At 72.2% G+C, this 110770-nt stretch carries 112 protein-coding genes and 4 tRNA genes (2 of these 116 running past the window's edge); 53 read left to right on the top strand and 63 right to left on the bottom strand.

The genetic code is table 11. The features are described from left to right. Positions 1-330, bottom strand: partial view of a steroid 3-ketoacyl-CoA thiolase gene (locus tag ACIGXW_RS21600; RefSeq protein ID WP_071966684.1) — the 5' end (the start) only. 840 nt of this gene lie to the left of the window's left edge; only the first 330 of its 1170 coding nucleotides appear in the window; it begins with the start codon at positions 328-330; its stop codon lies beyond the left edge, outside the window. Positions 331-559: 229 nt separating this feature from the next. Here ACIGXW_RS21600 and ACIGXW_RS21595 point away from each other — a divergent pair, with 229 nt between their 5' ends. From ACIGXW_RS21595 to ACIGXW_RS21580, 4 genes are all read left to right on the top strand, one after another. Next, on the top strand, positions 560-1795 hold the full coding sequence (locus ACIGXW_RS21595) for a cytochrome P450 (protein WP_399574489.1): 1236 nt from the start codon (positions 560-562) through the stop codon (positions 1793-1795). Between the two features lie 228 nt (positions 1796-2023). Continuing rightward, positions 2024-2641: a DUF6230 family protein gene (locus ACIGXW_RS21590; RefSeq protein WP_071966682.1), complete on the top strand. Its 618-nt coding sequence runs from the start codon at positions 2024-2026 to the stop codon at positions 2639-2641. Between the two features lies 1 nt (position 2642). Further along, positions 2643-3161, top strand: a complete 519-nt coding sequence (locus ACIGXW_RS21585; RefSeq protein ID WP_399574488.1) for a DUF6114 domain-containing protein — start codon at positions 2643-2645, stop codon at positions 3159-3161. 478 nt (positions 3162-3639) lie between these two features. Then, a complete protein-coding gene (locus ACIGXW_RS21580) occupies positions 3640-4365 on the top strand; it encodes a hypothetical protein (protein ID WP_399574487.1) in 726 nt (241 codons plus the stop codon). Between the two features lie 51 nt (positions 4366-4416). Here ACIGXW_RS21580 and ACIGXW_RS21575 read toward each other — a convergent pair whose 3' ends face one another. Further along, complete coding sequence (locus ACIGXW_RS21575; RefSeq protein WP_399574485.1) at positions 4417-6465, bottom strand: bifunctional glycosyltransferase 87/phosphatase PAP2 family protein; 2049 nt, start codon at positions 6463-6465, stop codon at positions 4417-4419. 159 nt (positions 6466-6624) lie between these two features. Between ACIGXW_RS21575 and ACIGXW_RS21570 the strand changes: the two genes are divergently transcribed. After that, complete coding sequence (locus tag ACIGXW_RS21570) at positions 6625-7305, top strand: TetR/AcrR family transcriptional regulator (RefSeq protein ID WP_071966678.1); 681 nt, start codon at positions 6625-6627, stop codon at positions 7303-7305. A gap of 32 nt (positions 7306-7337) precedes the next feature. Further along, positions 7338-7664 (top strand): antibiotic biosynthesis monooxygenase, encoded by a 327-nt coding sequence (locus ACIGXW_RS21565; RefSeq protein WP_071966677.1) that lies wholly within the window; start codon positions 7338-7340, stop codon positions 7662-7664. A 107-nt stretch (positions 7665-7771) separates the two neighbouring features. Here the strand turns inward: ACIGXW_RS21565 and ACIGXW_RS21560 are convergent, their stop codons facing one another. Next, complete coding sequence (locus ACIGXW_RS21560; protein ID WP_399574484.1) at positions 7772-9862, bottom strand: MFS transporter; 2091 nt, start codon at positions 9860-9862, stop codon at positions 7772-7774. Between the two features lie 237 nt (positions 9863-10099). Here ACIGXW_RS21560 and ACIGXW_RS21555 point away from each other — a divergent pair, with 237 nt between their 5' ends. Beyond that, entirely contained in the window at positions 10100-10759 is a 660-nt protein-coding gene (locus ACIGXW_RS21555; RefSeq protein WP_399574483.1) for an HAD-IA family hydrolase, read from the top strand. Positions 10760-10783: 24 nt separating this feature from the next. Here ACIGXW_RS21555 and ACIGXW_RS21550 read toward each other — a convergent pair whose 3' ends face one another. From ACIGXW_RS21550 to ACIGXW_RS21530, 5 genes are all read right to left on the bottom strand, one after another. Next, positions 10784-11149 (bottom strand): hypothetical protein, encoded by a 366-nt coding sequence (locus ACIGXW_RS21550; RefSeq protein ID WP_399574482.1) that lies wholly within the window; start codon positions 11147-11149, stop codon positions 10784-10786. A gap of 142 nt (positions 11150-11291) precedes the next feature. Continuing rightward, positions 11292-11663 carry a peptidase inhibitor family I36 protein gene (locus tag ACIGXW_RS21545; protein WP_399574481.1) on the bottom strand — a complete coding sequence of 124 codons (372 nt, stop codon included), beginning with the start codon at positions 11661-11663 and terminating at the stop codon, positions 11292-11294. Further along, positions 11660-12193 (bottom strand): hypothetical protein, encoded by a 534-nt coding sequence (locus tag ACIGXW_RS21540; RefSeq protein ID WP_399574480.1) that lies wholly within the window; start codon positions 12191-12193, stop codon positions 11660-11662. The genes ACIGXW_RS21545 and ACIGXW_RS21540 overlap by 4 nt, the downstream gene beginning before the upstream one ends. Positions 12194-12515: 322 nt before the next feature. Continuing rightward, entirely contained in the window at positions 12516-12986 is a 471-nt protein-coding gene (locus ACIGXW_RS21535) for an antibiotic biosynthesis monooxygenase (protein WP_399574479.1), read from the bottom strand. 187 nt (positions 12987-13173) lie between these two features. After that, positions 13174-13932 carry a GntR family transcriptional regulator gene (locus tag ACIGXW_RS21530; protein ID WP_399574478.1) on the bottom strand — a complete coding sequence of 253 codons (759 nt, stop codon included), beginning with the start codon at positions 13930-13932 and terminating at the stop codon, positions 13174-13176. Positions 13933-14301: 369 nt separating this feature from the next. Between ACIGXW_RS21530 and ACIGXW_RS21525 the strand changes: the two genes are divergently transcribed. Both ACIGXW_RS21525 and ACIGXW_RS21520 read left to right on the top strand, forming a co-directional pair. Continuing rightward, positions 14302-14574, top strand: coding sequence for a DUF6255 family natural product biosynthesis protein (locus ACIGXW_RS21525; RefSeq protein WP_399574477.1), 273 nt, complete (start codon positions 14302-14304; stop codon positions 14572-14574). A 157-nt stretch (positions 14575-14731) separates the two neighbouring features. Continuing rightward, a complete protein-coding gene (locus tag ACIGXW_RS21520) occupies positions 14732-15409 on the top strand; it encodes a hypothetical protein (RefSeq protein WP_399574476.1) in 678 nt (225 codons plus the stop codon). Here ACIGXW_RS21520 and ACIGXW_RS21515 read toward each other — a convergent pair. Next, positions 15381-15962 (bottom strand): TMEM165/GDT1 family protein, encoded by a 582-nt coding sequence (locus ACIGXW_RS21515; RefSeq protein ID WP_399574475.1) that lies wholly within the window; start codon positions 15960-15962, stop codon positions 15381-15383. The two genes, ACIGXW_RS21520 and ACIGXW_RS21515, sit on opposite strands and share 29 nt — an antisense overlap. A 211-nt stretch (positions 15963-16173) precedes the next feature. Then, positions 16174-16908 carry an ABC transporter permease gene (locus ACIGXW_RS21510; RefSeq protein ID WP_399574655.1) on the bottom strand — a complete coding sequence of 245 codons (735 nt, stop codon included), beginning with the start codon at positions 16906-16908 and terminating at the stop codon, positions 16174-16176. Positions 16909-17245: 337 nt separating this feature from the next. Here ACIGXW_RS21510 and ACIGXW_RS21505 point away from each other — a divergent pair, with 337 nt between their 5' ends. The 3 genes from ACIGXW_RS21505 (at position 17246) to ACIGXW_RS21495 (ending at position 19489) form a co-directional block, all read left to right on the top strand. Beyond that, a complete protein-coding gene (locus tag ACIGXW_RS21505; RefSeq protein WP_071966733.1) occupies positions 17246-17887 on the top strand; it encodes an HNH endonuclease family protein in 642 nt (213 codons plus the stop codon). Positions 17888-18084: 197 nt separating this feature from the next. Next, positions 18085-18567: a DoxX family protein gene (locus ACIGXW_RS21500; protein WP_399574474.1), complete on the top strand. Its 483-nt coding sequence runs from the start codon at positions 18085-18087 to the stop codon at positions 18565-18567. A 283-nt stretch (positions 18568-18850) separates the two neighbouring features. Beyond that, positions 18851-19489: a VTT domain-containing protein gene (locus ACIGXW_RS21495; RefSeq protein ID WP_071966665.1), complete on the top strand. Its 639-nt coding sequence runs from the start codon at positions 18851-18853 to the stop codon at positions 19487-19489. A gap of 74 nt (positions 19490-19563) precedes the next feature. Here the strand turns inward: ACIGXW_RS21495 and snpA are convergent, their stop codons facing one another. Continuing rightward, positions 19564-20235, bottom strand: a complete 672-nt coding sequence (gene snpA / locus ACIGXW_RS21490; protein ID WP_399574473.1) for a snapalysin — start codon at positions 20233-20235, stop codon at positions 19564-19566. A gap of 232 nt (positions 20236-20467) precedes the next feature. Between snpA and ACIGXW_RS21485 the strand changes: the two genes are divergently transcribed. Next, the gene (locus ACIGXW_RS21485) at positions 20468-21439 is read left to right on the top strand and encodes a LysR family transcriptional regulator (protein ID WP_071966663.1); all 972 of its coding nucleotides are present in this window, start codon (positions 20468-20470) and stop codon (positions 21437-21439) included. 76 nt (positions 21440-21515) lie between these two features. Here the strand turns inward: ACIGXW_RS21485 and ACIGXW_RS21480 are convergent. After that, positions 21516-21587, bottom strand: a tRNA-Val gene (locus ACIGXW_RS21480). Positions 21588-21774: 187 nt separating this feature from the next. On the opposite strand from ACIGXW_RS21480, the gene ACIGXW_RS21475 reads away from it, so the two are divergent. The 3 genes from ACIGXW_RS21475 (at position 21775) to ACIGXW_RS21465 (ending at position 24260) form a co-directional block, all read left to right on the top strand. After that, entirely contained in the window at positions 21775-22548 is a 774-nt protein-coding gene (locus ACIGXW_RS21475; RefSeq protein WP_399574472.1) for a DUF4097 family beta strand repeat-containing protein, read from the top strand. A 74-nt stretch (positions 22549-22622) separates the two neighbouring features. After that, positions 22623-23990 carry a hypothetical protein gene (locus ACIGXW_RS21470; RefSeq protein ID WP_399574471.1) on the top strand — a complete coding sequence of 456 codons (1368 nt, stop codon included), beginning with the start codon at positions 22623-22625 and terminating at the stop codon, positions 23988-23990. A 57-nt stretch (positions 23991-24047) separates the two neighbouring features. Next, on the top strand, positions 24048-24260 hold the full coding sequence (locus ACIGXW_RS21465) for a zinc ribbon domain-containing protein (protein ID WP_399574470.1): 213 nt from the start codon (positions 24048-24050) through the stop codon (positions 24258-24260). A gap of 16 nt (positions 24261-24276) precedes the next feature. Here the strand turns inward: ACIGXW_RS21465 and ACIGXW_RS21460 are convergent, their stop codons facing one another. From ACIGXW_RS21460 to ACIGXW_RS21445, 4 genes are read right to left on the bottom strand one after another with little or no spacing between them, the layout of a single operon-like run. Then, a complete protein-coding gene (locus ACIGXW_RS21460; RefSeq protein WP_399574468.1) occupies positions 24277-24942 on the bottom strand; it encodes an O-methyltransferase in 666 nt (221 codons plus the stop codon). Between the two features lie 53 nt (positions 24943-24995). Next, complete coding sequence (locus ACIGXW_RS21455; RefSeq protein ID WP_399574467.1) at positions 24996-25793, bottom strand: HAD family hydrolase; 798 nt, start codon at positions 25791-25793, stop codon at positions 24996-24998. Then, positions 25790-28294: a phosphoribosyltransferase gene (locus tag ACIGXW_RS21450; protein WP_399574466.1), complete on the bottom strand. Its 2505-nt coding sequence runs from the start codon at positions 28292-28294 to the stop codon at positions 25790-25792. The genes ACIGXW_RS21455 and ACIGXW_RS21450 overlap by 4 nt, the downstream gene beginning before the upstream one ends. Then, positions 28291-29466 carry an HpcH/HpaI aldolase/citrate lyase family protein gene (locus tag ACIGXW_RS21445; protein WP_399574465.1) on the bottom strand — a complete coding sequence of 392 codons (1176 nt, stop codon included), beginning with the start codon at positions 29464-29466 and terminating at the stop codon, positions 28291-28293. Before ACIGXW_RS21445 ends, ACIGXW_RS21450 begins: the two co-directional genes overlap by 4 nt. Positions 29467-29697: 231 nt before the next feature. Between ACIGXW_RS21445 and ACIGXW_RS21440 the strand changes: the two genes are divergently transcribed. After that, positions 29698-30705 (top strand): TerD family protein, encoded by a 1008-nt coding sequence (locus ACIGXW_RS21440; protein WP_399574464.1) that lies wholly within the window; start codon positions 29698-29700, stop codon positions 30703-30705. A gap of 35 nt (positions 30706-30740) precedes the next feature. On the opposite strand, the gene ACIGXW_RS21435 is transcribed toward ACIGXW_RS21440, so the two are convergent. From ACIGXW_RS21435 to ACIGXW_RS21410, 6 genes are all read right to left on the bottom strand, one after another. Continuing rightward, positions 30741-31484, bottom strand: coding sequence for a Tellurium resistance (locus tag ACIGXW_RS21435; protein ID WP_071966655.1), 744 nt, complete (start codon positions 31482-31484; stop codon positions 30741-30743). A 100-nt stretch (positions 31485-31584) separates the two neighbouring features. Continuing rightward, complete coding sequence (locus ACIGXW_RS21430; protein ID WP_399574463.1) at positions 31585-32715, bottom strand: DUF475 domain-containing protein; 1131 nt, start codon at positions 32713-32715, stop codon at positions 31585-31587. Between the two features lie 47 nt (positions 32716-32762). Then, on the bottom strand, positions 32763-33338 hold the full coding sequence (locus tag ACIGXW_RS21425; protein ID WP_071966653.1) for a TerD family protein: 576 nt from the start codon (positions 33336-33338) through the stop codon (positions 32763-32765). Positions 33339-33443: 105 nt separating this feature from the next. Beyond that, positions 33444-34019 carry a TerD family protein gene (locus tag ACIGXW_RS21420; RefSeq protein WP_071966652.1) on the bottom strand — a complete coding sequence of 192 codons (576 nt, stop codon included), beginning with the start codon at positions 34017-34019 and terminating at the stop codon, positions 33444-33446. Between the two features lie 168 nt (positions 34020-34187). Beyond that, the gene (locus tag ACIGXW_RS21415) at positions 34188-34646 is read right to left on the bottom strand and encodes a peroxiredoxin (RefSeq protein WP_071966651.1); all 459 of its coding nucleotides are present in this window, start codon (positions 34644-34646) and stop codon (positions 34188-34190) included. A 187-nt stretch (positions 34647-34833) separates the two neighbouring features. Continuing rightward, positions 34834-35256 (bottom strand): DUF3052 domain-containing protein, encoded by a 423-nt coding sequence (locus tag ACIGXW_RS21410; RefSeq protein WP_071966650.1) that lies wholly within the window; start codon positions 35254-35256, stop codon positions 34834-34836. Between the two features lie 460 nt (positions 35257-35716). Between ACIGXW_RS21410 and aceE the strand changes: the two genes are divergently transcribed. Beyond that, positions 35717-38449: a pyruvate dehydrogenase (acetyl-transferring), homodimeric type gene (gene aceE, locus ACIGXW_RS21405; protein ID WP_399574461.1), complete on the top strand. Its 2733-nt coding sequence runs from the start codon at positions 35717-35719 to the stop codon at positions 38447-38449. A gap of 144 nt (positions 38450-38593) precedes the next feature. Here aceE and ACIGXW_RS21400 read toward each other — a convergent pair whose 3' ends face one another. Both ACIGXW_RS21400 and ACIGXW_RS21395 read right to left on the bottom strand, forming a co-directional pair. Then, a complete protein-coding gene (locus ACIGXW_RS21400) occupies positions 38594-38989 on the bottom strand; it encodes a peptidase inhibitor family I36 protein (RefSeq protein WP_399574459.1) in 396 nt (131 codons plus the stop codon). A gap of 155 nt (positions 38990-39144) precedes the next feature. Next, positions 39145-40734: an MFS transporter gene (locus tag ACIGXW_RS21395; protein WP_399574457.1), complete on the bottom strand. Its 1590-nt coding sequence runs from the start codon at positions 40732-40734 to the stop codon at positions 39145-39147. A 114-nt stretch (positions 40735-40848) separates the two neighbouring features. Between ACIGXW_RS21395 and ACIGXW_RS21390 the strand changes: the two genes are divergently transcribed. The 5 genes from ACIGXW_RS21390 to ACIGXW_RS21370 all read left to right on the top strand — a co-directional run bounded on the left by ACIGXW_RS21390 (position 40849) and on the right by ACIGXW_RS21370 (position 45844). Further along, the gene (locus ACIGXW_RS21390) at positions 40849-41490 is read left to right on the top strand and encodes a TetR family transcriptional regulator (RefSeq protein WP_071966645.1); all 642 of its coding nucleotides are present in this window, start codon (positions 40849-40851) and stop codon (positions 41488-41490) included. Between the two features lie 99 nt (positions 41491-41589). Then, positions 41590-42837 (top strand): alpha/beta hydrolase, encoded by a 1248-nt coding sequence (locus ACIGXW_RS21385; protein WP_399574455.1) that lies wholly within the window; start codon positions 41590-41592, stop codon positions 42835-42837. A gap of 56 nt (positions 42838-42893) precedes the next feature. After that, the gene (locus ACIGXW_RS21380) at positions 42894-43769 is read left to right on the top strand and encodes a DUF4429 domain-containing protein (RefSeq protein WP_399574453.1); all 876 of its coding nucleotides are present in this window, start codon (positions 42894-42896) and stop codon (positions 43767-43769) included. Positions 43770-43853: 84 nt separating this feature from the next. Next, positions 43854-45173: a sensor histidine kinase gene (locus tag ACIGXW_RS21375; RefSeq protein WP_399574451.1), complete on the top strand. Its 1320-nt coding sequence runs from the start codon at positions 43854-43856 to the stop codon at positions 45171-45173. Then, a complete protein-coding gene (locus ACIGXW_RS21370) occupies positions 45170-45844 on the top strand; it encodes a response regulator transcription factor (RefSeq protein WP_071966643.1) in 675 nt (224 codons plus the stop codon). The genes ACIGXW_RS21375 and ACIGXW_RS21370 overlap by 4 nt, the downstream gene beginning before the upstream one ends. 134 nt (positions 45845-45978) lie before the next feature. Here the strand turns inward: ACIGXW_RS21370 and ACIGXW_RS21365 are convergent, their stop codons facing one another. Together ACIGXW_RS21365 and ACIGXW_RS21360 are read right to left on the bottom strand one after the other, a co-directional pair. Then, the gene (locus ACIGXW_RS21365) at positions 45979-47001 is read right to left on the bottom strand and encodes an aldo/keto reductase (protein WP_399574449.1); all 1023 of its coding nucleotides are present in this window, start codon (positions 46999-47001) and stop codon (positions 45979-45981) included. A 9-nt stretch (positions 47002-47010) separates the two neighbouring features. Next, complete coding sequence (locus tag ACIGXW_RS21360) at positions 47011-47472, bottom strand: MerR family transcriptional regulator (protein WP_071966641.1); 462 nt, start codon at positions 47470-47472, stop codon at positions 47011-47013. Positions 47473-47580: 108 nt separating this feature from the next. Between ACIGXW_RS21360 and ACIGXW_RS21355 the strand changes: the two genes are divergently transcribed. Continuing rightward, a complete protein-coding gene (locus tag ACIGXW_RS21355) occupies positions 47581-48417 on the top strand; it encodes a serine hydrolase domain-containing protein (protein WP_399574447.1) in 837 nt (278 codons plus the stop codon). A 140-nt stretch (positions 48418-48557) separates the two neighbouring features. On the opposite strand, the gene ACIGXW_RS21350 is transcribed toward ACIGXW_RS21355, so the two are convergent. Continuing rightward, on the bottom strand, positions 48558-49232 hold the full coding sequence (locus ACIGXW_RS21350; protein WP_399574445.1) for a pirin family protein: 675 nt from the start codon (positions 49230-49232) through the stop codon (positions 48558-48560). A gap of 80 nt (positions 49233-49312) precedes the next feature. Between ACIGXW_RS21350 and ACIGXW_RS21345 the strand changes: the two genes are divergently transcribed. From ACIGXW_RS21345 to fabF, 5 genes are all read left to right on the top strand, one after another. After that, complete coding sequence (locus ACIGXW_RS21345) at positions 49313-50488, top strand: helix-turn-helix domain-containing protein (protein ID WP_360914922.1); 1176 nt, start codon at positions 49313-49315, stop codon at positions 50486-50488. 98 nt (positions 50489-50586) lie between these two features. Then, positions 50587-51540, top strand: coding sequence for an ACP S-malonyltransferase (locus tag ACIGXW_RS21340; RefSeq protein WP_071966638.1), 954 nt, complete (start codon positions 50587-50589; stop codon positions 51538-51540). Between the two features lie 13 nt (positions 51541-51553). Then, a complete protein-coding gene (locus ACIGXW_RS21335) occupies positions 51554-52558 on the top strand; it encodes a ketoacyl-ACP synthase III (protein WP_071966637.1) in 1005 nt (334 codons plus the stop codon). A 106-nt stretch (positions 52559-52664) separates the two neighbouring features. Then, positions 52665-52913, top strand: coding sequence for an acyl carrier protein (locus tag ACIGXW_RS21330; protein WP_399574444.1), 249 nt, complete (start codon positions 52665-52667; stop codon positions 52911-52913). Positions 52914-52979: 66 nt separating this feature from the next. Further along, on the top strand, positions 52980-54242 hold the full coding sequence (gene fabF, locus ACIGXW_RS21325) for a beta-ketoacyl-ACP synthase II (protein ID WP_071966635.1): 1263 nt from the start codon (positions 52980-52982) through the stop codon (positions 54240-54242). Between the two features lie 78 nt (positions 54243-54320). Here the strand turns inward: fabF and ACIGXW_RS21320 are convergent, their stop codons facing one another. Further along, positions 54321-55223 carry an NAD(P)-dependent oxidoreductase gene (locus ACIGXW_RS21320; protein ID WP_399574443.1) on the bottom strand — a complete coding sequence of 301 codons (903 nt, stop codon included), beginning with the start codon at positions 55221-55223 and terminating at the stop codon, positions 54321-54323. A gap of 72 nt (positions 55224-55295) precedes the next feature. Further along, complete coding sequence (locus ACIGXW_RS21315) at positions 55296-55790, bottom strand: DUF3145 domain-containing protein (RefSeq protein WP_071966633.1); 495 nt, start codon at positions 55788-55790, stop codon at positions 55296-55298. Positions 55791-56106: 316 nt separating this feature from the next. Between ACIGXW_RS21315 and ACIGXW_RS21310 the strand changes: the two genes are divergently transcribed. After that, positions 56107-56985, top strand: a complete 879-nt coding sequence (locus tag ACIGXW_RS21310; RefSeq protein ID WP_071966632.1) for an SGNH/GDSL hydrolase family protein — start codon at positions 56107-56109, stop codon at positions 56983-56985. Positions 56986-57328: 343 nt separating this feature from the next. On the opposite strand, the gene ACIGXW_RS21305 is transcribed toward ACIGXW_RS21310, so the two are convergent. Beyond that, on the bottom strand, positions 57329-58117 hold the full coding sequence (locus ACIGXW_RS21305; protein WP_399574442.1) for an MgtC/SapB family protein: 789 nt from the start codon (positions 58115-58117) through the stop codon (positions 57329-57331). Positions 58118-58206: 89 nt separating this feature from the next. Here ACIGXW_RS21305 and ACIGXW_RS21300 point away from each other — a divergent pair, with 89 nt between their 5' ends. Beyond that, complete coding sequence (locus tag ACIGXW_RS21300; RefSeq protein WP_399574441.1) at positions 58207-59517, top strand: pyroglutamyl peptidase; 1311 nt, start codon at positions 58207-58209, stop codon at positions 59515-59517. A gap of 7 nt (positions 59518-59524) precedes the next feature. Further along, positions 59525-60244, top strand: a complete 720-nt coding sequence (locus ACIGXW_RS21295) for a carbon-nitrogen hydrolase family protein (protein ID WP_399574440.1) — start codon at positions 59525-59527, stop codon at positions 60242-60244. Positions 60245-60291: 47 nt separating this feature from the next. On the opposite strand, the gene ACIGXW_RS21290 is transcribed toward ACIGXW_RS21295, so the two are convergent. The 3 genes from ACIGXW_RS21290 to ACIGXW_RS21280 form a co-directional block, all read right to left on the bottom strand. Next, complete coding sequence (locus ACIGXW_RS21290; RefSeq protein ID WP_399574438.1) at positions 60292-61083, bottom strand: EI24 domain-containing protein; 792 nt, start codon at positions 61081-61083, stop codon at positions 60292-60294. A gap of 64 nt (positions 61084-61147) precedes the next feature. Beyond that, positions 61148-61576, bottom strand: coding sequence for an organic hydroperoxide resistance protein (locus ACIGXW_RS21285; protein ID WP_071966628.1), 429 nt, complete (start codon positions 61574-61576; stop codon positions 61148-61150). A gap of 48 nt (positions 61577-61624) precedes the next feature. Beyond that, a complete protein-coding gene (locus ACIGXW_RS21280) occupies positions 61625-62644 on the bottom strand; it encodes an NADP-dependent oxidoreductase (protein WP_071966627.1) in 1020 nt (339 codons plus the stop codon). Between the two features lie 90 nt (positions 62645-62734). Between ACIGXW_RS21280 and ACIGXW_RS21275 the strand changes: the two genes are divergently transcribed. After that, positions 62735-63226 carry a MarR family winged helix-turn-helix transcriptional regulator gene (locus ACIGXW_RS21275; RefSeq protein WP_399574437.1) on the top strand — a complete coding sequence of 164 codons (492 nt, stop codon included), beginning with the start codon at positions 62735-62737 and terminating at the stop codon, positions 63224-63226. Here ACIGXW_RS21275 and ACIGXW_RS21270 read toward each other — a convergent pair. Further along, positions 63223-63738 (bottom strand): isochorismatase family protein, encoded by a 516-nt coding sequence (locus ACIGXW_RS21270; RefSeq protein ID WP_071966625.1) that lies wholly within the window; start codon positions 63736-63738, stop codon positions 63223-63225. The two genes, ACIGXW_RS21275 and ACIGXW_RS21270, sit on opposite strands and share 4 nt — an antisense overlap. A gap of 182 nt (positions 63739-63920) precedes the next feature. Here ACIGXW_RS21270 and ACIGXW_RS21265 point away from each other — a divergent pair, with 182 nt between their 5' ends. Continuing rightward, positions 63921-64517, top strand: a complete 597-nt coding sequence (locus tag ACIGXW_RS21265) for a hypothetical protein (protein WP_071966621.1) — start codon at positions 63921-63923, stop codon at positions 64515-64517. A gap of 125 nt (positions 64518-64642) precedes the next feature. Further along, positions 64643-65206, top strand: coding sequence for a sortase domain-bontaining protein (locus ACIGXW_RS21260; RefSeq protein ID WP_399574436.1), 564 nt, complete (start codon positions 64643-64645; stop codon positions 65204-65206). 82 nt (positions 65207-65288) lie between these two features. On the opposite strand, the gene ACIGXW_RS21255 is transcribed toward ACIGXW_RS21260, so the two are convergent. The 4 genes from ACIGXW_RS21255 to ACIGXW_RS21240 all read right to left on the bottom strand — a co-directional run bounded on the left by ACIGXW_RS21255 (position 65289) and on the right by ACIGXW_RS21240 (position 67331). Further along, positions 65289-65714, bottom strand: a complete 426-nt coding sequence (locus ACIGXW_RS21255; protein ID WP_071966619.1) for an OsmC family protein — start codon at positions 65712-65714, stop codon at positions 65289-65291. Between the two features lie 57 nt (positions 65715-65771). Continuing rightward, a complete protein-coding gene (locus ACIGXW_RS21250; protein ID WP_071966624.1) occupies positions 65772-66395 on the bottom strand; it encodes a histidine phosphatase family protein in 624 nt (207 codons plus the stop codon). Beyond that, positions 66388-66777, bottom strand: coding sequence for a thioredoxin (gene trxA, locus ACIGXW_RS21245; RefSeq protein ID WP_399574435.1), 390 nt, complete (start codon positions 66775-66777; stop codon positions 66388-66390). Before trxA ends, ACIGXW_RS21250 begins: the two co-directional genes overlap by 8 nt. 134 nt (positions 66778-66911) lie before the next feature. Further along, positions 66912-67331, bottom strand: coding sequence for a hypothetical protein (locus ACIGXW_RS21240; protein ID WP_399574434.1), 420 nt, complete (start codon positions 67329-67331; stop codon positions 66912-66914). Between the two features lie 389 nt (positions 67332-67720). Between ACIGXW_RS21240 and ACIGXW_RS21235 the strand changes: the two genes are divergently transcribed. Further along, the gene (locus tag ACIGXW_RS21235) at positions 67721-68236 is read left to right on the top strand and encodes a DUF4396 domain-containing protein (RefSeq protein ID WP_399574433.1); all 516 of its coding nucleotides are present in this window, start codon (positions 67721-67723) and stop codon (positions 68234-68236) included. Positions 68237-68353: 117 nt separating this feature from the next. Here ACIGXW_RS21235 and ACIGXW_RS21230 read toward each other — a convergent pair. The 3 genes from ACIGXW_RS21230 to ACIGXW_RS21220 form a co-directional block, all read right to left on the bottom strand. Beyond that, positions 68354-68427 (bottom strand) — tRNA-Ile (locus ACIGXW_RS21230). Between the two features lie 176 nt (positions 68428-68603). Next, positions 68604-68676 (bottom strand) — tRNA-Asn (locus ACIGXW_RS21225). Positions 68677-68681: 5 nt separating this feature from the next. Next, positions 68682-68754, bottom strand: a tRNA-Asn gene (locus ACIGXW_RS21220). 185 nt (positions 68755-68939) lie between these two features. On the opposite strand from ACIGXW_RS21220, the gene ACIGXW_RS21215 reads away from it, so the two are divergent. Both ACIGXW_RS21215 and ACIGXW_RS21210 read left to right on the top strand, forming a co-directional pair. After that, entirely contained in the window at positions 68940-69227 is a 288-nt protein-coding gene (locus ACIGXW_RS21215) for a YtxH domain-containing protein (RefSeq protein ID WP_360914869.1), read from the top strand. A gap of 63 nt (positions 69228-69290) precedes the next feature. Then, positions 69291-70727, top strand: coding sequence for an FGGY family carbohydrate kinase (locus ACIGXW_RS21210; protein WP_399574431.1), 1437 nt, complete (start codon positions 69291-69293; stop codon positions 70725-70727). Positions 70728-70733: 6 nt separating this feature from the next. Here the strand turns inward: ACIGXW_RS21210 and ACIGXW_RS21205 are convergent, their stop codons facing one another. From ACIGXW_RS21205 to ACIGXW_RS21185, 5 genes are all read right to left on the bottom strand, one after another. After that, complete coding sequence (locus tag ACIGXW_RS21205; RefSeq protein ID WP_360914863.1) at positions 70734-71873, bottom strand: RNA polymerase sigma factor; 1140 nt, start codon at positions 71871-71873, stop codon at positions 70734-70736. 188 nt (positions 71874-72061) lie between these two features. After that, positions 72062-73984, bottom strand: coding sequence for a DNA primase (gene dnaG / locus ACIGXW_RS21200; protein WP_399574429.1), 1923 nt, complete (start codon positions 73982-73984; stop codon positions 72062-72064). 9 nt (positions 73985-73993) lie between these two features. Then, complete coding sequence (locus ACIGXW_RS21195) at positions 73994-74494, bottom strand: GNAT family N-acetyltransferase (RefSeq protein WP_399574427.1); 501 nt, start codon at positions 74492-74494, stop codon at positions 73994-73996. Between the two features lie 3 nt (positions 74495-74497). Then, a complete protein-coding gene (locus ACIGXW_RS21190) occupies positions 74498-75766 on the bottom strand; it encodes an NAD(P)/FAD-dependent oxidoreductase (RefSeq protein ID WP_399574426.1) in 1269 nt (422 codons plus the stop codon). Between the two features lie 156 nt (positions 75767-75922). Beyond that, the gene (locus ACIGXW_RS21185) at positions 75923-77275 is read right to left on the bottom strand and encodes a deoxyguanosinetriphosphate triphosphohydrolase (RefSeq protein ID WP_399574425.1); all 1353 of its coding nucleotides are present in this window, start codon (positions 77273-77275) and stop codon (positions 75923-75925) included. 100 nt (positions 77276-77375) lie between these two features. On the opposite strand from ACIGXW_RS21185, the gene ACIGXW_RS21180 reads away from it, so the two are divergent. Next, a complete protein-coding gene (locus ACIGXW_RS21180) occupies positions 77376-78086 on the top strand; it encodes a vancomycin high temperature exclusion protein (RefSeq protein ID WP_399574424.1) in 711 nt (236 codons plus the stop codon). 21 nt (positions 78087-78107) lie between these two features. Here the strand turns inward: ACIGXW_RS21180 and ACIGXW_RS21175 are convergent, their stop codons facing one another. The 4 genes from ACIGXW_RS21175 to ACIGXW_RS21160 form a co-directional block, all read right to left on the bottom strand. Further along, positions 78108-79187, bottom strand: coding sequence for a hypothetical protein (locus ACIGXW_RS21175; RefSeq protein WP_399574423.1), 1080 nt, complete (start codon positions 79185-79187; stop codon positions 78108-78110). 101 nt (positions 79188-79288) lie between these two features. After that, positions 79289-80167, bottom strand: a complete 879-nt coding sequence (locus ACIGXW_RS21170; RefSeq protein WP_399574422.1) for a trypsin-like serine peptidase — start codon at positions 80165-80167, stop codon at positions 79289-79291. A 205-nt stretch (positions 80168-80372) separates the two neighbouring features. Beyond that, the gene (locus ACIGXW_RS21165; protein ID WP_399574421.1) at positions 80373-81158 is read right to left on the bottom strand and encodes a sulfite exporter TauE/SafE family protein; all 786 of its coding nucleotides are present in this window, start codon (positions 81156-81158) and stop codon (positions 80373-80375) included. Positions 81159-81226: 68 nt separating this feature from the next. Next, positions 81227-81874: a hypothetical protein gene (locus ACIGXW_RS21160; RefSeq protein WP_399574420.1), complete on the bottom strand. Its 648-nt coding sequence runs from the start codon at positions 81872-81874 to the stop codon at positions 81227-81229. A 159-nt stretch (positions 81875-82033) separates the two neighbouring features. Between ACIGXW_RS21160 and ACIGXW_RS21155 the strand changes: the two genes are divergently transcribed. Beyond that, positions 82034-82966 carry an oxidoreductase gene (locus ACIGXW_RS21155; RefSeq protein WP_399574419.1) on the top strand — a complete coding sequence of 311 codons (933 nt, stop codon included), beginning with the start codon at positions 82034-82036 and terminating at the stop codon, positions 82964-82966. A gap of 35 nt (positions 82967-83001) precedes the next feature. On the opposite strand, the gene ACIGXW_RS21150 is transcribed toward ACIGXW_RS21155, so the two are convergent. Next, positions 83002-83592, bottom strand: coding sequence for a hypothetical protein (locus tag ACIGXW_RS21150; protein WP_399574418.1), 591 nt, complete (start codon positions 83590-83592; stop codon positions 83002-83004). A gap of 228 nt (positions 83593-83820) precedes the next feature. Between ACIGXW_RS21150 and ACIGXW_RS21145 the strand changes: the two genes are divergently transcribed. The 4 genes from ACIGXW_RS21145 to ACIGXW_RS21130 all read left to right on the top strand — a co-directional run bounded on the left by ACIGXW_RS21145 (position 83821) and on the right by ACIGXW_RS21130 (position 88843). Continuing rightward, complete coding sequence (locus tag ACIGXW_RS21145; protein ID WP_399574417.1) at positions 83821-85692, top strand: APC family permease; 1872 nt, start codon at positions 83821-83823, stop codon at positions 85690-85692. A 123-nt stretch (positions 85693-85815) separates the two neighbouring features. Next, positions 85816-87081, top strand: a complete 1266-nt coding sequence (locus ACIGXW_RS21140) for a sugar ABC transporter substrate-binding protein (protein WP_071966609.1) — start codon at positions 85816-85818, stop codon at positions 87079-87081. After that, on the top strand, positions 87078-88004 hold the full coding sequence (locus ACIGXW_RS21135; protein WP_399574416.1) for a carbohydrate ABC transporter permease: 927 nt from the start codon (positions 87078-87080) through the stop codon (positions 88002-88004). Before ACIGXW_RS21140 ends, ACIGXW_RS21135 begins: the two co-directional genes overlap by 4 nt. A gap of 2 nt (positions 88005-88006) precedes the next feature. Beyond that, a complete protein-coding gene (locus tag ACIGXW_RS21130; protein WP_399574415.1) occupies positions 88007-88843 on the top strand; it encodes a carbohydrate ABC transporter permease in 837 nt (278 codons plus the stop codon). On the opposite strand, the gene ACIGXW_RS21125 is transcribed toward ACIGXW_RS21130, so the two are convergent. The 4 genes from ACIGXW_RS21125 to ACIGXW_RS21110 form a co-directional block, all read right to left on the bottom strand. Beyond that, positions 88801-89847 carry an ArsR/SmtB family transcription factor gene (locus ACIGXW_RS21125; protein ID WP_399574414.1) on the bottom strand — a complete coding sequence of 349 codons (1047 nt, stop codon included), beginning with the start codon at positions 89845-89847 and terminating at the stop codon, positions 88801-88803. The two genes, ACIGXW_RS21130 and ACIGXW_RS21125, sit on opposite strands and share 43 nt — an antisense overlap. A gap of 495 nt (positions 89848-90342) precedes the next feature. Continuing rightward, the gene (gene ppdK / locus ACIGXW_RS21120; RefSeq protein WP_071966606.1) at positions 90343-93066 is read right to left on the bottom strand and encodes a pyruvate, phosphate dikinase; all 2724 of its coding nucleotides are present in this window, start codon (positions 93064-93066) and stop codon (positions 90343-90345) included. A 383-nt stretch (positions 93067-93449) separates the two neighbouring features. Further along, positions 93450-94580 carry a tRNA dihydrouridine synthase DusB gene (gene dusB, locus ACIGXW_RS21115; RefSeq protein ID WP_399574413.1) on the bottom strand — a complete coding sequence of 377 codons (1131 nt, stop codon included), beginning with the start codon at positions 94578-94580 and terminating at the stop codon, positions 93450-93452. A 99-nt stretch (positions 94581-94679) separates the two neighbouring features. After that, positions 94680-95603: a helix-turn-helix transcriptional regulator gene (locus tag ACIGXW_RS21110; RefSeq protein ID WP_399574412.1), complete on the bottom strand. Its 924-nt coding sequence runs from the start codon at positions 95601-95603 to the stop codon at positions 94680-94682. Positions 95604-95704: 101 nt separating this feature from the next. On the opposite strand from ACIGXW_RS21110, the gene ACIGXW_RS21105 reads away from it, so the two are divergent. The 3 genes from ACIGXW_RS21105 (at position 95705) to ACIGXW_RS21095 (ending at position 99009) form a co-directional block, all read left to right on the top strand. Then, positions 95705-97186, top strand: coding sequence for an MFS transporter (locus tag ACIGXW_RS21105; protein WP_399574411.1), 1482 nt, complete (start codon positions 95705-95707; stop codon positions 97184-97186). Positions 97187-97293: 107 nt separating this feature from the next. After that, positions 97294-98298 (top strand): aldo/keto reductase, encoded by a 1005-nt coding sequence (locus tag ACIGXW_RS21100; protein WP_399574410.1) that lies wholly within the window; start codon positions 97294-97296, stop codon positions 98296-98298. 129 nt (positions 98299-98427) lie between these two features. Continuing rightward, positions 98428-99009 (top strand): TetR family transcriptional regulator, encoded by a 582-nt coding sequence (locus tag ACIGXW_RS21095; protein ID WP_399574409.1) that lies wholly within the window; start codon positions 98428-98430, stop codon positions 99007-99009. A gap of 19 nt (positions 99010-99028) precedes the next feature. Here the strand turns inward: ACIGXW_RS21095 and ACIGXW_RS21090 are convergent, their stop codons facing one another. Then, a complete protein-coding gene (locus ACIGXW_RS21090; RefSeq protein WP_071966720.1) occupies positions 99029-99673 on the bottom strand; it encodes a response regulator transcription factor in 645 nt (214 codons plus the stop codon). Beyond that, entirely contained in the window at positions 99661-100863 is a 1203-nt protein-coding gene (locus ACIGXW_RS21085; RefSeq protein ID WP_399574408.1) for a histidine kinase, read from the bottom strand. Before ACIGXW_RS21085 ends, ACIGXW_RS21090 begins: the two co-directional genes overlap by 13 nt. A 135-nt stretch (positions 100864-100998) precedes the next feature. On the opposite strand from ACIGXW_RS21085, the gene ACIGXW_RS21080 reads away from it, so the two are divergent. Further along, a complete protein-coding gene (locus ACIGXW_RS21080) occupies positions 100999-101556 on the top strand; it encodes a Uma2 family endonuclease (RefSeq protein ID WP_399574407.1) in 558 nt (185 codons plus the stop codon). A gap of 70 nt (positions 101557-101626) precedes the next feature. On the opposite strand, the gene ACIGXW_RS21075 is transcribed toward ACIGXW_RS21080, so the two are convergent. Beyond that, the gene (locus ACIGXW_RS21075) at positions 101627-103009 is read right to left on the bottom strand and encodes a glycine--tRNA ligase (protein ID WP_225659874.1); all 1383 of its coding nucleotides are present in this window, start codon (positions 103007-103009) and stop codon (positions 101627-101629) included. 164 nt (positions 103010-103173) lie between these two features. Here ACIGXW_RS21075 and ACIGXW_RS21070 point away from each other — a divergent pair, with 164 nt between their 5' ends. The 4 genes from ACIGXW_RS21070 (at position 103174) to ACIGXW_RS21055 (ending at position 106362) form a co-directional block, all read left to right on the top strand. Continuing rightward, entirely contained in the window at positions 103174-104181 is a 1008-nt protein-coding gene (locus ACIGXW_RS21070; RefSeq protein ID WP_399574406.1) for a metal ABC transporter substrate-binding protein, read from the top strand. A 20-nt stretch (positions 104182-104201) separates the two neighbouring features. After that, positions 104202-104969 carry a metal ABC transporter ATP-binding protein gene (locus ACIGXW_RS21065; RefSeq protein ID WP_399574405.1) on the top strand — a complete coding sequence of 256 codons (768 nt, stop codon included), beginning with the start codon at positions 104202-104204 and terminating at the stop codon, positions 104967-104969. After that, on the top strand, positions 104969-105859 hold the full coding sequence (locus ACIGXW_RS21060; RefSeq protein WP_071966600.1) for a metal ABC transporter permease: 891 nt from the start codon (positions 104969-104971) through the stop codon (positions 105857-105859). The genes ACIGXW_RS21065 and ACIGXW_RS21060 overlap by 1 nt, the downstream gene beginning before the upstream one ends. 92 nt (positions 105860-105951) lie before the next feature. Then, positions 105952-106362, top strand: a complete 411-nt coding sequence (locus tag ACIGXW_RS21055) for a Fur family transcriptional regulator (RefSeq protein ID WP_071966599.1) — start codon at positions 105952-105954, stop codon at positions 106360-106362. A gap of 74 nt (positions 106363-106436) precedes the next feature. Here ACIGXW_RS21055 and ACIGXW_RS21050 read toward each other — a convergent pair whose 3' ends face one another. The 3 genes from ACIGXW_RS21050 to recO are packed head-to-tail and all read right to left on the bottom strand — an operon-like array spanning position 106437 to position 108576. Next, positions 106437-106979, bottom strand: a complete 543-nt coding sequence (locus tag ACIGXW_RS21050) for a YcxB family protein (RefSeq protein ID WP_399574404.1) — start codon at positions 106977-106979, stop codon at positions 106437-106439. Further along, positions 106976-107797: an isoprenyl transferase gene (locus tag ACIGXW_RS21045; protein ID WP_399574403.1), complete on the bottom strand. Its 822-nt coding sequence runs from the start codon at positions 107795-107797 to the stop codon at positions 106976-106978. The genes ACIGXW_RS21050 and ACIGXW_RS21045 overlap by 4 nt, the downstream gene beginning before the upstream one ends. A gap of 32 nt (positions 107798-107829) precedes the next feature. After that, positions 107830-108576 carry a DNA repair protein RecO gene (gene recO, locus ACIGXW_RS21040; RefSeq protein WP_071966596.1) on the bottom strand — a complete coding sequence of 249 codons (747 nt, stop codon included), beginning with the start codon at positions 108574-108576 and terminating at the stop codon, positions 107830-107832. 183 nt (positions 108577-108759) lie between these two features. On the opposite strand from recO, the gene ACIGXW_RS21035 reads away from it, so the two are divergent. Further along, positions 108760-109530 carry a hypothetical protein gene (locus tag ACIGXW_RS21035; RefSeq protein WP_399574402.1) on the top strand — a complete coding sequence of 257 codons (771 nt, stop codon included), beginning with the start codon at positions 108760-108762 and terminating at the stop codon, positions 109528-109530. 15 nt (positions 109531-109545) lie between these two features. Here ACIGXW_RS21035 and ACIGXW_RS21030 read toward each other — a convergent pair whose 3' ends face one another. Then, positions 109546-110271, bottom strand: coding sequence for a TerB family tellurite resistance protein (locus tag ACIGXW_RS21030; protein WP_071966594.1), 726 nt, complete (start codon positions 110269-110271; stop codon positions 109546-109548). A gap of 200 nt (positions 110272-110471) precedes the next feature. Next, positions 110472-110770: the end of a 2-isopropylmalate synthase gene (gene leuA / locus ACIGXW_RS21025; protein ID WP_399574401.1), read on the bottom strand. 1471 nt of this gene lie beyond the right edge of the window; 299 of the gene's 1770 nt are visible here — the last part of the coding sequence; its start codon lies off the right edge, out of view; its stop codon occupies positions 110472-110474.

Below are 110770 nucleotides of genomic sequence, written 5' to 3'. Positions count from 1 at the left end.
GTCGATGACACCGGTCGCGATCATGTTGGCGAGCAGGTGATTGGCCTGCTGGGACGAGCCGCACTGGCAGTCCACGGTCGTGGCCGCGGTCTCGTAGGGCAGCCCCATGGTGAGCCAGGCGGTGCGGGCGGGGTTCATCGACTGCTCGCCGGCGTGGGTGACCGTGCCGCCGACGATCTGCTCCACGCAGTCGGGCTGGATGCCGGTGCGGGCCAGGACCTCCCGGTAGGTCTCACCGAGCAGATAGGCGGGGTGGAGATTGGCGAGCGCGCCTGCGCGCCTGCCGATGGGAGTGCGTACGGCTTCGACGATGACGGGTTCCGCGGCCATGACTGACTCGTCCTCTCCTCGCGTCCGCAGGGCGTCCCGGCGCCCCCGGGCGGAACTAGTACGCGTTCTAGTTCCGCCCGCAGTCTTACGACCGCTACCCCCGGTACACAAGGGTCGCGCACACCCCGCCTCCGCAACAGATGGCGTCGCTTCCCTTGTCGGTGCACAGGCCCCTCACTACCGTCTGACGACAGGTTTCTGATGCCTCGTCAGAACTGGAGTGGTGGCCATGTCGCCCTGTCCGGCACTGCCCGACGGCTTCGACTTCACCGATCCCGACCTCTACCAGGAGCGGGTGCCGCTGCCGGAGTTCGCGGCCCTGAGACGGACGGCCCCGGTGTCCTGGAACCCCCAGCCGCACGGCCTCGCCGGCTTCGACGACGACGGCTACTGGGTGGTGACCCGGCACGCGGACGTCAGGGAGGTCTCCACCCGGCCGGAGGTCTTCTCCTCCTCCGTCAACACCTCCGTCATCCGCTTCCACCCGAGCATCCGGCGCGAACAGATCGACGCCCAGCGGCTGATGATGCTCAACATGGACCCGCCGGAGCACACCCGCGTCCGCCAGATCGTCCAGCGCGGCTTCACCCCGCGCGCGATACGGGCCCTGGAGTCCGCCCTGCGCGAGCGCGCCACCGCCATCGTGGCGGCGGCCCGCGAGCGCGGCAGCGGCGACTTCGTCACCGACATCGCCTGCGAGCTGCCCCTGCAGGCCATCGCCGAGCTCATCGGCATCCCCCAGGACGACCGGGCGAAGATCTTCGACTGGTCCAACAAGATGATCTCCTACGACGACCCCGAGCTGGCCGTCACCGAGGAGATCGGCACCCTCTCCGCCATGGAGCTCATCTCCTACGCGATGAACCTGGCCGCCGCCCGCACCGCGTGCCCGGCCGAGGACATCGTCAGCCGGCTGGTGGCCGCCGGCGACGAGGGCCACCTCGCCTCCGACGAGTTCGGCTTCTTCGTCCTGATGCTGGCCGTGGCCGGCAACGAGACCACCCGCAACGCCATCAGCCACGGCATGCACGCCTTCCTCACCCACCCCGAGCAGTGGGAGCTCTACAAGCGCGAGCGCCCGGCCACCACGGCGGAGGAGATCGTGCGCTGGGCGACGCCCGTCGTCTCCTTCCAGCGCACGGCCACGCGGGACACCGAGCTGGGCGGCGTAGCGATCGCGGCGGGCCAGCGCGTCGGCCTGTTCTACGCGTCCGCCAACCACGACCCCGAGGTCTTCGACGCCCCCGGCGCCTTCGACATCACCCGCGACCCCAACCCCCACCTCGGCTTCGGGGGCGGGGGCCCGCACTTCTGCCTGGGCCGGTCCCTCGCGGCCCTGGAGATCGACCTTATCTTCGGCGCCATCGCGGACACCCTCCCCGGCATCCGCCTCGCGGGGCGGCCGCGCCGGCTGCGGTCGGCCTGGCTGAACGGGATCAAGGAGCTGCGGGTCGACTACGCGTGAGCGGTGGGCGGCCCGACGCATGGTCCAACTCCCTTTGAAATCAAGGGAGTCGATGGAATCGGTCCGTACCTGAACCCTTGTCAGCTCCCGTGGACGGACTTACTCTCGGGTACACCTTCTGGGACGGCGCTTGTGCGCCATGCCGCGCACCGCAGAGCCGCGCGCGCCTCCCCCACGCACCGCGACAGCGCGGGCAGCGCTGTCCACAGCTCTTCGAGGGGACACCGCATGGACGCTCAGCAAAGACAGGTCACCGGACGAGTCAGGTGGCGGAAGTTCGCCGTGCTGGCCGTGCCCGGTTTCGCGGCCACCGCCGCACTGGCCGTCGCGCTCGCCCAGGGCGCGCTGGCCGCGTCGTTCGCGGTGTCCGGGCAGGAGTTCAAGGTCTCCGCGAAGAGCCTGGAGGGCGAGGGCTTCGCCCAGTACGGCAGCGTGGACCAGAACGTCCGCGGCAAGCTGCTGCCCGTGGCCGTCACCGCCATCAGGAAAGCCAAGATCAACGACCTCTGCCAGTCGGTGGTGACCTCGCTGCCGGGGCTCGGCGACATCTCGCTGAAGCTCTCGGCCGGTACGGGCGACAAGCCGGTCGAGGCGGAGAACCTCTTCCTCGACGCCACCCAGCTCGGCGGTGACGCCACCTTCAAGAACATCGAGATCGGGCGCGACGCCTCGACCCTCGACAAGGGCCCGGCCTCCGCGCAGGGGCTGCAGGACGCCTTCGGGCAGCAGGCCGACAGGGTCCAGATGACCAATATGCGGCAGGTCGCCTGGGCGACCAACGCCGGCTCGTTCAAGCTCTCCGGCCTCAGCATGAAGATCGGCTTCGGCAAGCAGGAGTGCTTCTGACGTGGCGGGCGGTATCGAGCCCGTACGGGTGCGGCCGCGCGCCCGGCCGAGGGCCGCGTGGCGGCGGTGGCGCAAGGGACGCCCGTTCTGGGGCGGCCTGGCCACCGTCGTCGCGGGCGCGGAGATCTGCGCCCTTCCGCTGGCGCCGCTGAAGATCATGCTGGAGCAGGGGATCGCGGGCATCCCGTCGGTCCTGATGGGCCTGGTCATGATCGTGATGGGTCTGACCGCGTGGTTCGCGCCGCAGTACCGGGGGCTCGCCGGGGTGCTCACCGTCATGATCGCCACGGCGGCGCTGGTGATGTCCAACCTGGGCGGCTTCCTCTTCGGCACGATCGTCGGCATCATCGGCGGCGGCATGATCTTCGCCTGGCAGCCGGTCGCCGCCGAGGCGGCACCGGAGCCGGGCGCCGCCCCCGGCGCCGGAGCGGACGCGGACACCGTCGCGGCGAACGCACCGGCGGACCGGCGCACCGACCTGCGGAAGGCCCCGCCGAGGGCCACGGACGGCCCGTCGTGAGCGACGACGACCGGACCCCGGCGACCCGGCACGACGTCTGACGACGGCACGCGAGAGCACGGACCGGCACCCGACAGGCCCCGCACGGCGAAAGCGGCACCACACGCACCACGGCCGACCGGCACGACAGGCACGCAGGCACGCAGGCACGCAGGCACGCAGGCACCACGCCGAACGGCGGGCTCAGCACCGCAGCCACGGCCCACAGGCCCCCCGGGCCACATCAGCAGGCGCCGCCCGGCACTACCGGAGACGGCACCGCCAAAACCGGCGCGACCCGATCGGCACCACCCGGCACCACCCGGCACCACCGGGAACGGCCCGCGGCCGGACAGCCGCATCCGCACTCCGCGCCACCCGCGCGCTCAGCACGGCCACGCGCCCCGGACCACGCGCGTACCCCACCCCTCCCGCGCCACAAGCGCACCGCACCAGGGCACAGAGCACCCCCCATCCGACTCCCACCCAAGGAGCGATCGTGACCTCCCACGCCACACGCAGCCCCTCCGGCAACCCCACCCGCACCCGTCGCCGCGCCCTGCTCGTCGCGGGCGCGGGGCTCGCCGTCACCGCCTCGCTGGCGCTGACCGGGGGCACCGCGGCGACCGCCTCCCCCGCGGCCGAGGCGGGACCGACCACCGTGGAGCCGGCCGGTCATGCCTTCGCGGCCACCCTCAACGGCACCGCCACCTTCAAGGCGGGCTCCATCACCATCACGTGCACGGCCTCGAGCTCCAAGCCCGTCGACGGCAGCACCAACAACCGCATACCGGAGGCACCCGGCAACTCCAACCCCGCCGGCCCCGTCGCCAGCGGCATCAGCGCGCCCGTCTACTCCAACTGCCGCGGCAGCCTGCCCGGGGTGACCATCACCATCACCACGTCCGGCGCCTGGGGCGTCTCGATGCAGCACGGTGAGCCGAGCACGGCCGCCCTCTCCGCGCCCGCCGCGGGCATGGTGCTCAAGAGCAGCGGGCTCGCCAACTGCACCGTGACCGCCTCGCCCGACGGGCCGGCGACCATCCCCGCGACGTTCACCAACGGCACGCCCTCGCAGATCGCCGTCACCGACTACGCGCTGCCGGTGAAGATCGAGGGCGGCTTCGGGTGTCCGACCACCGCGACGACGGCGTTGCTCAACGCCACGTACGACGTCACGGACGTCACCGACCCGTCGGCGCAGATCACCGTGAGCGGCGGCTGAGGCCGCGCGCACGGGCGCACGGCCCTTGGCACCCCGCCGGTGCGGGCCGGGTCAGCCCCCGGCCCGCACCGGCTCCGGCTTGCGGGCGCCGTCGCTGTCGCTGTCACTGCCGCCCCGGGCACCGGGGATCACGGCCAGGGCCACCCGGCCGGGGCCGGTCAGGGCGTACTGGATGGCGAAGCCGGAGGCGACCACGAGCGCGCCGCCGGCCGCGTCCAGGACGTAGTGGTTGGCCGTGCCGACGATGACCGAGAAGGTCAGCAGCGGGTACAGCATGCCCAGCCACTTCATCCACAGCCTGGGCGCCACCACCGCGATCACGACCCCGCACCACAGCGACCAGCCGATGTGCAGCGAGGGCATCGCCGCGTACTGGTTGGACAGCTCCGTCAGCGCCCCGAAGTCGGGGTGGGACAGGTCCTGCGGGCCGTTGGCGGTGTCGATGAAGCCGCGGCCCGGCATCAGCCGCGGCGGGGCCAGCGGGTAGAGCCAGAAGCCGACGAGCGCCATCAGCGTCGCGAAGCCCAGCGCGGTGCGCGCCCAGCGGTAGGTGGCCGGGCGGCGCAGGTACAGATAGCCCAGCACGGACAGCGGCACCAGGAAGTGGAAGGTGCCGTAGTAGTAGTTCATGCCGTCCTTGAGCCAGCCCACGCCCGCCACGAAGTGGTTGAAGCCGTACTCGACGTCCATGTGCAGGAACTCCTCGATGCCGATGATCTGACGGCCGTGGGATTCCGCGAGACTGCGCGAGTCCGGCGCGCTGGCACGGACGTACGAGTAGACCCAGTAGCCCACTCGTATCAGCATCAACTCCAGCAACAGGTTCGGGCGGTTCAGGGCGCGCTTGAAAAAGCCCAGCAGCGGCACCCACGCGAAGCGGCCGCGCTGCGGCTCGGCGACCGGGGTGGGCAGGGGCCGGTCCCACAGCGCGGAGGAGCGGGAGAGGAAGGGCACCGCGCACGCCGCGGCGAGGGCCGCCAGCAGCGGGGCGTTCTCACCCAGGGGCCCCAGGACGGGGTTGGGCGGTACGAGGACGGTGCTGGTGAGCGTCATCACGAGCACGACGAGCACGGGCCACACCGCCCGGTCGGCGCGGCGTCTGCCGACGCGGCCGACGACGGCCAGGAGGATCCACAGCTGCTGGTGCTGCCAGGTGGTGGGCGCGACGGCGACCGCGACGCAGCCGGTGACGGCCGTGGCGAGCAGCGGCTGCCCGTCCTTGGCGTAGTGCACCGCCCGGCGCAGGCCGAGCACGACGACGGCGGCGGCCAGCGGCGCGTACAGCGCGAGTTCGGCCGGGCCGTGCAGGCCGGTGCGCAGCAGCAGGCCGTGCAGGGACTGGTTGGCGAGGCCGTCGGGCCGCTCGCCGAGGCCGGCGCCGGCGAGGTGGTGCACCCAGTACGTCCACGAGTCGTCCGGCATCGTCACCCATGCCAGTGCCGTGCACGCCGCGAAGGTGACGCCCGTGGTGACGGCCGCGCGGCGGCGTCCGGTCAGCCACAGCAGCGGTGCGAAGAGCAACACCGTGGGCTGCAGGGCGGCCGCGAGGCCGATGAGGATGCCGCCGGTGCGGCCGTCACCGCGGGCGGGCCGGGGTGGACAGCAGCCGAGGAGCACGAGCAGCACCGGAATGATGCTGGTCTGCCCGAGGGTGAAGGTGTTGCGCACGGGCAGCGAAAGCACCGTCAGGATCACCGCGACGGGCGCGGCCAGCAGGGCGGTGCGGCGGCTGTGGGGACCGGGCACGGCACGGGCGGCGACGAGCGCGAGGGCGACGACGAGCAGCAGCGTGCCGAGGGTCCAGACGATGCCCAGGCTCTGTTCGGCCGCTTTGGTGAGCGGCTTCAGGACGAGCCCGGAGAAGGGAGTTCCGGCGAACTTGTCCGTCTCGTAGAGGGAACCCCCCACGTGCAGGACGCCGTTCTCGCCCACCCAGGTCTCGAGGTCGGTGAACCGGCGCTCCGGGGGGAGCCGCAGCACCGCCGCCGCCTGACGCAGGGCCAGCAGCCCGGCGAGGAGCCACAGCGCTCCCAGGACCATGCCGGTCCGCGAGCCGGCTCTCGGCGGACACCCCAGCCCGCCGCGCTCTGCATCCGCCACGCTCCGCCGCACCTCCAGTCGACCGATTCGGTCACACCCGTCGTGCTGTTTGAGACCTTACTGAGTCCTGCGGAACAGACGCAGGTCACCCCCAGGTCACCTGACAACCTCCCACAGGTGGCCTGATTCCAACGCTCTTGAGGCCATTAGGGTGCGGTCATGAGCACCAGTAGCAGGGGAGAGGAGCCCGCGGCCCTGCGGGCGGACGCGCGGCGCAACCGGGAGCTGCTGATCGCGGCGGCCCGGGAGCTCTTCGCCGAGCAGGGCCTGGAGTGCCCTCTGGACGACATCGCCCGCCGGGCGGGGGTGGGCAACGCCACCCTCTACCGCCGCTTCCCCACGCGCGAGGCGCTGATCGAGGCGGTCTTCGGCGAACACCTGGGCCTGAGCATGGAATCGGGCGAGGCGGCCCGCAGGGGCGAGGACGCCTTCGCGTCCCTGCTCGCCTACATGGAACGGATCTTCGAGGGGCTGGCCGCCGACCGGGGGGCCATCGAGCTGATGACGACGACGGTCCCCGCGGGCCCGACGCTGGCCGCGCTGCGCGAGCACAACCACGAGACGGTCGCCCTGCTGGTGCGCCGCGCCCAGGAGCAGGGCACGATGCGCCCCGACGTGGTGGCGGAGGACCTGCTCTTCACACTCGCCGCCCTGGGCCGCTTCGTCCCCTCCGCCGCCGCGGCGGCCCCCGGCTCCTGGCGCCGCTACCTCGCCCTGCTCTTCGACGGCCTGCGCACCGAGGTCACCGGCGCCCTGCCGGCCCCGCCCCTGACCCTGGATCAGCTCGACGCCACCCTGGCCGACGCGGGCCGTGGCCGCCGGCCGGGCGAGCGGGGCTGAACGGGGCCCGGTGACTGCGGCAGGATGGGCGCATGAGCATCGTGAAGATCAACGTCCTGACCGTCCCCGCCGAGCAGCGCGAGGTCCTCGAGAAGCGCTTCGCCTCCCGCGCCGGCACCGTGGAGAGCTCCGACGGCTTCGAGTGGTTCGAGCTGCTGCGCCCCGTCGAGGGCACCGACGACTACCTCGTCTACACCCGCTGGCGCAGCGAGGAGGACTTCCGGGCGTGGATGGAGGGCCCGATGAAGGCCGCGCACCAGGGCGGCGGCGAGGGCGCCCCCAAGCAGCGGCCCGCCGCCTCGGGGTCCACGGTGTGGTCCTTCGAGGTCGTCCAGCAGGCGGCGCCGAAGAGCAGCTGATCACCGCGGGGCCCGCCGCTGAGCGGGCCCCGTAAGGGGCGCGGGGAACTGCGCGACCGGCCGCGGACGGCCCGCAGCCGACTGGCCGTACATCCAGGCGGAGCCGCTCAGTGGCCGCGGTCGAGGCGGTGGTCGTCGTGGGGGTGGCCGGTGCGCGCGCCGTTGTCGCGGGGCTGTTCGGCGTCGGAGCCGCACAGCTCGCGGTTGAGTTCATGGACGAGGGCCCGCAGGTCGTGGGGGCGGTCCTTGGCGGTCCACCAGTCCCCCAGCATCTCCGCGAGCATCTCCTCGCGCACCCGGAACAGCAGGTCCGCCTCCCGCCTCCCCTCCTCCGTCAGGACGAGCGGCAGCCCTTCCCGTACGGCCAGGCCCCGCGTCTCCAGCTGCCGGGCCCCCTCCGTGACCACCCGCAGCGGTACGTCCACGCGCTCGGCGAGCAGGGAGGGCTCCACGTGCCCGTCGCGCTTGATGCGCAGCAGCATCCAGCTCGCGGCGGGTCTGAGGTCGAGCCCGGCCCGTTCGGTGATCTTCTCGTAGACCCGCCGGCGCCCCTCCCGGTTGCCCAGCACGGACAGGGCGCGGGCGCACTCGTCGCGCGAGGAGCGCTGGACGGGGTTGCTGGAGATGACCTCGCTGGTGTCGGGGGCGGTGACGCTGGCCCGCAGGGGCTCCTCCCTGAGCAGCCAGGCCAGGGCGAACGCCAGGAGCGCGGGCGGCACGGCGTAGAGGAAGACGTCGGTGATGGACTGCGAGTAGGCGGCGAGGACGCCGGTCCGCTGGGCCGGCGGGAGCCGGTCGACGGCCCGCGGGTCCGCCTGCAGGGCGGCGGGCGTGACGCCGGGCGGCAGGGGGACCCCGGCGAGGGCGTCGGCGATGCGCGGCCCGAGGTTGTTGGCGAAGATCGTGCCGAAGATGGAGACGCCGAACGAGGCGCCGATGGAGCGGAAGAAGGTCGCGCCGGAGGTGGCGACGCCGAGGTTCTCGTAGCCGACGGAGTTCTGCACGATCAGCACGAGCACCTGCATGACCAGGCCGAGCCCGAAGCCGAAGACGAAGAAGTACAGGCTCATCTCGGTCGTGCCGACGGCCGGGCTGAGCTGGTGGAGCAGGAGCAGGCCGATGGCCATCACGCCGGTGCCGGCGATGGGGAAGGCCTTGTAGTGGCCGGTGCGGCTGACGATCTGGCCGGAGCCGGTCGAGGCGATGAGGATGCCGGCCACCATCGGCAGCATGTGCACGCCGGACATCGTCGGCGAGACGCCCCGGACGACCTGCAGGAAGGTCGGCAGGTAGGTCATGGACCCGAACATCGCGAAGCCGACGACGAAGCCGATCACCGAGCAGAGCGCGAAGGTGTGGACGCGGAAGAGCCCCAGGGGCAGGACGGGCTCGGCCGCGTGCCGCTCGACGAGCACGAAGGGCGCCAGCAGTGCCACGCCCAGCACGCCGAGGCCGATGATCTGCCAGGAGGACCAGGGGTAGGTGGTGCCGCCGAGCGAGGTCATCAGCACCAGGCAGGTGGCGACGGCGGCGATGAGGAAGGTGCCGAGGTAGTCGATGCGGTGCGGGGTCCGGTCGGCGGGGATGTGCAGCACGGCGGCGATGACGAGCAGCGCGACGACGCCGATGGGCAGGTTGACGTAGAACACCCAGCGCCAGCTGAGGTGGTCCACGAACAGTCCGCCGAGCAGCGGCCCCAGCACGCTCGTACCGCCGAAGACGGCGCCGAAGAGCCCCTGGTAGCGGCCGCGGTCCCGGGGCGGCACGATGTCGCCGACGATCGCCATCGACAGCACCATCAGACCGCCGCCGCCCAGGCCCTGCAGGGCGCGGAAGCCGATCAGCTCGGGCATGTCGCGGGCGAGGCCGCACAGCGCGGAGCCGACGAGGAAGATGACGATGGCCGTCTGGAAGAGCTTCTTGCGCCCGTACTGGTCGCCGAGCTTGCCCCACAGGGGGGTGGCGGCGGTGGAGGCGAGCATGTAGGCCGTGACGACCCAGGACAGGTGCTCGAGGCCGCCGAGGTCGCTGACGATCGTCGGCAGGGCGGTGGAGACGATGGTCTGGTCGAGGGCGGCCAGCAGCATGCCGAGCAGCAGCGCGCCGATGGCGACGCGCACGCCGCTTCGGGACTGCCCCTCGCCGGGCACGTGCGCGGGCTCCGCGGCCACCGCGGGGCCCGGGGTGTCCTGGGCCATGGGGAGCTCTCCTCGGGTGTCGGTTCCGCTGGTCCCATCGTGATCCGGACCGTCGTTCCCGGCCCGCTGGGGTAGGCCATTGGCTGCCCTCGCGGGGTGCCGGCACCGCTACGACCAGGGCCGTTGGCGTTTGTCCCGATCCGTTTTGTATCTTTGATAAACAAAGTGGCTCCGCCCGCACTCCCTGACCGGCGGGTGGAGCCGCTTGTCTTCTTCCGCGCGCACTGGAGTCCTTCGATGACCACGCTCACGGCACGTGCCCTGCTCCTCGACATGGACGGGACGATCGTCAACTCCGACGCGGTCGTCGAGCGCTGCTGGCGCCGCTGGGCCGAGGAGCACGGTCTGGACGCCGACGAGGCCATGAAGATCGTCCACGGACGCCAGGGCTACGCCACGATGGCCGTCCTGCTCCCGGACCGTCCCATGGAGCTCAATCACGAGGACAACCGCCGCATGTTGGAGGCCGAGACGGCCGACGTCGACGGCGTCGTCCCGGTCCCCGGCGCCCCCGCCTTCATGGCCGCCCTGGCCGGCCTGCCGCACGCCCTGGTGACCTCCGCCGACCTCGGCCTGGCCCGGGCCCGCATGGGCGCGGCCGGCCTGCCGATGCCCGCCGTGCGCGTGACGGCGGAGTCGGTCGGCGCCAGCAAGCCGGACCCGGAGGGCTTCCTCAAGGGCGCGGCGGAGCTGGGCTTCGCGCCGGAGGACTGCGTCGTCTTCGAGGACTCGGAAGCCGGCATCGCCGCGGGCCGCGCCGCGGGCATGCGCGTGGTGGGCGTGGGGCCGCGGGCCGCCGCGCACGCACCGGACGTGGCGGTGGCGGACCTGACGCAGGTCCGTATCGAGGCGGGCGAGGACGGCGCGATCACGCTGCGGATCGCGACGGCGGGCTGAGGTCCGGCCGGGGGCGCCGGGGACTCACCCCAGCTGCGCCTTGGCGTGCGCGAGCACCTCGCCGAGCTCGTTCGTCGGCGAGAACTCCATGAACTCGCTGTCCTCGAGGGCCTCGGGAGCGTGCCCGGGCGCCCAGTAGAACGCCTGCCCCGCCTCGTACGTCTCCTCGCCCTGCTTCGTGCGCAGCTTGACCCGGCCCTTGGCCAGGAACCCCCAGTGCGGGCACTGGCACAGGTCGTCGGGCATGCCCTTGAGGACCGGCCCGAGGTCCGTCCCCTTGCCCAGGCGCATGTACATCACGCTCATGCCCCCGCCGATCTCCTGCGTGCGCACGTCGATGCCCTCGTCCGAGAGCGCGACCGGTACTTCCTCACGCGTCGTCGACGTCATGGCTGCTCCTCCCGGGCAGGCCGGGCGGTGGCGCGTCGCAGTTCCGCCCCGGACGCGCCGCCCGCCCCCTGTGTACGAACGAGTAGCTGTCCCACCTCTCACGATAGGCCGCGCGCTCCCCGTGCGCCCCTGCGAACGGGCTTCAGCAGCCCGTGGTCCAGGTGTGGGAGCCACCCTTGTCGTTCGCGCCGCCGTTGTAGCCGACCTCCTGGCCGGGCGCCAGGCAAAGGGTCACGCGCCCCAGCAGCTTGCGGCCCTCGTACACCTTCACGTGGTCCTTGACGCCCGGCCCGGAGACGCCGTGGTTCGCCCACGAGGAGTCGTGCTTGAACATGTCGCCCTCCCACCAGCGGTCGTCGCCGCTGTGCTCGATCTTCATGCCGTCGAAGTTGGCGTTCGTCCAGACGCAGAAGTAGCCGCTGCGGCAGGGTGCCGCCTGGGCGGCGGCCGAGGTGGCGAGGACGGCGCCGGTGGAGATCAGGGTCGCTGCGAGGAGGGCGGTGAGGCGCTTCATGGTCGTGGGTCTCCCGTCGGTGGTGGGTTGTCGAGCAGGGCGGTGGCTTCGGTGAGGGCATGCGCGCGCAGCCGCCGCCAGTCCGCGATCTCGGCCCGGTGCCGGGCGCGGACCTCGGCAAGGCTGCGGTGGGTGTGGGCGGCTTCGGGCCCGAGGTTGTTGACGATCACCGACGCCCGGAACCATCGCCGCTGGTCGCCGTAGAGCCGGCGCTGCGCGGCGGCCAGACAGCCGTCGGTGTGGGCGCGTACGACGTAGCCGGTGGGCAGGTCGACGGACAGCTCCGCCGGACCCGTGCCGAAGAGCGCGGCGTTGACGCGCCGTTGCCCGGAGTCCGGCGCCGGACTCCGCCCCGGCCGGGGCGCGGTCAGGCCCTGGCGGGCGAGACAGGCGTCGGTGAGGCCCTGCGTGGCGGCCTTGACCACCTCGTCGGGCGCGGGACGGGGCACCGGGTCCTGGGCCGGGGCCGAACACCCGGCCAGCAGCCAGCCGGCCACAAGCAGCAGCCCGGCGCGCGTACGGAGGCGCATCTACGGATCAGCCCGGCTCGCACGCCGTACAGACGAACGCGATGGTGAGGGTGGGGAGTTGGCGCATGCGGAGGGCCCCCGGAGAGCGGCGGTCGGTCTGGGCACGATCACCCTCCCCAGCGGGTGGATGCGCCATACCACCCGTACAGGTGATGCGGGTGGGTCCGCTTCGTTCCGGCGCGCGAAGGCGCAGGCGCCGCCTTATGGGTGCGGGCGAGCAGGTCGTACGCCTGTGCGCGATGCGGCCAGCTGCTTCCGGGGCAGCCCGCGCCGGGAACGCCCTTCCGCTGCGTGTGCACGAACGCACGCCGCCCCTCAGGGGTCAGCGGCCCGGTCTCACCTTCCCGTCGATGTGCTCCAAAAAGGCCACATCGGTCTCCGCCACGAACTTCTCACGCTCGGCGAGGAAGTGCCGGGTATGCGGCTGCAGCTCATGAGCATCGAAGGCGGCACGGCTCTCGTACAACTCGTAGAAGACCCGCAGGTTGGGTTCTCCTGGCACACGATGATTCGCATACACCACAGTCCCCGGCTCGTTCTGCCGGATCCCCTCCAGCGTTCGGGCCACCAACTCGTCGAACGCCTCTGCGGCTTCCGCATCACGAAGCGTGAAGCGTACGACCAGGCCAAAGCCTGCGGTCATCTTCGCTCTCCCCTCAGCTCGCATGGCGCGGCGGGCCGTGCCGATGACCACGCCGTACTCCTCGGCCAGGTCACGTTCCTCCGGCAGGCGCGCGCCCAGTCGCAGTTCACCCGCCGTTATGCGGGTGGCGAGGTGATCTGCCACCTGCATGTAGACGTAGGCCGCCGCGTCGGATCAACGGGCGAAGTGCCCTGCACCTCTGCCATGCCAGTCAACATAGGGCAACTCAGGGTGCCCTCTCTCGCGTCAAGCCGGCACCTGCGACGCAACTTTCGCTTCGCCGCCCGGCGATTCCCCCGCCGACAGCAGGAGCACCCGGAGAGGGCCGTGCACTGCGCTAGGCGCCGAACTCGTACTCCAGCACGTACGACGCCGAATCCAGAATCATCTCGTTGACCTCGACCGCCCTGCCGCCCTCGGCGAATGCCGCACGGCAGATGTGCATGACTGGCGTGCCCAGTGAGAGGGCCAGTCGCTCGGCTTCCTCAGCGGAGGGCATACGGCAGCGGATCTCCTCATTGAAGCGGACAGGCTTGTACCCGAGTTCCGCGAGGCGCGCGTACGTACCGCCTGGACCAGTGTTCTCCTGCACGATCGCGGAACCGGCCACGAGGTCGGCGGGCAGGTATGACGTGGACAGCTGGACCGGTTTGCCGTCGAGGACGAAGCGTCGGCTTCTCACGCACACGGTCGCCGACGGCGCCATCCCCAGAACGTGCGCCACTCGCTCGGGCGCTGCCCGCTCGGCAACCTCTACCTGGTCGACGGTCAGAGCGCGGTCCTCGATGTCGGCCGACCAGACCGATCGGCCGGATCCCCAGGTTTCCTCGCTCAAGCGCGGAATGCTCCGCCGGCGCAGCGGGCGAAAAGACCGGACGAACACGCCTGAGCCCTTCCTGGCTTCTGTAAGGCCCTCACTCTGCAGCACGCCCAACGCCTGCCGTGCGGTCATGCGCGCCACGTCGAATGCGGCCATCAGCTCGTTCTCACCAGGCAGCCGGTCACCCGGGCCGTACTCGCCTGCCTGAATAGCGGTCCGCAGCTCGGCCGCGATGCGCTGGTACTTGGGCCGGCGGCCAGTGCCCTCGTTGGCCATCGGGTGATCACCTCTCTTCTCTGGACAGCGTACGGGCGGCGCAACGCTGTCGTATGCACATGCAGAACGCGGCCGTGCTCGTCATACATGGCCGGCGCCCGCTCCGCGCCAGAAACAGCCGTCGGGCCTGTGCCGGTTTCCTGCGCTCAGTGCAGAGAGATCAAGACCAAGCGCTACGACGCCGTCCGGCAAGGCGACAAGCGCCTCGCCGAGGCGATGGCCACGGCCATGGGACGTCATCAGCGGGCGGCACACTCATGACGGCGGCGGTGCACGCGGCCGCGCTGACGGCGCTTGCGTTGCTCGTCCTGCACCTGGTCGGGTGCGCGTTGAGCGAGCGGCCCTTCCGGCCGCCCGTACCGGCACGGGGTGGGCCGCTCCCCCACCACGTCACGTCCCGGGCCCCACCCCGAGACCGCATGGACAACCGCCAACGGAATCGAGTCCTGCGCCCGCTGCGGCACGCAGCGCATCACCGACTACCGGGCGCTGGGCCTGGCCATGGAGCTGCCGGAGCGCGGTGCGCTCTACGGGCCGACGGTCAGCGGCGTCGGCCTCATAGGGGGCGGCGAGGCCCGGCGGCGCGACGAGCTGCGCGCCAAAGTCCGCGAAGCGAACCGCAGCAGCAGGGGCAAGCCGTAAGCGGATCCACCGCATATGCGCGCCCCTCAATGCGCCCGCGCGTGCGCCCCGGTGCCTCCATGGCAGAGGCCCCAGTGGTTGGCAATCGCCCCGCCGCGCAGTGGAATGCGCTGACGGAAGCGCTCCGCACCGCACCGCGAGAAGAGTGGGTGACCGCGTGATCCATATGACCGAGACCCTCGCCGTTCACACCGTCGAGGGCTTTCTGACGCCCGACGAGACCGCCGAGGTCGTCAAGCTGCTCGACGATCACCTCGAGGCGACCCGCTGGGTTCCCGTACGGCCCAGTGACGGCATCGTGGCGCCCGACGCCGTGCAGGAGATCCTGGCGGGTGCCGTCGCGCGGGCGCTGCCCACGATCCGGCGGGTGTTCCCGTCCGCGGTCGCGGCGACGGCGTGGGACTACCACGACCTCGGGCCCGGCGACCGGATCCCGCCGCACGTGCACGGCGTGAGCGACCCGGACGGCCGGCCGCAGCGGGTGGCGCGGGTGGCGTTCCATCTGCAGGAAGCGGAGCGGGGCGGGGAGTTCTACGTCGACACGTGTGCGTCCGACGCGCTGTGGACGGGGCGGACCGCCGGGCCCGGGAGCGGGTTCGCTCCCGGGACGCGGTTCGTCCGGGAGATATCGCATCACGCCGGGCCGCAGGCGGTCGCCGCGCTGAGCGGCATCCCCCGCACCCGCTGGACCAGCGCGCCGCCCGCCGGGACCGCCGTCGTCTACGGGGCGCAGCTCGTGCACGGCGTCGAGACGGTGCGCGAGGGGCGGCTGCGGAAGCTGATCACCAACCTGATGGACGGGCCGGTCAGCCCACCGCCGCCTCGTACAGGCTGAAGCCCGCCAGCGCCAGCATCACCAGCGCCGCCACCTTCGTGATCAGCTTCAGCGGCACGTAGCGCATCAGGGTCTTGCCGCCCAGGATGCCGAGGCCGGCCACCGCCCACAGGGCGAGGACCGCGCCGATGCCGACGGAGACGGGGTCGTCGTAGCGGGCGGCGAGGTTGGCGGTCATGATCTGGGTGAGGTCGCCGAACTCCGCGACCAGGATCAGCATGAAGCCCGCCCCGGAGACCTTCCAGAAGGACTGGTCGGCGGGCTTCGCGATCTCCTCGTCCCCGTCGTCCTTCTTCAGCAGCAGCATCGCCGCGCCGGCCAGGAACAGGACGCCGACCACCGCCTGGACCAGGCGGTGCGGGAGCAGGGTCAGGACGCTGCCGGCGGCGATGGCCAGGGCGACGTGGACGAGGAAGGCCGCGGCGACGCCCGCGAAGACGTACGAGGCGCGGTAGCGGGCGCCGAGCATCAGGCCGGCGAGGGCGGTCTTGTCCGGCAGCTCGGCCAGGAAGATCACGCCGAAGACGAGGCCGGCGACGGTGAAGCTGAACACAGGGGTGGTTTCCTCTGTCGGTGGGTGGTGACGCCAGCCCCGCCGAAACAGTGACCTGCACATCGAGATCAATCGAGATCAGGGGTCGCTTCGGCACGGCAGCGTCATGGACACTGCGGCCGAAGGTCTCGCTGGCCCCTCCGTGACGGACGGGCCTCCGGGCGCCGGCCGGGCGCGAGGCCCAGCAGTATGTCGACGGTCCGGCGAAGAGCTACTCCCCTTCTGCTCCCCCCAGGGTAAGGGATCGGTGCAGCAGCCCGCGCGCGACGAGTTCCAGCGCGACCGCCACCGCCACCGCCTGCACCGTCATCAGCGCGACCAGCACGAACAGCTGCACCACGCCCGCCTGGACCGGGGACGCGCCGCCCAGCAGCATGCCCACGAACGCTCCCGGCAGGGTGACCAGGCCCACCGTCCGCGTCTGGTCCAGGCCCGGCAGCAGGGCGTCGGAGGCGGCGGGGCGGGCGATCTCCAGCCGGGCCTCGCGGGGCAGCAGGCCCAGTGCCATGCCCGCCTCGACCTCGCCGTGGCGCACGCACAGCTCGTCCAGGGCGCGGCGGCCGGCGAGCACCGTCGCGGTAAGGGCGCCGCCGATGAGGATGCCGGTGACGGGGACGAGGGCGATGCCGCTGACCGGGACGAGTCCGGTGAGCAGCAGCGTGAGGACGGCCGGCACGACGCCGGCGGCGATCGGCAGGGCCGCCCACCACCAGGTGCGGTTGTCCGTGACGCGGCGGCCGGCGGTGCGTACGGCGACGGCGAACATCAGCACGAGGAAGGCCAGGAGCAGCGGGGTCGCCCGTACCACCCAGCCGATGAGCGCCGAGACGGCGGCCAGCTGGACGGCGGCGCGCAGCCCGGCGAGGGCGATCGCGCCGGCGTAGCCGCGCTCCTTGCCGTCGGCGAGGCGGGCGAGGGCCGCGACGGTCACGGCGACGGCCAGCATGACGGCGAGGACCACTGCGAGGGTGCCGTTGGCGGGCAGCAGGACGTCGGCGGCGAGCACGCGGTCACCCTACGGGCGGTGAACGGCGTCGGCCGGGCGCGCGGCCGGCGGCGTGTCAGCCGCCGGTAAGCGGATTCCGATAGTCCGCCAACTCGCCCCGCAGGCTGGGCACATCTCACGCCCGCAACCCCTTGTTTTGGCATGAGCGCGTCGCCATCCTGTCACCTGGCGACCACCCCCCTGATACCCGGCGCCGCAATCCTGGCCGCGCTTCAGCGGCCCGCAACCCCTCACCCTCAAGGGAGTTCTCATGCCCGGACTGCGTGTCCCCTCGGCCCTGCGCGGCGTCTACGCGCGTCGTACGGCCGTCACCCTGGGACTCACCGCCCTCGTCGGCACGCTCGTACTGAACGGACCCGCGGCCCAGGCCGCGCCGCCCACCCCGCCGGACGCCGCCACGGCCCGCGCCTACCTGGGCAAGCTGACGGTCAAGTCCGAGGGTTCGATGGACGGCTACAGCCGGTCGAAGTTCCCGCACTGGGCCACCCAGTCCGGCCAGTGCAACACCCGCGAGGTCGTGCTGAAGCGGGACGGGCAGGACGTGGAGCAGGACAGCAAGTGCGCGGCCGTCTCGGGCACCTGGGTCTCCCCCTACGACGGGGCCACCTGGCACGACGCCCAGGACATCGACATCGACCACATCGTGCCGCTGGCGCAGGCGTGGCGCTCGGGCGCCAACACCTGGACGACCGAGCAGCGCAAGGCGTTCGCCAACGACCTCACCCGCCCGCAGCTGATCGCGGTCACCGACCGCGTCAACCAGGAGAAGGGCGACAAGGACCCGGCGCAGTGGATGCCGCCCCTGAAGTCGTACGCGTGTACGTACGCACAGATGTGGGTCGCGGTGAAGTACGACTACAAGCTGACCGTGGACTCCGCCGAGAAGACCGCCCTGGCCGGCATCCTCAACGGCTGCTGATCGGCGCGCAGCGGCACCCATGGGCCTCCCCACCTCGCGGGGAGGCCCCGCACGGCCGCCCATGGGACGCCAGGGGCCTCGTTACAAGCGTGTTGCGGAACAAGAAATCAAGAACTTGAACTTGCAAGTACTCCTTAGGCGTGCCTAACCTTGAGCTCTCGTCGTTTCCTGTCCCCGACACGAGGAGCTCGACACCCATGTCCCCGACGCCCACGGCGGCCACGTCCCAGGCCACCGGGCAGTCCGCCTCGGCCACGTCCTCCCCGACGCTCCCCGAGCGCCTCGACGCGGCCCGCCCGTACGTGCTGTCCCTGTTCCGCATCGTCATCGGCCTGCTCTTCGCCTGCCACGGCGCCGCTTCCCTCTTCGGCGTGCTCGGCGGAGCCGTCGGCGGCGGCACCGTCCCCGCGGGCACCTGGCCCGGCTGGTACGCGGCCGTCATCCAGCTCGTGGGCGGCGTCCTCGTGATGATCGGCCTCGGCTCGCGCTCCGCGGCCTTCATCTCCTCCGGCTCGATGGCGTACGCGTACTTCGACGTGCACCAGAGTGAGGCGCTGATGCCGATCCAGAACCACGGCGAGGCGTCCGCGCTGTTCTGCTGGGCGTTCCTGCTGCTGGTCTTCACCGGCCCGGGCGCGCTGTCGCTCGACCGCCTCTTCGGCCGCGCCAAGCGGGACTGACGGCCGCGGCGGCCGGGGCCTGACCGCCCTTCACGCCGCGCACGACGGCTACGCACGCGACAGGGGCCCGGACACCACCGGGCCCCTGTGCGCGTGTCCCGCACGTGAGCTGACCCACCCTCCGGCGCGTGACCCGCCTCACGCCCGGCGCGTGATTCGAACAACATCGCGGGCCCCACGCCCATCCCCCGGTCGCCCCAGGCGTACGCTGTACGGTTGTGAAGGCCGCCCCTGCCGCTCCCCTGCGACGTCGCGGCGGGGGACCGTACCGGGAGATCAGGACGTGCTGGAGCAGTTGGGGTCGTTGGCCGAGACCCCATGGATATACGTGATCGTCGGACTCTCGGTACTCCTGGACGTCTTCCTGCCGGTGCTGCCGAGCGGCGTCCTGGTGATCGCCGCCGCCACCGCCGCCGCGGGCTCCGCCGCCGACGCCGTGGGCGATGCCGCGCACGGCCACGCGGGCTTCTCCGACATGTTCGCACTCGTGATGTGCGCCGCCACCGCCTCGGTGCTCGGCGACATGGTCGCCTACCGCCTGGCCTGGCGCGGCGGCGACCGCTTCGACCGCGCCATCGCCCGCTCCCGCCGCCTGACCGCCGCACAGGCCAAGCTCGGCACGGCGCTGCTGCGCGGCGGCGGACCGCTCGTCGTCCTGGCCCGCTTCGCGCCCGCCGGACGCTCGGTGGTCAGCCTCGGCGCCGGCGTGATGCACCGCCGGGTGGCCGAGTTCCTCCCCTGGTCCGCGCTGGCCGGCCTGACGTGGGCGGCGTACAGCGTCAGCCTCGGCTACTTCGGCGGCCAGTGGCTGGGCGCGAGTTGGCTCAGCACGGCCGTCTCGGTGCTGGCGCTGTTCGCGGCGGGATCGGGCGCGGTCTTCCTGATGCGCCGCCCGGAGGAGCCGGAGGCCCAGCCGCACTAGGCGCACCGGCACACGACGCACGTACGGCCCGGCCCCTGGAGGGGACCGGGCCGTACGCGTTCAGCGGGCGGGGATCAGTGGACCTTGGTGAAGGGGGCCTTGTCGAAGGCCTTCACGCCGTTGGCCCACAGCTGGTTGACCCGGTTGCGCTCGGCGGCGTTCGGGTTCGGGTTGGTGCAGGACGGGCCGGGGCCGCCACCGGACATCAGCTCGCTGCACGGGCCGGAGTAGTGGTCCGGCAGACCGAGGACGTGGCCGGTCTCGTGCGCGGTGACGCGGGTGGAGTCGTACTGCTCGTTCTGCCGGTAGTCAAGGAAGATGTAGCCCCGGCCGTGGCCGTCGGTGCTGGCGTACGAGCCGCGGGAGTCGTTGCCCTCGTAGTACTTGAAGTCGGCGTTGGAGCCGGCGCGCAGCTGGATGTTGCGCACCGAGCTGTTCCATATCTGCGCGCTTCTCGCTATCTCCGTCGCGAAGCTCGGCGCCCGGCTGGCGTCGTAGGTGACGGTGACGGTCGCGGCGGCGAGGCCCGGCTTGGCGGCCTGCTTGGCCTTCGCGGACTTCATGACGGCCTCGAAGAACGCCTTGTTGTTCGCTTCCTCCGTCGCGGAGCCGACGTACGAGGAGGTGGCCGTCGCCTGCGCGGGGCCACTGCGGTCGAGAGCAACCGCCGATGCGGGGACCGCGGTCAGGGCGGCCGTCAGCCCGAGGCCGAGGGCGGCCGAGAGCACCATCGTGGAGCGTGTCATGTGGGGGACTCCAATTCGTGCCGGGAGCCTCTTCGGCAGTGCGCGGTGGGACGCACGGCCGGGGCTCACGGGTGAACTTCTGTTCCCCTTGAGTCTCTGACGAGTTATCAATGGTGCGGATGATGCCAGTTGGTCATAGCGCCATCCAATCGCCTATCCTGCGCCATTCAACTGCCCACATGCGTCCGGCATGTGTCTGGTGTGACGTACGAGGCGCGGATATGCTCCCCCCGTGGAGCTTGAGGTCAGGCACCTCCGTGCACTTTGCGCCATCGCGGACACCGGCAGCGTGCGGAAGGCCGCAGTGCAGCTGGGCATGACCCAGCCCTCACTGACCACTCAGCTCCGCCGCATCGAATCCACCGTCGGCGGCCTGCTGTTCACGCGCGGCCAGACCGGCAGCCGCCCCACGCCGCTCGGCCACTCCGTGCTCTCGCGCGCGCGGCCGATCATCGCCGAGATGGCGGCGCTCGTAACGGCCGCCCGGGACGCGGCAGTCGGCGTCGGCGGCCTGCGGCTGCGCATCGGCAGCATCGGCAGCCGCGCGGTGACCGGCTGGCTGCGCCGCATCCACCAGCGGCTGCCGGACACGGACACCACCATCCACATAGAGGTCTCCTCGAACACACTCCTGCAGCTGCTGGCCACCAACCAGCTCGACGTCGCCTTCGTCCACGAAACGGCGGGCTTCCCCCTGCACGTCCCCGAGGGGGTGGAGCGACGCGTCCTCATCGCGTGCGAGCCCCGCTTCGTCGCCCTCGCCGCCACCCACCCGGCCGCGGCGCGCTCCGCGCTGTGTCTGACCGAGCTGGCGGCCGACGCCTGGATCGTCGATCCGACCGCCGACGACGAGGCCACCGCGCTGCGCCGCGTCTTCATGACCGCCGGCCTGGACCCCCGCCTGATCCACGTCCGCGACAACACCACCGCCGCCGAGCTCGTCGCCTCCGGCGAGGCCGTCCGCCCCACCCAGCCCACGGCCGACCCCCCGCCCGGCACGGTCATCCGCCCCCTCCTGGGCGACCCCCTCTCCACCCAGCTCTCCCTCGCCACCCGGTCCGGCTCCCTGCCCCTGCGCGAACTGGACGCCCTCTTCACCGACTTGATGTCCGCCTACGTGACGGTCGCCGCAGGCAACCCCACGTACCGCGCCTGGCTGGACCGCAACGGCAGCCCCTTGCTGCCGTCGGTGGGGAGCCACTGACCCGAAACCGGCCCGAATACGGCGAAGACCCCTCCACGCACAACCGTGAAGGGGCCTCTGACCTGCTATTTCTCTGTGGGCACAGACGGATTTGAACCGCCGACATCCGCTTTGTAAGAGCGGCGCTCTACCGCTGAGCTATGCGCCCTGGCACGAAAGGACAGCCTACATTGCCCGACCCGGGTCCTCGCAAACCCGGGGGTTAACCCCACCACGGACCCGGTGGCAGGTGGGATGTCGACATGATCGTGGCGTACCTAGGCTCGTCGCGCAGCACTCACCGACCGGCCGGGGGGCATGGGCCCGCTCGCCGCACGCCCGACATGGAGATCATCATGGTTGCCCGCGCCCGCCGAGCCGTCCGCGTCCCCGCCCTCGTGGGCGGAGCCCTGCTCGCCGGGAGCCTGCTGACCGGGTGCGGGACCGCCGACGCCGACGACGCGACGCCCGAGACCAGGACGTTCTCGCTCGGCGCGCGGGAGCTCACCGTGGACACGGACAACTCGGCCATCGAGCTCGTACCCGGCGGGGAGGGCAAGGACGTCAAGGTCACCCGGTGGTTCGACGGCTGGTCGCTGGGCGGGTCGGCCGGGGTGACGTGGGAGATGGAGGACGGCGGCACGCTGAAGCTGCGGATGAAGTGCAACGGCGTGACCGTCGGCTGCGAGGCGAAGCACCGGATCGAGGTGCCGCGCGGCGTCGACGTCACCGTCAAGGACGGCAACGGCGGCGTCACGGCGCGCGGCGTCGGGAGCCGGCTGAAGGTCCGCTCCGACAACGGCGCGATCGAGGTCCGCGACGCCAAGGGCCCGCTGGAGCTGAGGAGTTCGAACGGACGGATCACCACCGAGGGGATCGCCTCCCGCAACGTGAGTGCCACCACCTCCAACGGGGAGATCCGGCTGGGCCTGACCGCCGTGCCCGACGCCGTCACGACCCGCACCAACAACGGCGCCACCCGCATCACCGTGCCCCGCGCCCCCTACAAGGTCACCACCGGATCCGCCAACGGCGGCGTCAAGGTGAACGTCCCCCGCGACGACGCCGCCCCGCACACGGTGAGCGCGCACAGCGACAACGGCGCCATCGAGGTGCGCACCGCCGGCTGACCGCCCTGTGTGTTCGCCGCCGCCGGGTGGGAGAATGACACCCGGGCCTGGGGCGATCCATCGGGAGAGGGCAAGTGACGGCGACCTTCGCACGTACGGTGACGGCTGCGGCCCGCGAGACCCTCGCGCTCGTCCTGCTGCCCCTCCCGCTGCTCGCCGCCGTCGTGGCCGGCGCGCCCGCCGCCTTCTCCGGGGGCGGCACGCGCCGCTGGGGCTGGGGGCGCGGCGAGAACCAGCGCGTCGAGGCCCAGGCCGCCAAGGACGCCGCGGCCGCCGCCTTCTACGAGCTGGACACCGCGCAGCGCGAGCTGCGGATCTCCATCGAGACGATCACGGCCGTCGACGCCTCGCCCGCCGCCCGCAGGGCGGCCGCCGACTTCGAGGCGTTCGGACACCGCATAGACGAGGTCTCCGCCACGTACATCAGCGCCGTCGACGCGCACGACCTGGACCGCGACGACCTGGACGCCCCGGCCGCCGGCCGGGCCCGCGCGGACCTGGCGAAGGCCAAGGACGCGCTCGTACGGGCCAAGGCGGACCTGGAGCGGTTCGGCGAGAGTCTGGGCCCCCTGCTGACGCGGGCCGAGAACCAGCTGGCCCAGGTCGTACCCGCCGTGGAGCGGGCCCGGCAGGGACTGCTCGCCGCCAGCAACGCCCTGGACGCCACGCGGGCGACGGGCCTGAAGGCCGACGACCTGGCCGCCCGGCTCGCCGCGCTCTCCCCCGAGCTGACCAAGCTCAACCAGGGTGCGGGGCAGCACGGCGTGCAGGAGACCGTCGTACGGGCCGAGCGCGTGCAGCGGGAGGCGGAGGCGATCCGCAGCGACGCCGAGCAGCTGCCGCAGCGCGCGGCGGAGATCGACAAGCGGCTCGTCTCGCTGCGCACCCGCGCCCAGGCGCTGACCACCCGCGCGGCCGGCGTCGCCCCCGTCCTCAGCGAGCTGCGGCGCCGCTACAGCGCCGCGTGCTGGCAGGACCTGCAGCAGGTGCCGGAGGAGGCGGAGCGCGCGGTCGCCCAGGCCGAGCAGCGGCTGGCCGAGGCCCGCACCGCCCGGGACGAACAGCGCTGGGCGGACGCGACCTCGCTCCTGACCACGGTCCGGGCGCTGCTCAACACCACGGACGAGGGCGTCTCGGCCGCCGGCGAGAGACTGCGGCGGCTGGACGAGGTGGCGTTCGACCACCAGCGGGAGGTCGAGCGGACCCGCTTCGCCGTCCGCGACGCCCAGCGGCTGGCGATGACCGGGCGCAGCACGCCCGACCCGCGCCACGCCCGCCCCCTCGACGACGCGGTGGCCCGCCTGGAGCGGGCGACGGGCGATCTGGAGGGCCGGCACCCGGACTGGTGGCACTTCCTGACCGAGATGGAGGCCGTGCGGCAGTCCGTGGCCCGGGTGGTGCAGGAGATCCGCGAGGAGCGCGGGGCCGGGAACGGGCGCTGACCCCCGGGCCCGCGCCGGGCCCCTGCCCCGCCGGGGGCGCTGGCTATGCTGCCTGGCATGCCTCGTTACGAATACCGCTGCAAAGCCTGTGGTGACACCTTCGAGCTCAACCGGCCGATGGCCGAGTCCTCGGCCCCGGCCATCTGCCCCGAGGGGCACGAGGACACCGTGAAGCTGCTGTCGACCGTCGCGGTGACCGGTGCGGCCGCCCCCGCCGCGGCGCCCCGCGCGGGCGGCGGCGGATGCTGCGGAGGCGGCTGCTGCGGCTGACGGGCGGGCCAGCCCGTCAGCCGGCCCGGCGGGCCAGCGTCAGGCCGTCCGCGACGGCCAGCATGATCGACTCCATCCGCCGGTCCCCGGCCACGTGCTCGTTGAACACCCTGACGTCCGCACCCGAACCGCTCGTGACGGACGGGTCGACGACCTGCCCCATGAACAGGACGTTGTCGACGACGATCAGACCGCCCGGGCGGAGTCTGGGCACGATCTCCTCCCAGTAGTCGACGTAGCCGTCCTTGTTGGCGTCGATGAAGGCGAGGTCGATGTGCGGCTCGGCGGGCAGGGCGCGCAGCGAGTCCAGGGCGGGCGCGATACGCAGGTCGATCCGGTCGGCCACGCCCGCCTTGGCCCACGCCTGCCGGGCGTGGGCCGTCCACTCCTCGGAGATGTCCAGGGTGATCAGCCGGCCGCCGTCCGGCAGCGCCTGGGCCATGGACAGCGCGGACAGCCCCGTGAACGTGCCGACCTCCACCACCGTGCGGGCGCCGGTGAGCCGTACGAGGAAGGCCAGCAGCGGAGCCTGTTCCCGCGCCACCTGCTTGATCGCCTCGGCGGGGAAGAGGGCGCGGGTGGAGTCGACCAGGGCCTCCTGCACGGGATCGAGCGGAGGGTTGTGGGCGAGTAGGTACGTGTACAGCTCGGCGGTGAGCGGAGCGCTCTTGGGCTCGGGCACGTGATCTCCTCGTCGGCGACAACGGAGTTGAACGACATGGCGCTCCCCCGAGCCTAGCCCCCGGCGAACGCCCGCAGGATCTCCTCGCCGGCTGCCACGCCCCGCGTCCGCAGGGCGGTGACGTGCGGCGCGGTCCAGCCCACGTCGGCCAGCTCGCCGTGGCCCGGGCGCCAGGCCCGGTCGGCGGCGAGCAGCAGATCGGCGTCCAGCAGGGAGTCGCCGGCGGCCAGCACCTCGGTCGCGCCCGTGCGCCGCGCCACCTCCGCCACGGCCGCGCTCTTGGTGAGCGGCTTCGGCACGGCGTAGACCTTGCGGCCCTGCAGGGAGACGGTCCAGCCGCGCTCCCCGGCCCACACCGTCAGCTCCTTCACCCAGGCGTCGGGCAGCAGCGACCGGTCGACGACGAGGTAGGCGAACAGGTCCGCCGCCGTACGGGCCTTGAGCAGCCAGGCCGGGTCGGCGGTCCGCACCAGGCGCTCGCGGACCTCCTCCAGCGAGGCGCACTCGGCGTCCAGGGTCCGGCGCACCCGCGCCCGCCACTGAAGGTCGGGCTCGCCGTGCACGAGCAGCTCCCCGCCATTGGCGCAGATCGCGAACTCCGGCGCGGGGCCGGGCAGCCGGATGCGGCCGTACTGCTCGGGCGTGCGGGTCGTGGTGGGCACGAAGGCGACGGTGCGGGCGAGCTCCTCCAGCAGGGCGGCCGCGGCCTCCGTCATGTAGGAGAGCGGCTTGTGCTCGTACGTCTCGACGCAGAGCAGCCGGGGCGCCTCGGCGTCCGGCATGGACAGGGCGAGCGCGGCCGTGGAGTAGATGAGGGTGCGGTCGAGGTCGCTGGCGACGAGGAGGGTCACTGTGCGGCCACCGCCTTGCCGTCGGCGCCGGTGGCGCCGCGGGTGTAGCGGGGGTGGATCAGGCCCACGCAGCTGTACGGCAGGCCCTCGACCTCCTCGACCGGTACGCCGCGCTGTTCGGCCAGCAGCCGCACGTGGTCCAGGTCGGCTCCCGCGCCGCGCTTGGCGAGGATCTTCCAGGGGACGCGGCGCAGCAGGACGCGGGTGGTCTCGCCGACGCCGGGCTTGACGAGGTTGACGTCGTGGATGCCGTGCTCCTCGCTGATGCGCTCGACCGCCGCCCAGCCGGCCCAGGTGGGGGTGCGGTCAGCGGCCGCCATCTCCTTCACGTCGAGGGCGACGTCCTGCTCGACCTCGGCGAAGCGGGCGCCGACGGTGTCCAGGAAGGAGCGGGAGACGTCGGCGGCCGCCAGCTCGCGGTAGTACTTCGCGCCGTGGAAGTCGTGCGGCCCGACGAGGTCGGAGCGCAGCACGGTGCGGGAGATCAGGCCGGAGACGGTGGAGTTGAGGCAGGCGGAGGGGATGAGGAAGTCGTCGCGCGTGCCGTAGGTCTCCACGCAGTGGCCGGGGTCGGCGAGCACGGCGATGCGCGGGTCGAAGCCGGGGAAGTCGTTCAGGGCGTCGGCCAGTTCGCGGGTGATGGCGCCCTTGCCCGTCCAGCCGTCGACGAAGACGACGTCGGCCGGGTCGTGGTGGGCGGCCAGCCAGCGCAGGGCGTTGGGGTCGATGCCCCGGCCGCGCACGATGGAGACGGCGTAGTGCGGCAGGTCCAGGCCGTGCGCGTGGCGCGCCCAGTGGCGCATCAGCACCCCCACGGGCGTGCCGGCGCGGGCCAGGGACACCAGGACCGGGCGGGGTGTCCGCTCGGCGAGCACGGTCTCGGTGACGGCGCCGACGGCCCGCGCGATGCGGGCCGCGGAGGCGTCGAGGGCGGAGCGGTAGAGCGCCTGGTAGCGCTCGCTGGGCTGGTACTCGACCGGCAGCGACTCCGCGTAGTGGGCACCGCCGCTCTGGATGGCCTCCTCGCGCTCCTCGGTGGGTGCCTCGAGGTCCACGGCGGAGAGGTCCTGGAGCAGCCAGCCGACGTCCTCCGGGTCGTACGAGGAGAAGGCGGGGCCGCGGAGCGGCTCGCCTCCGGCGCGGTGGGAGGGGATCACGGCGAGCAACACCTTTCGGGTGTGCGCGGCCAGCTGGTCCAGCAGGCCGCCGGGGACGTGCAGTTCGGGTGTGTCACCGGTGGAGTCGACGACGGCGACGACGGCGTCGAAGCCCTGGTCGGCGACGTTGTAGGCGTAGCGCTCGCCCGGGCCGTCGGCCGGGTCGTCGTGGGCCGGGAAGGCGATGCGGCTACGGATGGCGTAGCCGGGGTCGTCGACGGCGAGGACGGGCGAGCGGGTGGTGGTGGAGAACCGCACACCGGGGAGCCCGGCCTCCAGCGCCTGCGCGATGCGCAGCGGCGCGTACATCAGCTCTTCGTTGCCGAGCACGAGCACGCGCTCGGCCCCCGCCGGGAGGGCACCGCGAATGCGGTCCGCCATGCCCGGCAGCGCGGCTTCCAGACGCACGCGATGCGCGGGCGCGAAGCCGTGCCGACCGCCGTCGGGCAGCCCGGCGGGCCAGGCGAGGTCGACACGCCGCGCTTGTGGGCAATCGTGCCGCTGGGCGATGGGGGTACCTCCCATGCCGTTCAGGCTATGGGGGAGGGTGGGCACAAGCGCACCCGCAGCCGGCAGCGGCGAAACGCCCCCACGGCGCGCAGCCGCCACGGACGGTGCCGAACCCGCCTCGTACTCGGCCACCAGCTTCTGCCCGAGCTCCAGCACCCCGTCCGGAAGGACGACCGTGCCGGACGCCGCCGCGACCAGGTCCACGCGGGCGCCCAGTTCGGCGGCGAACTCCGCCAGCCGGGCGCGGTCGTGCTCGCCGCGCATGTCGACCAGCGCCACGACCACGTACCGCGGGCGCGGGAAGCGGGCGTGCAGGGCCGCGATGGTGTTCAGGACCGTGCGGCCGGTGGAGAACTCGTCGTCGACGAGGACGAGCGGGCCGTCGCCCTCGAAGAAGCGCGGGTCCTGCGGCAGCAGCAGGTGCGACGTGGCGTGGCTGTGCTCCTCCTCGAAGCCGCCCACGGGGGCCACGCCGGGCACCTCGCGGCGCGTGGAGTGCAGGTAGGGCGCCAGGCCGATGCCGTCCGCCACCGCGTGCCCCAGCCCCGTGGCGGTCTCCGCGTAGCCCAGCACGACGGCGCGCGCGGCGTCCGCCTCGCCCAGCAGCCCGCGCACCCGGCGGCCGAGGCCGGCGCCGGCCTCGTACACGACCGAGGGGAGCTGCGGGACGTGCTTGCCCAGCACGTTCGACACGAGCAGATGGGCCCGCTTGGGGTTGCGCCGCAGCGCCAGGCCCAGCAGCTCCGGCAGCCGGGCGTCGCCTTCCAGGCCGACGCCCAGCCGCTGTGCGACCCACTGTCCCGACCACTCCACGTGCGAACTCTCCTCGCTCATACGTCCCGCACTCCCGCGGCCAGCAGCTCCACGAAGCTCACGTCCTCCCGGGCGACACCGAAGACCTCGGCGCGCAGCATGGTCCGCTCGGCCCAGGCGCGGTGCGGCTTCACTTCGTTCATCTTGTTCGTATAGGCGGAGCGCAGCACTCCACCACCGTCGCGTTCCGGCCGCAGGATGTCCTCGGCGTCGCTGAACTCCTCGTGGCTGACGACGGACAGCGCGTGCACGGGGGCGACGTGCGAGGGATGGATGCAGGTCTTGCCCTGCAGGCCGTTGGCGCGGTCCAGCTGGATCTCGCGCAGGAGGCCGTCCATGTCGTGCTCGATGAGGGCCGTGCGCAGCGCCTCGGCGGGTCCGGCGAAGGGGCTGCGGCGCAGCTGGGGCTTGAACATCCGCTCGGGCTGGGGAAAGTACTCCCAGACCGGGCCGGTGACGGTGAAGCCGCTGCCGTCGGCGCGGCCCAGGACGTTGACGACGTCGGCGATGACGGAGGCGACGATCTGGACGTCGTAGGCGGTCATGTCGGGCGCCCGGCGCAGCCCGTAGGCGGAGCAGAAGTCGGTCACGCCGAGCCGGAGCGCCAGCACGCGGTCGCGGTACTTGTCGACGGCCCGGGCGATGCCGGTGAGGGTCTCGGTCCGGGTCTCCAGGTGCAGCAGTTCCGGCGATTCGAGCACGGGCATGGCGAAGAGCCGCCGCCCGGAGAGCGCTTCCGCGTCGGCGAGGGCCTCCAGGAAGGGCAGCCCCCGCTCCTCGGTGAACTTGGGCAGGACGAATCCGGACAGCAGCCGCCCGGCGGGGCCGAGCCTGCGCACGAGGTCGGTGATCTGCGCGGGCTCGCGGACCCGGATGAACAGCAGGGGCAGCCCCTCGCCTGCGGCCTCCTCGCGCGCGGCCAGCTCGGTGAACTGCCGCACGAGGTTCTCCTCGGCGCCCACCACGTCCGCGTCGCCGATGGAGTCCTCCAGGCACAGGACCATGGACACCACCCCGCGCGCCGCCTGCCTGGCGACGTCGCGGGCGAGCGTGGTCCGCGTGGCGGGGCTGTAGAGGGTGGCACCGAGGGCGGCGGCGAGCGTACGGGCGGGGGAACCGGCGGTGAATTCGCCCGGCTCCTTATGGAACAACGCGCTCCGCACCGCAGGCGCAAGGTATCCGAAATGCCTCATTGCTCTCCCCGAATGCCACGGCCTGGGCGCCTTCCCTCCGGCCGGGCCGGCACGGAAGTGTGGCCGATTATCGTACGTCCGGGGGTGGGTCAAGAGTTCCCCAAGTCCGTTAAAAGCTCATGACCAGCACGGATCCATCCGGTAATGGATCGCGTACCGCGAAGGGCACGCCACCCCGCCCACGCCCCCCTGCGTTGTCCGCGGGCCGCACGGGAGGGCAGGATTGCGGGCATGACGCACGCGATGCTGAAGGGGTCGAACATCCCGCTCGAGGCCCCCACCGTGCGGGCCGTACTGCGCTGGACGCCCGGCCCGGGCGTCCCGGACGTGGACGCCTCCGCCCTCCTGCTGGGCGACGAGGGCCGCGTGCGCTCGGACGAGGACTTCGTCTTCTACAACCAGCCCCGGCACCCCTCCGGGCTCGTCCGGCACCTGCCCAAGAAGCGGCTGGTCGAAGGCGCGACGGACTCCATCGAGGCCGACCTGTCGGCGCTGGACCCCTCCGTGACGCGCGTGGTGCTCGCCGCCTCGGCCGACGGCGGGCCCTTCGGCCTCGTCAGGGACCTGTGCGTGCTGCTGTACGACACGGCGCGCGGCGGGTCCGCGACGACCGAGACGGCGCCCGTCGCACGCTTCGACGTACGGGCCGAGACGGGCGACGAGACCGCGATGCTCTGCGGCGAGCTCTACCGGCGCGGGGACGGCTGGAAGTTCCGCGCGCTCGGCCAGGGGTACGCCTCGGGCCTGGTCGGGCTCGCCACGGAGTTCGGGATCTCGGTCGAGGAACCGGAGGAGGCGGACGGCTCCGGCCGCCCGGACCGCGCGGACGCCACGGGCGGCCCCGAGCCGGTCGCCGCCACGGACCCGGCGCCCGGGACCGCCACGACGGCACCACCGGCGCAGCCACCCGCCCCCGCGCCGGCCCCCGCGCCGGCGGGCGGGTACGGCTATCCGCCGCCGCCCTCCGCGCCGCCCGTCGTCCCGCCGCCCTCGCAGTCCGTACGGCTGCCCGGAGGCGCTCCCCAGGCGCCGCAGACGCCCCAGCCGTCCTACGGCTATCCGCCGTACCCGCCGGCCCCCGCCGCCCAGCCCTCGTACGGCTACCCTCAGCAGCACCAGACGCCGCAGACGCCCCAGCCGTCCTATGGCTACCCTCCGCAGCAGCCGGCGCCCGACCCGGCCTTCCGGCTGCCCCCGCAGGGTCCGCAGTTCCAGCCGCAGTTCCAGCCCGGTCGCTGACCCGGTGCCGGCGCCCCGGCGCCGGCACTGGCCGCTCACACCTTGCTCTTGTACCCCCGCCCCCACTGCAGCCCCCACCCGTACAGCCGGTCCAGCTCCGACTGGAAGCCGTACACGTACTTCATCTCGCGCCGCACGACGATCTCGCCCTTGACGTTCTCGATCAGCACCACGGCGCACGACCGCGCCTCCGGCGCGCGCTCGTCGAGCGCGACCTCCAGGCGGGGTCCGTTGCCGGGGTAGAGCGTCACCAGGGCGTGCGTACGGTCGAACGCGGGAGTGCCGTCGTAGATGTAGACGAAGACCAGCAGCCGCTTGATCTCGTCGCGGTGGTCCATGTTGATGTAGATCGTCTCGCCCGAACCCGACCCGAAGCGGTCGTCACCGCTGAGCTGAACATACGGCGGCGAGTTGACGCTGCCCAGTATGTTCCCGAGTGGCTGGACTACGCCCTTGGAACCGTCCTGCAGCTCGTACATACAGGCGAGGTCGAGGTCGACGTTGACCATGGCGGGCCCCTGCGCCTGCACCACCTGCGGCGTGAACTTGCGCAGCGGGTGCCGCAGCCCGGCGGCGAACGAGGGGCGTTCGTCGAAATCCGAGGTCCGCATCCGCCAGGACAGGTTGACGCGCAGGTTGCCGGTCACCGCACCCTGTTTGGTCAGCGAAAACGTGGGACGGCGCTTGGTCAGTTCGACCGCGCCGTTGGTGCCGCTGCCGTCGAATTGGCGCGCGGCGGCGCCCCCCCAATTCCCGAAGAGCTTCTCCCATATCGCCATTGCCGTAACCCCCACCATTTCGAGCACACATGCCACGGGGCGGCCGCGAGGATGATCCTCGCGACCGCCCCGGTGAGAGCGTTCCTCAAATGTGCCGGAGTCACACCCCGGAGGAGACCTCGGCCTTCGCGCCGGGGCCGGCCTCCCTGCGGTTGCGCATGACGGAGGACATGAACGACAGGGCGATCAGCACGATGCCGATCGCGCCGGTGACGACCTCGGGGATCTCGTACTTGATGGTGATCAGCAGGATGACGGCGAGCGCGCCGATGGCGTAGTGCGCGCCGTGCTCCAGGTACACGTAGTCGTCCAGGGTGCCCTTGCGGACCAGGAAGACCGTCAGGGACCGGATGTACATCGCGCCGATGCCCAGGCCCAGCGCCATGACGAAGATGTCGTTGGTGATGGCGAAGGCGCCGATGACACCGTCGAAGGAGAACGAGGCGTCGATGACCTCGAGGTAGAGGAACAGGGAGAAGGCGGCCTTGCCGGCCAGCCCGACCACGGCGGCGTTGCCGGTCTTCGCGGCGGCCTTCTCGGCCTCCTCCTCGGCTTCTTCCTCCTCGTGCTCCAGCTTGTCCTCGAAGAAGCCGGAGATGCCGCCGACGATGAGGTAGGTCACCAGACCGCCGATGCCCGACAGCAGCACGGTCGCGGCCTTGTCGATCGTGCCCTCACCGTCGTGGACCGGGACGGCCGTGGCGAGGGTGGTGGCGCAGACGATCAGGACGACGAGGGCGACGACCGTGGAGAGCGTCTCCAGCTTGCCCAGCCGGGCCAGCGGCTTCTCCAGCCACTCCAGCCACTTGATGTCCCGGTCCTCGAAGATGAAGTCCAGGAAGATCATGAGCAGGAACATGCCGCCGAAGGCCGCGATCGCCGGGTGTGCGCTGGTGACCAGCGCCTCGTAGCGGTCCGGGTCCTGGATCGCGACCTTGACCGCCTCGATCGGCCCCAGCTTGGCCGTGATGGCCACGATGAGCACCGGGAAGACGAGCCTCATGCCGAAGACGGCGATGAGGATGCCGACGGTCAGGAAGATCCGCTGCCAGAACGGGTTCATCTTCCGCAGGATGCCGGCGTTGATGACCGCGTTGTCGAACGAGAGCGAGATCTCCAGGACGGAGAGGATCGCGACGATCGCCAGCCCCTGCCACCCCCAGAGAAAGCCGGCCAAGGCCAGGCCGGCCGCCGTGACGGCGAACGACCAACCAAAGGTTTTCAGGAGCACTGGCTACCCAATCCTTCGCTGTTCGGGATGTCCGCGCGGACGCGGCTTTACGAAACGTTGACCCCGAAGTCTAGGGCGATGCCGCGCAGGCCCGACGCGTACCCCTGTCCTACGGCCCGGAACTTCCACTCGCCGCCGTAGCGGTAGACCTCGCCGAAGATCATCGCCGTCTCGCTGGAGGCGTCCTCGCTGAGGTCGTAGCGGGCCAGTTCGCTGCCGTCGGCCTGGTTGAGCACCCGGATATACGCGTTGCTGACCTGGCCGAAGCTCTGCCCGCGCAGCTCGGCCTCGTGAATGGAGACCGGAAATACGATCTTGTCGCAGGCGGCCGGCACCTTGGTGAGGTCGACCAGAATGGACTCGTCGTCGCCGTCCCCCTCACCGGTGAGATTGTCGCCCGTATGTTCGACGGAGCCTTCGGGACTCGTGAGGTTGTTGTAGAAGACGAAGTACTCGTCCCCCAGCACCCGGCCCGAGGCGCACAACAGGGCGCTGGCGTCGAGATCGAAAGGCGCTCCCGTGGTGGAGCGCGCGTCCCAGCCGAGGCCGACGGTGACGTTGGTGAGGTTCGGCGCGGCCTTGGAGAGGGAGACGTTGCCTCCCTTGGCGAGCGTGACACCCATGATCTGGTCCTCCCCGAGTTGTGTTGAGTCGCCGTGCGCGTCCGGCGCCGCACCCCCGGTGAAGGGAGTGCGGCGCCGGACGTGGTCGACGGCCTGCGTCGGCCGTCAGACGTTGACGCCGAAGTCCTGCGCGATGCCGCGCAGGCCCGAGGCGTAGCCCTGTCCGATGGCGCGGAACTTCCACTCGGCGCCGTTGCGGTACAGCTCGCCGAAGACCATGGCGGTCTCGGTCGAGGCGTCCTCGCTGAGGTCGTAGCGGGCGAGCTCGACGCCGTCGGCCTGGTTGACGACGCGGATGTAGGCGTTGCGGACCTGGCCGAAGCTCTGCTGGCGGGTCTCGGCCTCGTAGATGGAGACCGGGAAGACGATCTTGTGTACGTCCGCCGGGACACCGGCCAGGTTGACCTTGATGACCTCGTCGTCGCCCTCGCCCTCACCGGTGAGGTTGTCACCCTGGTGCTCGACGGAGCCGTCGGGGCTCTTGAGGTTGTTGAAGAAGACGAAGTTCTGGTCGTTGGCGACCTTCCCCTGGTCGTTCGTCAGCAGCGCGCTGGCGTCCAGGTCGAAGTCCGTACCGGTGGTGGTACGGGCGTCCCAGCCGAGACCGACGACGACCGCGGTCAGGTTCGGGGCCGCCTTGGTCAGCGAGACGTTGCCGCCCTTGCTGAGACTGACTCCCACGAGTCCTCCATTGGTTCGAGGGGCCAGGCGAGTCCCGAGCCCCCGGTTGTGCGATGGCATCCGATCAACGTTTTGATCCTAGTGACCGGTTCCCACCGATTACAGGGTCTTGCGCCAAGGACGCACGGCTCGCCCGCCAGGGTTGCCCCGGGCGTCGCGGAAGTTCACTCAGAGCGCGGCGAGGGCCTTGGTGTACTCGTTCAGGTCACGCGCGTCGGGCAAGCCGTTGACGATCGTCCAGCGGACGACGCCCTCCTTGTCGATGATGAAGGTGCCGCGGACCGAGCAGCCCTTCTCCTCGTCGAACACGCCGTACGCGCGGCCGGCCTCGCCGTGCGGCCAGAAGTCCGACAGCAGCGGGTACTCCAGGCCCTCCTGCTCGGCGAAGACGCGCAGGGAGAAGGGCGAGTCGCTGGAGACGGCCAGCAGCTGGACGTCGTCGTTGGCGAACTGCGGCAGCTCGTCGCGCAGGGCGCAGAGCTCGCCGGTGCACACGCCGGTGAAGGCGAAGGGGTAGAAGAGCAGGACGACGTTCTTCTCGCCCCGGAAGTCGGAGAGCCGGACGGTCTCGCCGTGCTGGTTCTTCAGCGCGAAGTCAGGGGCCTTGGTGCCGACGTCGATCGCCATGGTTCGCATCCCTCTCTCGACGGCACCGGCGCTAAGGGGCGCGCGGGCACCCCGGCCGCCGGCGCGGGTAGGCGGACAGTGTGTCACTGCGCCCCCCGCGCGATGCACCGCGCCCCCCGGCAGCGGTGCTGCAGGGGGGCGCGGTGGCGGCGGGTCGTCCGGCCGCGGCCGGATCACGGCGAGGTGCTCAGCGCTTGGGGGCGACCATGCGGGTGCCGGTCCAGTCCTTGGCCACGCTGATGCTCTTGGTCTGGCTCAGCCCCGCGGTCTGCGACGCCTCGTTGATGTCACTGGGCTCGATGTAGCCGTCGCGGCCGGTCTTCGGGGTCATCAGCCAGATGTCCCCGCCGTCCTCGAGCATGCCAATGGCGTCCACGAGCGCGTCCGTCAGGTCGCCGTCCTCGTCGCGGAACCACAGGACGACGGCATCGGCCACGTCGTCGTAGTCCTCGTCGACCAGATCCTGGCCGGTGTTCTCCTCGATGGCCTCGCGGAGCTCCTGATCGACATCGTCGTCGTAGCCGATCTCCTGGACCACCTGTCCGGGCTGGAAACCCAGCCTGGCGGCAGGGTTGGTCCGCTCCTCCGCGTGGTCCGCGGTCGCGCTCACGGATTGCCTCCTGTCATCTTTCGGGAAATGCTCTTGTGCTCCCCGCGTACGCGAGGCATTGGGCGTAGTCCACACGTGCCGGACGGATCGCGCAAGTACCCGACCATCCGGACCGCCGAAACGTTGACGGACGCGGACGTCTCATGGCAACTCCAACCATGAGGCAACAGGCCCGAGTGATTCACACCACAGCATTCTGCCGGGTTTCGGAAGTTACTCCGTGCGATTGCGGCAATCGGGTCCGAACGGCCGTACGCGGAGGACCCTCATTGGGGGCGTAAGGTTGCGATTTGGCCGCCCCGGGCGACCAACCTTCGACGCTTCGTCTCATGAGTGGTGGTTACCGCTCAGTAGAGATGACGTTTCCGCCGCCGCGGTCCACGATGGGAGCCGGCGCGACATAAAGCAAGAGCAGTATTTGACCGCGTGCTGAGCACGACCCGAACAGCGAAGGAACAGCGTGGCTTCCGGATCCGATCGCAACCCGATCATCATTGGCGGCCTTCCCAGCCAGGTCCCGGACTTCGATCCCGAAGAGACCCAGGAATGGCTCGACTCGCTCGACGCAGCCGTCGATGAGCGAGGCCGGGAACGTGCCCGCTACCTCATGCTTCGCCTGATCGAGCGGGCGCGCGAGAAGCGCGTCGCCGTGCCCGAGATGCGCAGCACGGACTACGTCAACACCATCGCGACCAAGGACGAGCCGTTCTTCCCCGGCAACGAGGAGATCGAGCGCAAGATCCTTAACGCGACCCGGTGGAACGCGGCCGTCATGGTCTCGCGCGCCCAGCGCCCGGGCATCGGCGTCGGCGGCCACATCGCCACCTTCGCCTCCTCCGCCTCCCTGTACGACGTGGGCTTCAACCACTTCTTCCGGGGCAAGGACGAGGGCGACGGCGGCGACCAGATCTTCTTCCAGGGCCACGCCTCGCCGGGCGTCTACGCCCGTGCGTTCCTGCTGGACCGACTGTCCGAGCAGCAGCTGGACGCCTTCCGCCAGGAGAAGTCCAAGGCCCCCTACGGCCTGTCCAGCTACCCGCACCCGCGGCTTATGCCGGACTTCTGGGAGTTCCCGACCGTCTCGATGGGCCTCGGCCCCCTCGGCGCGATCTACCAGGCCCGCATGAACCGCTACATGGAGGCGCGCGGCATCGCCGACACCTCCAAGTCCCACGTTTGGGCGTTCCTGGGCGACGGCGAGATGGACGAGCCGGAGTCGCTCGGCCAGCTGTCCCTGGCCGCTCGCGAGGGCCTGGACAACCTGACCTTCGTCGTCAACTGCAACCTGCAGCGCCTCGACGGCCCGGTCCGCGGCAACGGCAAGATCATGCAGGAGCTGGAGTCGCAGTTCCGCGGCGCCGGCTGGAACGTGATCAAGCTGGTGTGGGACCGCTCCTGGGACCCGCTGCTGGCCCAGGACCGCGACGGCATCCTGGTCAACAAGCTCAACAGCACCCCCGACGGCCAGTTCCAGACGTACGCCACCGAGACCGGTTCGTACATCCGTGAGCACTTCTTCGGCGACGACCACCGTCTCCGCAAGATGGTCGAGGGCATGACCGACGACCAGATCCTGCACCTGGGCCGCGGCGGTCACGACCACAAGAAGATCTTCGCGGCGTACGCGGCGGCCAAGGCCCACAAGGGCCAGCCGACCGTGATCCTCGCGCAGACCGTCAAGGGCTGGACCCTGGGTCCGAACTTCGAGGGCCGCAACGCGACCCACCAGATGAAGAAGCTCACGGTCGAGGACCTCAAGCGCTTCCGCGACCGTCTCCACATCCCGATCGCCGACAAGGAGCTGGAGTCCGGCCTGCCGCCGTACTACCACCCGGGTCGCGACTCGGAGGAGATCCAGTACATGCACGACCGGCGCCAGTCGCTCGGCGGCTACGTGCCCACCCGTGTGGACCGCTCCAAGCCGCTGGCCCTGCCGGACGACAAGGCCTACGCGACCGCCAAGAAGGGCTCCGGGCAGCAGTCGATCGCCACCACCATGGCGTTCGTCCGCATCCTGAAGGACCTCATGCGGGACAAGGAGATCGGCAAGCGCTTCGTGCTGATCGCCCCCGACGAGTACCGCACCTTCGGCATGGACGCGTTCTTCCCGTCCGCGAAGATCTACAACCCGCTCGGCCAGCAGTACGAGGCCGTCGACCGCGAGCTGCTCCTGGCCTACAAGGAGTCCCCGACCGGCCAGATGCTGCACGACGGCATCTCCGAGGCGGGCTGCACGGCCTCCCTGATCGCGGCGGGCTCGGCCTACGCGACGCACGGCGAGCCGCTGATCCCGGTCTACGTCTTCTACTCGATGTTCGGTTTCCAGCGCACCGGCGACCAGTTCTGGCAGATGGCCGACCAGCTGGCCCGCGGCTTCGTCCTCGGCGCCACCGCCGGCCGGACCACGCTGACGGGTGAGGGTCTGCAGCACGCGGACGGCCACTCGCAGCTGCTGGCCTCCACGAACCCGGGTGTCGTGGCCTACGACCCGGCGTTCGGCTTCGAGATGGCGCACATCGTCAAGGACGGTCTGCGTCGGATGTACGGCGAGAACGCGGAAGACATCTTCTACTACCTCACCGTCTACAACGAGCCGATCCAGCACCCGGCCGAGCCGGCGGACGTGGACGCCGAGGGCATCCTCAAGGGTCTGTACCGCTTCAAGCAGGGCGAGGCGGGCGCCATCCCGGCGCAGATCATGGCCTCCGGTGTGGCCGTGCCGTGGGCGATCGAGGCCCAGCGCATCCTCGCCGAGGAGTGGAACGTCAAGGCGGACGTCTGGTCGGCTACCTCCTGGAACGAGCTGCGCCGTGACGCCATCGAGGTGGAGGAGCACAACCTCCTGCACCCGGAGGAGGAGCAGCGCGTCCCGTACGTGACGAGCAAGCTCGCCGGCGCCGAGGGCCCGAAGGTGGCCGTGTCCGACTGGATGCGGGCGGTTCCGGACCAGATCGCGCGCTGGGTGCCCGGCACGTACCAGTCGCTGGGTGCGGACGGCTTCGGCTTCGCGGACACGCGTGGCGCGGCCCGTCGCTTCTTCCACATCGACGCCCAGTCGATCGTCCTGGCGGTGCTCACCGAGCTCGCCAAGGAGGGCAAGGTCGACCGCTCGGCCCTGAAGCAGGCGATCGACCGCTACCAGCTCCTGGACGTAGCAGCAGCCGACCCGGGCTCCGCGGGCGGCGAAGCGTAAGCAGTAATGAAGGCCCCCGCCTCTCCGAGGCGGGGGCCTTCGCGTTTGTGGGCAATCGTTCCGCGGGGCTGGGGGCACCTCCCAGCGGTAGCTGGGGGAGGGTGGGCACAAACGGACCACCGGCGTGCAGCCGTCAACGAGAGCTCAGCTCTCCCACACCTTGTACGCCCGCACCACATACGGCGACTCCGGCACCCACGTCCCCGACGGATACGTCACGAACTCCCCCGTCTCCGCACAGGTGGCGCTCTGGTACGTAGTGACAGGGCGCCCCGTCCGGTTGACCAGTGAAGCCCCCGTCACACCGGCGGGCAGCGCCATGCAGCTCTCGATGTCGATCCCCGCCAGCTCGCTGACCTGCCGCTCACCGCGGAATTCCGTCTTCGGCCAGAGGCACAGCTGCCCGGCCGCACAGGCCTTCGCGGGCTTCGAGGGCTTCGCGGCCTTCGCGGGCTTCGCGGGCTTCGCGCTCGCGGCGGGCGCGGCCGCCAGGGCCACCGCGCCGGCCAGCGTCACGGCAAGCACAACCGCATGATTCATACGCATAAGGGTTCCTCCCCCACTCGGATGGACCGCCGAGTCTGCTGGCCCGTGATCGCCACTGCCAAGAGGGCCGGGTCGGCCATGCCCTGATAGGGGAAGGCGGTCGGCGGCGGGCCCGGTACCGAGGTACCGGGCCCACCCCCGCACCGGGTTCAGATGTGGGCCGCACCCGCCCCGGCCCCGGCGTTCCGGCCGCGCTTGGTGAAGACGGCGACGAGCGCCGCGACCAGCGCGACGCAGCCGGCGACCGTAAAGCCCGTGTTGATGGCTGACACGAAAGTGTCATGCGCGACGGTGGTGATCTTCCCCGCGATCTCCGGCGGGGTGTTCGGCGCGACGGGCGCGACGCCGACCTGGACTGCGTCGGCGCCCTGGGCCGCCTGATCCGGCGTGACCGGCGGCAGCCCGGCCGCCGCCCACTCGCGCGGCAGCAGGTGGTCGACCCGGGAGGCCACGACCGCGCCCAGCACGGCCGTGCCCAGCGAACCGCCGACCTGCATGGCGGCCTGCTGCAGGCCGCCGGCCACGCCGGCGTGCTCCAGCGGCGCGTTGCCGACGATGACCTCGGTCGCCCCCACCATGACCGGCGCGAAGCCGAGGCCGAGCAGCGCGAACCACACCGACAGCAGGGCCGTGCCCGTGCCGGGCTCGAGGGAGGACAGGCCGAAGCAGCCCACCGCCGCGCAGAGCATGCCCACGATCAGGGGGATGCGGGGGCCGATCCGGCTGATCAGCGCGCCGGCCGCCGGCGAGGCGACGATCATCATGGCGGTGAGGGGCAGCAGGTGCAGACCGCTGTCGACGGGCGTCATGCCGTGCACGTTCTGCAGATAGAAGGTGACGAAGAACAGGCCGCCTATGAAGGCGAAGGCCATCAGCACCATCAGGACCGTGCCGGCGGACAGCGGCAGGGACCGGAAGAGGCTCAGCGGCAGCAGCGGTTCGCGCGCCTTGACCTGCCACACGGCGAAGAGGACGAAGCACAGCAGCGAGGCGGCGAGGAACAGCAGCGTCCTGGCGCTCCCCCACTGCCAGTCCGTCGCGTTGATCAGCGCCCAGATGAGGCAGAACATCGCGGTGGACAGCAGCAGGATGCCCGCGACGTCGAAGGACTTGGGGGCGCTGGGGGTGCGGTGGTCCTTGAGGATGACCATGCCGAGTGCGAGCGCGGCGGCGCCCACGGGGACGTTGATGAAGAACACGGACTGCCAGTTGACGTGCTCGACGAGGAGCCCGCCGACGATGGGGCCGCCGGCCGTGGAGGCTCCGATGACCATGCCCCACAGGCCGATCGCCATGTTGAGCTTGTGGGCCGGGAACGTCGCGCGCAGCAGCCCGAGCGCGGCCGGCATCAGCAGCGCGCCGCACAGGCCCTGCAGGACCCGGAAGCCGACGACCGTCGACACGCTGCCGGACAGGGCGATGAGTCCGGAGGACAGGGCGAAGCCGGTGGTACCGATAAGGAAGATCAGGCGATGGCCGAAGCGGTCGCCGAGCTTGCCCGCGGTGATCAGGGCGACGGCGAGGGCCAGGAGGTAGGCATTGGTGATCCATTGCACGTCGGCGAGCGAGGCGCCGAGGTCCTTCTGGATGGCGGGGTTGGCTATGGCGACGATCGTGCCGTCGAGCGCGACCATCATCACGCCTATCGCGACGGTGATCAGGGTGAGCCAGGGATGGCCCCTCAGTCCTTTCCGGGGTCCCAGGCCGGGCGTCGCGTCGGCGACGGTGGTCTGTGTCATACAGCCGAGATTATGGCAGTCGCTGACAATTGACAACGAAGTTCAAGCGTCGTTGGCTGACACTTGGCCCATGACTATTCTGATCAGCGCAAACACAACGGAAGAGGCGGGGCGATGCACACGGTCGACGGCGCGACGGCGGGGCTGCGGGAGCGCAAGAAGCGCCGGACCCGCGACACCCTCATCAGGTGCGCCCTGGAGCTGTTCGCGGACCGGGGCTACGAGGGCACGACCGTCGACGAGATCGCGGCCGCCGCGGACGTCTCGCAGCGCACCTTCTTCCGCTACTTCGCGGGCAAGGAGGAGGTCGCCCTCTCCGTCCAGGAGATGGTGGAGTCGCACTTCTTCGCCGCCGTGCGCGAGCGCCCCGCCGCCGAGCCGCCGCTGACCGCGCTGCGCACCGCGGTGCTGTCCTCGTGGGACACCATCGAGGAGGCCATCCAGTCGGTCGTCCCGCTGGAGCTGCACGTGCGCACGTACCGGATGATCCAGTCGACGCCGCAGCTGCTGGCGGCCCATCTGCGCCGCAGCGCGGAGCTGGAGGACCGGCTCACCCAGGAGATCGCCGACCGGGAGGGGCTGCCGCCGCAGGACCCGCGTCCGCGCATCCTGGTCGCGGCGTTCAGCGGGGTGATGCGGGCGAACGGCAAGCTGTGGGCCGAGGTCGCGGACGGGGACATGAGCGAGCTCAAGTCCACCGCCGCCGCCTTTTTGGACCAGATCGGACCGGCATTGGCGGAAAACTGGCGATCTTGAACAGAAGCCCCACGAGTGCGCCCGATTCCCCGTGATCCAAACGTGAGATAGCTCACCGACTTCCCGGACGCAAGCGAGTTTCTCCTAGGGTGGTCCGCGGTGACTTCCTTCCCGGAGCTCGGCTCCCACTCCCCCATCCCTTGGACGAACGCGGCCACGGTGTGGCGCGCCCTGCTCGCACTGGCCGTGGTGTTCGTCATGCTCGCGACGACCGGCTGGACGGCCGTGAGAAGCCACAAGGCGCCCGCCGACCCCCGCACGGCCTCGGTGAAGGCGTGGCTGCACGGCTCCGTCGGCGGTGTGCCGCTCCCCTCCCCCGGCTCGGAGCCCACCACCCTGGCCCGCTTCTTCACCTCGCTCACCGGTGGTCAGCGCGAGCGGCTGGCCGAGCGCTATCCGCTGGTCGTCGGCAACCTCGCCGGCGCCCCCACCGCGCTGCGCTACCGCGCCAACCGGATCGCCCTCGCCCAGGCCCGTACCGTCGAGCGGCGCCGCAGCCACGACAGCGCGCTCACGCCCTCCGGCCGCTACGAGGCCGCCCGGCGCATGCACCGCTTCGAATCGCTGCTGGCCCCCGACCGGCAGGTCCTCGCCTTCGACCCCACCGGCGCCGGCCGGGTGGCCGAGGTCTTCGGCGACCTCGACCGCGCCGAGCGGGTCTCCGTCGTGGTCCCGGGCGTCGACACCAACGTGCTGACCTTCGAGAAGAGCCAGCGCGCCTACAGCGCGCCCGTCGGCATGGCCCGCTCCCTCTACGCCGCCGAGCGGAAGGCGAGCCCCGCCACCGGGACGGCCGTCATCGCCTGGGCCGACTACACCTCGCCCGCAGGCGTGGGCATGGACGCGGCGACCGGCAAGCTCGCCGCCGAGGGCGCGCTGCGGCTGCGGAAGCTGGTGCGGGCGCTGCCCGGCGAGTCGAAGATCTCGCTGTTCTGCCACAGCTACGGCTCCGTGGTCTGCGGCGTCGCCGCCCGCGACCTCTCCCCGCGCGTCACGGACGTGGCGGTCGCCGGCAGCCCCGGCATGCGCGCCGACCGCGCCTCCGACCTGCGCAGCAGCGCCCGGATATGGGCGATGCGGGACGCGGACGACTGGATTCAGGGCGTGCCCCACATGGAGGTCGGCGGCCTCGGCCATGGCGCCGACCCGGTCTCCGCGGCCTTCGGCGCCCGGGTGCTGTCCGCCTCCGACGCCCGTGGCCACGCCGGCTACTTCGCCCCCGGTACCACCAGCCTCGCCAACTTCGCCGGGATCGGAGTCGGCGCCCCCGCCTCCGTTCGTTGCGCGAGGGACGGCAGTGACTGCACAGCCGATCTGCGTCCGGATCCGGTGGCACCCGCCGTTTGACGCGCGTAGCGTCACGAGGGGGGACGGGCGGACGGCCGCCGCATACGATGAGCGGCATGGGTGATGTGCTGGCCGGTTTCCACGCCGTCTGGGAGTTCGACACCGACTCCGTGCTCATCCGCTTCGAACGGGGGATCCGCACACCGAGGCTGCTCCAGGTGCTCGGCGAGCGGCGCGTCCCGTACGAGGCGCTCGCGGCCGTCGAACAGGCCCCGGGGAAGCACGGGACGGTGGTGCTGCGCGCCGTGCCCAGACCCGGCGCCGATCCGCTGTTCGACGCCGCGGAAGGGCAGTTGAAGGAGGGCTGCGACCCGTACCGGCTGGTCCTGCCGGCGGAGCGCGAGCTGCTCGCCGAGTACTACGCCGAGCGGATACGGGCCGAGCTCGGTCCCGATGCCACGGAGCCGGCCGAGCGCCATCTGGTGGCGGCGCCCGTCCCGCCCCTGTCCTTCAAGGCCTACGACGGCAAGGCGTCCTTCGACGGCCGGGCCGTCTCTTTCCGCTGGTTCTGGACCGGAGCGTCCTCCGCCAAGTGGAAGGCGGGCGACCAGCGTTTCGGCGTCGAGGAGCTGACGGGCGTGGACTGGCGCTCCCCCGAGGCCCTCGGCGGACACCTGCGGCTCCTGCGCCGCGGCATCGACACCGCCCCGGGCGCCGCCGACCAGGACCCGGCGGCCGTCGTCTTCGGCATGGGCTACGGCCTGGTCCACGAGTCGCTGCCCTTCGCGGCCGCGGTCCTGGCGGCCGTACGGGCCAAGGCCCCCGCCCTGGCCGGGGACCTGGCCCACGGCTCCCACACCGTCCCCGCCGCCCGCCCCGACCCCGGCGGCATCGCGGAGCGCATCCGCCACCTGGGCGAGCTGCACGGCGCGGGCCTGCTGACGGACGAGGAGTTCACCGTGAAGAAGGCACAGCTGCTGGCCGAGCTGTAGGGCACTGATACCGGGGTATGACATCCGGTCCGGCACCTGGGGGTGACGCCTCCACCGGCCCGGTCCGCCTAGGCTGACCGGGCCATGTCCAAGATCGCACCCCGCTTCCCCCGCGCGTTCCTGCGCGAGATCTGCACACCCGCCGGGCCGCCGACGCCGTACCTGGCGCACGCCCGGCGCCCGTTCGTGCGGCGCCTGCCCACCCTGGTCGCCTGGCTGTTCACCATCATCCTGCTGCCGACCACGGCCATGGGGCTCTCCCACGACTACGGGCTGAACTCCGACGTCGCCCTCGCGCTCGCGGTCGCCCAGCACGCGCCGCTGCTCATGGCGGTCCGCCGGCCGCTGCTGGCCTGGGCGATCGTCTTCGTCGCCGACGTCGTGGGCGCGGCCCTGCTGCTCACGGTGGACCTGCCGGCGGGCCGGCCCTGGCCCTGGCCGGCCACGGAGTCCATCGGCCTGCTGCTGCTGATGCTCGCCCTCGCGCTGCGCGAGCGCCGGCTGACGCTGACGGCCGTGTGGCTGCTGACGGCGCTGGCGAGCCTGGTCTTCCGCAGCCTCGACCCCGAGCAGGCCACCGGCACCTGGGTGCCGCTGGTCGCGATCGGCGGGGTGATCCTCCTCGTCGGCGGCGCCCTGCGCGAACGGGGCGACGCCCGCCGGGCGCTGGCCGAGCAGGAGACGATCAGCGAGGCCGAACGCGCGCGCCGCACGCTGCTGGAAGAACGCGCGCGCATCGCCCGCGAGTTGCACGACGTCGTCGCCCACCACATGTCCGTCATCACCGTCCAGGCCGACAGCGCCCCCTACCGCGTCGCCGGCCTGCCGGACGCGGCCCGCGAGGAGTTCGGCGCGATCGCCGCCACCGCCCGGGAATCGCTGACCGAGATGCGACGGCTGCTGGGCGTGCTGCGCAGCGAGGGCTCCCCTGGCGCCGACGGCTCCGAACGGACACCCCAGCCCGGCGTCGACCGCCTGCCGCAGCTGATCGAGGCCACGGTCCGCACGGGGCTGCCGGTGGAGTTGACGATGCCGGTGCTGCCGGCGCTGCCGCAGACGGTGGACCTGTCGGCGTACCGGATCGTCCAGGAGGCCCTGTCCAACGTCGTGCGGCACGCGCCCGGTGCGCCGACCCGGGTGTCGGTGTCGGTGAACGGGACCGGTGCGGCCGGTACGGCCCTGACCGTGCTCGTCGTCAACTCGGCCGCGGCCGCCTCCGACGCACCGCAGCGGCCCCTGGAGACCAGCGGCACCGGCCACGGCCTGGTGGGCATGCGCGAACGGGTCCGCCTGGTCGGCGGCACCCTCGACACCGGCCCCCTGCCGGACGGCGGCTTCCGGGTGGCGGCACGCCTTCCCCTCTCCGACGCGACGCGAGCAGAACAGGAACCTCCCACCGCATGACCATCAGGGTGATCATCGTCGACGACCAGGCCATGGTGCGGGCGGGCTTCGCCGCGCTCCTGGCCGCCCAGCCCGACATCGACGTCGTCGGCGACGCGCCGGACGGGCGCCAAGGCGTGGAACTGAGCCGGTCCACGCACCCGGACGTGGTGCTCATGGACGTCCGGATGCCGGAGATGGACGGCCTGGAGGCCGCGCGCCGGCTCCTCGACCCCCCGCGCGGGGTCACGCACCTGCCGAAGGTGCTGATGCTGACGACCTTCGACGTCGACGACTACGTCTACGAGGCGCTGCGCGCCGGCGCGTCCGGCTTCCTCCTCAAGGACGCCCCTCCCGCCGACCTGATCTCGGCCGTACGGGTGGTGGCCGCCGGCGAGGCCCTCCTCGCCCCCTCCGTCACCCGCCGCCTCATCGCCGACTTCGCGAAGCGGCCCGCTCCCCGACGGGAACGGTCGCTGCGGCTCAACGGCCTGACGCCGCGTGAGACGGAGGTCCTGGAGCTGATCGCCCGGGGCCTGTCGAACCAGGAGATCGCGGCGACGCTGGTCCTGGCGGAGCAGACGGTGAAGACCCACATCGGCCGCGTCCTCGCCAAACTGAACCTGCGGGACCGTGCGCAGGCGGTGGTCTTCGCCTACGAATCGGGGCTGGTGGCCCCGGGCGAGGGGTGACCGGGGCTCCGCCCCGGACCCCGGTCCTCAATCTCCCCCAGCTACCGCTGGGAGGTGCCCCCAGACGGGCTGGATTTTCCAGCCCGTCCGGCGATTGAGGACAAGAAACGGTGAAAGGGCGGGGTAGGGGAAAGCTACTCGCGCCCAGCCGACGTGAACGCCATGTCCGCGTAACGCCCTCCGGCCACCTGCCCGGCAATGGGCTCCAGAGCAGCCAGCTCATCAGCCGTCAGCTCGACACGCGTAGCCCCCACGTTCTCCTCCAGCCGCACCCGCCTCCGCGTCCCCGGAATCGGAACCACCGTCAGACCGTGCACCGCAGCCCGCTGCTGGGCCCACGCCAGGGCCACCTGCCCCAGCGAGATCCCCCGCTCCTCGGCGATGCGCCGCACAGGCGCGAGCAGCGCCGCGTTCCGCTCCGCGTTGTCGCCGGTGAAGCGCGGCAGCGTCCGGCGCCAGTCGTCGCTCGTGAGCTCCTTGTCGGCGTCGACGAACGCCCCGGTCAAAAAGCCCCGGCCGAGCGGCGAGTACGGCACGAGGGCGACGCCCAGCTCGCGCGCGGTGGGCACCACGTTCGCCTCGATGTCCCGGCTGAACAGCGACCACTCCGACTGCACGGCCGCGATCGGGTGCACGGCCTGCGCCTCGCGCAGCTCACCGCCGGTCACCTCGCTCAGGCCCAGGTGCTTGACCTTGCCCTCGGCGACCAGCTCGGCCATCGCGCCGACCGACTCCTCGATCGGGACGTCGACGTTGCGCCGGTGCATGTAGTAGAGGTCGATCTCGTCGACGCCCAGGCGCCGCAGGCTGCCCTCCACGGCCTGGCGGATGTACGGACGGTCGTTGCGTATGCTGCGCCGCGTCGGGTCGTCGGGGTCGGGGACGATCGCGAACTTGGTGGCCAGGACGACCTGCTCGCGGTGGGCCCGGACGAAGGGGGCGATGAACTTCTCGTTCTCGCCCATCCCGTACATGTCGGCGGTGTCGAAGAGCGTCACGCCGAGCTCCAGCGCCCGCTCCAGCGTGGCCCGGGCCTCGGCCTCGTCGGTCGTCGGCCCGTAGGCGAAGCTCATGCCCATGCAGCCCAGGCCCTGGACGCCCACCTCGGGGCCGCCGGTGCCGAGCGTCACGCTCGCTATCGTGCTGTCGCTGCTCATGATGGCGTCTCAGAACCCTTCGGGTGACCGGCGCCCGGCGCCGGAGTAAATGTCGATCTTGTAGTCGAGCACCTCGAGCGTGCTGCGCAGCTCCGCGATGCGCCGGCGGACGTTCTCCCGGTGCTCGCTCAGCAGCCGTTCGCGGTCGGCGAAGGTGTGCTCGCCCTGCCGGACGAGCTCGGCGTAGCGGACCATGTCGGCCACCGGCATCCCGGTCAGCCGCAGCCGGCCCACCAGATCCAGCCAGTCCAGGTCGCGGTCGGTGTAGCGGCGCTGCCCGGTGTGGGAGCGGTCGACGTGCGGCATCAGGCCTATCCGCTCGTACCAGCGCAGGGTGTGCGCGGACAGCCCTGCGTAGGCGGCCACTTCGCTGATCGTGTAGCGGTCCCGGCCCTCCGGGCGGCGGTGGCGCTGCCGGTCGAGCTCCAGACAACCGGGCGCCTCCACCGGCGCGCTGTGCATCACGGTCATGCCACTCCCCCTCGCGAACGTCTGCGGTGGCCCCCACGCTAGAGAGTTGGAGTGCACTCCAGGCAAGCGGAGCCCGGGCCGATCCCGGTGCGGGTTAGGCTCCTTGCCATGGAGAGCCTGCGGATGATCGAGAACTGGCCCGTGGAGACCGCCGCGGCGGCCGTCGTACGGGCGGACGGCACGCGTGCGGGGACGTACGGGCCGACCGGGCACCGTTTCCCCCTCGCGTCCGTGACCAAGCCGCTGGCCGCGTACGCCGCGCTGATCGCCGTCGAGGAGGGCGCGATCGAGCTGGACGAGCCCGCGGGCCCGGCCGGCGCCACGGTCCGGCACCTGCTCGCCCACACCTCCGGGCTCGCCTTCGACGAGCACCGCACGATGGCCGAGCCCGGCACGCGGCGGCTCTACTCCAACGCCGGCTTCGAGGCGCTCGGCGACCACATCGCCAAGGCCACCGACATCCCCTTCGCGGAGTACCTGCGGCAGGCGGTGCTGGAGCCGCTGGGCATGGCCGCGACGGACCTTCCCCCAGCTACCGCTGGGGGTACCCCCGGCTCGCCCGCCAAGGACGGCGTCTCGACGGTCGAGGACCTGGCCCGCTTCGCGGCGGAGCTGCAGGCGCCCCGGCTGCTCTCGCGCCAGACCCTGGACGAGGCGACCTCGGTGGCCTTTCCCGGTCTGACGGGCGTCCTGCCCGGCTACGGTCACCAGCGCCCCAACGACTGGGGCCTGGGCTTCGAGATCCGCGGGGCGAAGTCCCCGCACTGGACGGGGGCGTCGTCCTCGCCGCGCACCTACGGGCACTTCGGCCAGGCCGGCACGTTCCTGTGGGTGGACCCGGAGGCGGGCGCCGCGTGCGTGGCGCTGGCTGACCGCCCCTTCGGCCCGTGGGCCATCGAGGCGTGGCCCCTGCTGACGGACGCCGTACTGGCTGAGCTGGCCTGATTTCTCCCCACCCCGCCCCTTCCCGAAAGGCCTCAAACGCCGGCCGGGCTGAAAATCAGCCCGTCCGGCGTTTGAGGACCGGGGTCCGGGGCGGAGCCCCGGTTACGGGAAGGGGCGGGGTGGGGAGAAAATCCCTGGCCTCAGCCGAAGTGCGGCTCCGCGTGCATCTCCCACGCCAAGAACTCGGCGGCGGAGCCGACGGCCTCCGCCTCCACCCCGACGGCGTCGAGCAGCCGCGCCGCGTCACCCTCCCCCAGCACCTCGCCCCCCACCCGCACGACCCCCCGCACCACGTGCACGTACAACCACGGCGCATCCGGCAGCGCCGTCCGCTCCGCACCCCGCAGCCGCCGCACGTGCAGCACCGCCTCCGCCCGCGACAGCGCGTAGGGCGTGCCGTCGGCAATGCCCCGCACCACCTCGTAGTGGGGCTCACCACCGAATTCGGACGGGGTGAGCCACATCTGGACGAACCGCAGCGGATCCGCCCCCGCGTTGCGCTCGACGTGGCGGACGCCGGAGCCCGCGCTCAGGCGCTGGACGTCGCCGGGGCGGACGGTGACGACGTGACCGGTGGAGTCCTCGTGTGTGAGTTCGCCCTCCACCACCCAGGTGACGATCTCGACGTCCCGGTGGGGGTGCTCGGCGAAGCCCGCGCCGCCCGCCAGCCGCTCCTCGTTGCAGGCCGCGAGCGGGCCGAACCGCACGTTGTCGGGGTCGTAGAAGCCGGAGAAGGAGAAGGCGTGCCAGGTCTCGATCCCGGCCTCCGCATCGCCGCCGCGGAAGCGTTCGGCGGCCCGTTGCACGTGCATCATCGGGCCACCGTAGCCCCGTGAAGGGCTCCACAGGGGCCCGGCGGCCCCGAGCCGCACCCGAATAAGGCAGGCTTGTCCCCGTGCCTGAACCAGCCGCTAACACCCCGCATCCCCACAGCGCCACCCTGCGCAACCTGGAGAAGTCCTCCGGAACGCTGGCCGCCGCGGCCATCGCCCGGATGGACGCCCAGCTGCCGTGGTACCGGGCGATGCCCCCGGAGAACCGGTCCTGGATCGGCCTGGTGGCCCAGGCCGGCATCGCGGCCTTCACCGAGTGGTTCCGGCATCCGGAGACCCCTCAGGCCATCAGCACGGACGTCTTCGGCACGGCTCCCCGCGAGCTGACGCGGGCGATCACGCTGCGCCAGACCGTGGAGATGGTGCGGACGACCATCGAGGTCATGGAGTCGGCCATCGACGAGGTGGCCGCGCCGGGCGACGAGAACTCGCTGCGCGAGGCCCTGCTGGTGTACGCACGGGAGATCGCCTTCGCCACGGCGCAGGTCTACGCCCAGGCCGCCGAGGCGCGCGGCGCGTGGGACGCCCGGCTGGAGTCGCTGGTGGTCAACGCGGTGCTCTCGGGGGAGGCGGACGAGGGCGCGCTGTCGCGGGCGGCGGCGCTGGGCTGGAACTCGCCGGCGCATGTCGCCGTGGTGCTGGGCACGGCTCCCAACGGGGACAGCGAGCTGACGGTGGAGGCGATCCGCCGGGCCGCCCGGCACGCCAAGCTGCAGGTCCTGACGGGGGTGCTGGGCGACCGGCTGGTGGTGATCGCGGGCGGCTCGGACGATCCTCTGCAGGCGGCGAAGGCGCTGATCGGCCCGTTCGCGGCCGGCCCGGTGGTGGCCGGGCCCGTGGTGGGCGATCTGCTGGCGGCGAACCGGTCCGCGCAGGCCGCGGGGGCGGGCCTCAAGGCCTGCGCGGCCTGGCCGGATGCCCCCCGTCCCGTACTGGCCGACGACCTGCTGCCCGAACGGGCGATGGCGGGTGACGCGGCCGCACGGGAACAGCTGGTGGAGGAGATCTACAGACCGCTGGAGGAGGCGGGCTCGGCGCTGCTGGAGACGCTGAGCGTCTACCTGGAACAGGCCAGCAGCCTGGAGGGGGCGGCCAGGATGTTGTTCGTCCACCCCAACACCGTGCGATACCGCCTCCGACGTGTGACGGACGTCACCGGCTGGTCACCCTCCGATGTCCGCTCGGCCTTCACACTGCGGATCGCACTGATCCTCGGGCGCCTGGCCGACGCGGAGTAACGCCCTTAGGCTTTTGTCGAACGTCCACAATTCCCCTGACGGTTCTTGGTCCCTGTCCTCACGGGTGACCGATGCCGTCCACGAGAGAGAGTGTGAGGGTGCTCGTACTCGTCGCTCCCGGCCAAGGCGCTCAGACGCCCGGATTCCTGACCCCCTGGCTCGACCTCCCCGGTGTCTCCGGCCGTCTGGCCGAGTGGTCGGCAGCCATCGACCTGGACCTCGTCCACTACGGCACGAACGCCGACGCCGATGAGATCCGCGACACCGCGGTGGCCCAGCCGCTGCTCGTGGCGTCCGCGCTGATCTCGGCGGGGCAGCTCTTCGCCACGCAGGAGGACTTCGCGCGCCTCGTCGGCGCCACCGCCGGCCACAGCGTGGGCGAGCTCGCCGCCGCCGCGCTGACCGGTGTGCTGTCCGAGCGGTCCGCCATGGAGCTCGTGCGCAAGCGCGGCCTGGCCATGGCCGAGGCCGCGGCCGTCACCGAGACCGGCATGTCCGCGCTGCTCGGCGGCGACCCCGAGAACGTCCTGCCGCATCTGGAGAAGCTCGGCCTGACCCCGGCGAACGTCAACGGCGCCGGGCAGATCGTGGCCGCCGGCACCGCCGAGCAGCTGGCGGCGCTGGCCGAGGACAAGCCCGAGGGCACCCGCAAGGTCATCGCCCTGAAGGTGGCGGGCGCCTTCCACACCCACCACATGGCCCCGGCCGTGGCGGCCCTGGAGGCCGCGGTGGGCGAGCTGGAAGTCCGCGACCCCCATACGCGTTATGTCTCCAACAAGGACGGCCGGGTCGTCACCGGCGGCCAGGACGTCGTGCGGCGTCTGGTGGGCCAGGTGGCCAACCCGGTCCGCTGGGACCTGTGCATGGAGACCTTCAAGGAGCTGGGCGTCACCGCGCTGATCGAGGTGGCCCCCGGCGGGACCCTCGTGGGCCTGGCCAAGCGCGCCCTGCCCGGCGTCAAGACCCTCGCGCTCAAGACCCCGGACGACCTCGAGGCCGCCCGCGCGCTGATCGCCGAGCACGCAGCCGACGCCGCCGGCCCGGCCGAATAAGGAGTCCGAGAGCATGACCTCGAAGATCAAGCCCGGCAAGGGCGCCCCGTACGCACGCATCATGGGCGTGGGCGGCTACCGCCCCACCCGTGTGGTGCCGAACGAGGAGATCCTCAAGCACATCGACTCCTCCGACGAGTGGATCCGCTCCCGTTCGGGCATCGCCACCCGGCACTGGGCCGGCCCGGAGGAGACCGTGGCCGCGATGTCCCTGGAGGCGGCGGGCAAGGCCATCGCCGACGCGGGCATCACCCCCGAGCAGATCGGCGCCGTCCTCGTCTCGACGGTGTCGCACTTCAAGCAGACCCCGGCCATCGCGACCGAGATCGCCCACAAGGTCGGCGCGGGCAAGCCGGCCGCCTTCGACATCTCCGCCGGCTGCGCGGGCTTCGGCTACGGCCTGGCCATCGCCAAGGGCATGGTGACCGAGGGCTCGGCGGAGTACGTCCTGGTCATCGGCGTCGAGCGGCTCTCCGACCTGACCGACCTGGAGGACCGCGCCACGGCCTTCCTGTTCGGCGACGGCGCGGGCGCCGTGGTCATCGGCCCCTCGCAGGAGCCGGCGATGGGCCCCACGGTGTGGGGCTCGGAGGGCGACAAGGCCGAGACCATCAAGCAGACCGTCGCGTGGGACGTCTACCGCGAGGAGACGGACGTCCGCTTCCCCGCGATCACCCAGGAGGGTCAGGCGGTCTTCCGCTGGGCCGTCTTCGAAATGGCGAAGATCGCCCAGCAGGCGCTGGACGAGGCCGGGGTGAGCCCCGAGGACCTGGACGTCTTCATCCCGCACCAGGCGAACATGCGGATCATCGACTCGATGGTCAAGACCCTCAAGCTGCCGGAGAGCGTCACGGTCGCCCGTGACGTGGAGACCACCGGCAACACCTCCGCGGCCTCCATTCCGCTGGCCATGGAGCGCCTCCTGGCCACCGGAGCGGCGAAGAGCGGCGACACCGCGCTCCTCATCGGCTTCGGGGCGGGTCTCGTGTACGCCGCCACGGTCGTTACCCTCCCCTAGGCGAGATCCACGGCGACCGGCACCACCGGCCGGTCACCGGAAGGTCACCGCACCAGCAGTTCCCTTACCGCAGTTCCACCGCACTATCGATAGAAGGAGCGCCGACATGGCCGCCACCCAGGAAGAGATCCTCAAGGGCCTCGCCGAGATCGTCAACGAGATCGCCGGTATCCCCGTCGAGGACGTCAAGCTGGACAAGTCCTTCACCGACGACCTGGACGTCGACTCGCTGTCCATGGTCGAGGTCGTCGTGGCCGCCGAGGAGCGCTTCGACGTGAAGATCCCCGACGAGGACGTCAAGGGCCTGAAGACCGTCGGTGACGCTGCCGGCTACATCCTGAAGCACCAGGACTGATCAAGCGTTCGTCGCCACCCCGGCGGTGGCGGTTCCAGCACCTCTACACGTGGAGACAGAATTCCTGTGAATCCGACCAATCGCACCGTGGTCGTCACCGGTATCGGCGCAACCACACCGCTGGGTGGCGACAGCGCATCGACCTGGGAAGGGCTGCTCGCCGGGCGTTCCGGCGCCCGCGCCCTGGAGGGTGAGCGGTTCGCCGAGCTGCCGGTCCGTATCGCCGCCGTCGCGGCCGTGGACCCCGAGGACGTGCTGCCCCGGCCGCTCGCCCGCAAGCTGGACCGGTCGGCGCAGTTCGCGCTGATCGCCGCGCGCGAGGCATGGGCCGACGCGGGCTTCACCGCCAAGGCCGGCGAGGACGCCTCGATCGTCCCCGAGCGCCTCGGCACGGTCATCGCCTCCGGCATCGGCGGCGTGACCACCCTGCTCGACCAGTACGACGTGCTCAAGGAGAAGGGCGTCCGCCGCGTCTCCCCGCACACCGTGCCGATGCTGATGCCCAACGGCCCGTCCGCCAACGTCGGCCTCGAGGTGAACGCCCAGGCGGGCGTCCACACCCCGGTCAGCGCCTGCGCCTCCGGCGCCGAGGCCATCGGCTACGCCGTCGAGATGATCCGCACCGGCCGCGCCGACGTGGTCGTCGCGGGCGGCACCGAGGCGGCCATCCACCCGCTGCCCATCGCGGCCTTCGCCAACATGATGGCGATGTCCAAGAACAACGACGAGCCGACCACGGCTTCGCGTCCGTACGACAAGAAGCGCGACGGCTTCGTCCTCGGCGAGGGCGCCGGCGTCGTCGTCCTGGAGTCGGCCGAGCACGCCGCCCGCCGCGGCGCGCGCGTCTACTGCGAGGTGCTGGGCCAGGGTCTGTCCGCGGACAGCCACCACATCGCCCAGCCCGAGCCGAGCGGCCGCGGTATCGCCGCCGCGCTGCAGAACCTGCTCGACAGCACCGACCTCAAGCCGTCGGAGGTCGTGCACCTCAACGCGCACGCCACCTCCACGCCGCAGGGCGACTCCGCGGAGCTCAAGGCGCTGCGCAAGGTCCTCGGCGACGACCTCGACCACGTCGCGGTCTCCGCGACCAAGTCGATGACCGGCCACCTGCTCGGCGGTGCCGGCGGCATCGAGACGGTCATGACCGTGCTCGCGCTGTACCACCGCACCGCGCCCCCCACGATCAACATCGAAGAGCTCGACGAGGACATCGACGCGGACATCGTGCGCGACGAGCCCCGCAAGCTCCCGGAGGGCTCCATCGCGGCGATCAACAACTCGTTCGGCTTCGGCGGCCACAACGTGGTGCTCGCCCTGCGAACGGTCTGATCGCGCCCTGGCGCCGCACTCTTACGGGCGAAGGGCCCGCCCCGGCCGGGGCGGGCCCTTCGGCGTACCTGCGCCGCCTCACGCGTCGAAGCTGGCGAAGTAGGAGGCGGCCATGTCCTCGTCGCCGTGCCCCTGCTCGACGGCCCGCCGGAAGCGCTCCGCGCCCGCCGCCGCGACGTCGAGGCGCACCCCGGCCGACTCCCCCGCCGCGACGATCAGGCGGGCGTCCTTCTCCGCCGTCGTGGTGGCGAAGCTCGGCGGCGTGAGGGCGCCGCTGCGCAGGAGAGCGGTCTTGGCCCGCAGATAGCCCATGTCGAGCGGGCCGCCCGCCACCGCGTCCAGGAACCCCTCCGCCTCCACTCCCAGCCCCTCGGCCAGGGCCAGCGCCTCGGCCGCGCCGTGGGTGACGGCGAGGATCCAGCTGTTGACGACGAGCTTGAGCCGCGTGGCCGCGCCCCGCGCGGCGTCGTCGCCCACCCAGACGGTACGGGCGCCCACGGCGTCGAAGACGGGGGCGAGGACCTGCCGTACGGACTCCGGTCCCGCGGCCAGCACCGTGAGCGTGCCCTCCTCGGCGGGCCGCCGGGTGCCCACGACCGGGGCGTCGACGATGACCAGCTCCCGCTCGCGGGCGAAGGCGGCGAGGTCCGCCAGGCCCTCGAGCCCGGCGGTCGTCGACTGGACCCACACCGTGCCGGGGCGCAGCCCGGGCGCCGCCGCGCGCATCACGTCGAGGGTGGCGGGTCCGTCGTGGAGCATGGTCAGGACGACGTCGGCGCCGCGTACGGCCTCCTGCGGCGTGTCCGCGACGGTGGCGCCGTCGGCGGCGAGGGGCTCGGCCTTGGCCCGGCTGCGGTTCCAGGCGCGTACGGGCAGTCCGGCGCGGGCGAGGTTGCGGGCCATGGGGGCGCCCATGGTGCCGGTGCCGAGGACGGCGACGTGCACGGGGGCGGGGGCGGGGGCGGAAGGGGTGTCGGCCATGACCCGGACGCTAGGCGCTGGAGTGCGCTCGAAGGCAAGAGCGCGCCGTCGGGGCGCCCGTCCGGGCGCGGTTCACACCACCTGGTGCAACCAGCGCACCGGTGCGCCCTCGCCCGCGTAACGGAACGGTTCCAACTCGTCGTCCCAGGGCTTGCCCAGCAGCTTGGCGACCTCGGCCTGCAGATCGCTCTCGCCGCGGTCCGCGCGGGACATCGCGGCGCGCAGCCGGTCCTCGGGGATGAGGATGTCGCCGTGGATGCCGGTGACGGCGTGGAAGATGCCCAGGTCGGGGGTGGAGCTGTAGCGCTCGCCCTCGGCGGTGGCGCTGGGGTCGGCGGTCACCTCGAAGCGCAGCAGGTGCCAGCCGCGCAGCGCGGAGGCGAGCTTGGAGGCGGTGCCGGCCTGGCCCTGCCAGGAGAACTCGGAGCGCCAGGTGCCGGGCGCCGCGGGCTGGCGGATCCAGTCGAGGGTGACCCGCACGCCGAGAACGCCCGCCACGGCCCATTCGACGTGCGGGCACAGCGCGCGCGGCGCGGAGTGCACGTACAGAACTCCACGTGTCGTCACCGGGACCTCCAGTGCGGTTCGAGGTTCGCCTTCCCCAGCGGCCTCGCACCCGTGACGGTCCCGCCCGGGGCGGCGGTGGGCAGTCCGCCCCCATGACCACTCCCGCACCAGCTCGCGAGGTTACCAACAGTAAACACCATCGGGAGCAATTCTCCTGAAAATGGACAGGAAGTGACGTGTTGTGATTTCGTCGCGCCGCGTTTGCAAAGATCCCGGAACAAGTTGATCACCGGGGAAAAGCTACCGTGCGGAAGCGCCTGTGGGGTGACGTACCGTCGGTCCCGGACAGATATCACCCGGCCGGAGGGGGAACGAGATGGCGACGACCAGGAGGCGAAGGCGGCCCGTGGGCATACGGACCGCCGCCGCGGTGCTCGGCGCCGTACTGCTGGCGACCGGGTGCGAGGACGGCGCCACCGGGACCAAGGCGGCCGAGCCGAGCCCCACCCGTCCCGCCTGGAACCCCCGCCCGGCCTCGATGGCCTCCCTCGGCGACTCCATCACGCGCGGCTTCGACGCCTGCTCCGTGCTCGAGGACTGCCCCGAGGTCTCGTGGGCCACCGGCACCGAGGTCGACAGCCTCGCCCGGCGGCTGCTGCTGTCCCCGCAGACCAGCAGCTGGAACTACGCGAAGACCGGCGCGCGGATGGCCGACCTGCCGGGGCAGATGCGCTCGGCCGTGGCCCACAAGCCGCAGCTGGTGACCGTCCTGCTCGGCGCCAACGACGCCTGCCGCGCGGACGTGGCCCAGATGACGCCCGTGGACCGCTTCCGCACCGACTTCGAGGCGTCGTTGGGCACCCTGCGCTCCACCCTGCCGAAGTCCCAGGTCTACGTCGCCGGCATCCCCGACCTGAAGCGGCTGTGGTCGGAGGGGCGCAAGAGCATGCTCGGCAAGCAGATCTGGAAGATGGCGTCGATCTGCCCGTCGATGCTGCGCGACGCCGACGCGGCGGACGAGGCGGCCGAGGAGCGGCGGGCCCAGGTCGACAAGAGGGTCGGCGAGTACAACGCCGTCCTGAAGGACGTCTGCGGCCGGGACGCGCTGTGCCGCTACGACGGCGCGGTGAACGGCTACAACTTCACCGGCCAGGAGCTGAGCAAGTGGGACTGGTTCCACCCCAGCAGGAAGGGCCAGGTCGAACTGGCCGGCATGGCCTACCGCGCGATCACGGCACCGAAGCCGCTGCCGTAGCGCTGAATTCGAGCCCGTCCGGCGATCGAGGACACGGCACAGCCGGCCCGTCCGGCGATCGAGGACAAGAAACGGGGAAGGGGCGGAGCCCGTCAGGTGGCTCCGCCCCCGCAACGGCCGGAGAGCCGGACCGTCTCACGGCCCGGTACCCCGCCGGTGGCACCGGCGCCCGTACCCTCGCCCCGGGAAGCCGGTGCCTCGTTGAGCCCGCCCGGTGGGGACCAGGCCGAGGCGGAGGGATCGCGCGGAGACCGCGACCACCCTCCGACCGCACGCTATCCGATGAAGGCCCCTGGCTCATAAGCGAGTTCACCCGCGCCGGGGACACCGGCGGCCCGTCCGCTCACTCCGCGCTGTCGGCGTGCGGGCGCAGCCCGACGCCGGTGATGCCGTCCCAGTCCGTCAGCTCCTCCACCAGCGGATGGGCCGACCTCTTGCCCTCCAGGCTCAGCACGACCCCGGCCTCCTTGCCCTTGCTCTTGGGGCCCTCCCCGGCGCCGGCCTCCGCGTCGACCTGGACGTCCATCACCCGGAAGCCGCTCTTGGTGCACAGCTCCAGCACCCGGCCGAGCAGCCCCCGGCGCGTGCGGTAGGACAGGATCAGCTCGACCCGCTCGACGCTTCCCAACCGCCGGGTCAGCAGCACGAAGCCGCGCACCACCAGGAAGTGCACCGCGGTCGCGGCGGCCGCGAGCAGCGGCAGCCCGCCGCCGCACGCCATGCCGACGGCGCAGGTCAGCCAGATCGTGGCGGCCGTCGTCAGGCCGCGCACCGCGTCCCGGCGGACGAAGATGAGGCCGCCGCCGATGAAGCCGATCCCGGAGACGATCTGCGCCGCCACCCGGGACCCGTCCAGGCGGGCGTCGCCGTCGAGGTCGGCCAGCGCGCCGAAGCCGTGGATCGAGATCTCCATGAACAGCGCACTGCCCACCCCGACGAGGGTGTGCGTGCGCAGACCGGCGCTCTTCTGCTGCAGCTCGCGCTCGAGGCCGATGAGCGAGGACAGCAGGAGCGCGAGGGCCATCTCGGCGAATTCCCGGGCGCCTTGCCCGGCTCTGGGGTCGAACAGCGGGGCAGCGAAATGTCGTCCGGCGGATATGAGCGGGTCGGCGAGAAGCTGCGAGATTGCCATTCCGCCATTGTGGCCTGAAGGTGACTGTCCGCGAGGGGAGTTGGCCTCCCCCTACCGCCAATGCCGCCGCAGTGGTTACCTTCCGGCTCATGAGACCCGTTGATTCCGCCCGGATATCCCGCAGGAGCACCCTCGGCACCCTCGGCGCCGTCCTGCTCGCCTGCACCCCCCTCGCCCTCCCCGCCCCCGCCACGGCGGCGACGCGCACCGCACCGCCCACCGCACCGCTCACCGTCGAGGAACAGCGGCTGGCCGGCCCCGTACCGCAGGAGATCCTGCGCCGCAGCGGCTTCGACAGCGTGGCGCCCGGCTTCGCCCTCGCCCTGGCCCGTACCCGTACCGTCGCGCAGGCCGAGACGCTGGCCTCGGTCCACGGGCGGCAGCTGTGGCGACGGGCCGTGGACCGGGTCCAGGGCCGCGGCCCCGCCGGCGGCGATCTGAGCCGGGACGACGACCGGCCGCTGTACTGGGCGCGGCTGGGCATGACGCGGGCGCTGCGCGAGTGGCGGCCGGCCTTCGAGCTGGACGAGCGGCGGCGCGCGGAGCTGGTGGCGACGGTGGAGCGGGGCTCGCGGGGCCAGGACTCGATCGCCCTGCCGTCCGGCTCCGGGGTCAAGCGCGTCCTGATCACCGGCTTCGACCCGTTCCAGCTCGACTCCGACGTCCGCCGCTCCAACCCCTCGGGGGCGGCGGCCCTCGCCCTCGACGGCACCACCGTCGACACGCCGGCGGGCCCGGCGCGCATCGAGGCGGCCCTCTTCCCGGTGCGCTGGGACGACTTCGCCGACGGCACGGTCGAGCGGACCCTGCTGCCGCACTTCCGGCCCGGGCCCGGCAGGGTGGACCTGTTCACCACCATCAGCCAGGGCCGGCCCGACCGCTTCGACGTCGAGCGCACCAACGGGGCGTGGCGCGGCGGCTACCAGGACAACGTGAACGTCTCGCGCACGCAGACCGTGCCCGTGCCGCCCGGCGTACCGACCGTCGTTCCGCAGCCGCAGTGGACGACGACCAGCCTGCCGTACGCCGCGATCACGGCGGCGGCCACCGGGCCGTTCCGGGTGTACGACAACACCGCCGTCACCGAGATCCCGGCGGGCGGCGGCGAGGAGGTGGACCGGCCGGACGGGCCCACCCCGGGCTCGACCGCCCGCGCGGGCGGCGGGGGCGACTACCTCTCCAACGAGATCGCCTACCGGGCCACCCTGCTGCGCGACGCCGTGGGCCTGCGCGTACCGGGCGGGCACCTGCACACGCCGGTGCTGCGATTCGGCGAGGGCAACACCGACCCCGCGACGGGGCGGATCACCGACCCCGAGTTCGTACGGAACCGGCTGGCGATCACCGCACAGATCCGGTCGGTGATCTCGGTGGCCGTGGGGGCTACGGGCCGGTCATGATGACCGCATGATCATTTCTGCCGCTCAGTTCACGTCCCGGCCCTGCGACATCGACGCCAACGTCGCCCGCATGGCCGGCTTCGTGGCCGGGGCCGGCGAGCGGGGTGCCTCGCTCGTCGTCTTCGCCGAACTCGCCGTCACGGGCTACGAGCTCGACGCGATCGTCGCCGATCCCGGCCGGCTGACCATGGCCCCGGACGACGCCCGGCTGGCCCCGGTCCGCGACGCCTGCCGGACGGCGGGCGTCGCGGCCGTGGTCAACTGCGCGGGCACGGCCCCGGCCGGGCCGACCATCAGCTCGTTCGTGTACGGGCCGGACGGCGCGCTGCTCACGCGCTACGACAAGGTGCACGTGACGGAGACGGAGGCCGCGGCGGGCTTCACGGCGGGCACGGAAGACGGCCGCTTCACCCTGGACGGCGTCGGCTTCGGCCTCGCCATCTGCTTCGACGCCCACTTCCCCGACGTCGCGGCCCGCGCGGCGGCCGACGGCTGCCGCGCCCTGCTGGCGAGCTCGCTGTACGGCCGCCCCACGGGCGAGGCCGAGCGAGCGGAGATCTTCCCGTCCCTGGCGAAGGACCACGCCCTGCACGTCCTGCTGGCCAACCACGTGGGCCCGTCGGGCCCGTACGACGCGTGCGGGCTGAGCGCGGTGTGGGGCCCGGAGGGGGAGGTACTGGCGGAGGGGCCGGAGACGAGGGCGGGCCTGGCATTCAGCTCAATGTGAGCCCCTCCGGCGATTGAGGACCGGGGGTCCGGGGGCGGAGCCCCCGGTTACGGGAAGGGGCGGGGCTGGGGAGATTCCACACCCTCGCCCTCACCCTCGACGGTCTCCCCCATAAGGTCCCGCACCAACAGCGTCGCCCCGGCGACAGCCCCCGGCATCACGAAGACGGCCACGAACGGCACCAGGAACAGCAGAGCGACCGGCACCCCGAACCCCAGCGTCAGCAGCTTGCGCGAGCGCAGCATCGCCAGCCGCTCCTTGAGCGGCACCCCCCGCCGCTGCAGGGCCACGGCGGTGAGCTCCTCGGCGAGGAAGAAGCCGGAGACGCAGAAACCGATCACGGGAATGACGGTCTGTCCGATGACGGGCACGAAGCCCAGCGCGAAGAACAGGACGCCCCACAGGGCCACCCGCACGAGCACCGCGAGGCTCTCGCGGGCCGAGATCCACAGCTCCCGCCACAGCGGCAGCCCCGACTCGGGGGCGCTGCCGCCCTCGGCCAGGTCGACCCGCTCGGAGAGGGACTCATAGAAGGGCTGCCCGACCAGCAGCGTCACCGCCGTGAAGGAGATCACCGACAGCAGCAGGCAGCCGCCGAAGAACACCGTCGTCAGGGCGCCGCGGAAGAGGCCGAGCCAGGGTGAGCCCCAGCCGTCGGCGAAGGGCGTGGCCCAGCCGACGAAGTCGTCCGCCCATATGACGAGCGCGACGATCGCCGCCGCGTACCCGACCAGGGTGATGAGCCCGGGCAGCAGCCCGAACCCCCACTGCCGGCGGTTGCGGCCCACCCAGCGCTGCCCCTTGGCCAGGTACGTCATGCCCGCTACAAGATCTCGCATGGCGGGAAGCGTAGCCGCTCGGTGGAAAGGCGATCGTCGCGCTCGTGTACCGGGTTCGTCCCGGTCAGACGACGTCGAGGGTGACCTCGATGTTGCCGCGCGTGGCGTTGGAGTACGGGCACACCTGGTGCGCCTGCTCCACGAGCGCACGGGCGGTGGCCTCGTCGACGTTCGGGATGCGGGCCGAGAGCGCGACCTTGATGCCGAAGCCGCCGTCGGGGGTCTTGCCTATGCCGACCTCCGCGGTGACGGTCGAGCCGGAGATGTCGGCCTTCGCCTGGCGGGCGACGACGCCGAGGGCGCCCTGGAAGCAGGCGCTGTAGCCGGCGGCGAAGAGCTGCTCGGGGTTGGTGCCGGCGCCGCTGCCGCCCAGCTGCTTCGGGGGGTTGACGACGACGTCGAGCTGGCCGTCGTCGCTGGCGACGCGGCCGTCACGGCCGTTCTCCGCGGTGGCGACGGCGGTGTAGACGACCTCGACGGGCTGGATCGGCATAACGTTTCTCCTAGGAGGGGGGATTGACTCAGGGGGTGGGAAGGAAGGTCAGGCGTCGAGGCTGACGATCATCTTTCCGGTGTTCTCGCCGCGCAGCAGGCCCAGGAAGGCCTCGGCCGCGTTCTCGATGCCCTGCACGACGGTCTCGCGGTACGTGAGCTCGCCGGAGCGGATCCAGCCGCCGACCTCCTGGACGAACTGCGGGCGCAGCGCCTCGTGGTCGGAGACGATCATGCCCTGGACGCGCAGCCGCTTGGCCAGGATGTTGACCATGTTGCGCGGGCCGGGGACCGGCTCGGTGGCGTTGTACTGGGCGATCATGCCGCAGATGGTGACGCGGCCCTTCAGGTTCAGGGCGCCGAGCGCGGCTTCGAGGTGCTCGCCGCCGACGTTGTCGAAGTAGACGTCGATGCCGTCGGGGGCCGCCTCCTTCAGCTGCTCGGCGACGGGGCCCTTCTTGTAGTTGAAGGCGGCGTCGAAGCCGTGCTCGTCGAGCAGGACCTGGACCTTCTCGTCCGAGCCCGCGCTGCCGATGACGCGTGCCGCGCCCTTGAGCTTGGCGATCTGGCCGACCAGGCTGCCGACCGCGCCGGCGGCGCCGGAGACGAAGACGGTGTCGCCCTCCTGGAAGGAGGCGACCTCCAGCAGGCCCGCGTAGGCGGTCATGCCCGGCATGCCCAGGACGCCGAGGTAGGCGGAGAGCGGGGCGACGCCGGGGTCGACCTTGGCGGCGCGCCGGGCGTCCACGACGGCGTACTCGCGCCAGCCGAGGCCGTGCAGGACGTGGTCGCCGGGGGCGAAGCCCTCGGCCCGGGAGGCGATGACCTCGCCGACCGCGCCGCCGTCCATGGGCTGGTCGAGCTGGAACGGCGGGATGTAGGACTTCACGTCGTTCATCCGGCCGCGCATGTACGGATCCACCGAGAGGTGGATGTTGCGGACCAGGATCTGGCCCTCCGCGGGCTCGGGGACCGCGGCCTCGCGCAGGGCGAAGTCCTCGGGCTTCGGCCAGCCCTGCGGACGGGCGACCAGGTGCCATTCGCGGCTGGTGGCGGGCATGGCGGTCATGGGGAACCAACCTTCCTTATGCTTCAGGAGATGAAACAATCATGTGCCTCGATATTTCATGTTGTCAAGTAACCCGGTAGACTGTGTCCCATGACCCCGACTCCGGCACCGACTCCCCCGGCGAACCCTCCCGCGCCCTCCGCCGCGCCCCGGCCCGACGCCGTCACCGTGGAGGTCGTCGAGCTCATCGGAACCGTCGTGGCGCGCTACCACGAGGAGTACGAGGAGGCGGCCGGCAAGCACTCCCTCACCGGCGCCCAGGCGCGCGTGCTGGCGCTGCTGGCCCATGAGCCGATGCCCATGCGCAAGATCGCCCAGAAGCTGAAGTGCGAGCCGTCCAACGTCACCGGCATCGTCGACCGCCTCGAGGCCCGGGGCCTGGTCGAGCGTCGCCCGGACCCGGACGACCGCCGCGTCAAGCTCGCCGCCCCGACCGCCGAGGGGCTGGCCACCTCCGCCCGGCTGCGGGAGTCGCTGCACTTCGCGCGCGAGCCGCTGGCCGGGCTGTCGGCTCAGGAGCGCACGGCCCTGCGCGACCTGCTGCGGCGGATGCTGGGCGAGGAGCCCCCGCCGTCCGCCTAGCCGACGAGCGTCAGCGCGGCGGCGGCGGTGACCGTGCCCAGGCGCGGCATGTCGAGCGTCACCGACGCCCGGTGCTCCTCGGCGGTCAGGGCGCTCATCGCGTCCTCGACGAAGACCAGGTCGTAGCCGTGGTCCGCGGCCGCGCGGGCGGTCGACTCCACGCCGAGGTTGGTGGCGATGCCGGCCAGGACGAGCGTCCGCACGCCCCGCTCGCGCAGCCTGGCGTCGAGCTCCGTGCCGTGGAACGCCCCCACGGTCCGCTTGACGATCTCGATGTCCCCCGGCTCGGCGATCCCGGCGAGCAGCCCGCTGCCGGGCGGCTGCTCCGCGACGCCCTCCCGCTCCACCCGCACGACCACCACCGGCGCCCCCGCCTTGCGGAAGGCGCCGGCCAACTCCGCCGCCGTACCGGCCACTTCGTCACCCGCACGCGGCGCGAGGGGCAACGCCACGACGCGTTCCATGAGATCGACGAGGACGAGTGCGGTGCGCTGGGGGTCGATTTCCGTCATGGCCAGACCGTACCGGCCACGACCACGGCATGGGCGGCCTCCGGACCAGCCCACGGCTGACGGGAGGTAAAGCTTGCGCGAAAGGGCGGCTACGGCCGGGACCGGAGTGACGGACGCGCCAACTCGCCGGGGTTTGGCCATCGGTTGCCCGAACGTGCCCCGGGTGCGCGACGATGGCCCCCATGAAACCGGCCCCAGACCCCGGCCCCGGCGCCTCCCACGCCTTCGGGCCCCTGGACTTCCAGCTCGTCCTGCTGCGCCGGATGGCCGACCACCAGCCCGGCCTGGTCGAGGACGCGCTGCGCGAACTGGGCGTGGGCCGCGCCGAGATGCGCGAGGCGAACCGCCGCTGGCAGGCCATGCTGCGCTCCCCCCGCCGCGGCGGCGCCGGCCCCCGCTACCGCTCCGTGCTCGGCCCGCCCGAGAGCGTCGGCGAGCGCCGCGTAGGGGACCTGGTCTTCGAGGCGACGACATGGCCGGTGCCGCTCTGGCCCGATCTGCGCTTCGAGGTGCTGAGCGCGCCCGGCGGGGCGGTGTGGAACGAGTGGCTGATCCGCGCCCCCGGCGCCCGCGGCCCGTCGCCGCGTACGGTCGAGGACCTGCTGCCCTGGTCGTGCACGGTGGACGAGGTGGCCCGGGCCTTCGCCCCCGCCCGCCCGATGGAGGGGACGGCGCCCACCCGCTGGCGGCTGGCCTTCACGGCCCCGGACGCGTCCGGGCAGCGCGCACCGTACGTGGCGGAATTCACCTGGGGGCTCTTCCAGCGACTGGTGCCCTGAGGGCGCGGCGGGCGCCCTGAGGGCACGGCGGGCGCCGGGGGCCTGGCATGTAGGCCTCCAGGGGGAGACGGAACTGGCCGATCGGCCGAAGCGGAGGAAACGTTCCGATTCCTACGTTGGTCCGCATGTCCCGTCGCGCACTCCTCCCGATGACCGCCCTGCTGCTGGCCCTGCCGGTGTTCCTGCTGGCCGCCTGTGCGCCGGGCGGCGGCACCGGCAAGGTCATCGGCGGCCCGGCCCGGGCCGAGGAGCCGTCCCGGGTCTCCATCCCCTCCATCGGCGTCACCAGCCCGCTGATCCGGCTGGGCCGCAACGGGGACGACACCGTGCAGGTCCCGCCGCCCGAGAAGGGCACGACCGCCGGCTGGTACACGGGCAGCGCGAAGCCGGGCACCCCGGGCGCCGCCGTGATCATCGGCCACGACGGGCCCCGGGGCGGCAAGGCCGTCTTCCGCGACCTGCACAAGGTCGGCAAGGGCACGGTGATCAACGTGGAGCGGGGCGACGGCAAGGTGCTGCGCTTCTCCGTGACGGACACGGAGACGGTCGACCGGAGCGCCTTCCCCACCCGGAAGGTCTACGGGCACACCGAGGAGAAGGCGCTGCGGCTCGTCACGTGCGCGGACGAGGCGGCCCCGCAGGGCCGTCCGGTGGAGAGCCTCATCGTGTACGCGGAGCTGGTGGCGTAGGAACGCCCGCGCGGCGGCGGCCCCGGGAGGGGAGGGGCCGCCGCCGCGCGGGCGATCCGTCGTCCGACGGGGCCGGCCGGGCTCAGGCGAGCTCGGCGGCCAGGGTGATCGTCGTCCCGGCGAGCGCCTGGCTGACCGGGCAGTTCTTCTTGGCGTCCTCGGCCGCGGCGACGAAGCCCTCCTCGTCCAGGCCGGGCACCTCGCCCCGGACGCTCAGGTGGATGCCGGTGATGCCCTCGCCGGGCTGGAAGGTCACCTCGGCCTTGGTCTCCAGGCGGGTGGGCGGCGTACCGGCGCCGGTCAGACCGTGCGAGAGCGCCATGGAGAAGCAGCTCGAGTGCGCGGCCGCGATCAGCTCCTCGGGGCTGGTCTTGCCGTTGGCCTGCTCGGCGCGGGAGGGCCAGGAGACGGGGTACTCGCCGATGCCGGACGACTCGAAGCTGACGACGCCCCTGCCCTTGAGCAGTTCGCCTTCCCAGGCGGTGGTCGCGATGCGGGTGGTGGCCACGGGTTCCTCCATGTGAAGAACGGGTCATATAAAAGATCGGGGACAACGCCCCGATCATCATGCCCCCGCCGCGCCGGCCCCGGTTCCGACACGCCCGTTCCAGGCGACCAGCGCCGGGCGCCCGTGCTCGGTGCCGAGCCGGCTGACGGTGCCGGTGTCCAGCCGGAACAGCGCACCGGCCGAAGGCGGCAGCCTGAGCCTACGAGCCGTGAGCACCCGCAGGAAGTGGGCGTGCGCGACCAGGACGACATCGCCGCCGGCCGGGTCCTCGAGCCGGGGCCCGATCCTCGCCAGGACGCGGTCGGCGCGCGAGCCGACCTGCCCGGGCGACTCACCGGGGTGCCCGTCCGGGCCCGGCACGACGCCGTCGTCGAACAGGAACCAGCCGGGCCGGTTCCGCTGGATCTCGGCGGTGGTGACGCCCTCGTACCCGCCGTAGTCCCACTCGCACAGGTCGGGCTCGGTCCGTACGTCCTTCAGCCCGGCGAGCTCGGCCGTGCGCGCGGCCCGCGCCATGGGGCTCGCGAGCACCAGCCCGATGTCCCGCCCCTCCAGCCACGGCCGCAGCTGCTGCGCCTCGCGCTCACCGCGCTCGGTCAGCGGCTTGTCGGTCCAGCTGGTGTGCCGCCCGTCCCGGCTCCACGCCGTCTCCCCATGCCGGATCAGCAGCAGCTCACTCATCGCCGTCGCGCGCCTGCCCCTGCTCCTCGGCCACGGAGGCCCGCACCTCGTCCATGTCCAGCGCCCGCGCCTGCCGGATCACGTCCTCCAGCGCCGCCTCCGGCAACGCCCCGGGCTGCGCGAACACCGCGATGTTCTCCCGCACGACCATCAGCGTCGGGATCGACCGGATCTCGAACGCGGCGGCCAGCTCCGGCTGCGCCTCGGTGTCCACCTTGGCGAACACCAGGTCGGCATGCTTCCCGGCCGCCCGCTCGAACACCGGCGCGAACTGCCGGCACGGCCCGCACCACTCGGCCCAGAAGTCGATGAGGACGAACCCACCCCCGGACACGACCTCGTCGAAGTTCTCCTTGGTCAGCTCCACGGTGCTGCCACCCATGCCCGCCCACCCGCTTCCGGTTGTCTCGTCCGTCGTCCAGTGTGACTCACTGACAGTAACGAAGCAGTGCGACGAGGTGTTCCGCGTGCGCCAGGGGGCGCAGCCGCCGACGGCGACTGCGCCCGTGTTTCGGGTCAGACGAGGATAAACGACTCGCTTTGGCCGAAGGCGGCGACAGTGCCGCCCGTGTTGGTCAAGGTGACCGTGTACCGCAGGACGTGGCGCCTGACTGCGGCCGGCACCGGGAACGGGAATCGCTGGACCTTGACGTAGTTCCCCGCCGCGCCGCCGTCGGGGTTCCATCCGTCACCGGCGTCGAAGATCTGCGCGTCCACGAAGCCAAGAACCGCATTGGGTGCCGCCAGCGTCTCGTCCACGCACGTGAGTTCCAGCGTGTAGGCGCCACCGGAGTTGCCGATCGTGCTGCCTGCAGCGACCTCCAGGATGACCTCGAAGGAGGCGGCGAGAGGCAGTGCGTTCGGCTTGCTGCTTGCCACTGACGTGCCCGTCGCGACCGTGACGAGCCGGGTAACGCGTACTTCGTTGGGTTGCACAGGTCCCCCCTGTGTGAGAGCCCCCTCTCCGAGGGCTTGCCCGCACAACGTAAGGCCGGCGCCCCTCCTCCCACCTACGCCGAAATCCTGGCGTGCGCAGCACCTTCCGAGCGTGTGGCGGCCGGGATCGGTCGCTCGGTGCAGCCGCGCCCTCCGCGCCGGGCACCCTCTGCCCCGGCACCAGGAAAGGAACGCGTCCCGAACCGCCCCGCTCACGCCGGTCTCATACGCGGGCGGCACGACGGAGCCCAGGCGCGTGGACCCTGACCCAGGTCCCGCCTAAAGGGGGATCGACGGGTGGGCGCCTCCTCGCGTAGGCGTCGGCGGACAGGGCCCGTGCGCTCCCCGGGCCCCGGTCCACACTGGAGACAGCCAGGAAGGCGGGCCTCATGGACCACATCACTCACCGCACCGGCACGGCCGCCGGCGAACCCGTCGCCCACGACTTCGCCGCCGGTCCCGGCCCGGGCAGGGCGTCCTGGGGCACGGCCGCCAGGGCCACCGCACACTGCCTCACCGGCTGCGCCATCGGTGAGATCCTCGGCATGGCCGTCGGCACGGCCCTGGCCTGGGGCAACGCGCCCACCATGGCCCTGGCCGTCGTCCTGGCGTTCCTCTTCGGCTACTCCTTCACCCTCTACGCCGTGCGCGGGGCAGGCCTGGGCCCGAAAGCCGCAGTCCGCGTCGCACTGGCCGCCGACACCGTCTCCATCGCCCTGATGGAACTGGTCGACAACGGGATCATCGCCCTCGTGCCCGGCGCCCTGGACGCCCACCTCACCGACGCCCTCTTCTGGTACGCGCTTCTGGGCGGCTTCGCCGTCGCCTTCGTCGTCACCACGCCGGTGAACAAGTGGATGATCGGACGCGGCAAGGGCCACGCCGTCGCCCACACCCACCACTGAGCCGCACGGGCCCCCCGGGGCCCCAACAGCCCCCGGACAGCACGAGGCCCCGCCCGGACATCCGGGCGAGGCCTCGAAGACGCAGGTCGCATCGTTTCTGCACCTGAGCCGCGCGTGTGGGGCGGGTGGGACTCGAACCCACGGCCGACGGATTATGAGTCCGCTGCTCTAACCGGCTGAGCTACCGCCCCGTTCACGGCGCGTCGCGCACATCTGTGCGCGCCGTCTGCCGCAGCATAGCCGCTCATACGATCTGTTGCCCCGGAGGGGCCGTATCGTGTGATCGGTCTGACCATGAGGACTTCGATCACGGCCGTTCGGTTCCCTCCGGAATGAAAAAAGGACCCCGAAGGGCCCTCTCTCACTGCTCCCCCGACTGGACTCGAACCAGTAACCTGCCGATTAACAGTCGGCTGCTCTGCCAATTGAGCTACAGGGGACCGCGCTCCCCCGACTGGACTCGAACCAGTAACCTGCCGATTAACAGTCGGCTGCTCTGCCAATTGAGCTACAGGGGAATGTCGCGTATGCCTCGAATGCACCTCCGGCCGGTCTCCCGGGCGGCGGGCGCTCGCTGCGAGACATAGATTAGCGCAAGCAGGGGGGTGCTCCGCCAATCGGTATCCCCCGGGGCCCCGGGAGTGACCTTCGGCCCTGCCGGGTAGGCGGCAGCACAGCGGATCCAACGGAAGGATGGGGCGCGATGCGCTACCGGCTGACGTTCATCACCGGCGCGGCTGTCGGGTACGTGCTCGGCGCACGCGCCGGGCGCGAGCGGTACGAGGAGCTGCGCAAGGGAGCGCAGCGGGTCGCACAGAATCCGGCGGTGCGCAACACGGCCGAGACGGCCGCGGTGAACGGCCGGGCGATGGCCACCCGGGCGATCGGCAAGGTCGGCGAGCGGCTGCCCGGCTCGGTGACCAGCCGGATCCGGTCCCTGCGCGAGCAGCGCACGGCCGACGAGGACGACTGGGGCACCAGCAACACCTGACCGGCGGGCGGCCGACGCCCTACCGATGCGGGTCCGGCGCCGATGGTTTGGCATCATCTCGGCATGGGCATAGTCGCCGGGTTGGACAGTTCCTCAGAGAGCACGCGGATCGTCGTGTGCGATACGGACACGGGTGCCGTGCTCCGGCAGGGTTACGCACCCCATCCGCAGTCGTCGCCGGAAGGCGATCCACAGGCGTGGCTGATCTCGCTGGGCGAGGCGGCGACCGGCGGGCTGCTGGAAGGCGTGCAGGCCATCGGCGTCTCCGCCCAGCAGCACGGCCTGCTCACGCTGGACGCGGGCGGCGTGCTCGTACGGCCCGCCCTGCTCGGCAACGACAAGCGGATGCAGGCCGCGGCGGCCGATCTGACCGACGCGCTGGGCGGCCGGGCCGCCTGGGCCGAGGCGGTCGGGGCGGTGCCGCAGGCGGCGCAGCCGCTGGCGAAGCTGCGCTGGCTGGCCCGCAACGAGCCGGAGTCGGCCGCGCGGGTGGCCGCGGTGCTGCAGCCGCACGACTGGCTGGTGTGGCAGCTGCTGGGCCGCCCGGCGCGGTGCACGACGGACCGCGGCGACGCCTCCGGTACGGGCTTCTGGTCGGCGGCCACGGGCGGCTGGCGGCCGGATCTGGTGGAGCTGGCGCTGGGCCGGCAGGCCGCGCTGCCCGAGGTCCTCGGGCCCGCCGAGCCGGCCGGTCACACCCCCGAGGGGCTGCTGATCTCCGTCGGTACGGGCGAGACCATGGCGGCGGCCTTCGGGCTGGGCGTGGGGATCGGCGACGCGGTGATCTCCATGGGCGCCTCCGGCTCGGTCTTCGCCGTGCACCACTCGGCCCTCGCGGACAGCACGGGCACCATCACCTCCTTCGCCGACGCGACCGGCATGCATCTGCCCGTCGTGCACACGCTCAACGCGGTGCGCGTCCTGCGGGGCACCGCCGAGCTGCTCGGCACGGACCTGCCGGGCCTGTCCGAGCTCGCCCTGCAGTCCTCCCCGGGCTCCTACGGGCTGGTGCTGCTGCCCTACCTCGAGGGCGAGCGGACCCCGCACCTGCCCCACACGGCGGGCACTCTGGCCGGTCTGCGGCGCGAGAGCATGAAGCCGGAGCATCTGGCGCGGGCGGCCTTCGAGGGCATGCTGTGCGGGCTCACGGACGCCCTCGACGTGCTGCGCGGGCGCGGCGTCGAGGTGCGCCGGGTCTTCCTGCTGGGCGCGGCGGCGGAGCTGCCGGCCGTGCAGGCGATCGCGCCGTCGCTGTTCGGCGCGCAGGTGGTCGTGCCGCAGCCGGCGGACTACGCGGCGCTGGGCGCGGCCCGGCAGGCGGCCTGGTCGCTGGGCGTGCAGCAGGGCGTGCTCTCCCCGCAGCAGCCCCCGCTGTGGCCTGCGGCCGCCAGCCAGGTCTTCGACCCCTCCGGCGATGACCTGGGCGTCGGGCAGGCGGTGCGCCAGCAGTACGTGACCGTGCGCGAACAGACCCATCCGGGTGCGTTCAACGCGTCCTGAGCGCCTTCAGTCGAGGTAGCCGCGCAGCTGGTCGGCGAAGGCGTGGTCGCGCAGCTTGTTGAGGGTCTTGGACTCGATCTGGCGGATGCGCTCGCGCGTGACGCCGAATATCCGGCCGATCTCCTCCAGGGTGCGCGGCCGGCCGTCGACCAGCCCGTACCTGAGCTGGACGACCTTGCGCTCGCGCTCGCCCAGCGTGGAGAGCACAGCCTCCAGGTGCTCGCGCAGGAGCAGGAAGGCGGCGGACTCCACGGGCGAGGTGGCGTCGCCGTCCTCGATGAGGTCGCCGAGCGCGACGTCGTCCTCCTCGCCGACGGGCGCGTGCAGCGAGACCGGTTCCTGGGCCAGGCGCAGCACTTCGCTGACGCGTTCCTGGGTCAGCTCGAGGTGGGCGGCGACCTCCTCGGCGGTGGGTTCGTAGCCGCGCTCCTGCAGCATGCGGCGCTGCACACGCACCACACGGTTGATCAACTCCACGACGTGGACGGGGACTCGGATCGTACGGGCCTGGTCGGCGAGCGCCCGCGACATGGCCTGGCGGATCCACCAGGTGGCATACGTCGAGAACTTGTAGCCCCGGGCGTAGTCGAATTTCTCAACTGCCCTGATCAGGCCCAGGTTTCCCTCCTGTACGAGGTCGAGCATGGTCAGTCCGCGGCCGATGTAGCGCTTGGCGACGGAGACGACGAGGCGCAGGTTGGCCTCGATGAGGCGGCGCTTGGCCATCCGGCCGAGCACCACCAGGCGGTCGAGGTCGAGGGCGAGCTGGGTGTCGAGGTCGGGGGTGCTGCTCAGCTTCTCCTCGGCGAAGAGTCCGGCCTCGACGCGGCGTGCCAGCTCCACCTCCTCGGCCGCCGACAGCAGCGGGATGCGGCCGATCTCCCTCAGGTACTGGCGGAAGAGGTCGGAGGAGGGGCCGCTGGTGTCGGCCTTCACGGCCGGTTCCGGGGCCGTCTCGTCGGCGAGGGCCAGGGTCTCGGACGCGGGCGGCTCGGCCTGCTGCGGCACGGTCGGTGCCGGGTCGGCCAGGGCCTGAGGCAGGGTCGGGGTCCGGGTCTGCACGGGGGCGACCTCCAGGGTGATCGCTGCTGAGGCGGCAGAGCATGCGGCAGAGCTTTCGTGGCGCGGCGACGGCCGGGCCGCCACCCGTGCCGGGGAGCTGGAGCGGCTTCGCGGGGGGATCCGGGTCCGGCAGGCCGGGCCTGCCGCGCTCCGAGGACTCAGGCACCGCCCACCAGTGTGGGGTACGACGCGGGCCCGCCACGAGGGGCGTGCGCTCACTTTCTGAGCCCGGACCGTGACCGGCTGCTTACACCGTCGATGCGCGAAGGTGCTTACAGGGCTTCGGCGCCGCGGTCCTTGAGGGACTTGCCGTACTGCTGCAGGACCCACAGCTCGTTCTGCACGGCGGCCAGGTGGTCGGGGGCCGCCTGGGCGCCCAGGCGGATGAGGCCGGCCTGGACCTCCTCGATGCGGCGCTCGACGGCCCGCAGCCGTACGTGCACCAGCTGGGTGCCGGCGTAGACCTCGTCGACCGTGCGGGCGTGGATGGCCTCGACGGCGAGCTCGGTGACCAGGGCGCGGACGGTGTCGTCGGGGGCGGCCTCGCGGACCTTGGCCAGATAGCCGTCGTCGGCGTGGGTGACGCCGCCGGCCTCCTCGATGGCACGGCGCACCAGCACGTAGGGCGGGGCGGTGAACTCGTCCTCGCCGTAGGCGTCGAAGGCGGGGGCGACCAGCTCGGGGCGCTGCAGGGCGAGCTTGAGCAGCTCGCGCTCGGTGCGGTGGGCGGGGCTGCGGAGGTTGAGCGCGGGACCGCCGCGGGGGGCGGCCTGTGCGGGCGCCTGAGCGGCCGGGGCCGCTCCCGGCTGCCGGCCCCGGTGCCGGTCGCGTCCCTGGTCCTGGCCGGGGCGCTGGCCACGGTCGCGGGCCCAGCGGGCGAGCTGGGCGACGCGGCGGACGACGAACTGGGTGTCGAGGATGCCGAGCATGCCGGCGAGCTGGACGGCGTACTCGTGCTGGATGGCGCCGTTCTTGATGCCCGCCACGATGGGCGCGGCGGCCTCCAGGGCGGCGGCGCGGCCCTCGGCCGTCTCCAGATTGTGCCGGGCGACGACCTGGCGGATGGCGAAGGCGAAGAGCGGGGTGCGGGTCTCGACGAGGTTGCGGACGGCGTCGTCGCCCTCGGCCAGGCGCAGCTCGCAGGGGTCCATGCCGCCGGGGGTGATGGCGATGGAGGTCTCGGCGGCGAACTTCTGGTCGTCCTCGAAGGCGCGCAGGGCGGCCTTCTGGCCGGCGGCGTCGCCGTCGAAGGTGAAGACGACCTCGGAGGCGGCGTTGTCCATCAGCAGCCGGCGCAGGATCTTGATGTGGTCGCCGGCGAAGGCGGTGCCGCAGGTGGCGATGGCGGTGGTGACGCCGGCGAGGTGGCAGGCCATGACGTCGGTGTAGCCCTCGACGACGACGGCGCGGTTGGTCTTGGCGATGTCCTTCTTGGCGAGGTCGATGCCGTAGAGGACGTGCGACTTCTTGTAGATCTGCGTTTCGGGGGTGTTGAGGTACTTGGGGCCGTTGTCGTCGTCGCGGAGCTTGCGGGCGCCGAAGCCGATGACCTCGCCGGTGATGTCGCGGATGGGCCACATCAGGCGGCCGCGGAAGCGGTCGATGGGCTTGCCGCTGCGGCTGTCCTGGGCGAGGCCCGACAGGAGCAGCTCCTTGTCGCTGAAGCCCTTGCCGCGCAGGAAGCGGGTGAGGTGGTCCCAGCCGGCCGGGCTGTAGCCGACGCCGAAGTGCTGGGCGGCGGCCTGGTCGAAGCCGCGGCCCGCCAGGAACTTCCGGCCGATCTCGGCCTCGGGGCTGCCGAGCTGGTCGGCGTAGAACTGGGCGGCGATCTTGTGGGCCTCGACGAGGCGGATGCGCTCGCCCTGCTGGCGGCCGGGGGTGTAGCCGCCCTCCTCGTACCGCAGGGTGATGCCGGCCTGGGAGGCGAGGCGCTCGATCGTCTCGGCGAAGGAGAGGTGGTCGATCTTCATGATGAAGTCGACGGTGTCCCCGCCCTCCTGGCAGCCGAAGCAGAAGAAGAGTCCCTTGGCGGGGCTGACCTGGAAGGACGGGGACTTCTCGTCGTGGAAGGGGCACAGTCCCTTGAGGTTGCCGCCGCCCGCGTTGCGCAGCTGGAGGTACTCGGACACGACGGCGTCGATCGGGACCGCGTCCCGGACCGCCTTCACGTCGTCATCGTTGATCCTGCCTGCCACGCGTGAATTCTACGGTGGCCCGCCGGCGCTCCCGTCCGCGTCGGCGCCGGCGGCACCTCCGGAGAGCTTGATCGCGAAGATGAAGTGCGGGCCCACGCCCTCGACCGTGAACTCCTCTCCCCGCGCGTGGAAGCCGTGGTGTTCGTAGAAGCCGCGGGCCGGGGTGCGGCCGTTGCACCACACCAGGGCGGCGCCGCGGGCCGCCGCCTCGGCCAGGCCGGCCCGCAGGACGGCGGCGCCGTGGCCCAGGCCGCGGACGGCCGGGTCGCTGGCCATGCCGCGCAGGCGGTACGCCTCCTCCCCCGTGCCGGGCAGCGGCTCGGGGAGGAACGTCGCGCAGCCCCGGAGCTCCCCCCGCTCGTCGTAGGACGCGACGTGGAAGGTCCCCGGGGCGTCGTCCCCGGGGAAGGCGGCGCTGTCGGCGGGCAGGCCGGGCCGCAGCACCGCGTGGCGCAGGGCGAAGACCTCAGCGACCGGGACCGTCGCGGTGCGGGGTGGGGTGGCGGCCACGGCTCAGCCGGCCAGTGCGTCGAGGTCGAGGGGGACGCCCGGGTCGGCCAGGGCGTTCGCGTCGAGGCGGGCGCCGGAGCGGATGAGGCGCTGGACGGACTCGGTGACGTCCCACACATTGACGTTCATGCCGGCGAGCAGCCGGCCCTCCCGGAGCCAGAAGGCGATGAACTCGCGCTTTCCGACGTCGCCGCGGCAGACGACCTGGTCGTACGAGCCGGGGGGCGCGTAGCCGGAGTACTCCATGCCCACGTCGTACTGGTCGGAGAAGAAGTACGGCACCCGGTCGTAGGAGACCTCCTGACCCAGCATGGCGCGGGCGGCGGCGGGTCCTTCGTTGAGGGCGTTGGCCCAGTGCTCGACGCGCAGCCGGGTGCCCAGCCAGGGGTGCTCGGCGGCGGCGACGTCGCCCGCGGCGTAGATGTCGGGGTCGGAGGTGCGCAGGGAGGCGTCGACGGCGACGCCTCCGCCGTCGGCGCGGTCGACGAGGGCGAGGCCGGCGGCCTCGGCGAGGGCGGTGCGGGGGGCGGCGCCGATGGCGGCGAGGACGTCGTGGGCGGGGTGTTCCTCGCCGTCGTCGGTGCGGGCGGCCAGGACCATGCCGTCGTGGCCGGCGATCTCGGTGAGGCGGGCGCCGAAGTGGAAGCGGACGCCGCGCTCGCTGTGCAGGTCGGTGAAGAGCTGGCCGAGCTCGGGGCCGAGGACGGTGTGCAGCGGGGTCGGCTCGGGCTCGACGACGGTCACCTCGGCGCCGTAGCCGCGGGCGGCGGCGGCGACCTCCAGGCCGATCCAGCCGGCGCCGGCGATGACGAGGTGGCCGTTGTCGCGGCCGAGGGAGGACAGCACGCCGCGCAGCCGCTCGGCGTGGGCCAGGCGGCGCAGGTGGTGGACGCCGGCCAGGCCGGTGCCGGGGATGTCGAGGCGGCGGGGTTCGGCGCCGGTGGCCAGCAGCAGCTTGTCGTAGTGGACGAGGGTGCCGTCGCCCAGGCGCACCGACTTCGCCTCGCGGTCGAGGTGGACGGCGGGCTGGCCGAGGTGGAGCTCGATGTCGGCCTTGGCGTACCAGTCGGGTTTGTGGACGAAGACGCTGTCGCGGGCGTCGCGGCCCGTGAGGTACCCCTTGGACAGCGGCGGTCGCTCGTAGGGGTGTTCGCGTTCGTCGCAGATGAGGATCACCCGGCCGGTGAATCCTTCGCTGCGGAGGGTCTCGGCCGCCTTGGCTCCGGCCAGGCCCCCTCCGACGATGACGAACGTCTGGTGTGCGTCCACCACTTGCTGCCTCCTCGCTGCCGCGCAGTCCGTGTCTGCTGACGCGTCTGCGGTTGTCGCCCCCGGTCGGATTGCGCCACTGCCGAGCGTCCCGCACCCGGCGTGCCGCCGGTAGAGGGAGTACCCCGCTCCGGCCGCCGCCCGCAAGGGCCGGCCGGCTCAACCCCGGGGGCCGCCCGGCGGTCCCGGCCTCCGCTCCGCGCCGGTCCCCCTCAGCCGGGCGTGCAGGGAGCGGGCGGAGCTGTCGGTGAGGGCGGCGATCTGGTCGACGATCGCGCGCAGCCGTCCGGCGTCGTCGGCGGCCTCGGTGAACAGGGAGCGGAACTGCGGGTCGAGGCCGTCGGGGGCGCGGGCGACGAGCGCCTCGGCGAGCTCGGCGATGACGACGCGCTGCTCGGAGCGGAGCTTCTCCTGGTCCTCGCGCTGCATCACGTACCGGTCGGCGACGGCCTTGAGCACCGCGCACTCCAGCCGCGTCCCGCGGGGGACGACGAGCTCGGCGCGGTAGCGCGTGAGGCGCGAGGGGCCGTAGGCCGCCCGGGTGGCCGTTTCGGCGGCGAGGCAGAAGCGGCCGATGAGCTGGCTGGTGGCGTCCTTGAGGCGGGCCTGGGTGACGGCGGAGCCGTCGTAGCCGTGCGGCCACCACTCCTGGGCGAGGAGGCGGTCCAGGGCCTCGGCGAGCTCCTCGGGCTCGGCGCCGGGGGCGTAGCGGCCGGCGGCGACGGCGAAGACCTCGCGGCGCTCGGGCTCGGCGAGCAGGGCGTCCGGGTCGAGGTGGCCGGCGTGGAGGCCGTCCTCCACGTCGTGCACGGAGTAGGCGACGTCGTCCGCCCAGTCCATGACCTGGGCCTCGAAGCTCTGGCGGTGCCCGGGGGCGCCCTTGCGGAGCCAGGTGTAGACGGGGACGTCGTCGGCGTAGACGCCGAACTTGCCCGATGCCGGGTCGGTGGGGTGGCCGCCGCGCGGCCACGGGTACTTGGTGGCGGCGTCGAGCGTGGCGCGGGTGAGGTTGAGGCCGACGCTGACGAGCTCGCCGGTGGCGGGGTCGGGCACGAAGCGCTTGGGTTCGAGGCGGGTGAGCAGGCGCAGCGACTGGGCGTTGCCCTCGAAGCCGCCGCAGGGCCCGGCCACTTCGTTGAGCGCCTGTTCGCCGTTGTGCCCGAAGGGCGGGTGGCCCAGGTCGTGCGCCAGGCAGGCGACCTCGACGAGGTCGGGGTCGCAGCCGAGGGCGGCGCCCAGCTCGCGGCCCACCTGGGCGCACTCCAGGGAGTGGGTCAGCCGGGTGCGGGGGCTGGCGTCCCAGGCCTGGGCGCTGACGCCCGGGGTGACGACCTGGGTCTTCCCGGCGAGGCGGCGCAGCGCCGCGGAGTGCAGTACGCGCGCCCGGTCGCGCTGGAAGGCCGTGCGGCCGGGGCGCTTGTCGGGCTCGGGCGCCCAGCGCTCGAGGTCGGACGGCTCGTATCCGGCGATGCCGGGCTTCTCTGTCGCGGTCCCTGCTGTGCTGCCGTTCATACCCTCGACGGTAGCCCCAGGGTGTGACAGCAGCGATGCGCGTTCGGTTCGGGAACCTCCTGGCGGCCCGCCGCGTTGGTCTCGCGAACGGGGAGGTTTCATGGATTCGGCGGGTCCGGTGCGACAGGCGCGGCCGCGGTGGCGGTCGCCGTTGCGGTTGCCGGCCACCAGGGGCGGCAGGCGGCGTGCGCTGTGGGTCGTGATGACGGCCTGTGTGCTGGCGCTGCTGCCCGCCACGTGGGTGTACGCGGAGGGCACGCCGCGGGTGCGCGACATGGCGCATGTGCCGTCGGCGCCGGTCGCGATGGTCTTCGGTGCGGGCCTGTGGGAGGGCAAGCCGTCCCCGTATCTGGCGCACCGGCTGGACGCGGCGGCCGAGCTGTACCGCGCGGGCAAGGTCCGTGTGGTCCTGGTGACCGGTGACAACAGCCGCGAGGACTACGACGAACCGGACGCGATGCGCGCCTATCTGACGGAGCGCGGGGTGCCCGACGACCGCATCGTCAGCGACTTCGCCGGCTTCGACACGTGGGACTCGTGCGCCCGCGCCCAGCGCGTCTTCGGGGTGAAGCGGGCGGTGCTGATCACCCAGGGCTTCCACATACGCCGGGCCCTGGCGCTGTGCGAGGCGGCCGGGATCGACGCGTACGGCGTCGGGGTGGCCGCCAAGCACGACGTCACCTGGTACGCGGGCGGGGCGCGCGAGGTCTTCGCGTCGGGCAAGGCCGCCCTGGACGCCCTGGTGCGGCCCAGCCCCGCGTTCCTCGGGCCGCACGAGCCGGGGGTGGAGCGGGCGCTGGCGGCGGGCTGAGGGGCGGGCCCGGGCCGGGCGTCAGCCGAGCTGGACCACCGCGAGGTAGGTGGTCGAGTCGGCCCTCTTGATGTGCACCAGCACCTGGTTGCGGTTGTTGATCGCGTCGACCGACTCGACCTCGCCGCCGGGTGCCGGGCGGAGCAGGGAGTCGAGGCGGTGCATCCGGCCGCGCGGGTCCCACACCACCGGGTCGGTCCGGTAGCCCTCGGCGGCGGGACGGACGGCTCCGATGACCCAGCCGCGGTCGTTGACGCCGGTGGCGTCGCCGCCGAAGCCGAGGTGCGGCAGCTGCCGGGGGCTCTCGGGCCCGTCCCAGCGCGTCGGGGTGACCGCTCCGTCCGGGCGCTCCTGGCCGCCTACGAGGACCTCACGGTTGTTGACGGCGTTGGCCCAGGTCCAGCCGGTGTGACCGGCTGTGGGCGCATACTTTGTCACCGTGCCGTCGGGGTGCCAGGCGGCGGCCGTCTTCTCGGTGCGGCCGACGACGAGGCCCTCGTCGTTGAGGGCCACGGCGGTGGAGCCGTCGCCGGGCCGCGTCAGCTGCTGGAACCCCTTGGCGGGCTGCCAGCGGTAGTGGGCCGCGACGAGGCGCGGCCGGGGGCTGGGCGGCACGCTGACGTAGTGGTAGGCCGTGAGCACGACGGTGCCGTCCTCGCCCGTCCGCATCGTGCTGCCGCCGACGACCGCTTGTTCGCCGGGCGGCAGTCCGGCGCGGGTGACCGTCCCGTCGGTGTTCCACACCACCAGGCCCTCGCCCGGCTGCGACCCCACGACCCGGCCGTCGTCGGCGATGTCGGAGGGCGTGGCGTCCGGGGCCCCTTCGAGCGTCCGGCTTCTGCCCGTCACCGCGTTCCACACCGTGGACGGGCCGTCGGAACGGAAGACGACCTCCCCGCGCTTGTTCAGGGAATGGGCGCTGTGGTTGCCCTCCAGCGTGCCGATCACCCTCGCCCGCGGCCCGGGCGTCGCCGCCCCGTCGTCCGCGCCCCGCACGGCCGCCGTGCCGTCCGGGTCCGCCGCGACGGCCGTCCCGCCCGGGACCAGCAGCGCCAGCGTCACCGCCGTACCGGCGACGGCACGGCTGAAGCTCCTCGTCATGGCAATCCCCCCTCGTGTGTCGGGAGGAACACCGTCCCGGTGCCGGTGCCGGCGCACCCGGGGAACGGCGGTTTTGGCGGGTTCCCGTCATACGGGGCGGGTCAGGCCCGCTTGGGCTCGCGGCCGTTGATGGCGTCCAGGTAGAGCCTGAAGATCTCGTCGTCGTTGAGCGGGCTGTAGGAGATCTTGTCGCTCTCGTCGCCGTCGGGCCCGCCGCCGTTGAGGCCGCCGAGGACGCCGATGAGGTCGCCCGTCCTCGTCTTCTCGTCGAAGTGGATCAGCCAGGGGCTGCCCGAGGTGCCGGAGAAGAAGCCGTCGCAGCGCATCGTCAGCTGCCGGTGACCCTCCAGCCGACTGGTCATGGCCGTGCAGCGGACGGCCTGGTCGGCGGGGTCGCTGTCGGCGCTCGGATAGCCGATGACGGTCACCCGGTTCACCTCGCCCGGGGTGCGGACCAGGCGGTTGGCGCCGGTGACGCGCTCGATCTGGCGGCCCCTGCCGTCGGGTCTGACGGTGGCGAAGGCGAAGTCCAGGTCGGAGCCGTCGCCGTAGTCCTCGCGCCGGGGGTCCACGAAGGTGCGGTCGATCGCCCAGACGCCGTACGGCTGCTTGCGTTCGCCCCGCCGGTAGTCCGGGACGAAGGCCGCGTCGTCGCCGAAGCCGCAGTGGCCGGCGCTGATGAGGAGGTTGCCCTTGGGGCTGTGCACCACGCTGGCGGTGCAGTGGTGGTCCCGCATGTCCTCGCCGACGTAGAAGAGCACGCCGACCGTGGGCACGCCCTCGAAGTGGCGGGCGCTGCCGGTGATGCGCTGGGCCCCGCCCGCGGCGTCGGACCCGGTGTCGTCCGTGGAGGCGGCCATCCGTGACGGGCCCCAGAAGCGCCGGGCCTCCGCGCTCGACCACGTCCCGTCCCGGCCGTGCCCGCCGGCGCCCCTGGGCACGGCGGCCGCGAGCGTGACCACATACAGCCCCGCGAGCACGGCCCGGGTCCATCGGGACCGGCTCCACCGGGAGAAATGCACGGGCGCCCCCAGCCGTCGGGAAGGTGCGGAAAGGCAGGAGCCAGGCTAACCGCACGGTGCCCGATCGCCGCGCACCGGACTGTTTTCCGCACTGTCGGTCGTACGAACGACCGATAAGCAACGACAAAACAGCCCCTGTGGCACCTCCGTCTCATGAACTGCCTCATCCGCCCCACTGGTCATAGGCCAGCTTGCACACCAGCGACACCACGACCACGACCAGCACACCCCGCACGAAGCCGCTCCCCCGCTTGAGCGCCATGCGCGCGCCCACCGCGCCGCCGGTGAGGTTGAAGACGGCCATCGGGGCCGCGACCTGCCACAGGACGGCGCCCTGCGCCGAGAAGGTCACCAACGCGCCCACATTGGTGCAGACGTTGACGATCTTCGCGGTGCCGGAGGCCGCGACCAGGTCCATGTGGAGGATCCCGGCGAGCGCGAGCACCAGGAACGTACCGGTCCCGGGCCCGATGAGCCCGTCGTAGAAGCCGATGCCCAGCCCCGCCACACCGATCGCCGTCAGCACGCGCCGCCGGGTCACCGGGGCGGCGGGGGCCGCGGTCGCGCCGAAGGTGGGGCGCAGGAGGACGAAGGCGAGGACGGCCAGCAGAACGGCCATGATCAGGGGGCGCAGGACGGCGCTGTTGATGCCCGACGCGAAGAACGCCCCGGCCAGCGAGCCGCCGAGCGCGGCGAGGCCGATGCGCACGGCGGTGCGCAGGTCCAAGGGCGCCTTGCGGGTGTAGGCGACGGCCGCGGCGGTCGTCCCGCAGATGGCGACGGCCTTGTTGGTGCCGAGCACGTAGGCGGGCGCCATGTGCGGCAAGCCCACCATCAGCGCGGGGAGTTGGAGGAGGCCGCCCCCGCCCACCACGGCGTCGATCCACCCGGCGGCGCCCGCGGCCAGGCAGAGCACGATCAGCGTTGTCAGGGATATGTCGGGGCTCACCGGCGGATCGTACGGGACCGCCACGCAAGGCCCCTTCGCGGCAGGGCCCTTGGGGCGGCGGCCCGGGGTCAGTCCCGCGGGGCGCTGCGCCACCGCCAGGAGGCCTGGCGCGGGTGCCCGGGCAGCTCCGTGCGGCCGGTCGCCCACAGCAGGGTGGGCCACGGCCCGGCATCGGCGGGGGCGTCGGGGAAGAGCCGGGCCAGGACCCGTTCGCAGAGCGCGGCGGGCGGCTCCCAGGCGACGCCCAGTCCCTCGGCGACGTCGTACGCGTGCACCAGGGCCTCGACGACGCCCATGGCCGCGAAGCCCTCCGGGTCCGCGATCCCATAGCTGTGGAACGCCCGGGTGTGCGGCGGCTTCGTGCGCACCTGGGCCGCGAGGAGCCCGGTGGCCGCCTCGAGCACCTGGAACAGCCCCGGCACCCCCGGCCCGCGCTCGGCGTGGATCGTCTCCTGCGGGCCGCCCGGGCGCAGCCGCGCCGGAACGAAGGGGACGTAGCCGTCCAAGGGCGGGGTCGGCGGGGCCAGTTGGGCGGCGTAGCAGAACATGTCGTCGGCGAGGTGCTCGAGGGTCTCCCAGCAGTCCCACTCCAGCGAGCCCGCGCGGTTCTGCCAGTTCACCTCCGGGGCGCCGCGCAGGGCGGCGATCACCAGCCGGACGGCCTCCTCGACGTCGTCGGCGGTCACGGGCTGCGGCGCATCATGCGAGGGCGACATGGCGCGACCGTACCAAGGCCCCGCCGACACGCGACAGGACGTTTCCGCGAGCAGACGTACGAGCCGGGGCTGCCCGTGCGAACCTTCCCGCCTAGGCTGGGCCTCAGAAGCTACTCACTCGTAACCGCCAGGTACGGACCGCAGAGGAGCACACCGGACATGAACGGCTGGACCGCGAGCGACATCCCCGACCAGAGCGGCCGCACCGCCGTGGTGACCGGCGCCAACAGCGGCATCGGCTATGTGACCGCCAGGGAGCTCGCCCGCAAGGGGGCGAGGGTGGTGCTGGCCTGCCGGGACGCGACGCGCGGCAAGGCGGCCGAGGAGCTCATGAGGGCCCAGGCGCCCGGCGCCGAGGTGCGGTTCGCACAGCTGGACCTGGCGGATCTCGAATCCGTACGGGCCTTCGCCGCCGACCTCACGGAGGACCGGCTGGACCTGCTGGTCAACAACGCCGGGGTGATGGCGCTGCCGCACCGAAGAACGGTGGACGGCTTCGAGATGCAGTTCGGGACCAACCACCTCGGCCACTTCGCGCTGACGGGCCTGCTGCTGCAGCGGCTGCGCGCGGGCGGGCCCGGGGCGCGGGTGGTCACGCTCTCCAGCGGGCTGCACTTCCTGGGCACCGTCGATCCGCGCGATCTGAACATGGACCACCGCTACCGCCGCTGGATCGCCTACGGCCGCTCCAAGAGCGCCAACCTGCTCTTCGTCCACGAGCTGGCGCGGCGGCTGACCGCCGAGAGCTCGGCCGTGGTGGCGGCCGCCGCGCACCCGGGGTACGCGGCGACCAACCTGCAGACGGCCGGGGTGCGGATGGAGGAACGGGCCTGGGCGGAGCGGGCCGTGGAGTTCGTCAACCGCACCGTCGCGCAGAGCGCGGAGGACGGCGCCCTGCCGTCGCTCTACGCGGCGACGGCGCCGGGAGTGGAGCAGGACGACTTCTTCGGCCCGCGCGTGCAGTTGTGGCGCGGGTCGCCGGTGCGCTCGCTGCGGGCGGGGTGGACGCGGGACGACCGGGCGAGCGCGGGGCTGTGGGCGGCGTCGGAGCGGCTGACGGGGGTCCGGTACGACTGGCGGGGCGCCGCCTAGGGTTCCCGCCCGCGGGCGGGACGGCCGGCCGGGCGTCAGCCCCGGTCGAAGCCCGCGTCCTTCAGGAGGCGCCTGGCGCCCTCGTCGTCGATGCGGGCCGCCAGGTCCGCGAGCGGCTGGGTGCCCTCGCGCAGCAGGCCCCGGTCGCGGGAGCGGCGGGCGCCGGCGTCGAGGCGGTGCCACAGCAGGGGGTTCGCGGCCAGGACCGCGGGGTCCAGCTCCACGCGGTTGCCGGCGATGTCGCGCAGCACCAGGCGCGGGGCGATGCCGTCGGCGCGGCGCACCTGGGTGAGCAGGTCGGTGCGCACGCGGTGCTCGCGCAGCAGGCCGCGCGCGGCCAGCCAGTTCTCGCCGGCGGTGATCCTCGGGGGTCGCAGCACCGCGACGAGCGCCCCGCCGATGGCGACCCAGGAGCAGCCGCGCGGCCAGTCGAGGCCGCCGCGGGCGAGGTCGGCGAGGACGAGCACGCCCCCGAGGGCCAGCCCGCACCACCAGGCGGTGCGGGCCTCGCGCCGCCAGTTCCGGTCCCATGCCGGTGCGCCGCCCGCGGGCGGGCGGGCCTTCGGGCCCCGGCCGTACGCCTCGCGCGCCCGCGTACGCGCCCGTAATGTCTGTCGCCGTCCCATGATGCTGACGCTAGAGGCGCGCGGCGGGCGGTACGCGGGATGTTGACGCCCTGCTGACGTGGTCTTGGCCAATCCTTGCGGCTCACTGACGCCCGGCCTCACGGGGCGTCAAGAAGGCGTATGGATAGCGCCAAGACCCGCCAAGAGGGCGCCAATGCCGGGCGCCGCCCCGTCGGCGCGGGCGCACGCTGGGCCTCCGAGACAACGGAGGTACGACAAAAGATGTCCATGCTGGCCAATTCGGAGCACGCCGCCGGCACCGGCGAGGAGCCGCCTGATACCGGCGCCGGGCGGCCCGCGGCGGAGGACCGGCACCGGCTGACGGCCACGCAGGGCCTGGCGGCCCTCTCCCTCGACGCGATGGCGTCGGTGGCATACGGGCCCGAGGCGATCGTCCTGGTGCTGGCGGCGGCCGGGGCGCACGGCCTGGGCTTCACGCTGCCGGTCACGCTGGCGATCGCCGCCCTGCTGGCCGTGCTCGTCGCCTCCTACCGGCAGGTCATCGCGGCGTTCCCGGACGGCGGCGGCTCCTACGCCGTCGCCAAGCGCCACCTGGGCCGGCGGACGAGCCTGTTCACCGCCGCGTCGCTGGTGCTGGACTACGTGCTGAACGTGGCCGTGTCGGTCACCGCCGGGGTCGCCGCGCTGACGTCGGCCTTCCCCTCCCTCTACGGCGACCGGATGTGGCTCTGCCTGGGCGTGCTGGTGCTGGTCACGGGCGTGAACCTGCGCGGCATCGTGGACTCGGCGAAGGCGTTCATCGTGCCGACGGCCGTCTTCGTCGGCTCGATCCTGGTCCTGATCGTCGTGGGCCTCTTCCGTGCCGCGCCCGCGAGTACCGAGGCGGCCGCCGGGCACGCCTCCGTGCTCGGTGACGACGCCACCACCGTCGGCGCCCTCCTGCTGCTGAAGGCGTTCGCGGCCGGCTGCTCGGCGCTGACCGGCGTCGAGGCCGTCGCCAACGCCGTGCCGTCCTTCCGCGCCCCGGCCACCCGCCGCGCCCAGCGCACGGAGGTCGCGCTGGGCGCGCTGCTGGGCGTCATGCTGATCGGCCTGTCGGTCCTCATCGGCCGCTTCCACCTGCAGCCGGTGGAGGGCGTCACCGTCCTCGCCCAGCTCGCGGACGCCTCGCTCGGCCACAACTGGGCCTTCTACGTCGTGCAGTTCGCCACCGTGATCCTGCTCGCGCTCGCCGCCAACACCTCCTTCGGCGGGCTGCCCGTCCTGATGGGCCTGCTCGCCCGTGACAACTACCTTCCGCACGTCTTCGGCCTGAAGGCCGACCGCCAGGTCCACCGCCACGGCGTGCTGGCGCTCGCGGCCGTCTCGGCGGTGCTGCTGGTCCTCTCCGGCGGCGACGTCAACACGCTCGTGCCGCTGTTCGCGATCGGGGTGTTCGTCGGCTTCACCATCTGCCAGGTCGGCATGGTCCGCCACTGGCGGCAGGAACGTTCCGCCGGATGGCGCGGCAAGGCGCTGCTCAACGGCTTCGGGGCCGTGCTGACCGGTGTGTCGGCCGTCGTCGTCACGGCGACGAAGTTCACCGAGGGCGCCTGGCTGATCGTGGTCGCGCTCCCCCTGCTGGTGCTCGTCCTCGAGGCCGTCCACCGGGCGTACGGCCGGATCGGCGAGCGGCTGGAGCTGGGCCGGGTGCCCGAGGCGCCGCGCCGCTGCCACTCCGTGGTCGTCGTGCCCGTCTCCTCGCTGTCCCGGCTGACGAGCAAGGCGCTGACGGCCGCCGTGTCGCTCGGCGACGAGGTGGTGGCCGTCACCGTCACCCACCCCGACGCCGAGGGGCGGCGGGCGGCGGAGTCGCTGCGCCGCGACTGGGAGCTGTGGTGCCCCGGCGTCGACCTCGTCGAACTGCCCACCGCCTCGCGCTCGCTGGGCGGCCCGATCGTGGCGTACGTCCACGAGCTCGCCGACCGTCACCCCGACAACCGCGTCACGGTGCTCATCCCGGAGGTCGAGCCCGCGCACGTCTGGCAGCGGCTGCTGCAGAACCAGCGCGGCGCGGTCGTCGCCCACGCCGTGCGCCGGGACACCGACGCGGTCATCTGCAGGCTCCGGTTCCGGATCGACACGCGGCAGACGGCCTGACGCCGGGCAGGCCGGGGCGGCCGCCGGAACGGCCGACACGCGGCGCTAACCCCTCTGTCGTAATTCCCCTTCATCGTTGATCGTTGATCCGTACGGTCCCGACCGCCGAGGGGAAGAGCCGACATGCCGATCAGCCGCAGACAGCTCATGACCGGCGGCGCCGGTCTCGCACTGGCGGGCGGTCTCACCACCGCGTGCGGCTCGAACACCGGTCGTGGGGGCGGGGGTTCGGACAGACCCCGCCTGTCGCAGTGGTACCACCAGTACGGGGAGGTCGGCACCCGGCAGGCGGTGGGGCGGTACGCCGCCGCGTACAAGGACGCCGACGTCCGGGTGGAGTGGCGGCCGGGCAACTACGACCAGCAGACGGCGGCAGCCCTGCTGACCTCCTCCGGCCCGGACGTCTTCGAGGTCAACGGCCCGACCCTGGACCAGATCCAGGGCGGGCAGATCGTCGATCTGACCGACCTGATCCAGGATGTCAAGGGCGACTTCAGCCAGGCCGTCCTCGCCCCCAAGACCCACGACGGCCGCGTCTGGGGCATCCCCCAGGTCGTCGACACCCAGCTGCTGTACTACCGCAAGAGCCTGCTGGAGGCCGCCGGGGTACGGCCGCCCCGCACCCTGGACGAGCTCGTCGACGCCGCGCGCAGACTCTCCGATTCCAAGGTCAAGGGCCTCTTCCTGGGCAACGACGGGGGTGCGAGCGCCCTCGCCGGCACTCCCCTGCAGGCCGCCGGGCTCTCGCTCCTCACCGACGGGGGCAAGGTCGGCTTCGACGACCCTGCCGCCGCCCGCACCCTGGGCAAGCTCCACCGGCTGTACGCCGACAAGTCGCTGCTGCTGGGCGCGCCCACCGACTGGGCCGATCCCTCCGCGTTCGTCCAGGGCCTCACCGCCATGCAGTGGTCGGGGCTGTGGGCGCTGCCGCAGATCAGGAAGGCGCTAGGCGACGACTTCGGGGTGCTGCCGTTCCCACCGGACGGCCCGGGCGGCCGGCCCGCCGTCCCGGTCGGCGCGTGGACGGCCGCCGTCAGCGCCCGCAGCGAACACCGGGAGGCGGCCAAGGCGTTCGTGAAGTGGCTGTGGATCGAGCGCACCGACCACCAAGAGGACTTCGCACTGTCCTACGGCTTCCACATCCCCGCCCGGACCTCGCTCGCCGCGAAGGCCGACCGGCTCAAGAAGGGACCGGCGGCCGAGGCCGTACGGTTCACCACCGAGCACGGCTTCCCGGCGCAGCCCCTTCTGTGGACGCCGCCCAGTCAAACCACCTATCAGGACGCCCTCAACCGGATCATCAAGGGCGGCGCCGACCCCGGCAGTGAGCTCAAGGCGGCCGTCCGCAAGGCGGAGGCGGAGCTGCGCCGGGTGCGGAAGGGATCATGAGCACGGCGCGGAGCGACCGGCTACGGCAGCGGAACCGTACCTTCTGGTTCTGGACTTTCGTCGGCCCGTTCGTAGCGGGGCTCGCCCTCTTCACGTACGTACCGCTCGCCTGGAGCGTGTACCTCAGCTTCTTCGACGCCCACAACACCGTCTCCCCCACCGACTTCGTGGGTCTCGGCAACTACACGGCGATGCTGGGCGACCCGGCCTTCCGTTCGTCGCTGGTGACCTTCGTCGTCTTCACCGCCTTCATCGTGCCGGCCACCTACGCGCTGTCCCTGGGCCTGGCCCTGGCGGTGAACAGGCTGCGCTTCGCGCAGGCGTTCTTCCGGTCCGTCTTCTTCCTGCCGGCCGCCTGTTCGTACGTCGTCGCCGCGATGGTCTGGAAGCTGTCGGTCTTCAACGGCGTGCGCTTCGGACTGGCCAATACCGTGCTCGGCTGGTTCGGCGCGGAGCCCGTCGCCTGGCTGGCGGCCACGGATCCGCCCTGGTACTGGCTCGTCATCGTCACCGTGCGGCTGTGGCTGCAGGCGGGCTTCTACATGCTGCTGTTCCTGGCCGGGCTGCAGCGCATCCCGGTGCGGCTGTACGAGGCGGCGGCGCTCGACGGCGCCCGGCCCGGGTGGCAGACGTTCCGGCACATCACCTTCCCCGCCCTGCGCACCACCTCGGTCACCGTGGTGCTGCTGCTGGTCGTGGCCGCCTTCCAGGCGTTCGACGAGTTCTACAACCTGCTCTCGGACGCCCGCGGCTACCCGCCCTACGCCCGGCCGCCGCTGGTCTACCTGTACTACACCGCGCTCGGGCAGGGGCAGGACCTCGGCCTGGGCAGCGCGGGCGCGGTGATCCTGGCGCTGGTCATCGCCGTGGTGACCGTCGTACAGGCCCGCTGGTCCGGGCTCGGCCGCAAGGAGGAGCACTAGCCGTGGAGAACGCCCTCGTACGCGCCGGGCGCGCGCTGCGGCTGGTGCTGCTTATCGTGCTGGCCGCGCTGTTCCTGATCCCCTTCTATCTGATCGTCCGCAACGGCCTGGCCTCCGAGGCCGAGATCACCGCCCCCACCTGGACGTTCTTCCCGCGCGATCCGCACTGGTCGAACGTGCGCGAGCTGTTCGCCGACCCGGACGTGCCGATGGCCCACGCGCTGCTGAACTCCTCGCTCATCGCGGTGGTCACGACCGTCGGCACACTGCTGCTCGCCTCGCTCGCCGGGTACGGGCTGGCCCGCATCCCCTACCGGCACGCGAACGCCGTCTTCTACGCGGTCGTGGGCACCCTGATGGTCCCGGCGGCCGTCACGTTCGTGCCGTCCTTCGTGCTGGTCTCCTCGCTCGGCTGGGTCTCGACCCTGCGCGGGCTGATCGTGCCCACGCTCTTCAGCGCGTTCGCCTGCTTCGTCTTCCGCCAGTACTTCCTGGGCTTCCCGCGCGAGCTGGAGGACGCGGCCCAGGTCGACGGGCTCGGCTACTGGCGCACGTACTGGCGCATCGTCGTCCCCAACTCCCGGCCGGTCTTCGCGGCCGTCGGCACGATCGTCTTCATCGGCGCCTGGAACTCCTTCCTGTGGCCGCTGGTCATCGGCCAGGGCCGCGACTCGTGGACCGTCCAGGTGGCGCTGTCGACCTTCACCACCGCGCAGGTCGTCAACCTGCACGAGCTGTTCATGGCCGCCGCCGTCTCGATCGTTCCGCTGCTGCTGGTCTTCCTGCTGCTGCAGCGCTACATCGTCGCAGGCGTCGAGCGGTCCGGGATCGACGACTGAACCATCGACGACTGGACGCGGGAGCGGCCCTGCGGGCCGCGGTGGCCGCCGCGCAGGAGGGCGGCACCCAGGGGCGTGAGGGTGTGCATGACGGCGCTGCCGTTGCGCAGGGTCAGCACCAGGCCGGCCTCGCGCAGGACGCCCGCGTGCTGGCTGGCCGAGGCCGCCGACACCCCCACCCTGCGGGCCAGTTCGCTGGTCGTGCAGCCGCCCCCTATGGAGCCCAGGACCGCGGAGCGGGTGTGCCCGACGAGCTTGCCCAGCGAGCGCGGGGCGGCCGGGACGGCGGGCGCCGACTCCGACATGGCCCGGGCCGGGTAGACCAGGACGGGCGTGAGCTCGGCGTTCTGCAGGGTCACCGGGGTGCGCCGGCAGAAGAAGGACGGCAGGAGCAGCAGTCCGCGGCCGTTCAGGTGCAGGTCGCGGTCGACGGGGTAGTCGACCTCCAGCACCGGGGCCTGCCAGCGCATCGTGGGCGGCAGCGAGGACAGCAGGGCGTCCGCGCCGCCGTCCAGCAGGGCCCGGCCGCGGATGGCGCGGTCGGCCTCGATCTGCGCCTGGATGTGGGCCCAGTAGGGGGCGATGGCCGCCTGATGGTAGGAATGCAGGGCGCTGATCAGCTTGCCGAACGCACGGGCGTCGCCCTCGGCCAGCGATCGTATCCAAGCGGGCAGGGTCCGTACGGTGGACAGCCTGCCCAGTTCCTCGTGCACCCGGTCGGCGGGCGTGGCCCGCAGCGCCTGTATGCCGGACTCGAGTCCGAGTAACCCTTCGGGCGGCGTCAGGAAGTCCGGGAAATAACCACGAGGCGGAACCAGCGGCGCCAGTAGCCGCGTTTCACCATTCAACCGAGGACGGGTTTCCGAGCGCCAATCTCCGAAGATCGACTCGCCTTGTTTGTCCCGGAGGCGGTGCAGGCTCAATACGGTTTCCCACAGCACGTCCGGGTCTCCGGCCAGGCGCAACCGGGCCAGATCGAGTCCAGTGAAATGGACACGCAGCACCAAACCCCCACATGAGACATCCGCAACCACCCCCCGCCCACTGAGTATGCACACCGATACGCGGTGTTACCACGCCCTTTTGGCCACAGTTGAAAGGACTCGCGGCGAACATCGCAGAAGCGAAATGCTATTCACGCACTCAGGGCCGCACCCGCTCGTTCCCGTGGGGGGTGGCGAGCGAAAAAGCGGCCGCTGAGTATGTGAGTTGCCGCCCGAGCCGATGCGGGCGGCAACAACTCCCGGTGGGGGAGTAAAGAGGGGCGGCGCTCCCGCACGGGCGCCGCCCCTTCACCGTTCCACCGGCCGCCGGGAGCCCCGGCGGCCCGCCCGCCCGTCCCGGCGGATGATCTTCGCGTGTACGTCGCGTTACGCAGCGGTTAAATGGCCGGAAGGGGCAGCACCCCGCGCGGGTGCTGCCCCTCCTCTACCGGAGCCGCAGGGGGCTGAGGGTCGAGGTCATCCCATCAGCGGCTCCGGAGCTCGTCCGGCCGGTGCTCAGCGGCTGTCGCTGGTACCCGCCGTGCCGTTCAGCGCGGCCGCGCGGCCCGCCTCCAGGCGGGCGACCGGGATGCGGAACGGGGAGCAGGAGACGTAGTCCAGGCCCACCTCGTGGAAGAAGTGCACCGACTCCGGGTCGCCGCCGTGCTCACCGCAGACGCCGAGCTTGAGGTCGGGCCGGGTGGCCCGGCCGGCCTTGGCGGCCGCGCGGACCAGCGAGCCCACGCCGTCGCGGTCGATGGTCTCGAACGGGCTGACCCCGAAGATGCCCTTCTCCAGGTAGGCGGTGAAGAAGCTGGCCTCGACGTCGTCGCGGGAGAAGCCCCACACGGTCTGGGTCAGGTCGTTCGTACCGAAGGAGAAGAACTCGGCGGCCTCGGCGATCTGGTCGGCCGTCAGGGCGGCGCGCGGCAGCTCGATCATCGTGCCGAGCGGCAGCTTGAGGCCGGTGCCGGTGGCGGCCTCGACGTCGGCGATGACGCGCTCGGCCTCCTCGCGGACGATCTCCAGCTCCTGGACGGTGCCCACCAGCGGGATCATGATCTCCGCGCGCGGGTCGCCCTTGGCGTTGATGCGCTCGGCCGCGGCCTCGGCGATGGCCCGCACCTGCATGGCGAACAGGCCGGGGATGACCAGGCCCAGGCGCACGCCGCGCAGACCCAGCATCGGGTTCTGCTCGTGCAGCTTGTGCACGGCCTGCAGCAGGCGCAGGTCGTTCTCGTTGGCGTCCTCGCGGGCCTCGGCGAGCGCGACGCGCACCGACAGCTCGGTGATGTCGGGCAGGAACTCGTGCAGCGGCGGGTCGAGCAGGCGCACCGTGACCGGCAGCCCGTCCATGGCCTCGAACAGCTCGACGAAGTCGGCCTTCTGCAGCGGCAGCAGGGCGCCCAGCGCCTCGTCGCGCTCGGTGTCGGTGTCCGCCAGGATCAGGCGCTCCACCAGCTCGCGCCGCTCGCCGAGGAACATGTGCTCGGTGCGGCACAGGCCGATGCCCTGGGCGCCGAAGCGGCGGGCGCGCGAGGCGTCCTCGGCGTTGTCGGCGTTGGCCCGCACGCGCAGCCGGCGCATGCGGTCGGCGTAGGCCATCATCCGGTGCACGGCCTGGACCAGCTCGTCGGCGTCGTCGGCGCCCGCGTGCATGCGGCCCTCGAAGTACTCCACGACCGGGGACGGCACGACCGGGACCTCGCCCAGGTAGACCTTGCCGGTGGAGCCGTCGATGGAGACGACGTCGCCCTCCTGGATGACGACCCCGCCCGGCGCGGTCATCTTGCGCTGCTTGGTGTCGACCTCCAGCTCCTCGGCGCCGCAGACACAGGTCTTGCCCATGCCGCGCGCGACGACGGCCGCGTGGGAGGTCTTGCCGCCGCGCGAGGTCAGGATGCCCTCGGAGGCGATCATGCCGTCGAGGTCGTCGGGGTTGGTCTCACGGCGGATCAGGATGACCTTCTCGCCCGAGCGCGACCACTTCACGGCGGTGTACGAGTCGAAGACGGCCCGGCCGACGGCGGCGCCCGGCGAGGCGGCGATGCCCCGGCCCAGCAGGTCGGCCTTCGCCTTCTCATCGAAGCGCGGGAACATCAGCTGCGCCAGCTGGGCGCCGGTGACGCGCTGCAGCGCCTCGGCCTCGTCGATCAAGCCCTGGTCCACCAGCTGCGTGGCGATGCGGAAGGCCGCACCGGCCGTGCGCTTGCCGACGCGGGTCTGCAGCATCCACAGCTTGCCGCGCTCGATGGTGAACTCGATGTCGCACAGGTCCTTGTAGTGCGTCTCCAGCGTCTCCATGATCTGCATCAGCTGGTCGTACGAGGCCTTGTCGAGCTGCTCGAGCTCGGCGAGCTGCATGGTGTTGCGGATGCCGGCGACGACGTCCTCGCCCTGGGCGTTCTGCAGGTAGTCGCCGTAGACGCCCTGGTGGCCGCTGGCGGGGTCGCGGGTGAAGGCGACGCCGGTGCCGGAGTCGGGGCCGAGGTTGCCGAAGACCATCGAGCAGATGTTGACGGCCGTGCCGAGGTCGCCGGGGATGCGCTCCTGGCGGCGGTAGAGCTTGGCCCGGTCACCGTTCCAGGAGTCGAAGACCGCCCTTATGGCGAGGTCCATCTGCTCGCGCGGGGCCTGCGGGAAGTCCCGGCCGGTCGCCTTGGAGACGATGACCTTGAACTCCTCCACCAGGCGCTTGAGGTCGGCCGCGTCGAGGTCGACGTCCGTGGTGACGCCCTTGGCCCGCTTGGCCTCCTCCAGCGCCTCCTCGAAGAGCTCGCCGTCGACGCCCAGCACGGTCTTGCCGAACATCTGGATGAGGCGGCGGTAGGAGTCCCACGCGAACCGCTCGTCGCCGGCCTGGGTCGCGAGGCCGGTCACCGACTCGTCGGAGAGGCCGATGTTCAGGACGGTGTCCATCATGCCCGGCATGGAGAACTTGGCGCCGGAGCGCACCGAGACCAGCAGCGGGTCGTCGGCCTGGCCGAGCTTCTTGCCCATCCGCGCCTCGAGGGCCTCGAGGTGGGCGGTGACCTCGTCGCGCATCGACGACGGCTCCTGGCCGCCCTCGAGGTAGACCTTGCACGCCTCGGTGGTGATGGTGAAGCCCGGAGGGACGGGCAGACCGAGGTTGGTCATCTCGGCGAGGTTGGCACCCTTCCCGCCGAGCAGGTCCTTGAGGTCCTTGTTGCCCTCGGTGAAGTCGTAGACGAACTTCTGGCGATCTTCAGATACCGGCACGGGAATCGACTCCTCACTGGGGCCTCCCGGGACGCAGTTGGGGGTGGGCTGCCCTGACGGCGGGGAGCGTACCCAGATCGAAGGCATCTGAGGAGGTCCACTCCGCCATCTTGGGGGCGCAACCACCCATCCGCCAGCAGATCGAAAGTCATGCGCTCATCTGAGGCTCGCACCCGCTTCCTTCACATAATGAAGGCAAGGTGACCGAAAATAATCGGTGCCTCACGGAGCGCCGAAAATTCCCGCCGTCTGCCGCCAAGGGTTGAAGCCAAAAGGGGTGGCACCCAGTGCCACCCCTTCCAGAGGTGCACCCCCGATTTCGGCGCTCATCTGAGCGGAGCCCCTATCAGAGGTGGCGAGAATCACGCGTCATCGCCGGGCGTTCACCCGCCCGAAGTGTCCAGTTCGGCCTCCGCGCCCACAGTTGCGCAGTCGTACGGGTCGTCGAGCCAGCCCTCCGGAAGCACCACCCGGTTGCGACCCGAGGTCCGGCCGCGCGGTCCGTCCGCACCCAGCGGCCAGGGCTGATCCAGGTCCAGCTCGCTCAAAAGAGCGTCCATTTCGTCCAGGGACGAGGCGATTGCCAGCTTCTTACGGAGCTCGGAGCCGATCGAGAAGCCCTTGGTGTACCAGGCGACGTGCTTACGGAAGTCGATCACGCCCCGCTCCTCGTTCTCCAGCCACTCGCCGAGCAGCTGGGCGTGGCGCAGCATGACCCGGGCGACCTCGCGCAGGGCGGGCTGGGCGTACGTGCCGTTCCCGCCCTCCTCGAAGGCGCTGACGAGGTCGCCGAAGAGCCAGGGCCGGCCCAGGCAGCCGCGGCCGACGACGACGCCGTCGCAGCCGGTCTCGCGCATCATCCGCACGGCGTCCTCGGCGGACCAGATGTCGCCGTTGCCGAGCACGGGGATCTCGGGGACTGCCTCCTTGAGGCGGGCGATGGCGTCCCAGTCGGCGGTGCCGCCGTAGTGCTGGGCGGCGGTGCGGCCGTGCAGGGCGATGGCGGTGACGCCCTCCTCGACCGCGATCCGGCCGGCGTCGAGGTAGGTGATGTGGTCGTCGTCGATGCCCTTGCGCATCTTCATGGTCACCGGGAGCGGGCCGGCGTTGCCGACGGCCTCACGGAGGATCGAGCGCAGCAGGTTCCGCTTGTACGGGAGGGCGGAGCCGCCGCCCTTGCGGGTGACCTTGGGGACCGGGCAGCCGAAGTTGAGGTCGATGTGGTCGGCCAGGTCCTCGTCCACGATCATGCGGACGGCCTTGCCGACGGTGACCGGGTCGACGCCGTAGAGCTGGATCGAGCGCGGCTTCTCGGTGCCGTCGAAGTGGACCAGCCGCATCGTCTTGGCGTCCCGCTCGACGAGCGCCCGGGTGGTGATCATCTCGCTGACGAAGAGCCCCTTGCCGCCGGAGAACTCGCGGCACAGCGTGCGGAAGGGCGCGTTGGTGATCCCCGCCATGGGGGCCAGGACCACCGGCGGCTGCACCGAGTGCGGACCGATCTGGAGCGTCATGGAGCGGGCTTCCTCGAAGTCGTACGGGAACGGGCGGACCGTCCATTGTCCCTCATTCGGGGGAGCCGGATCCCGGGTCGGAGGTCCTGACGGGCGGCGTCAGCGCACCGGCGCGGCCGTCGCACCGGTGTGCTCCAGCGCCTCCTCCGCCCGTACGAGCGCCAGCAGCCGCTCCAGCCGGGCCTGCGTCTCCTGGTCGGCGGGGGTGAAGGTCAGCAGCCGGGCGCCGGGGGTGGGGCCGGTCCACAGGCTGGTGTAGTCCAGGCGCAGCATGCCCACGCGGGGCTGCAGCAGGCTGCGGGTGCGGTAGGCGGTGAGCTCGGCCACCTCGTGCCGCGCCCACAGCTGCCGGAACTCCTCCGAGGCGTCCTGCAGCCGCTTGAGCAGGCACTTCCAGGCCGGCTCGGCGAGGTGCTCGGCCATGGCGGCCCGGAATTTCGCGACCATGGCGCGCGTGGCCTCTTCCCGGTCGGCGGTGCCGGCGCGCCAGTCGTCGTCGGTGAAGTACAGCCACAGGCAGTTTCGGTACTCCGGCGCTATGGCGTCGAGGTCGCCGAGCAGGTGCCCGTAGGTGCGGTTGTAGGCGAGGATGTCGTACCGCGCGTTCTGGATGCACGCCGGGAAGGGCTCCAGCCGTTCCAGCATCGCGTGCAGCGCGGGGGTCACGCCCGGGCAGTCGGCCGGGGACAGCGGGTCGGTGGAGCCCGCCAGCGCGAAGAGGTGGACGCGCTCGCCCCGGTCGAGCATCAGGGCACGGGCGATGGAGTCCAGCACCTGCGCCGAGACCTGGATGTCCCTGGCCTGCTCCAGCCACGTGTACCAGGTGACCCCGACGGCGGCGAGCTGGGCGACCTCCTCGCGGCGCAGCCCGGGGGTGCGGCGGCGGGGGCCGCGCGGGAGGCCGGCCTGTTCGGGGGAGATGCGCTCGCGGCGGGAGCGGAGGAAGGCGGCGAGTTCACTGCGGCGTACGTCGTCGGCCGTATGGGCCGCTACGGCAGGGCGCTCAAGCGTCATCGTCGTCATGGCTCCAGGGTGCGGGACCTCCCAGCCAGTTGCCAGGTACTCCTTGTACCAGGATAAGGACACTCTGGTACCCGGCTCCGCGCACCGCCATCGTCGTATCCGTGAGTGAACCGCGAATAGCCAGTCCTGCCCCCGTCCCGACGACTCCGACGACCGCCACGACTCCCGCCTCCCCCCTCCCCTCCCCGTCCTCTCCCCCGGCGGGCCTGACGCCGCTGGGGCTGGCGACCGTGCTGCTCGGGGCGGCGCTGCCGTTCCTGGACTTCTTCATCGTCAACGTCGCTCTGCCGACGATCGGGCGCGACCTGGACGCCGGCCCGGCGCTCCTGGAAATGGTCGTCGGCGGCTACGGCGTCGCCTACGCGGTGCTACTGGTGCTCGGCGGGCGGCTGGGCGACATGGTGGGCCGGCGCCGGCTGTTCCTGTGGGGTACGGCCGCCTTCGGGGTGACGTCCGTGGCCTGCGGTCTGGCGCCGGACGCCTGGACGCTGGTGGTGGCGCGGGTGGCGCAGGGCGCGGCGTCGGCGCTGATGCTGCCGCAGGTGCTGGCGACGATCCAGGCGACGACCAGCGGCACCCGGCGCACCAAGGCGCTGAGCCTGTACAGCGGCACGGCCGGGGTGGTGAGCGCGGTCGGGCAGGTGCTCGGCGGGGTGCTGGTCTCGGTCGACCTGCTGGGCACGGGCTGGCGGTCGATCTTCCTGATCAACGCGCCGGTCGCGGTGGTGGCCCTGGTGCTCGCGGTGCGTTCGGTGCCGGAGACGCGCTCGGAGAACCCCACGCGGGTGGACTGGTGGGGCACGGTCCTGCTGTCGGTGTCCCTGGTGTCGCTGCTGGTGCCGCTGACGGAGGGCCGCTCCACGGGCTGGCCGCTGTGGTCGTGGGTGCTGCTGGCGGTGTTCCCGTGCGCGGCCGCCGCGTTCGTGCTGGTGGAGCTGCGCGAGGAGCGGGCGGGGCGGATGCCGCTGGTGCCGCCGTCGCTGCTGCGGGTGCACGCGGTGCGCAGCGGGCTGACGCTGATCGTGCCGTTCTCCATCGGCTGGGGCGGCTTCATGTTCGTCCTGGCGGTGGCCCTGCAGGAGGGGCTGCGGCTGGGCCCGATGGCGGCGGGGCTGGCCCTGGTCCCGATGTGCGTGACCTTCTTCGCCGGTTCGCTGGCCGGCCCCCGGCTGGCGGTGCGCTACGGGCGGCGGCTGGCGACGGCCGGGGCGCTGATCCAGGGGGCGGGGCTGGCCGTGGTGGCGGCGACCTTCTGGTTCGGCTGGAACGACGGGCTGGGCGCGCTGGGCCTGGCGCCGGGGCTCGCGATCCAGGGGCTGGGCCAGGGAATCCTGATGCCGCTGACGATCCGGCTCGTGCTGAGCGAGGTGCCGGTGGACCGGGCCGGAGTGGGCAGCGGGGTGCTGGTGACCACGCAGCAGGCGTTCATGGCGCTGGGCGTGGCCACGCTCGGCTCGCTGTTCCTGTCGCTGGCGCCGGGGTCGGGGATGCGGGACGCGCTGGCGATCACATTGGGGGTGCAGCTGGTGGCGGTGGCGGCGACCGTGCTGCTGACGTTCCGGCTGCCGCGCGGGGTGCGCTAGCCCCAGGGAAGGGTCAAACATGGAATGACAGATATTGAAATCTGTCATTCCATGTGGCATCGTTTTTGGTGTACCCCCGGCTCCCTCCCCTCCCCCAAGGAGTTCCCGTGCTGCACCGCCCCCTCGGCACCACCGGACCCCAGGTCTCCGCCCTCGGCCTCGGCTGCATGGGCATGTCCGCCCTCTACGGCGAGGCCGACCGCGCCGAGTCGATCGCCACCATCCACGCGGCCCTCGACGCCGGCGTCACGCTGCTGGACACCGGCGACTTCTACGCCATGGGCCACAACGAGATGCTCATCGGCGAGGCCCTGCGCTCGGCCCCGGCCGGCACGCGCGAGCAGGCGCTCACCAGCGTCAAGTTCGGCGCCCTGCGCGACCCGGACGGCGGCTGGTCCGGCTACGACGGCCGCCCCGCGGCCGTGAAGAACTTCGCCGCCTACTCGCTGCAGCGCCTCGGCGTCGACCACATCGACGTCTACCGCATCGCCCGCGTCGACCCCGGCGTCCCGATCGAGGAGACCGTCGGCGCCATCGCCGAGCTGGTCGAGGCCGGCCACGTCCGCCACATCGGCCTGTCCGAGGCCGGCGCGGACACCATCCGCCGGGCCGCGTCCGTCGCCCCGATCGCGGACCTGCAGATCGAGTACTCCCTGATCTCGCGCGGCATCGAGGAGCAGATCCTGCCGACCTGCCGTGAGCTGGGCATCGGCGTCACCGCGTACGGCGTGCTCTCGCGCGGCCTGATCAGCGGCCACTTCACCCGCGACCGGCAGCTCGCCGCGAACGACTTCCGCGGCATGAGCCCGCGCTTCCAGGGCGAGAACCTCCAGCGCAACCTCGACCTCGTCGACGCGCTGCGCAAGGTCGCCGACGAGCGGGGCGCCAGCGTCGCCCAGACCGCGATCGCCTGGGTCCTCTCGCGCGGCGAGGACATCGTCCCCCTGGTCGGCGCCCGCCGCCGCGACCGCCTCTACGAGGCCCTCGGCGCCCTCGACCTCCACCTGGACGCCGACGCCCTGACCGCCATCGAAAAGGCCGTCCCCGCAAACGCCGCAGCCGGCGCCCGCTACCCGGCAGACCAAATGGCCCACCTGGACAGCGAGCACTGAGACCTGTTGTGGGCAATCGTTCCGCAAGGCGGAACGGGTGGGCACAACGGACCACCGGCCCGCAGCCGAACGCAAGCGGATGCCGGGTACGGTCATACAAACCCCGCCCCGAAGGGAACCGCACCCGCGATGCCGCCCGAACCGCTGACTCCAACCCGCATCCTCGAAGCCACCGAGGACGTGCTGCGCCGCTTCGGCCCCGCCAAGGCCACCGTGGTCGACGTCGCACGCGCGCTCGGCGTCAGCCACGGCAGCGTCTACCGCCACTTCGGCAGCAAGGCCGCCCTGCGGGAAGCCGTCACCGAGCGCTGGCTGGACCAGTCGCACGCCGAACTCTCCGCCCTGGCCGACGCAGGGGGCCCGGCCGCGTCCCGGCTCCGCGACTGGCTCGCCGCACTCTTCGCCGCCAAGCGCCGCAAGGCGGGCGACGACCCCGAACTGTTCGCGACCTACATGGTCCTGGTCGGCGAGAACAGCGGCACCGTCGAGCGGCACATCGAGACGATGATCGGCCAGCTGGCCGGCATCGTGGCGGCCGGCGTGGACGGGGGCGAGTTCGCCGCGACCGACCCGGCGACGGCGGCCCGGGCCGTCTGGGACGCGACCAACCGCTTCCACGACCCCGCGTACGCGGCGGAGTGGTCGCAGCCCGGCATCGACGCGGCGTTCGACGCGGTGTGCGGCCTCGTGCTGCGGGGCCTGCGCGCGTAGGCGGTGGCCCCGGGCCCCGTCAGCCCACGCCCAGGAAGCGCAGGACCGCCAGCACCCGCCGGTGGTCCGCGTCCGCCTTCGGCAGGTCGAGCTTCGCCAGGATGCTGTTGATGTGCTTGGCGACGGCGCTCTCGCTGACGACCAGGTGCTGGGCGATCCCGGCGTTCGAGCGCCCCTCCGCCATCGAGGCCAGCACGTCGCGCTCACGCGGCGTCAGCCGGTCCAGCGGATCGCTGTGCCGGCGCATCAGCAGCTGCGAGACCACCTGCGGGTCGAGGGCCGTACCGCCCGCGGCGACCCGGCGCAGGGCGTCGATGAACTCCTCGACGTCGGCGACGCGTTGCTTGAGCAGATACCCGAAGCCGGCCGTCTCGCCGGTCAACAGGTCGGTGGCGTACCGCTCCTCCACGTACTGCGACAGCAGCAGCACCGCCACCTCCGGCCGGCGCGCACGGAGGTCGAGCGCGGCCCGTACCCCCTCGTCCGTGTAGCCGGGCGGCATCCGGACGTCGAGCACGGCGAGGTCGGGGCGGTGCAGTTCGACCGCGGCCAGCAACGCCTCCGCGTCACCGGTCTCCGCGACCACCTCGAATCCGGCCGTCTCCAGGACCTTCACCAGGCCCACACGGAGCAGGACGGAATCCTCGGCGATCACGGCGCGCACGGCAGCTCCACGGTGACTACGGTCGGGCCCCCCACGGGGCTGCTGATCGAGAACGTGCCGTCGACCGACGCGACGCGCTTGGCGAGCCCCGCCAGCCCGGTACCGCCCGAGGGGTCGGCTCCGCCCACGCCGTCGTCGGAGACGACGAGGAGAAGTATCCCCCCGAAGCGTTCGACCGTGACGTCGGCCCTCGACGCCTGTGCGTGCTTTACCACGTTGGCGAGCGCCTCGGAGACGACGAAGTAGGCCACCGCCTCGATCGTGGGCGCGGGCCGTGACGGCAGATCCACCGTCAGCCGCACCGGCAGCGGCGCCCGTTCGGCGATGCCCGACAGCGCGGCGTCGAGGCCGCGGTCCTCCAGCACCGCCGGGTGCAGGCCGCGCACGAGGTCCTGCAGCTCGGCGATGGCCTCCTTGGCCTCGCGGTGCGCCTCGTCGATCACCTTGCGGGCGTCGTCGGGCAGATCGGGCATCGTGACCTTGGCCAGCCCCAGGTTGACCGCCAGCGACACCAGTCGCTGCTGGGCGCCGTCGTGCAGGTCCCGTTCGATGCGCCGCCGCTCGGCGTCGGCCGCGTCCACGACGCCGGCGCGGCTCTCGGTGACCTCCTCCACCCGGCGCTCCAGCTGTTCCGCGCGGCTGGGCCCCAGGCGCCGGGTCGCGGCCCGGACGTCGAGCCGGGCCAGCGCGCCGGACAGCCACGCCGAGGCGTACAGCCCGGCGAGCCCGGCGGCGCTCACGTACGCGGCCTGCACCGCGTAGCCGGCCTGCCCCAGCCGCGTCTCGGGCGGCAGCGCCCACACCCATACGTAGACGGTCGCCGCCACTCCCGAGGCCGCCCCCAGCGTCAGTACGCACGCGGCCCCCAGGGCGACCGCCGGCCCCGCCACCAGGTGGTACCCCAGCTGCCGCCAGGACCAGGACCGCCCGGCCGCCGGTATCTCCACCCCGAGCCGTCCCCGGAACCGCGCCCGCTGCATCCGCGTCAGCACGGGGCAGGCGGCCCCGAGAACACCCCCCATCCCGACCACGGCCGCCAGACAACTCAGCGCCCTCGTCGGCCCCCCGTTCAGCCACGGCAGCGCCAGCACGAGCAGCCCGCCGAGCTGGACGAGCACACCGGTGGCGAGAAAGGCGACGGAACGGCCGACGCCGTCGAAGGGGCGCCGGAGGGGGGTGGGGATTCGCATGGGTCACACGCTATGTGCCCAGGTCAGCGGCGCGGAATGGCACTGGCTCCCGTTCCGGGGTGCAAGCAGCACCACCGGTTGTCAGTGGCCGCGACTACGCTGCGTAGCGCCACACTTACTCACGCGAGGAGCCATGTGAGCCACGCAGACTTCAAGGAGCTGTGCAGGATTCTCGAGCAGGTCGACGCCGGCCTCCCGGACGGCTACCGCACGGAGATCATCGGGGGAAAGATCGTCGTGACACCGTGGTCCAAGGCCAGCTACACCCTCATCGTCGAGGAACTCATCCAGCAACTGCGCCCGCATACGCCCAAAGGTCACAGGGCGTGGTGCCGCCCCTATCTTTACCGGTTCGACGGACAGTCCCGGGCCTATGGCCCGGACCTTCACATCGCCGACACGGAGGCGGTGCACGTCGACAGCATCTTCCTGCCGGGAGGGGCACTGTCCCTCGTTGGTGAATTGGCATGTGCCTTGACAGCAGATGTCGATCGAGGCGAGAAGACGGAGGCGTACGGCAAGGCCGGTGTGCCCGTCTATGTACTCGTCGACATGCTGAAGGACACGGTCACCGTGCACTCCGACCCGTCGGACCACGGCTACCGCACCAGCACCCGAATCGAATTCGGCGGAACGGTGCACATCCCCGCCCCCTTCGACTGCGAGCTCGACACCACCGGCTGGCAAGCCTGAACAACCGAGGGCCCCGGCACCGCTGATGCAGCGGTACCGGGGCCCTCGGTCAAGCGTCAGCCGACCGGCGTCAGCAGCCCAGCAGGCGGCTGGCCAGGTAGCCCTCGATCTGGTCGAGCGAAACCCGCTCCTGCTTCATCGTGTCGCGCTCGCGCACGGTCACCGCGTTGTCCTCGAGGGTGTCGAAGTCCACGGTGACGCAGAACGGCGTGCCGATCTCGTCCTGGCGACGGTAGCGGCGACCGATCGCACCGGCGTCGTCGAAGTCGATGTTCCAGTTCTTGCGCAGGTCCGCCGCCAGGCCCTTGGCCTTCGGCGACAGCTCCGGGTTGCGCGAGAGCGGCAGAACGGCGACCTTGACCGGGGCCAGGCGCGGGTCGAGGCGCAGCACCGTGCGCTTCTCCAGCTTGCCCTTGGCGTTGGGGGCCTCGTCCTCGACGTACGCGTCGAGCAGGAAGGCGAGCATGGCGCGGCCGACACCGGCGGCGGGCTCGATGACGTAGGGGGTCCAGCGCTCGCCGGCCTCCTGGTCGAAGAACGACAGGTCCTGGCCGGAGGCCTTCGCGTGCGCGCCGAGGTCGTAGTCGGTGCGGTTCGCGACGCCCTCGAGCTCGCCCCACTCGTTGCCGCCGAACTGGAAGCGGTACTCGATGTCAGCGGTGCGCTTGGAGTAGTGGGAGAGCTTCTCCTTCGGGTGCTCGTACCACCGCATGTTCTCCTCGCGCAGGCCGAGACCGGTGTACCAGTTCCAGCGCTGCTCCATCCAGTACTCCTGCCACTGCTCGTCCTCGCCCGGCTTGACGAAGAACTCCATCTCCATCTGCTCGAACTCGCGGGTGCGGAAGATGAAGTTGCCCGGCGTGATCTCGTTGCGGAAGGACTTGCCCATCTGGGCGATGCCGAAGGGGGGCTTCTTCCGGGAGGTCTGCTGGACCTGGGCGAAGTTGGTGAAGATGCCCTGGGCGGTCTCGGGGCGCAGGTAGGCGACCGAGCCGGAGTCCTGGGTGGGGCCGAGGTGGGTGGAGAGCAGGCCGGAGAACTGCTTGGGCTCGGTGAACTGACCCTTGTTGCCGCAGTTGGGGCAGTTGATGTCGGCCAGGCCGTTCTCGGGCAGGCGGCCGTGCTTGGCCTCGTACGCCTCTTCCAGGTGGTCCGCGCGGTAGCGCTTGTGGCAGGAGGTGCACTCGGTCAGCGGGTCGCTGAAGGTGGCGACGTGACCGGAGGCCACCCAGACCTCGGAGGCCAGGATCACCGACGAGTCGATACCGACGACGTCCTCGCGCGAGGTGACCATGTAGCGCCACCACTGGCGCTTGAGGTTCTCCTTGAGCTCCACGCCCAGCGGTCCGTAATCCCAGGCGGCACGCTGGCCGCCGTAGATCTCACTGCACGGAAAAACAAAGCCACGGCGCTTGCTCAGGCTGACGATGGTGTCGATCTTGTCGGCGGCCACGGTGCTCTCTTCATTGCGACGACGAACAGCGAATGGTTCAGGTTACCGGCGCTGTACCCCCTCTCATCAAATCGGCTCTGGCCTTGGCTTGACCCTTCCAGCCAGACCAGGACGACCCGGGCCGCTGTTGACAATCGTTTCCACTTTTGTTGAAAATGAGTGTCATGAACGTACGTCCGATCCGTCCCCTTCGCCCCCGCCGCCGAATAACCACCGCCGCCGTCGCCCTCGCCGCGTCGCTGGGCCTGGTCACCCTCTCGGCCTGCTCCGCCGAGGGCGGATCCGGCCGGACCAAGGACGGGAAGCTGCAGGTCGTGGCGTCGTTCTACCCGATGGAGTATCTGGCGAAGGAGATCGGCGGCGACCACGTCAAGGTCACCGGCCTGACCAAGCCGGGCGTCGAGCCGCACGACCTGGAGCTCACCCCCAAGCAGACCGGCTCGCTCGCCGACGCGGGCGCGATCGTCTACCTCAAGGGCGTGCAGCCCGCCGTGGACGAGGCGATCAAGCAGTCCGGAAACAAGCACGCCGTCGACGCGGCATCCCTGACCCAGCTGGAGAAGCACGGCACCGAGGTCGGCGGGCACGAGCACGGCGAGGACGAGCACGGCGACGAGCACGGCCACGAGGGCCACGACCACGACGCGGCCGGCGGCGACCCCCACATCTGGCTGGACCCGGTGAAGTACGCCGAGGTCGCCAAGGGCGTCGCCAAGGCCTTCGCCGAGGCCGACCCCGACCACAAGGGTGACTTCGAGAAGAACACCGACGCGCTGGTGCAGAAGCTGGACGCGCTGCACCTGAAGTTCAAGGACGGGCTGAAGAACCGCGCCTCGGACACCTTCATCACCACCCACGCGGCCTTCGGCTACCTGGCCGAGCGCTACGGCCTGACCGAGGAGGCCATCGCCGGCCTCGACCCCGAGTCCGAGCCCAGCGCCGCCCGCATGAAGGACCTGCACAAGCTCGCCAAGGACCACCACGTCGGCACGGTCTTCTTCGAGACCCTCGCCAGCCCCGGCACGGCGAAGACGCTGGCCAAGGACCTGGACCTGAAGACGGACGTACTCGACCCCATCGAGGGCATCACGGACGACTCCAAGGGCCGCGACTACATCGAGGTCATGGAGTCCAACCTCACCGCCCTGCGCAAGGCACTCGGCACCAAGTGAGCGCACCTGAGGAGGCAGACATGGAGCAGCCCGTCATATCCCTGCGCGGGGCCACGGCCTCGCTGGGCTCCCGCCCGGTGCTGCGCGGCGTCGACCTGAGCGTCCGGCGCGGCGAGGTCGTCGCCCTGCTGGGCGCCAACGGCTCCGGCAAGTCCACGGCCGTACGGGCCATCGTCGGACAGGTCCCGCTGACCGGCGGCGAGCTGGAGCTCTTCGGCTCCCCGCAGCGCCGCTTCCGCGACTGGGCCCGCGTCGGCTACGTACCGCAGCGCACCACCGCCGCCAGCGGGGTGCCCGCGACCGTCCGCGAGGTCGTCTCGGCCGGCCGGCTGGCCCGGACGAAGCTGGGCCCGACCCGCAAGGCGGACCGGGAGGCCGTGGTCGCGGCGCTGGAGCTGGTCGGCATGGCGGACCGGCTCAAGGACTCCGTGAGCGCCCTCTCCGGCGGCCAGCACCAGCGGGTGCTGATCGCCCGCGCGCTGGCCGTCGAGCCCGAACTGCTGATCATGGACGAGCCCATGGCGGGCGTGGACCTCGCCAGCCAGGAGGTCCTCGCCGCCGCCCTGCGCGAGCAGGTGGCCCGCGGCGTCACGGTCCTGCTCGTCCTGCACGAGCTGGGCCCGCTGGAGCCCCTCATCGACCGCGCGGTCGTGCTGCGCGACGGCTGCGTCGTCCACGACGGCGCCCCGCCCAAGGCCGTGGGCCAGCACGCGCTGCCCGGCCACGACCACGTACACCCGCACGCCGACCCGGCCGCGGAACCGATCCGAACGGGGCTGCTGAGCTGATGGAGATCCTCGAACTCGCCTTCATGCAGCGGGCGCTGCTCGCCGCGCTCCTCGTGGGCATCACCGCCCCCGCCATCGGCATCTACCTCGTCCAGCGCCGCCAGGCGCTGATGGGCGACGGCATCGGCCACGTCGCCCTCACCGGCGTCGGCCTCGGCTTCCTCCTCAACACCAGCCCGGTGTGGGTGGCCACGGCCGTCTGCGTGATCGGCGCCGTGGCGATGGAGCTGATCCGCTCCTACGGCAAGGCGCGCGGCGACATCGCCCTCGCCATGCTCTTCTACGGCGGCATGGCCGGCGGCGTGATGCTGATGAGCCTGTCCCCCAACGGCTCCAACGCCAACCTCACCAGCTACCTCTTCGGGTCGATCACCACGGTCTCCCAGGAGGACATCGTGGCGATCTGCCTGCTGGCGGCGTTCGTGATCCTGACCACGGTCGGCCTGCGCAAGCAGCTGTTCGCGATCTGCCAGGACGAGGAGTTCGCCCGCGTCACCGGCCTGCCGGTGCGGCTGCTGAACCTCCTGGTCGCCGTCACCGCCGCCGTGACCGTCACCGTCGCCATGCGCGTGGTCGGCCTGCTGCTGGTCAGCGCCCTGATGGTGATCCCCGTAGCAGCCTCCCAGCAGATCGCCCGCAGCTTCGCGACGACCTTCGCCATGGCGGTGACCGTCGGCGTGCTGGTGACCCTTTCGGGCACCGCCACGTCCTACTACGTGGACGTGCCCTCCGGTGCGACGATCGTGCTGATGGCCATCGGCGTCTTCATCGCCCTGACCCTGCTGGCCACGCCGCTGGCGAGGAAACGGGCGGACAGGGCGGCCGCCGCCGAGCGCTGCACCCTCGCCGAGCCGGACGCGCCCACGGCCGCCGACGACGTCCGGGTCTGACGGGCGGCCGGGCGGGCCCCGGCCGCCGGGCCTGGCACAATTGGCGTGGCAACACGTGAGTTAGGTGTTCAGGCGAGCTTGAGGAGGCAACTGTGGCGACCGCCGGTCCCCCGGTACGCGGCCGGGCCACCAAGCAGCGGGCCGCGGTCGCGGCCGCGCTCGACGAGGTGGACGAGTTCCGCAGCGCGCAGGAGCTCCACGACATGCTCAGGCACCGCGGTGCCTCGGTCGGTCTGACCACCGTCTACCGCACCCTGCAGTCCCTCGCCGACGCCGGCGAGGTCGACGTCCTGCGCACCAGCGAGGGCGAGGCGGTCTACCGCCGCTGCTCCAGCGGACACCACCACCACCTGGTGTGCCGCCTGTGCGGCAAGGCCGTCGAGGTGGAGGGCCCGGCCGTCGAGAAGTGGGCCGACTCCATCGCCGAGGAGCACGGCTTCGTCGACGTCGCCCACACCATCGAGATCTTCGGTACGTGCGGGGAGTGCGCGGCCAAGCGCTGACCCGATGTACGTCACTGCCCCGGGAGCCGGACGGCTCCCGGGGCAGTGACGTATGCGCTGACGTGTGCGCGGTCCTAGACGCGCGCCAGATGCGCGTCCAGCAGGGCACGGAGGCGGTCGACGTCGCCGGGGGCGGCGAGAGCGCGCTTGGGCAGGATGCTCATGCACCCGCCGCGCTTGTCGGCGCTCAGCAGCACGAAGACGTCGCCCCGCTCGACGTAGCGGCCGAAGAGCGGCCACGCCATCCGCTGCGACGACTGCGCCGACGCGCCGGACAGTCCCCCGGCGTCCACCGTCGTACGCATCCGCCCCTGCAGCCGCGCCGTCTTGTGGAAGGCACGGGCCTGCACAACCGGCATGACAAGGATCAGCAGCACCATCACCGCGCCGACCGCCAGGGCGATCCAGTCCTTGAGCTCCACCCCGGCGGGCCCGTTCGGGGCGATGAGGGCGGTCGCGAAGAGCGCGTAGCCGACGGGCAGCAGGACCCTCTGCAACCGTGCGCTGCGCACGGCCCGGGTGCGGCCCTGCAGTCCGGACCGGATGTCGGCGGGCGTCAGCTCGTACTCGAACGTCAGCGAGTCCGCCGCCAGGCCGGGAGGGACCGTCTCGCTCACGCGCCGCCTTCCTCGACCGCGTTCGGGATCGCCCCGCCGAAGCGGCGGTCGCGCGAGGCGTACTCCAGGCAGGCGCGCCACAGGTCGCGGCGGTCGAAGTCCGGCCACAGGACGTCCTGGAAGACCATCTCGGCGTAGGCGCTCTGCCAGATCAGGTAGTTGGACGTGCGCTGCTCGCCGGAGGGGCGCAGGAAGAGGTCCACGTCCGGCATGTCCGGGTAGTAGAGGTACTTCGCGAAGGTCTTCTCCGAGACCTTCGACGGGTCGAGCCGGCCCGCCTTCACATCGGCCGCCAGCGCCTGCGCCGCGTCCGCGATCTCCGCGCGCCCGCCGTAGTTCATGCAGAAGTACAGCGTGAGCTTGTCGTTGTCCTTGGTCTGCTCCTGGGCGATCTGGAGCTCCTTGGCCACCGACCGCCACAGTTTGGGCATACGGCCCACCCAGCGGACCCGGATGCCGAGTTCGTCGAGCTGATCGCGGGTCTTGCGGATGAAGTCGCGGTTGAAGTTCATCAGGAAGCGCACCTCGTCGGGCGAGCGCCGCCAGTTCTCGGTGGAGAAGGCGTAGAGGGCGATGCTGCCGACGCCCATCTCGATCGCGCCCTGCAGGACGTCCAGCACGCGCTCGGCACCGACCTTGTGGCCCTCGGTGCGCGGCAGGCCGCGCTCCTTGGCCCAGCGGCCGTTGCCGTCCATGACGATCGCCACGTGGTTCGGGACGAGCTCACCGGGGATCTTGGGCGGCCGGGCGCCGGAGGGGTGCGGGTCGGGGGTGCGGTACTCGCGTCGGGAACGGCCCAGAATCCCGCGTACAGCCATGGGTGCCACTTCTCCTTGATCCCTGGTTTCGCTTACTTCTCGACGTACCGGAGCGAGCGAAGACCCCGCTCCAGATGCCAGTGCAGATACGCCGCCACGAGCGCGCTGCCCTCCCGGACGTACCGCGCCTCGCAGGCGTCCGCGGTCGCCCAGTCCCCGGTCAGCAGCGCGCTGAGGAGCCCGATCGACTCCGAGGAGGGTACGACGCTTCCGGGCACCCGGCACTCACCGCAGACCACACCGCCGGCGGCCGCCGAGAAGAACCGGTTCGGCCCGGGCATGCCGCACTTCGCACACGCGTCGAAACTGGGCGCGTAGCCGTTGACGGCGAGCGAGCGCAGCAGGAACGCGTCGAGGATGAGGTGCGGGGCGTGCTCCCCCGCGGCGAGCGTCCGCAGCCCGCCGACGAGCAGCAGGTACTGCTGCACGGCGGGCTCGCCCTCGTGGTCGGTGAACCGCTCGGCGGTCTCCAGCATGGCGGTGCCGGCGGTGTAGCGGGCGTAGTCGGTGACGATCCCGCCACCGTACGGAGCGATGGTCTCGCTCTGTGTGCACAGCGGCAGGCTGCGCCCGACCAGCTCGCTGCCGCGCGCGAAGAACTGCACGTCGACGTGCGAGAACGGCTCCAGCCGCGCCCCGAACTTCGACTTCGTGCGCCGCACCCCGCGCGCCACGGCGCGCACGCGGCCGTGGCCGCGCGTGAGGATCGTGATGATGCGGTCCGCTTCGCCCAGCTTCTGGGTGCGCAGCACGATGCCGTCGTCGCGGAAGAGGCTCATCGCCCGCCCCCACGGGTGCCCGGCCGGGGGTACGGGGGTTGTCCCCCGGGAGAGTGCAGCATGGGGTCATTCTCGCGTACCCGCGGGACGGCGCGGACCGGCCTGTGGCAGGGGGGAACAACCGACTCCGGACGCAGGCAGAATATGCGCCATGTCGATCACGCTTTCGCCTGTGAGAACCCGGTGAGCGCGCGCCGCCGTCATCGGCCGCGCCGCACGCGCTGGCCGGTCATCGCCACCGCCGCGCTGGGTGCCGTCCTGATCCTCGCCGCGGTGTTCCTGCTGTCCGTCACCGTGCCCGGCAAGCGCACCGACGCGCGGACCTTCGCGACGGCGGCCGCGTGCCTGCCGGACGAGACGCCCCGGGAGTGCCGCAAGCCGGTCGAGGTCGTCGTGAAGAAGAAGGCGACCGAGGCCGAGGGCAGGACGCAGCACCACTGGCTCACCCTCGCCGAGCCCGGCGGGGCCTCCCGCCGCGTCGACATGAACGGACCGTCGTCGGTCTTCGGAGCCGTCTCGCCCGGCGACCGGGTGACCGCGACGTACTGGCGGCTGGAAGTGCGCGCCGTCGACTTCCACGGCAGGCGGCAGTTCACGGCGGACGAGCCGAAGGAGGCCTACCGCCTGCCGTTCGCCGCCGCCCTGGGGCTGCTCGCCCTGGGCGGAACGCTCCTGTGGACCTCCGTGCGGGCGGGCTTCCGCACCGGCCGCGGCCGGGCGCTGCGCTCCTGGGAGATCGCCCTTCCCGCGCTCGCGGGGGCCTGGCTGTCGGCCGTCGGCTTCGGGGCGCCCCTGCTGACGGACGCGGTGTCGACGGCCCTGGTGTTCGCCGCCGCCGGCGCGCTGCCCGTCGTGCTCGGCACCGTGTGGCGCGTCAAGGTGCTGCGGCAGCGGCGGCCGGAGAGCAAGCGGAGGGCCGCCCGGGCCGCCGCCCAGGAGACCTCCGCCGCCTAGGGGCCGCCGCGGCCCCTACGACGGCATCCGGGCCGCCGCCAGCAGCCGGTCCGTGTCCTCGGGGCACAGCAGCAGCGCCCGCCCCACCGTGGCCAGCACCTCCCGCTCCGCGGGCCGGTAGGGGCCGTCCGCCAGGGCGATGCGGGCGCCCTGCAGCAGGATCGACTCCCGGCCTGCGGGGGCCAGGTGCGGGGCGAGGGGCTCCAGGGCCTCGTGGAGCTCGATGGCCAGGGCCGTGCCGCAGGGGTCGAAGCCGTCGCGGCCCACGGCCTCCGGCGGCGTCGCGTACCGCCCCGGAAGGCGGCCCGTGTCCGCGGCGAGGGCCTCGATGAGGGTGACCAGCTGCTCCTCGCTGCAGTCGGCGAAGCCGGCCGCCCGCACCGCCCCGACCGCGGCCCGGCGCACCGTACGGGCCTCCGTGCCGCCGGCGGCCAGGACCGCCAGGGCCACCGTGTGCACGGCGTCGCGGAGCATCGCGGAGAAGCGGGTCGTGGTGGGGTGGTCGAGGACGTCCATCGCGAACCGGCCCCGGCAGGCCGTGCATTCGACGATGGGTCCCACCGGCCCGCGCGGCAGCAGCGGCACCCCGAAGGCGACCAGGCGTCGGCGGCCCGTGCGGCGGTGGTAGTTGCGGTCGCCGCCGCATCCCGGGCAGAAGAACTCGCCGTCCCCGACCGTGCGCCATACGGTGCGTACGCCCACCACGCACCGGTCCGGGCTGTGTCGGCCTTGCGCGTGCATCACGGCGCACCTCCATAACGCCACGGCCTGGTCGCCGCGTTGACGTGATGTTAGCCACATCGGTGATGCGGCGTCAGTACCCCGGGCGCCGAGTTCGGGCGGCTGCTGGCCCGCCGCGCCACCGAGCCCACCGGAAGCGGTGTTCTCGGTGGCGCGAAATTGACGGCGGAGCCGCCCGGGGCCCCCGAAGGGGCCGTCAGTCAGCCTCGGTACGCGCGGTTCACCGCCGACACGACCGCCTTGATCGAGGCGCGGGTCGTGTTGGCGTCGATACCGATGCCCCACAGCACCTTGCCGTCGATCACGCACTCGATGTACGACGCGGCCTGGGCGCTGGCGCCCTCGCTCATCGTGTGTTCGGTGTAGTCCAGCAGGCGGGCGTCGACCCCGGCGCCGGCGAGCGCGTCGAAGAAGGCCGAGATCGGACCGTTGCCGGTGCCCGTGAGGACCGTCTCCGTGCCGTCCACCGAGGCCTCGACGGTCAGCGCGTCGGTGCCCT

The sequence above is a fragment of the Streptomyces sp. NPDC053079 genome (assembly GCF_044546695.1).
GTDB lineage: Bacteria > Actinomycetota > Actinomycetes > Streptomycetales > Streptomycetaceae > Streptomyces.
The sequence above is the reverse complement of the archived record's forward strand: the minus strand, read 5'-3'. Positions and strand labels throughout refer to the sequence as shown.

What these genes read in the sequence shown, in the direction of transcription:
- ACIGXW_RS21065 (WP_399574405.1), top strand. Translation starts at nt 104,202, where the DNA reads ATGGAGCAGCCCGTCATATCCCTGCGCGGGGCCACGGCCTCGCTGGGC.
- ACIGXW_RS21360 (WP_071966641.1), bottom strand. Translation starts at nt 47,472, where the DNA reads ATGACCGTGATGCACAGCGCGCCGGTGGAGGCGCCCGGTTGTCTGGAG.
- ACIGXW_RS21595 (WP_399574489.1), top strand. Translation starts at nt 560, where the DNA reads ATGTCGCCCTGTCCGGCACTGCCCGACGGCTTCGACTTCACCGATCCC.
- ACIGXW_RS21300 (WP_399574441.1), top strand. Translation starts at nt 58,207, where the DNA reads ATGAGACCCGTTGATTCCGCCCGGATATCCCGCAGGAGCACCCTCGGC.
- ACIGXW_RS21370 (WP_071966643.1), top strand. Translation starts at nt 45,170, where the DNA reads ATGACCATCAGGGTGATCATCGTCGACGACCAGGCCATGGTGCGGGCG.
- ACIGXW_RS21060 (WP_071966600.1), top strand. Translation starts at nt 104,969, where the DNA reads ATGGAGATCCTCGAACTCGCCTTCATGCAGCGGGCGCTGCTCGCCGCG.
- ACIGXW_RS21160 (WP_399574420.1), bottom strand. Translation starts at nt 81,874, where the DNA reads ATGTCGCCCTCGCATGATGCGCCGCAGCCCGTGACCGCCGACGACGTC.
- ACIGXW_RS21415 (WP_071966651.1), bottom strand. Translation starts at nt 34,646, where the DNA reads ATGGCGATCGACGTCGGCACCAAGGCCCCTGACTTCGCGCTGAAGAAC.
- ACIGXW_RS21355 (WP_399574447.1), top strand. Translation starts at nt 47,581, where the DNA reads ATGGAGAGCCTGCGGATGATCGAGAACTGGCCCGTGGAGACCGCCGCG.
- recO (WP_071966596.1), bottom strand. Translation starts at nt 108,576, where the DNA reads ATGAGCCTCTTCCGCGACGACGGCATCGTGCTGCGCACCCAGAAGCTG.
- ACIGXW_RS21510 (WP_399574655.1), bottom strand. Translation starts at nt 16,908, where the DNA reads ATGCTGGCCGTCGCCGTGACCGTCGCGGCCCTCGCCCGCCTCGCCGAC.
- ACIGXW_RS21350 (WP_399574445.1), bottom strand. Translation starts at nt 49,232, where the DNA reads ATGATGCACGTGCAACGGGCCGCCGAACGCTTCCGCGGCGGCGATGCG.
- ACIGXW_RS21045 (WP_399574403.1), bottom strand. Translation starts at nt 107,797, where the DNA reads ATGGCTGTACGCGGGATTCTGGGCCGTTCCCGACGCGAGTACCGCACC.
- ACIGXW_RS21475 (WP_399574472.1), top strand. Translation starts at nt 21,775, where the DNA reads ATGGTTGCCCGCGCCCGCCGAGCCGTCCGCGTCCCCGCCCTCGTGGGC.
- ACIGXW_RS21180 (WP_399574424.1), top strand. Translation starts at nt 77,376, where the DNA reads ATGGATTCGGCGGGTCCGGTGCGACAGGCGCGGCCGCGGTGGCGGTCG.
- ACIGXW_RS21440 (WP_399574464.1), top strand. Translation starts at nt 29,698, where the DNA reads ATGACGCACGCGATGCTGAAGGGGTCGAACATCCCGCTCGAGGCCCCC.
- ACIGXW_RS21150 (WP_399574418.1), bottom strand. Translation starts at nt 83,592, where the DNA reads ATGGGACGGCGACAGACATTACGGGCGCGTACGCGGGCGCGCGAGGCG.
- ACIGXW_RS21560 (WP_399574484.1), bottom strand. Translation starts at nt 9,862, where the DNA reads ATGGCCCAGGACACCCCGGGCCCCGCGGTGGCCGCGGAGCCCGCGCAC.
- snpA (WP_399574473.1), bottom strand. Translation starts at nt 20,235, where the DNA reads ATGACACGCTCCACGATGGTGCTCTCGGCCGCCCTCGGCCTCGGGCTG.
- ACIGXW_RS21335 (WP_071966637.1), top strand. Translation starts at nt 51,554, where the DNA reads ATGACCTCGAAGATCAAGCCCGGCAAGGGCGCCCCGTACGCACGCATC.
- ACIGXW_RS21270 (WP_071966625.1), bottom strand. Translation starts at nt 63,738, where the DNA reads ATGACGGAAATCGACCCCCAGCGCACCGCACTCGTCCTCGTCGATCTC.
- ACIGXW_RS21070 (WP_399574406.1), top strand. Translation starts at nt 103,174, where the DNA reads ATGAACGTACGTCCGATCCGTCCCCTTCGCCCCCGCCGCCGAATAACC.
- ACIGXW_RS21445 (WP_399574465.1), bottom strand. Translation starts at nt 29,466, where the DNA reads ATGAGGCATTTCGGATACCTTGCGCCTGCGGTGCGGAGCGCGTTGTTC.
- ACIGXW_RS21290 (WP_399574438.1), bottom strand. Translation starts at nt 61,083, where the DNA reads ATGCGAGATCTTGTAGCGGGCATGACGTACCTGGCCAAGGGGCAGCGC.
- ACIGXW_RS21305 (WP_399574442.1), bottom strand. Translation starts at nt 58,117, where the DNA reads ATGGCAATCTCGCAGCTTCTCGCCGACCCGCTCATATCCGCCGGACGA.
- dusB (WP_399574413.1), bottom strand. Translation starts at nt 94,580, where the DNA reads ATGACGCTCCAGATCGGTCCGCACTCGGTGCAGCCGCCGGTGGTCCTG.
- ACIGXW_RS21310 (WP_071966632.1), top strand. Translation starts at nt 56,107, where the DNA reads ATGGCGACGACCAGGAGGCGAAGGCGGCCCGTGGGCATACGGACCGCC.
- ACIGXW_RS21500 (WP_399574474.1), top strand. Translation starts at nt 18,085, where the DNA reads ATGTCCCCGACGCCCACGGCGGCCACGTCCCAGGCCACCGGGCAGTCC.
- ACIGXW_RS21185 (WP_399574425.1), bottom strand. Translation starts at nt 77,275, where the DNA reads ATGAACGGCAGCACAGCAGGGACCGCGACAGAGAAGCCCGGCATCGCC.
- ACIGXW_RS21135 (WP_399574416.1), top strand. Translation starts at nt 87,078, where the DNA reads ATGAGCACGGCGCGGAGCGACCGGCTACGGCAGCGGAACCGTACCTTC.
- ACIGXW_RS21535 (WP_399574479.1), bottom strand. Translation starts at nt 12,986, where the DNA reads ATGCAGGTGGCAGATCACCTCGCCACCCGCATAACGGCGGGTGAACTG.
- ACIGXW_RS21590 (WP_071966682.1), top strand. Translation starts at nt 2,024, where the DNA reads ATGGACGCTCAGCAAAGACAGGTCACCGGACGAGTCAGGTGGCGGAAG.
- ACIGXW_RS21110 (WP_399574412.1), bottom strand. Translation starts at nt 95,603, where the DNA reads ATGACGACGATGACGCTTGAGCGCCCTGCCGTAGCGGCCCATACGGCC.
- ACIGXW_RS21395 (WP_399574457.1), bottom strand. Translation starts at nt 40,734, where the DNA reads ATGACACAGACCACCGTCGCCGACGCGACGCCCGGCCTGGGACCCCGG.
- trxA (WP_399574435.1), bottom strand. Translation starts at nt 66,777, where the DNA reads ATGGGTGGCAGCACCGTGGAGCTGACCAAGGAGAACTTCGACGAGGTC.
- ACIGXW_RS21215 (WP_360914869.1), top strand. Translation starts at nt 68,940, where the DNA reads ATGCGCTACCGGCTGACGTTCATCACCGGCGCGGCTGTCGGGTACGTG.
- ACIGXW_RS21365 (WP_399574449.1), bottom strand. Translation starts at nt 47,001, where the DNA reads ATGAGCAGCGACAGCACGATAGCGAGCGTGACGCTCGGCACCGGCGGC.
- ACIGXW_RS21280 (WP_071966627.1), bottom strand. Translation starts at nt 62,644, where the DNA reads ATGACCGCCATGCCCGCCACCAGCCGCGAATGGCACCTGGTCGCCCGT.
- ACIGXW_RS21250 (WP_071966624.1), bottom strand. Translation starts at nt 66,395, where the DNA reads ATGAGTGAGCTGCTGCTGATCCGGCATGGGGAGACGGCGTGGAGCCGG.
- ACIGXW_RS21400 (WP_399574459.1), bottom strand. Translation starts at nt 38,989, where the DNA reads ATGAATCATGCGGTTGTGCTTGCCGTGACGCTGGCCGGCGCGGTGGCC.
- ACIGXW_RS21210 (WP_399574431.1), top strand. Translation starts at nt 69,291, where the DNA reads ATGGGCATAGTCGCCGGGTTGGACAGTTCCTCAGAGAGCACGCGGATC.
- ACIGXW_RS21085 (WP_399574408.1), bottom strand. Translation starts at nt 100,863, where the DNA reads ATGCGAATCCCCACCCCCCTCCGGCGCCCCTTCGACGGCGTCGGCCGT.
- ACIGXW_RS21095 (WP_399574409.1), top strand. Translation starts at nt 98,428, where the DNA reads ATGCCGCCCGAACCGCTGACTCCAACCCGCATCCTCGAAGCCACCGAG.
- ACIGXW_RS21140 (WP_071966609.1), top strand. Translation starts at nt 85,816, where the DNA reads ATGCCGATCAGCCGCAGACAGCTCATGACCGGCGGCGCCGGTCTCGCA.
- ACIGXW_RS21235 (WP_399574433.1), top strand. Translation starts at nt 67,721, where the DNA reads ATGGACCACATCACTCACCGCACCGGCACGGCCGCCGGCGAACCCGTC.
- ACIGXW_RS21530 (WP_399574478.1), bottom strand. Translation starts at nt 13,932, where the DNA reads ATGGCCAACGAGGGCACTGGCCGCCGGCCCAAGTACCAGCGCATCGCG.
- ACIGXW_RS21285 (WP_071966628.1), bottom strand. Translation starts at nt 61,576, where the DNA reads ATGCCGATCCAGCCCGTCGAGGTCGTCTACACCGCCGTCGCCACCGCG.
- ACIGXW_RS21450 (WP_399574466.1), bottom strand. Translation starts at nt 28,294, where the DNA reads ATGAGCGAGGAGAGTTCGCACGTGGAGTGGTCGGGACAGTGGGTCGCA.
- ACIGXW_RS21155 (WP_399574419.1), top strand. Translation starts at nt 82,034, where the DNA reads ATGAACGGCTGGACCGCGAGCGACATCCCCGACCAGAGCGGCCGCACC.
- ACIGXW_RS21390 (WP_071966645.1), top strand. Translation starts at nt 40,849, where the DNA reads ATGCACACGGTCGACGGCGCGACGGCGGGGCTGCGGGAGCGCAAGAAG.
- ACIGXW_RS21565 (WP_071966677.1), top strand. Translation starts at nt 7,338, where the DNA reads ATGAGCATCGTGAAGATCAACGTCCTGACCGTCCCCGCCGAGCAGCGC.
- ACIGXW_RS21540 (WP_399574480.1), bottom strand. Translation starts at nt 12,193, where the DNA reads ATGCGCCTCCGTACGCGCGCCGGGCTGCTGCTTGTGGCCGGCTGGCTG.
- ACIGXW_RS21260 (WP_399574436.1), top strand. Translation starts at nt 64,643, where the DNA reads ATGTCCCGTCGCGCACTCCTCCCGATGACCGCCCTGCTGCTGGCCCTG.
- ACIGXW_RS21030 (WP_071966594.1), bottom strand. Translation starts at nt 110,271, where the DNA reads ATGCACGCGCAAGGCCGACACAGCCCGGACCGGTGCGTGGTGGGCGTA.
- ACIGXW_RS21545 (WP_399574481.1), bottom strand. Translation starts at nt 11,663, where the DNA reads ATGAAGCGCCTCACCGCCCTCCTCGCAGCGACCCTGATCTCCACCGGC.
- ACIGXW_RS21380 (WP_399574453.1), top strand. Translation starts at nt 42,894, where the DNA reads ATGGGTGATGTGCTGGCCGGTTTCCACGCCGTCTGGGAGTTCGACACC.
- ACIGXW_RS21465 (WP_399574470.1), top strand. Translation starts at nt 24,048, where the DNA reads ATGCCTCGTTACGAATACCGCTGCAAAGCCTGTGGTGACACCTTCGAG.
- ACIGXW_RS21330 (WP_399574444.1), top strand. Translation starts at nt 52,665, where the DNA reads ATGGCCGCCACCCAGGAAGAGATCCTCAAGGGCCTCGCCGAGATCGTC.
- ACIGXW_RS21550 (WP_399574482.1), bottom strand. Translation starts at nt 11,149, where the DNA reads ATGACGTCGACGACGCGTGAGGAAGTACCGGTCGCGCTCTCGGACGAG.
- ACIGXW_RS21570 (WP_071966678.1), top strand. Translation starts at nt 6,625, where the DNA reads ATGAGCACCAGTAGCAGGGGAGAGGAGCCCGCGGCCCTGCGGGCGGAC.
- ACIGXW_RS21435 (WP_071966655.1), bottom strand. Translation starts at nt 31,484, where the DNA reads ATGGCGATATGGGAGAAGCTCTTCGGGAATTGGGGGGGCGCCGCCGCG.
- ACIGXW_RS21265 (WP_071966621.1), top strand. Translation starts at nt 63,921, where the DNA reads ATGAAACCGGCCCCAGACCCCGGCCCCGGCGCCTCCCACGCCTTCGGG.
- ACIGXW_RS21295 (WP_399574440.1), top strand. Translation starts at nt 59,525, where the DNA reads ATGATCATTTCTGCCGCTCAGTTCACGTCCCGGCCCTGCGACATCGAC.
- ACIGXW_RS21555 (WP_399574483.1), top strand. Translation starts at nt 10,100, where the DNA reads ATGACCACGCTCACGGCACGTGCCCTGCTCCTCGACATGGACGGGACG.
- ACIGXW_RS21425 (WP_071966653.1), bottom strand. Translation starts at nt 33,338, where the DNA reads ATGGGTGTCACGCTCGCCAAGGGAGGCAACGTCTCCCTCTCCAAGGCC.
- ACIGXW_RS21320 (WP_399574443.1), bottom strand. Translation starts at nt 55,223, where the DNA reads ATGGCCGACACCCCTTCCGCCCCCGCCCCCGCCCCCGTGCACGTCGCC.
- ACIGXW_RS21145 (WP_399574417.1), top strand. Translation starts at nt 83,821, where the DNA reads ATGCTGGCCAATTCGGAGCACGCCGCCGGCACCGGCGAGGAGCCGCCT.
- ACIGXW_RS21275 (WP_399574437.1), top strand. Translation starts at nt 62,735, where the DNA reads ATGACCCCGACTCCGGCACCGACTCCCCCGGCGAACCCTCCCGCGCCC.
- ACIGXW_RS21175 (WP_399574423.1), bottom strand. Translation starts at nt 79,187, where the DNA reads ATGACGAGGAGCTTCAGCCGTGCCGTCGCCGGTACGGCGGTGACGCTG.
- ACIGXW_RS21375 (WP_399574451.1), top strand. Translation starts at nt 43,854, where the DNA reads ATGTCCAAGATCGCACCCCGCTTCCCCCGCGCGTTCCTGCGCGAGATC.